The organism is Paenibacillus haidiansis, from assembly GCF_036553665.1.
In the GTDB taxonomy this organism is placed as follows: domain Bacteria; phylum Bacillota; class Bacilli; order Paenibacillales; family Paenibacillaceae; genus Fontibacillus; species Fontibacillus haidiansis.
This window is the reverse complement of record NZ_JAZHPZ010000003.1, coordinates 115,344-230,686: the sequence shown is the minus strand read 5'-3', so window position 1 is coordinate 230,686 and position 115,343 is coordinate 115,344. Positions and strand designations below refer to the sequence as shown.

The following is a 115,343-nucleotide window of genomic DNA, read 5'->3' as shown; positions in this document are numbered from 1 at the left end:
CAAGAATTGAGTTCAAAGCTAAAGGTACTGACAGAAAATGAAGGAGTTACACTGTATGTAATTTTGCTGGCCGCATATAATGTGCTGCTGGCGAAATATACAAATAACCCGGATATTATCGTGGGCTCGCCAGTTATTGGCAGGACACATCCTGACACCTATGGCATTGTAGGTATGTTTATTAATACGCTTCCTTTACGGAACTATCCTGAGGAGGCTAAAACATTTCATAGCTTTTTACAAGAAGTAAAGACTAATACATTAAAAAGTTTTGAAAACCAAGATTATCCTATTGATCTTATCATGGAACAAATAAATTCTTCGGATCATAGGAGGAGAGCGCTTTACGACACACTTTTTACTATGCAAAACACCAATTTGAAAGAAATGAAAGTAGGCAAGCTTGATATTTCAATATATCCAATTAAAAGCAAGACTTCGAAAATGGATTTAATATGGGATGTTATTGAAGTGGGGGAGAATATCCGTTTTTCACTGGAATATTGCACTGATATTTTTGTAGAAGAAACAGTAAAAGAATTCATTATTTACTTCAAGAATATATTAAATATGATTTGTGAAAATATTGAAATTAAAATCAAGGACATTGAATTATTAAGCAACCAGGAGAAGGCGGAAATTAATAATAAGATTCAAATTTTACAACCAAATACGACAATCGATTTTGAATTTTAAATGGTGAGATGATGAACACAAAGAAAAAGCGGATGAAAAGTGTTGGCATATGTCTAGTAATTATCATTCTAATAAACATATTGTTACCTATTCAGGGATCAGCGGATAACTCGACGGAAACGTTTATGGAATCCCTGGATCATCAAATACCTAAACTAATGAACAAATATCACGTTCCCGGAATATCAATAGGAATTATACATAATAGCAAAGTCACAAATATTAAAAATTACGGGTATGCGGACAAAAGGGCTAAAGAAACGATTCACAATGATACTTACTATCAGGTCGGATCCATTTCAAAATCGGTAACAGCTTGGGGAATAATGAAATTGGTAGAACAGGGGGAATTAGACCTCGACAAGCCTGTATCACAATACCTTACAAGATGGAAGTTACCCGAAACGGCATTTAAGCGGGAAATAACGATAAGACAGTTATTGTCTCATACATCCGGAATTGCGGAACAGAATTATTCGGGTTACAAAGAATTTGAAGATCTCCCCACATTGGAACAGTCTTTATCGGGGGAGGCACCGCATGTTCAGCCTATTAAAATGGTTGCAGAACCAGGAACGGAATACATCTATTCCGGCGCAGGATTTACTTTACTACAGCTTATCATTGAAGAGGTATCCGGAACTTCCTTTAGTCAATTTATGCAAGGTGAAATTCTTAGTCCGCTTGGGATGAATCACAGTACTTTCCATTGGGATCAACAAGTGCAAAAGAAGATAGCAAAAGGCTACAATTTATTTGCCTGGCCGCATGATGACAGATATTTCACGGAAGAGGCGGCTGCCGGCCTTTATACAACGGTGGAAGATATGGCAAACTTTGTCCTAGCCTCCATATATGGCACAGACGAAAATCAGTTGCTATCGAATGACTCACTTCAGTTGATGTACACTCCAGAGAAGATAGGTGATACACCAACGGGGTATGGATTAGGTCATAATGTGTTCAGTATGTTGAATGGGAATACAGTTATTACTCATAATGGCATGAATATAGGTTGGAACTCACAGTATTTTGTAATACCCGATAGAGGGGAAGGAATTGTTATTTTAACAAATAGTGAAGTAGGCAATCTAATAATTAGTTATATATTCAGCAAATGGTCCGAATGGCAAACCGGAGAAGTGTCTACCTTTTATACAAAAAGGCAAATGATTAATGAGATATATACAATCGCCGCATTTATCCTATCCGTTATTTTATTGATTAGAGTTGTCTTTTTTATTAAAAAAATCAAGACCCGGAAGAGAAAGTTCGGTTTACATGTAAATAATAAACAATATTTAATAATATTATTTAAATTGATAGCTCCAATATTATTCGCTCTAGCGTGGTGGTTTTTGCTCTATTATCCATGGTATGAAGGCGGTTGGACGGCTGCTACCGTTCTGCCCTATGAAGTCATCCGCGTTACATATGCAGTAAGTGCATGGTGTTGTTATTTTGCTCTAAAAGCTTTATTCGTTAAGGAAGCGATATTATTAAAATTTGATTTTAAGGGGGATTGTTTGTGAAATATTACACAGTTGCAGCTGATTTTAAGAAAGAAACCATAGACGGCTATGCTAAATTAAATGCTAATTATAAGGATTCGAAAGTATTGGAGACGTACGGCCAGGCAACCATTGGAGGTATTCTTGAAGGCGGCAGGGTGCTGGACGATATACCGGCTATAAGTTTTAAGGAACTTCAAGATTATATTGAATATTCTAATTCGAAAGGAATCGGATTTAACTATTCTTTGAATGGTTCATGCATGGGTAATAAAGAGTTTACAGAAGATGGCGTTAAAGAGATCAAAGGGTTTTTGTACAAATTATATGATATTGGCGTTAGAGGCTTAACTGTAGCTCTTCCTTCCCTGATTGAAATCATCAAATCTACAGGGTTAGACTTTGAAATCAAGGCTTCTATCATAACGAAGATAGATAATGTGAACAAAGCTTTATTTTATAAATCAATGGGTTGTGAAAGAATCGTCACGGATGAAAGTCTAAATAGAAGTTTTAAAGATCTAAAAAACATAAGACAAGCATATGGCGAGAAGGTAGAAATAATTATTAATTCTTTATGCCATAAGGACTGTGCATACAGAATGTTTCATTATAATCAAACGGCTCATGATTCGGTGGATAAGATGACCCACTCCATAAATACATTTTATAACCACAGATGTATGCTCAAGAGGGCTGAAAATGTAGGTGAGGTATTTAAACTATGTTGGGTGAGACCCGAGGATATTAAGCTGTATGAAGAAATTGGAATAACATACTACAAAGTACAAGGACGGCATACTGTATCCGGCGGTGACCCGATAAGAGCTTTGGAATGTTATTTTAAGCAGTCATTTGACGGGAATCTGATCGATCTGTTAGAACTGTTCAATTCACCTTATAATTTTAAGTTTAATCTCGATAATAAAAAACTGGATGGTTTTATAAAGCCATTTAAGGAAGTAGACAATTTCTGTAAGCGGAATTGTTATAGTTGCGGTTATTGTGAGCGGTTTGCTCAGAAAAATTTAGATTATGATGAAGCTGTACAAATAAATAAATTAGCAACGGAATTTTACGAAAATTGCGATGAATTCAAAAATCTAATAAATGTCGAATACGTTAAAGACGAGAATGATGAGGATAAATTGGTATCCGTTGAAGGTAATAAATTCGACTTTAATTAATATCTCGATGGAACTGGGGGAATAAATATGCCGGGACGTTTACTTTTAGGCGGAGCTGAATATGAAAAAGCCAAATCTTATTGGTTCAATGAATTAAAAGGTAATATTGATTTGTTGGAATTACCCGTTGAATCTACAGAAGAACCGGAGAATAAAACGGAAAATATCATTGTAGGTATAGATGATCGATTAACAGACAAGCTGCTTAAATTGAGTAAAAATCAAGATCTCTCATTATTTACTGTTTTGGTGGCTGCGTTTAAAGCCTTGTTATATAAATATACTTTTCAAGAAAAAATACTTATAGGATTGCCGGTTTATTGTGAGGATAGCGAAATTTACGAATACAATCACTGTCTGGCATTGGTCAATACGTTAAATAGTGAAATGACATTCAAACAATTACTTTTAAATATAAGTAAAAATATTGAAGAATGTTATAATAACCAGTTCTTTCCCATGGATAAGATATTTAAAATTCTTAACATGGAAAACCAAGACTATTATTTGCACCGGGCTATTATTTGTATGGATACTATTCACGATATAGCAAGAATCCAGGGTGCGGCCTCGCCAGCAAATGATATGATGATCGTTATCAACAAAGAAGGAAAACTAAATATACAGTTATCCTATAATGCGAAGTTATTTAAGAAAACTACAATGGATTATTTTCTCCGGTATTATGTGCGTTTAATCAATGCGGTTACATCCGATATTAATATAAAACTGTGTGACGTTAATTTAGCAACAGAAGAAGAAACCGGCCAAACTGCAGAAAGATGCAATTATGTTGCTTCTCCGTATGCACAAAGAACAATTATTGAACAATTTGAAGAGATAGTCCAAATGGAACCGAAGCATAAGGCTATACAAATTGGAGAATTATGCTATACATACGAAGAGATTAATGAACGTGCGAATCTATTAGCCATTAAATTAATAAATCATGGAGTGGGTAAAGGAGCAATCGTAGGTGTAGTAACTGAACGTTCATGGGAAATAATCGTCGGGATGTTAGCCGTTTTGAAGGCAAGCGGAACTTATTTGCCAATTAGCCCGCAATTCCCTTTCAACAGGATCAAAGATTTGATTAATGACAGTGGTGCTAAGGTTATTCTTACTAAAGGTGCATTAATAAATCAACTTGATGTAGATGGAATCGTTATCGACATATCTGACGAGAAGTTGTACGAAGGCACACCTCAATCCATTAATTATCAAGGGGAGCCCGAAGACATTGCCTATATTATTTATACATCAGGGTCTACGGGAAAACCCAAAGGGGTAAAAGTAAGCCATAGAGGTGTGTTAAATTTAAAGGTGCTGTTTGAAAATGATTTCAATATTAATAAATTCGATAAAATAGGACAATTTGCAAGTATATCTTTTGATGCTTCGGTCTGGGAAATATATATGGCACTACTGACAGGCGCAACACTTCATATCTTTACAGATAAGGAGATATACGATTACAGAGAGTTTGAAAATTATATAAATAAACATCAAGTTACAGTTCTTACATTACCGCCAAACTATATTGAGAATCTCAATCCGGACAGAATAAATACTTTAAGATTACTAATTGCGGCTGGATCTAAGAGTACCTATCAGTTAGTTCAAAAATGGACTGACAAGTTTAGATATGTGAATGCTTATGGACCCAGTGAAGTAACAGTATGTGCAACAACATGGGAATTCGATATGAAATACTGTGAAAGCAGAATAATTCCAATTGGTAAGCCAATTCCAAATACGAGAGTCTACATTTTGGATAATAATAAGAAACCGTTACCGCCAATGATTAAAGGTGAAATCTATATTTCCGGTGCAGGCTTGGCTAAAGGCTATTTACATAATGAAACATTAACTAGGGATAGATTTTTGCCGGATCTTTATGCTGATCAGGATTATATGTACCGAACCGGTGATGTAGGAAGATGGTTACCGGATGGGAATATAGAATTTATTGGAAGAAATGATAATCAAGTTAAAATGAGAGGTTATAGAATAGAACTGGAAGAAATTGAAAATCAATTGATCAATTATTATAACATTAAAGAGGCCATCGTATTAATTAAAGAAGTAAATGAATCCAATATGCTATGCGCATTAGTAACAACTCCTAATGATACATTTCAAGAAGACGAGGTAAAGAGATATTTGGCAAATAACTTACCCGAATATATGATTCCTCAGATCATCATAAGAGTTGAAGAATTACCCCAAAACAGCAGCGGCAAAATTGATCGAAAAAGTTCAATGGAAGTTCTAAATAACTATAGCTTTGATAATATTTTTGATGATTTTGAAAATGATACGGAAGAAAAAATAACAAATATTTGTAAAGAAATTCTGGAGATTAATAAGATGGGGCCCAATAGTGATTTTTTCAAATTAGGCGGCCAATCACTGAAGGCTATTATGCTGGTGACAAGAATAAAAAAAGAATTTCGTATTGATTTGCCAATAACGCAAATATTCACATTAAAGACACCGCGAAGTATTGCTAACTATATGAACGAGCTGCAAGAGATTAACTATGCGGATATCGAAAAAGTATCCGAAAAAGGACATTATGAAATTTCATCTGCGCAGAGAAGAATATATATTGTTAATCAATTAGAGAAAGACAATATCGCTTACAATATGCCAGGTATTATACGAATAAAAGGTAAACTAATCAAAGAAAAACTCGAATTGGCTTTTACTCATCTAATTCAAAGGCATGAAGCATTTAGAACTTATTTTGCGACCGTGGAAGAAGAACCTTATCAATTTATAGCCGATGAAGTGAAATTTACTATGGAGTATGTTGATGGTTCTAATGCTAACCTGGATCAAGAAGAAATTGAACATCTGCAGGAGGAATTTATAAGACCGTTTGATTTAAGTAACCCTTTATTATTAAGAGTTAAATTAATTCGGATTTCAGCTGTGGAACACATTATGTTTATTGATTTGCATCATATCATATCAGATGGTCTTTCAATCGAGATTATGATAAAGGAATTAGCTCAGTTCTATAATGGCGACACATTGCCGGAGCTAAAAATCCAATATAAAGATTTTTCAGAATGGCAGAATAAATTATTAAATTCTAATTATTTTAACAAGCAGGAAGAATATTGGCTTAATTATTTAAAAGGATATAAATTCCTTGTCGAAATACCAAGTGACTATTCCCGCGCGAACAACCGATCGTTTGCCGGAGAAACGGTCAAATTTGAATTAGACTTTGAGCTGACTGAAAAGATCCATCATTTAATGGAAGAAACACAATCAACATTATTTATGGTCATGCTGAGTGCCTACTGCATTTTATTGCACAAATATACTGGACATGAGGATATTGTTATAGGGAGTAGCATATCGGGGCGAAGTCATGCCGACTTGGAGGGCATTATCGGTATGTTTGTTAATATGCTGCCACTTAGAAATTTTCCAGAGCCCGAAAAATGCTTTATAGACTTTTTATATGAAGTTAAAAAACACGCCCTTGAATCTTTTGAAAATCAGGATTATCAATATGAACATTTAGTAAGAAAAATCAGTACGAATAAAGAATCCACTCAGGATTTCCTTATTAATAATGTATTTGCTGTTCAAAAAAGTACCACAGATTTGTTTAACCTATCCGATTTGGTCTTTGAAACAGTAAATTATGAGAGCAAGATTGCAAAGTTTGATACATCAATGATTGTTTTTGATGACAACCAAGAAATTTCGTTTGGTATCGAATATAGGACAAGTCTGTTTAAAAAGGAAACCATTGTTCAAATGGGTGAAGATTATATCAATATTGTTAAAGAGATAGTTTATAATCCGAATATTCAACTAAAAAATATATTTGAGGCCAATATTAAAAGAGACAACAAAAGCTTAAAAGATATGTTTAAATTGACTTTTTAGATTTATGTCTATGTAGATTACTTGTTGCAGGAGGAGTAATTTATGAGTAAATTGGATAATCTCACGAAAAGCAGAATTTATAACGATAAAAAATTCGAACCAGACAAATTATATTGGATCGAAAAATTAAAAGGAACTACTTTTGCTAATTTCGAAACAGACTTTATTTCCGATAATAATAAGTCATTTATCAATAACCTGGTTAGTATAAATGTACCCGATGATTTATCCAACAATCTATTATCAATCGGAAATCACTCCGAGTACGGCGTGTTTGTCATTTTAGTCAGCGGAATTACTTATTTGCTTGGTATACACAGTGGAAACACAGAGGTATTAATAGGAATTCCTGCTCTAAGTTTAGGGGAAACACAAGTTTTTAATGATATATTATATTTGAAAGCTTATATTAATAAAAATATAACTTTTCAGGAATATGTACATTATATTCAAGAAGAGATAATTGACTCTTACGAGCATCAGAATTTTCCGGTAGAGATGGTATGGCAAGAACTGAACGCACATAAAACAGATATTCCCGCAATAAGTACTGCAGTTCAATTAAGTAACTTACATGGAATAGTCAATGATGAGAATAACGATTTAGATTTAGTTTTTAATTTTGATTTAAACCAAACGTCAATAAAAATGAATATAAACTACAATGCAAATTTATATTGTCATGAGAATATTTATAGTATTGCTAAACAAGTTATTAACTTCTTCAAGGTGGCCCTGGATAATTTAACATTGCCGCTGTCGGAAATAGATATTGTACCTGAGTTAGAAAAAGTTCGTATAATAAACTTCACCAACTCGAATAACCCTCACAACCCTCCTTCAATACCAATCAATCAGACATTTGAGAAGCAAGCAGAAAAATACCGGGACCATGTTGCTGTCACATGTGACGATGCTTCATTAACATATGGCCAGTTGAATAACCGGGCTAATCAATTAGCCCGGTTATTAAGAGAGAATGGAATATCTAAAGGAAACATTGTTGGCATCATTCTAGATCGTTCTATAAATATGATCATTTCAATATTGGCTGTATTAAAGAGTGGTGCGGCATATCTTCCATTAGATCCGGATTACCCGGAGTCAAGAGTGCGTGACATTATTAATGACGCCGGTGCCGATTTTATATTATCTGAAAGCTACATTATTGAAAAATACTCCAAGAAAATAATGGATTATAGTAAAATGCTGTTAATTAACGAATCATCGGAATTATTAGACTCCTTAAATTCGGAAAACCTCGCAAATATGGTTACAGGAAATGATTTAGCTTATGTAATTTATACTTCGGGTTCCACTGGAAAACCTAAAGGGACATTAATTAGACATTATAGTGTTTATAGGGTTGTAAACGATACTAATTACATTAATATAACTCCGGAAGATACTTTGATGCAATTGTCAAATTATGCTTTCGATGGATCGATCTTCGATATATTTGGAGCATTATTAAATGGCGCAAAGCTTGAGATCGTTAAAAAAGAAACAGTTCTTAACTTGAATCATCTGTCGGAATTTATTTTCAATAAACAAATTTCTGTATTTTTTGTAACGACTGCACTTTTTAACACTATTGTAGATTATGATGTCACATGTCTGCAAAATGTAAGAAAGATACTCTTCGGCGGAGAAAGAGTATCGGTTAAACATGTGCAAAAAGCATTAAATTATCTGGGAACCGGCAGACTTATGCACATGTACGGTCCTACTGAAAGTACGGTTTATGCAACATTTTATCCGGTAAATAATATTTCAAATCAAATGAAAACACTGCCCATAGGTAAACCGGTAATGGGGACTCAGGTTTATATTCTTGATGAGCATATGAATACTTTGCCTATAGGCGCGGTGGGTGAGTTGTATATTTCCGGATATTGTCTGGCACAAGGATATTTAGGCAATCCGTCTTTGACTGAACAGAAATTCATAGATCATCCTTTTATTCACGGGGAGAAAATTTATAAAACAGGCGATATTGCAAGATGGCTCACCGACGGGAATATAGAATATATTGGAAGGAAAGACGATCAAGTTAAGATTAGGGGATTCAGAATTGAATTAGGCGAGATAGAAAATCGGATGCTGGAACATGAGGAAATCAAGGAAGCGGTAGTTTTTGTTGAACAAAATGATAATAATGATAAATATTTATGCGCTTACTATGTTTCAAATAAAGCCCTGCAAGCCGGGGAGATTAGAAAATTTCTATTGAAAAATCTTATGGAGTATATGATTCCATTGTACTTTATAAGAGTAAATAATATGCCGTTAACTGCTAACGGTAAGATCGATAAGAAGAAATTACAAAATTTATCCAAGCATATTTCCAGAGAAAGAGAATATGCAGCTCCAAGAAATGAAATTGAAGAGCAACTGGCAGAGATATGGAAAGCTGTGCTGAAGACAGATAAATCCATTGGTATTAATGATAGTCTGTTTGAATTGGGAGGACACTCTCTAACTGCTTCAATATTATGCGCCAAGATACAAAAGTTGTTTCATGTTGAAATCCCGTTATCAGAAGTATTTAGTAAACCATATATATGTGACATGGCTGACTACATAAGAACAACTGGCAAGGGTTCATATCAAGATATTATAAAAACAGAAGAACGGGACTTCTATCCTTTATCATCAGCACAACGCAGAATGCATGTATTAACCCATTTACAGGAGAGCAGTACGTACTATAATATTCCTTCGGCGATTTTTTTAGAGGGTAAAGTTGATAAGAAAAGAATAGAACAAGTATTTACTAAGTTAATTGAAAGACATGAAGCGTTTCGCACAAGTTTCCATATTCTGGATGGTATTCCGATGCAAAAAATAGAACGGCGTGTAAATTTTTCGCTTGAATACTCTGAAATATGCGAGACGGAGATCCATAAGGTTACCGGTGCCTTTAGTAAACCTTTTGACTTAACAAAAGCCCCTTTATTAAGAGCGGGTTTATTTAAAATACATGAAGAAAAGCACCTTTTAGTAATTGATTTGCATCATATAATTTCGGATGGTACGTCTCTTGGAATACTAATTGAAGAATTTTCTAAAATATATAATCATGAAAAACTTGAAGAGCAAGAATTGCAATATAAGGATTTTGCTGTATGGCAATTGTCGAAGCTTAAGGATGACTATCTGGAGAATCAGGAAAATTACTGGCTGGGCAAATTTCAAGGAGAGATCCCGGTACTGAATCTTCCGACCGATATGACAAGACCATCGTTGCAAAGCACTGACGGAAAAGATGTGTCCTTTTCCATTCCTAAAGAACTCACTGATAAACTTATAGACATATCAAAAGAGACGAATTCCACTTTGTTTATGGTATTATTAACGGCCTTTTATACTCTCTTATACAGATATACAAATCAAGAAGATATCATTGTCGGAACGCCGATCGCCAACAGAAGTCAGAGTCAGCTGCAGAATATAATTGGAATGTTTGTCAACACACTGGCTATGAGAAACAATCCTACCGGCAAAAAATCATTCATGGAACTATTATTAGAGGTTAAGCAGAACGCTTTAGAGGCATATCAAAATCAAGATTACCAATTTGAAGAATTGGTGGACAAATTGAATGTAAAAAGAGACATGAGCAGGAACCCTGTGTTCGATGTCATGTTTTCTATGCAAAATATGCATATTGGCGAAATTAAATTGGAGAACTTAAAAATATATCCGTATGAAAATGACAGTAGAACATCTAAGTTTGACATTATTTTAAATGTATTAGAATCAAACGGCGGATTAGATGTTAATTTGCAGTACTGCACAAAATTATTTTTAGAAGAAACAATAATTAATATGGGTAATCACTTTCACAACATACTCTCGGAAATCGCCGACAATCAACAAATTAAACTTAAAGATATCAAGATGTTATCCGAGCTGGAAGAAGAACAATTGCTTTACGGATTCAATAACTTTAAATTAATTTATCCTAAGGATAAAACAATTCATGGCTTGTTCGAGGAACAGGTTGAAAGAACACCCGATAATGTTGCGCTTATTTATAAGGATTTAAAATTATCCTTTCAAGAGTTAAATGAAAGAGCAAATAAACTGGCATGGTTGCTACGTGAACAAGGTGCAGGGCCGGACACCATAATCGGCATTATGGCAGAACGCTCCTTTGACATGATTATTGGGATCCTAGGAATATTGAAAGCCGGAGGGGCTTATTTACCTATAGATCCAGCGTATCCTGCTCAAAGGGTACAGCATATGTTAGACGACAGCGGGTGCCCGATTTTATTAGCACAAGATATGTTGGCAGCCGGCATACATTATAATGGGATTTTAATTCAATTAGATCAAAACAATATTTATAACGAGAACTATCCGATCGTAAATCCAAATAACGTAAACCGGGCGACGGATTTATCTCATGTAATCTACACCTCCGGCTCAACCGGAAGCCCGAAGGGGGTTATGATTCAACATAGAAGTGCAGTTAATAATCTTTACGCTATGCAAATGCACTATCCCGTAAATGAACAAGATGCTTATTTATTTAAAACCGCATTTACTTTTGATGTATCGGTTATGGAGCTGTTCAGCTTTATTTTTACCGGTAGCAAGTTAGTGCTACTAGAACCGGGCGGCGAAAAAGATCCAAAGGCAATCATGGATAGTATGGATAGATATAATATAACTCATATTAACTTTGTTCCTTCTATGTTTCGTTTATTGCTTAATAAGCTCGACCAAAGAATTATCGCCGTCCTTAACAAATTAAAGTATATTTTTCTGGCCGGTGAAGCAGTGACGAAAGATATAATTCATAGTTTGGGTCCATTAACAAGCGAAGTAAATATAAGCAACATATATGGTCCAACCGAGACGATTTATACCACAAGATTCGATATATTAACTAACCGTTCACCTATCGAAGAATATAATAGTATTCCGATTGGGAAGCCTTTTGATAACTATATATGTACGGTGTTAGACAAAGACTTTAACTTATGCCCCAAGTCAATGGTTGGTGAATTGTATGTATCCGGAGACGGAGTTGCCAGAGGATACCTTAACCGGGCCGAATTAACCGAGAGCAGATTTATAAAGCATCCATATATGGCCGGGGAAAGAATGTATAAAACAGGTGATTTGGTCAAATGGTTACCTGACGGGAATTTAGAGTATATAGGCAGAATAGATCACCAGGTAAAGATAAGAGGTTATAGAGTTGAGTTCGGCGAGATAGAGCATAAACTATTGGAGCTTGATGAAATAAAGGAAGCCGTAGTCTTGGCAAGAGAAGATGAGAATCAGGTAAAGTACTTATGCGCATATTATGTGGCTGCGGAGAAAATACATGTTAATCACATTAGACAAAGTCTATCAGCCAATCTTCCGGATTACATGATACCATCGTACTTTATTTATTTGGATCAAATGCCGCTGAATGCGAATGGAAAAGCGGACAGACAAAAGTTATTAACCTTGGATAATTATGAGTATGCAGGGGTAATTTATGAAGAGGCAGGTAACGCTTTAGAAAAAGATTGTGTAGAAATATGGAAAAAGATATTGAAACTGGACAAGATAGGCATGAACGATAATTTTTTTGATATTGGGGGGCATTCTTTAAGAGCGTATGCATTGGTTCACGAAATAAACAAAGCTTTAAAGATAGATATACCTCTTAAAGCTGTTTTTATTCATCCAACTGTACGGAAACTGACTCAATATATTCAAAACTATAGTGGTAGTAAATCTTATAAGTCTATTGAGGCCGCGGGGGAGCGGAAATATTATCCTGTCTCAGCTGCGCAGAAAAGATTATTTACTTTACAGCAATTTGATGCTGAGAGCAAACGATATAATATGCCTATAGCTCTTAAGATGGAGGGCAACATATATATTGATAAGATTGAGCAGGCCATTATACAACTTGTGAAGAGACATGAGGCTTTAAGAACTACTTTTAATTGGATGAACGATGAAATCGTTCAAATTATTAATGAGGATGTCTCCTTCGCATTAGATTTATTAGAAATAGATGATGAAAATAACATTGAAGATAGGTTGAGCGGCTTTATGAAAAGCTTTGACTTGTCTAAAGCTCCTCTATTTAATGCATTACTTATTAGGCTTAATGAGAGAAATCATATTTTACTCTTCGATGTACATCATATTATTTCCGATGGCATTTCTTTGAGTATCCTTTCAAATGACTTTATAAATTTATACAACGGCAACCCCCTTCCGGATTTACGACTTCAATATAAGGACTTCTCCGAATGGCAGAGAATTAATCGTGCCGGAAATGAATTTAAAAATCAGGAAAGTTATTGGCTAAAAAGATTGGAGGGAGAGATCCCTGTATTAAACTTTCCTACGGATTTTCCAAGACCGAATGAGCTAATGTACGAAGGAGATCGTATCGACTTTACAATTCCCAAAGAAATTGCTAAGGAAATAAAAAATATCAATAAACAAACACAAACAACTCTCTATATGTTTATGCTTGCTTGTTTCAATATTTTATTATCAAAATACTGCAATCAAGAGGATATCCTTGTAGGAACCCCTATAGCCGGCAGAGTACATCCCGATTTAAATGGAATATTGGGGGTTTTTGTTAATACGTTAGTTATGCGGAATCAGGCCGGCTCCGGCAAAACTTTTTTGGAATTCTTAGAGGAAGTTAAAAAGAACGCTATTGACGCATATGAGAATCAGGATTATCAATTTGAAGAGCTAGTCGATAAATTGCAAGTAGAACGTGATATGAGTAGGAATCCAATCTTTGATACATTGTTCCAAGTTCAGAATATGGAGAAGGATAAGATTTGTGTTGACGGATTGGAAATAAAGACATTTGAGATAAATAATCATACGGCTAAGTTTGATATGACGATGACTGCTTTTGAAAGCGGGGAAGAAATTCTAATAGGGATAGAATATAAGACTGCTTTATTTAGGAAGGAAACTATTGAAAGATTCGGTATGCATTATTTGGAAATTGTGAAGCACATAATTCAAAACCCTAATTCTTTAATAAGACATATTAACATGATGACGCTGTATGAAAAAAATCAAATCCTAAATGAATTCAATAATACGGAGTATAAATATGAAAATAATAAAATGCTGCATGAGATATTCGAAGAACAAGTAGCCCGAATTCCTGATCACAAAGCGGTTAGTTTTCAATTTGAAAACATGACTTATAAAGAGCTTAACGAAAGAGCGAATTATCTTGCGGCTGTCCTGAGAGCAAAAGGTGTCAAAAGAGAATCCGTCATAGGGCTTATGGTCGAGCGCTCATTTGATATGATAATTGCTGTTCTAGCTATATGGAAAGCTGGAGGCGTCTATCTTCCGATAGATCCAAATTATCCGAAAAATAGAATAGATTATATTTTGAACGATAGTAATGTTTATTTTATTTTAACTAACTCTTCTAATGTGGATAAAATTTTGGGTAATGATAAGCCAACGGAGATCATTCTTTTAGATCATGAATTAACCAGAGGATGCCGTATTGACAATTTAGGAATAATTAATCAGCCATGTGATTTGGCATATCTTATTTATACATCCGGTTCTACTGGACAACCCAAGGGTGTAATGATTGAACATCGTTCGGCTGTAAATAGAATGCATTGGATGCAAAAGCAATATGAATTAAACGAAGAAGATGTGATTTTGCAAAAAACTACATTTACATTTGATGTATCTGTTTGGGAACTGACATGGTGGTTTTTTGCCGGTGCGACTGTACATTTTTTAGAGCCGAATTATGAGATGGAGCCTAAGAATATAGCAAATGCAATTTCCCAAAACAAAGTAACGACCGTTCATTTTGTACCATCAATGTTAGATGTATTCTTGGATTATATGAAAGAGTGCGGTCAACATGATAAGCTTATGAGTTTAAAAAAGGTATTTGCCAGCGGCGAGGAATTAAAGTGTACTCAAGTGATCCAATTCAAGAAAAATATGAGCAATACCCGGTCGGAACTTATCAATCTATATGGACCGACAGAAGCGGCTATCGATGTGTCTTATTATAATTGTTCCGAAATCCCCAATACACCATCTATACCTATTGGAAAACCAATTGATAACATTAACTTATTTATAGTAGATAGAAATATTGAATTATTGCCGGTAGGAATACCCGGAGAATTGTGTATAGCTGGTATTGGCTTGGCAAGGGGATATATTAACAATGAAACATTAACAAAGGAAAAATTCATAGATAATCCTTTTGAGAGAGGAACAAAGCTATATAAGACAGGCGATTTGGCCAGATGGCTCCCGGATGGGAATATTGAATTTCTTGGCCGTATCGATAATCAAGTAAAAATAAGAGGTTTTAGAATTGAATTAGGTGAAATTGATAACTGGTTATTAAAATATGAGGGGATAAAGGAAGCTAGAGTGCTATTAAAATATGATTCAATGCGGGACCCCTATTTATGTGCATATTTTACAGCCAACAATCAACTGAGTATTGAAGAAGTCAGGAAATACCTGTTGAAGAATTTGCCTAAATATATGGTGCCAACCTCGTTATTACAAATTGAATTCATGCCTCTTAAATCTAACGGTAAACTTGATGTGAAATTATTGCCTGAACCCGGGGAATATATTCAAAAGCATACAGAATTACAACAAGCAACAAGTCCTTTAGAAAAAGAATTAGTAAGCATCTGGAATGAAGTACTTGGAATCAGCAATTTTGGAATACAACATAATTTCTTTGATTTAGGCGGTCAATCGCTAAAGGCCATTAGACTGATTAACAAAATACTAACTCATTTAAATGTTCAGATAACGTTTGCCGAATTAAGCAGTGCGCCTACGATCAAAGAACTGGCCGAATTGATTCAAAATAAGAAACAAGTTCAATATCTATCAACAATAGAGAAAGCCGGTGAGCAGCCTTGGTATCCAATATCAAGTTCTCAAAAGAGAATCCTCTATTTATATGAAAGGAATCAAAAAGATACAAGCTATAACATGCCTATTGTTCTTGAAATAATAAAGAATCTGGATGATAAACGATTGGAAGAGTCCTTTCAACAACTTATTGAACGCCATGAAGTATTTAGAACAAGCTTTCATTTTATACATGGGAGTCCAGTACAGATAGTTCATCCAAACAGTAAATTCAAATTGGAATATGCAGAAACTGATGCGGGAGAGTTACAGGCACGGATTAATGAATATAATATTCCATTTGACCTGCAAAGCGGGGAATTGTTGAGAGTTGTTTATTTCAAGGTAAATGGAAGCAAAGATGTTCTATTTATTAATATTCATCACATCATATCGGATGCTGTTTCTATTGAATTATTTGTTCAAGAGTTAATAGCAATTTATAAAGGTATAAGCCGGCCGGAATTAACTATTCAATATAAAGATTATTGTGTATGGCAAGACAAACAATTCAATAGTTTAAAGCAACTTGAATTCAAAGATTTTTGGTTAAAGCAATTAAAGGATTTTGTATTTACCCAATTACCTAAACGAAGTCAATTTAATGATAATGAAGGGATCAGCGGCAATATATTTTTTGAGTTTGATGATGTAAGAAATAAGCAAATTGATGAATTGTGTAAAAAGGTTGGTGTGACAAAATTTGCTTATTTTACAGCAATATTGAATATCATTTTAATGCATGAAGTGAATGAACAAGATATTACGATTGGGGCACCGGTATTCGGAAGAAATCACGAACAATTGCAAAATCTGATCGGTCTATTCTTAAATGTGGTGGTTATTAGACAAAAAATAAATACTGAATTGGAATTTGCCCAATTTTTAAGAGAAGTGAGCACGAATTTGATGGATGTATTGGACCATCAAGATTATCAATATGACGAGTTAGTGTCTGATCTTAAGGAAGATTATGGTCTTAAACATGATGATTTGTTCTCGGTAATGTTAAATTATATGCCATACAATCATGATGCTAACCCGAAAGAACTAGGTGATTTCATTCAAGAAAGTGAAGCCTATAGCAGTAAAATTTCGCCAAAGTATGATATGACGATTTACATTAGAGAACAAGAAGAAACGGTAAGCGTAAATATTGTTTATAAACAAAATGACTTTGACTCTGAACTGATGCAAAGAATTGCAAATCATTTATTGCTGATAACGGATTGTGTCACTAAAAATAATAATATACCGGTTGGGAAGATTGATTATCTCGTTGAAGATCTAGAGGCCGATGATCTTGATAATTATTTTGATGAAGATGTTTTTATTCAATAATAAATCGTTTAGTTTGAAACGAGGTGTATTTTAAATGAAGTACCTGGGCGATAAGGTAAGGGAATATGCTGAATTGCATCCAAACAAGCCGGCCATAGAGTGTGGTGCTACAGAAGTTTCTTACTCACAACTGGAGAAAGCATCCGACATTATAGCGAATATATTATTGAATTCGGAGAGTGAAAAGAAATACGTCTTTGTTATGTTGGATAAAAGCGCAGCATTAGTTAAATCGTTATTGGGAATTATAAAAGCGGGTTATATCTTTGTACCGATTGATATTAATTACCCGCTAAATAAAGTACTTAAAATGATGGAGGTATTATCACCCGATTGGATTGTTACAAATGAAGACTGTCTGAATTTGGTGAATGAAATTGAACGGAATTATCGTCCCAGATTTAATGTTTTTCTGGTAGAAGATAAGGATAGCCATGCTGAAGCATCATATGATAATCATCGTTACCGAATAGTTAGATTAAGTAATCATAATGACGTAACGCCAGAGCCGAATGAAAGATACTACAATAATAAATATTGTTATATTTATTTTACATCCGGTACAACTGGAGAGCCTAAAGCGGTGTTGGGAAGACATAATAGTTTACTTCAATATATTGAATGGCAAATAGGGGAGTTCGATATTAATGATACTTGTAGGGTGAGCCAGCTTACTCGTCCCGTTTTTGATCCATTCTTAAGAGATATTTTTGTGCCATTATGTTCAGGTGGAACAGTGTGTATTCCCGACAATGAAATTATCCTGAATCCAAGGAAATTGCTCGGGTGGATCAAGGCTAGCAAGATATCTTTAATACATATGGTACCGTCATTGTTCAAGATGTTATCGGCTCAACTGGAGGAAGGCATGGTGCTTGATCATTTAAAATATGTTTTTCTCGCTGGGGAACTCCTTAGAGGCAAGGATGTAGAACAATGGTCAAGAATCTTAGAAAATAAGGTTCAGCTCATTAATTTATACGGACCAACAGAAACCACTCTCGCCAAATTTTACTATAGAATTCATGAAGAGGATTGTAAAAAAGGGGTTATACCTGTCGGTCTGCCGATAACGTATGCTAAAGCATATATCTTAAATAAGGATATGAAAAAGTGTCCAACAGGTACTATAGGGGAAGTGTATATAAGAACCCCTTTCTGTTCGGCTGGATATATAAATGATGTAGCTTTGACTAAAGAAAAATTCATTAGAAATCCTTATTCAGACAACCCCCATGACTATATTTATAAGACCGGCGATTTTGGTAAGTTATTGTTTGACGGTAATTTGATGTTGCTGGGCAGAATGGATTATCAGATTAAAATCAGAGGTATGCGTATTGAGACCGGTGAGATCGAAAATGTAATTATGGGGTATGATGCCATTCAAGATGTTGCTATCCTGGCCAAAGAAGACATTAATGGAGAGAAGGAACTTTACTCGTATTTCGTTTCAAATCAAAAGGTTGATGTTACGGAATTGAAGAAGTTTCTTTCCAAAAAGATACCGCAACATATGGTTCCCGCCTATTATATCCAAGTGGATAAGCTTCCATTGACGGCAAATGGAAAAGTGAATAGAAACATGTTAGCGGAAGTAAAAGGGACGGATAATTATTCTGATAAATTGTTAGAACAACCAACAGGTCAAGATGAAGAAGTGCTTTTGAATATATGGAAAAAAATACTTAAAAGAGATGAGGTGGGGACAAATAGCGACTTTTTTGAATTGGGAGGACACTCATTAAAAGTAGCGGATTTAGTAGGGCAAATCTATCAGAGTCTAAATGTGGAACTAAGAATTGCTGATGTATTTAAAAACCCTACTGTAAAAGAGTTGGCTGATTATATAAAGAATATAAGGGAGAATCCTTACAGTTCTATTCCTAAAATTGAAAAAAGAGAATATTATGAGACATCTTACGCTCAAAAAAGAATGTTTATACTGGATAAGTTGGGAATGGGACAAACGCATTATAATACTACGAAGGCCTTTAGAATACAAGGAAATTTAGATAAATCCAAAGTGGAACTGGCAATAAATCAAATTGCCGACAGACATGAGATTCTAAGAAGTACATTTGAATTAATCGATGGAGAAGTCGTTCAAAAGGTTACAGATCAATTTAATATAACGATTAATTTTAGCGAATGTAAAGAAATGAATCTGAAAGGAATCGTTGAAAAATTTGTTAGACCTTTTGATATTGAGAAATTACCTTTATTACGTGTTGAACTAGTATCATTTCGGAATGATGAGCATCTTTTGCTGCTGGATGTTCATCATATCATAACAGATGGTGTTTCCTTTCGAATATTGCTAAAGGAATTTTTTGCTTTATACAATAACCGGGAATTAGAAGAGCTACCTATACAATACAGGGACTTTTGCCACTGGGAAAATAACATGTTTAATACAATAGCTATGAGAAAACAAGAAGAATACTGGACGGAACAATTCAGAACATTACCGGAGCTGCTGAATATGCCGCTCGATAAACAACGCCCTGAAATACGAGCATATGTTGGAAGCTCTATTAAAGTGGAAATCCCTAAAGAAAGTTTGAAAAAGATACATGAATTATGCAGTAAATACGGCATGACGCTTAATATGGTTCTGTACTGTATATTTATACTAAATCTGCATTATTATACGGGGCAAACGGACATTACTTGCGGGGTTATTGCAGCAAATAGAAATCATCCCGATCTTAAGGAGCTTATAGGCATATTTATTAATTTCCTTCCAATTCGGAATATTATTAATAAAGAAATGACGATAAGCGAATTTTTAAAGGCTGGGAAGGATACACAATTGGATGCATATAACAACAGCCAATACCCTTTCGATATGATTGTGAATAAAGTTGCAAGGAATAAAGCTCAGAATAGAAATGATTTATTTGACACTATGTTTGTTTTTCATAATCAAATTGATCAAGATGCCCGTTTTGAGACAGCCGGTTTAAAGTTTGAAAGCGTAGAGATTGAGAAGAAAACTACAAAACTCGATTTTCAGATTGATCTAGCCCTAGACGGGGATGAGAATCTAATCTGTACCCTGGAGTATGACACACAATTATTTGAAGAACATACCATGACGAATTTCCTGTTGGATTATAAAAAGATGGTTGAAAATTTGCCGGATAATGAATTCAATACAATACAATCATTAAAATTATCAAGCCGTCATCAGAATAAAGCTGATACGGGTGAAATTAAAGATTTAAGAAAAAAACTTATCAACGATTTTAATGATGATTTAAGAAATGAGTAATTTATATAGGCACGCGAGAGGATGAGTTAGATGTGCGGCATAGGCGGTATATTTGATTTAAAAAGAGAACGTAGAATCAATACCGAAATCATTAAAGAAATGACGTCAGAAATAAGACATCGTGGCCCGGATGCAACTGATTTCTATAACGATGGCAATATTGCTTTTGGGTTTGCAAGGTTAGGAATCATTGATTTGGCAGGAGGGATGCAGCCTTTATCTAATGAAGACGGGTCGGTTTTAATGGTTTGTAACGGTGAAATATTTAATTACATAGAATTAAGAAATGATTTGATTTTGCAAGGCCATCATTTTAAGACGAATACGGATGTAGAGGTTATATTGCATTTATATGAAGAAAAAGGATATGAATTTATTAACGAATTAAACGGTCAATTTGCATTCGCAATTTTTGACTTTAAGAGGATGCTTTTAATTTGTTCAAGAGACCATTTTGGAATTGCCCCACTATTCTATACAATTTCGGATGATTATTTTATTTTTGGATCGGAGATTAAAGCCATACTTCGGCACCCTTCAGTGGAAGCTGAGGTTGACTTGGTCGGATTGGATCAAGTTTTGACCTTTCCGGGTTTAATAAGTCCAAGAACTATGTTCCGGAATATAAGAAGTTTAGAAAACGGGCATTTATTATTAGTCGAAGGGATAGAGAAGATTAAAGATATCGAGTATTGGGATCTCGATTACCCGGAGATAGGGGAAATTAGTTACGATAAAAGTGAAGATTATTACAAGGAACAACTGAGCGGGCTTCTCGAAGAGTCTGTTAAATTAAGACTAAGATCGGATGTTCCGATTGGCTTATATTTAAGCGGCGGATTAGATTCATCTTTAATCGCGGCGATAACGCATAAACTGACTCCGGATATCCGACGGGAGACATTTTCCATCACATTTGACGAAAAAGAAATTTGTGAATCAAAATACCAGAATATGATGAGTAATTTTATAGGGTCCAACCATAACAATAAATTCTTTGTCTATTCCGATATTAGCACTAGATTGCCCGAAGTGATCTATCAGTGTGAAATGCCACTGAAGGAGAGCTATAATACTGCATCCCATGCATTATCCAAGCTTGTATCCGATAAAGGGATTAAAGCGGTTTTATCCGGTGAAGGCGCCGATGAATTTTTTGCGGGATATGTGGGTCATAAATTTGACCGAATCCGCAGCCAGCTTAATAACCATGCTCAAGCCGGCATGGAAGAGCAATTAACCCAAGATAAGCTCTGGGGAGATAAATATTTCTTCTACGAGAAGAATTATTGGGACTTCAGCGCTGTTAAAAGAAGACTCTATTCTAAACAGTTAAATGAGCATTATTCTGCTATCGATTGCATTAACCATTATGTTATTGATAGAGAGAAAATTATTAACAGGCATACTATTCACAAAAGATCTTATATTGATTATAAGTTGAGGCTGGTAGATCACTTAATATCGGATCACGGAGATCGGATGACATATGCAAATTCCATAGAAGGCCGTTATCCGTTTCTGGATAAGAATATTGCGGAATTTTCAACATTAGTACCGCCAAATCTAAAATTAAATGATTTCACCGAGAAGTATATATTAAAAGAGGTTGCGAAACAATTTTTACCCATTGAAATTGTGGAGAGAGAGAAATTTGGGTTTGTCGCACCGGGCAGCACCTATTTACTAAAACGAAATATAGAATATATAAATGATATGCTTTCCTATGACAGTATAAAAAAAGGGGGATATTTTAACCCTGATACGATTGAAAATTTAAAGAAAGAGTATTCTAGTGATGGATTTAAATTGAATATGCCTTTTGATAGTGATTTACTCATTGTTGTTTTGACTTTCAATATATTTAAAGAGAAGTTTAAAATAAATAATTTTGCGTAAACACTAAGGAAGGGTGATACTATGCAAGATAGCACAATGCAAGAGAAAATTCGGCAAGTCATGTGTAAATACCCAAGTAATGTTGCTGTTGAATGCGGACATCACAAATGGACTTATTCCGAAATCGACAAACAATCCTTAAAGATTGCTAATTCCTTGATTAATAAAGGCGTTGAGGAAGAAACTTTTATAGGTGTCATCATAGAGAACAAGATAGATTTTATAATAACAATAATCGGAATACTTCGGGCACGTTGTGTTTTTGTACCCATCGATTTTAACTACCCGGATGAACGCATTAAGTCAATGATCAATAAATGCAATTTACAATGGATCATTTCAGACCAAGAAAAATACGATCATCAATTTATAGGGGTTAATAATTTGGTTTATGAAATCATTAAGGATAATGAAATCAGTGTCTCGGGAAAAATGGAAGATATGGAATATTCGCCGCTGGACAAAATCTATGTCTATTTTACTTCAGGAACAACAGGCGAACCAAAAGCCATCGTAGGAAAAAATGAAAGCCTGTTACAGTTTATTGATTGGGAATCTGAAACATTCGGAATAAATGAAAAAAGTAGAATTAGTCAATTTACAAACATTGGCTTCGACGCTTTTTTGCGTGATGTTTTCCTTCCATTTTTGAATGGCGCAACATTATGTATTCCTCAAGATAAGGATATTTTCACGGATGACGGTAAATTAAAGGATTGGATTGAACATGAACGGATTGAATTAATACACTGTGTACCAAGCGTTTTTCAACTTATTCAAAATAAATGTGACGACTACAAATTTGATTCCTTGAACTATATACTTTTATCGGGCGAGAGACCAAGGACAGATCTTATTAAACCATGGTTTAGTAAATATAATAATCGAATTAAAGTAGTCAATTTATATGGCGCTACAGAAACAACAATGATACGAACTATGCATATTGTGACAGAAAGCGACTTGGAAAAAGAACGCATACCAATAGGTAAACCCATTAAAGGGTCACGTGTAATAATTCTGGATGAAAATCTGCAACCTTGCGATGAAGGGGTAGTGGGAGAGATATATATCCGCACACCTTATAGTACATACGGATATTATAACGATCCAATACAAAACAATGAGAAATTCATACCTAATCCATTCAACAATAAACCGGATGATCTCATTTATAAAACAGGCGATTTAGGAAAAATTTTACCGGATGGTACGATTGATTTGATCGGCAGAATAGACCGACAAGTGAAGATACGAGGAATTCGCGTTGAACTGGAAGAAATAGAGCAGGTATTGAGAAACCATGCATCGGTAAAAGAAATTGTTGTCATTAAGAAGGAAATTCAAAAGCAAGAAATTCTAGTAGCCTTTATAGTGCATCCGGGTGAAGATTCAGACTTCGCTATAGTACAAAAGGAACTAGAGAATTATGCCAGCCGGCAATTGCCTCTATATATGATGCCACATCAATATGTCAAGCTGGAGAGCATTCCAAGGAAACCAAACGGCAAAATAGATTACGCCTTACTGGATAATGAATATGAAAAAATCTCCGAACCAGTCATTCCTCCAACTACGGAAATTGAAATAAAATTGAGAGCAATATGGGAAAATATCCTGGACGTAAAGATAATTAGCGTTAGACAATCTTTTTTTAAACTTGGCGGCAGTTCGTTAAATATACTCAAACTTGCATCAGAGGTACACAAAGAGTTTGATGTACGATTATCCGTTGGAGAGCTTTTTTACAATAACACTATTGAAATGCAAGCAGAACTTCTGAATAAGCTTATTCAGAAATATGATAGGAATGAAGAGCAAGAGGCTTCTAATTCCGATATGGACTATATCAATATCAATAATCATAGTGAGAAGACAATATTCCTATTTCCGCCAATATATGCTTATGGATTTCCTTATCTTGAAATGGTAAATGAATTGAAGTCATATAATTACGTTATTTTCAACTTTGTACCAGGAGAAGATAATATAAGTAAATATTCAAAATACATTATGCAATTTCAAGAAGACGGTACCTATATATTTCTTGGATATTCAGCCGGCGGAAACCTTGCGTATGAAGTAGCCAGAGATATGATCAAAAGGGGAAAAGATGTATCTCATATTATTATGATAGACTCACAGTTTCGGGATATTCCTGAAGAGGCATCCGATAATGAAATTGAGTCGAAAATAAATGATATTCTTGATTTACTTCATGAAGCTCGACCACTAATTAATTATTCCGATGAATTGGTTAGAGGTGATTTGAAAGCTAGGATACGTGATTCGTATACTTTCCATAGAAAATTAATAACGCATGACTGCTTAAGTACAAATATTCACTATGTAATAGCGGAAGATGGCTATAAGGAAGAACAGGTAATGAGGTGGAAAAGTGCTGTAATGGGCAGTTTCAAAATTTATCAAGGGTTTGAGATGCATAACAAGATGTTAAATAACAAAAAGAATTATGAGATCATTAAAAATATCCTGGAAGAAATTTTTGTAAGTAAATGAGGAAACATATATGAAAAAACTTGGGATCATAGGCGGGTTGGGCCCTATGGCATCCGTATATTTCTTAGAATTAATCATAAAGATGACGGATGTTAAGAGGGATCAAGATCATATAAGAGTTTATTTATACAGTATTCCGGATACACCTGATCGTACGGATTATATTTGCGGTAAAAGCGATAAAAACCCGTTGCCTTTTTTGGTGGAGGCAGGTATTAGCTTAGAACGGCAAGGAGCCGATTACATTGCTATACCCTGTGTAACTGCACAGTATTTCTATGAAGAACTAACAAAGGTATTATCAATTCCAGTCATTCCGATCATACCAAGCGTGGTGGGAGAAATAAAAAAAATGAACATCCGGACAGTTGGGGTATTGGCAACGAACGGGACCATTGAGAGTCAGTTACTTCAAAAGGAATTTAATAAAATGGGGATCAAAGTTGTTGTTCCATCTCAAAATGGCCAGGAAGTAATTATGAATATTATCTACAATCAGATTAAAGCAGGGAGCCAAGGGGATTTGGTGCAATTTTTAAGAGTTGGCGATGAATTAAAAAAGATGGGGGCAGAAAAGATAATTATTGCATGTACGGAACTTTCATTACTAAAAAGGGAAAACTTCATAAATAACGAATATGTTGATATCCTGGAAATATTGGCTAAAAATGCGGTGAAATATAGTGGTGTAGCGCTAAAAAATGAATATATAAATGTAATATAATCCGGAAAATAGAACATTTCATCGTCTTACTGCATCTTATAGAAGGCTCCCGCCCATATTCATCACTATGGGCAAGAGCCTTCTTCATTTTACTCCACGATCATATCCTGGTTGCTGCCGCCTGGCGGAACGATCGGATACACATTTTCCTCTTCGGTGACGTCGAATTCCATGATGACCGGGCCTTCAGTATTCAGGGCCAGGTCGATCGTTTTCCGCGCCTCTTCGAGATTATCGACATAATAGCCTTGCGCGCCGAACGATTTGGCCAGCGACGCGAAATCCGGAGAGCTGATGCGGACCGACGAATAGCGGCGGCCATGGAACAATTGCTGCCACTGGCGCACCATGCCGAGATAGCCGTTCTTGAGAATGGCGACCTTGACGTTGAGGTTGAGATCGACCGCGGTCATGATCTCCTGCATATTCATCTGGAAGCTGCCGTCGCCGCTGACGCACACGACCTGCCGGTCCGGGAACGCCACGGCCGCGCCGATCGCGGCGGGGAAGCCGTAGCCCATCGTGCCGAGACCGCCGGAGGTCAGGAACGAGCGGGGCGCGGCGAACTCGTAATGATGGGCGGTCCAAATCTGGTGCTGGCCCACATCGGTCGAGACGATGGCGTTGCCTGCGCTTAACTCGCTGAAGCACTGTATGACTTGCTGCGGGGTCATTTTTCCTTGGGATTTGTCGCTGAAGGCCGGAGCCTTCTTGGACCAGGCCGAGATTTGGACATGCCATGGTTCCAAATCCGGCGCCGCCGCTTTCGGCAGACGGTCGAGCAATCCGCGCACCGCCTCTTCAACCGCACCGGTTATGCCGAGATCGACGGTGATATTCTTGTTCAGTTCGGCTTCGTCAATGTCGACCTGAATTTTGTAAGAATCGGGAGAGAAGGCTTTCCGCTTTCCGGTTACGCGGTCGCTGAATCGCATGCCGAGACAAATCAGCAGGTCCGCCTGCTGGACGGCGCGGTTGGCCGCCACCGTACCGTGCATGCCGAGCATGCCCAAATAGTTGGGGTGACGGGTCGCAAACGCTCCGATCCCCATCAGGGTAGAAGCTACAGGGAGGTTGTACCGGGAGACCAGCTCCCCGATAAGCCCGGGAGCTTCCCCGTCGATGCAGCCGCCGCCGAGCAGCAGAACCGGGCGCTTGGCGGCTGATAACCGCTCGGCCATCATATCCAGATCGGCAGGATCGATCGATGGATAAGGGCGGTATCCCGCAAGGGTAACGTTACCCGGAGGGATTTCCCCAATCGGCGGGGTCATTTGCTGATTCATGATGTTCTTGGGCAAATCGATCAGCACGGGGCCGGGACGTCCCGATGCGGCTATGTAAAAGGCCTCGTTGATGATACGAGGCAGATCGGACAAATTCATCACCAAAAAATTATGTTTGGTAATCGGCATCGTCATGCCGAAAATATCGACCTCCTGGAAGCTGTCGAGCCCGATGAGGTCCGTGGCGACCTGACCGGTCAACACGACCATCGGGACGGAATCCATGTAAGCCGTCGCGATGCCGGTCACGGCATTGGTCGCCCCCGGCCCGCTGGTGACCAGCGCGACGCCGGGCTTCCCCGTCGCCCGGGCGTACCCGTCGGCGGCATGAACGGCCGCCTGCTCGTGTCTGACGAGCACATGCTTGATCTCTTCGCAATCGAACAGGGCGTCGTATACGGGGAGGACGGCTCCCCCGGGATAACCGAAGATCGTGTCCACCCGCTGGTTTATCAAAGACCGAATCAACAATTGAGCTCCATTCATAAGCTAACCACTCCTATATATCTTTATCTGTAATCCCACAATCAATAGACTATCAAAACGGTGGCGACGACGAAGACGGAATAGAGTATTTCCAGCATCCCGCAGCGTTTGACGGTGATATGTGTCCGCGGCGACCAGAAAGCCCGGATCAGCAGGATCAGCAAAGGAACCCACATCCATTTTGGAAACAGCAGCGCGGCGACCCCGAGGATGACCGTATGGTATGCAACGGAAACCCAGTAGAAGCGAACGTTGTTTTTTTCGCGAATGATTGTTTTTACATAGAACACCGTCCCGGTAAAATACAGGACATTCAAGGCAAACAGCTCCGCCGCCAGCCACCAGTCCAGGCCGTTCCCGACGTAATAAGCGACAAAGGTCATCAGCGAAAATTGGATGACGGCGGCCAAATCATTCAGAAAGGCGCGCTCCCGGTTCCGCCGGGCAAAATAGCAATTGACGATAAACAAAGGGAGGAATAGGGGGATCCATCGCCAGATGAGCGGTTCGATCCATATCAGCCCCGCCGCTACGGGAATCAATAACCCCCCGTAAAGCAGCATCGGGTTTTTATAATTTTTCGTTTTCTTGGTCCGGATCCATTGCAGAAAAGGGTAGGAAAATAGATAGACAAGCATCCATCCGGCAAATAAGAGAGCATGACTCCAGGTTGGGTTGGACGCGAACATTCCCGAAAGGAAAGGAACAGCCAGCATCGCCCAAGCACCGTGTTGTTTAGGGATGTAGCTTTTTTTCAATGGAGAAACCTCACTCTCTATTTGTCATGATTTGTAACCTTTCTGATAGTGTAACTTTATCCGTAACAATAGCTTGTGATGGCCGTCACTTAGGGGGTTTTCCCGGCGATTTATAGTGTTTTCCCTATGTCCCGTCATGTATAATTATGGTAAGCGGTCGAAAACTCGGAACAAAAAGGATAGGAGACGGATGTGCAGATGATCGAATGTCCCTGGTGTCATCATCAAGTCGAAATCAGGAACGGGCGATGCCCAAAATGTCGTGAACACCTCTACGAAATTACCGACCAGGATTTTGAAGCGGAATATGAAGAAGGAGCGGGACGAGATGATTACGAAATATACGTTGAAGACGAGTCGCCCGTTCTGTCAGTCGAAGAAGTCATCGAAAACAGATTCAAGTGCGCCAAGTGCGGGGGAACCGAATGCAAAGTGAACGAGGTCGCGATGACCGGGGCCGGGTTAAGCAAGCTGCTGGATATCCAGCATCATCACTATCTGTTCGTATCATGCGGCTCATGCGGCTATGTCGAAATTTATGATCCCGATGTTCTTCGTGGCATGAAAGCGGGGCAATTCGGGACAATGATCGATGTCCTTTTCGGAGGATAGGGATCTAGAGTATGGGTACGGAATATTATTTGTCCGCATGCCTAGAGGATATCGGATACAGCATTCAGGAAAAGAAAGAATATTTTCTTCTCTTTGCAGAGGGAACGGGGAATAACTGATGACGATTTTGGAAACAAGCAGACTGTTGATCAGAAAGTATACAGCTGGCGATAAAGATGTCGAGGATTTGCATTCCATACTTGGCGATGCGACGACCATGTCATTTTGGCCGGCGCCGTTCACGGAGGAGCAGACGAAAAGTTGGCTGCAAAGGAATCTTGAATCCTATGAAAATCACGGCTTTGGGCGGTGGGGGATGGTGCTGAAAGAAACGGGCGGCTTGATCGGAGATATCGGGTTTATGAGGGCCGAACTGGATTCGCGGATTGAGAACGATCTCGGATATATCATTTTCGCCCCTTTTTGGGGCCGCGATCTTGCGACAGAGGCTGCTTCCGCCTGCCTTTCGTACGGATTCCATACGCTCGGCATGACGAGGGTTTGCGCCAATATGCCGGTGGATCACCATGCGTCAAGACGGGTAGCGGAGAAGATCGGCATGGTTTGCGAAAAACAATACATGAATACAAGAAACCGGAATAAATGGACTTACCTTTACAGCAAGAGCAGGCCCGTAGGTTAGAAATAGTGCATTATTTCATGAACGATGTAATAGCCAAACAAGACAAGCTGGGGCTCTTGGTCACCGAGTGGATTAAAGCCACATCTTTAGCGCGGAAATGAAATTCTCAAAATATTGACGGGTTCGTAGTTTTTTCATTTATAGTTCTGGTGTTATAATAGTAAACGTAAATTTTATATAGAAAGCAGGTACACCATGGGTCGTAAATGGAACAATATTAAAGAAAAGAAAGCTTCAAAAGATGCAAATACTAGCCGAGTCTATGCCAAGTTCGGCGTGGAAATTTATGTAGCGGCCAAAAAAGGCGAACCGGACCCGGAGTCGAACCGTGCTTTGAAAGTCGTACTTGAACGCGCTAAAACATACAATGTGCCGAAGGCAATTATTGATCGTGCCTTGGACAAGGCCAAAGGCAGCGCGGAAGAAACCTACGAAGAATTGCGTTACGAAGGCTTCGGCCCGAACGGCTCCATGATCATCGTCGATGCCTTGACGAATAACGTCAACCGGACCGCATCGGCCGTACGTTCGGCTTTCAACAAGAACGGCGGGAACATGGGCGTCAGCGGTTCCGTGGCGTACATGTTCGATGAGACGGCGGTCATCGGCGTAGCGAACAAAACGATCGACGAAGTGTTCGAATTGTTGATGGAGGCCGATTTGGAAGTCCGCGATATCATCGAGGAAGAGGACAATGTGATCGTATACGCCGAGCCCGATCAATTCCACGAGGTGCAGGAAGCGTTCAAACAAGCCGGCATTACGGATTTTACCGTGGCCGAGCTAACGATGCTGGCGCAGAATTATGTCGAGCTCCCCGAAGACGCCGTGCCGCAATTCGAGAAGCTGATCGATGCGCTGGAAGATTTGGAAGACGTGCAGCAAGTTTATCATAACGTTGAGTTTGGCGAAGAATAAAATATACGCGGCAAGCATGGCGGTGCAGAAGATTATTTTCTGCACCGTTTTTCTTTATGCTAGGAAGCCTGGATTGGAGAAAATCCAATGATTGAAAGAGAGAACCGGACATTGTAAGACTTGATGAGCCCGGCCGGTTGGAAATTGTCCAATCAAGAAAAATGCAAGAGCTCCTTTCGTAGAAACAGTTGGATTATATCCAATGTAGCAACCGCTTACAGCGGGAGGGCAGTTAAGCGAGTCCATTAATTCGTTGAAAGGGGAAGGACCATGAACAAGCTGACATGCGACGCATTTCAGGAGATCAGCGACTGGATGCACCGGAATGCCAGATCGATTGAACTGGCGTTATGGCGTTACCGTTTTGAAGGCGGGAACAAGGACGAGGTACTGGCGGCCCTATCCTATTATCAGAATAAAGACGGAGGCTTCGGTCACGCGCTTGAGCCGGATTGTTGGAATCCGAATTCATCGCCTTATACGACGCTATATGCGATTCGTCTCCTGCGCGGTATCGGGTTTACCCACCTCCAGCATCGGGTGTTTCAAGGGATTCTTAAATACTTGACCAGCGGTGAACATATTACGGATTATGGTTGGCCGTTTACCATCCCGTCGAATGATCATTACCCTCATGCTCCTTGGTGGACATATAACGCCGATTCGAACTCGTACGAAAGCATCGGCGTGACGGCGGAATTGTGCGGGTTTGTTCTGCGGTATGCCGCCAGGAACGAGGAGATTTACCGGAAGGCGCTGGATTATACCGATGCCTTAATCAAGATCCTAAAGCAGCCTACAAACCTGGGGGATATGGGTGTCCAAGGATACTGCGCGCTGCTTGCCGATCTTGAACATGCGGAGCCGGCCTGCCGCTTCGATTGCGATTTTCTCCAAAAAAGATTGAAGAAACTGGTTGCCAGGTCCATCGAGCGCGATATCGCCAAATGGCCGCACTATAACGCGAAGCCTTCCGAATACATAAAATCGCCGGACAGTATTTTTTATCCGGGGAACGAAGAGATCGTATCCGCCGAGCTCGACTATATCTTGGATTCCCGGCATCCCGGCGGCGTCTGGGACATTGCCTGGAGCTGGTTCGAACATAACGAGAAATACCCCAAAGAGTTTGCGGTTAGCGAAAATTGGTGGAAAGCGATAAAGGCGATCGAACAGGTTCAATTTCTGAAAAATTTTGACAGGATGGAATGATGAAGCAATCAGTCTAATGGTATTGGTCAAAAGCTGCAAAGGGCTGCCTCTTAGTATAAAAGTTTAGTGAGACAGCCCCTCGGTAAAATCCGGTCTTTTGCAAATCCGGTGCCTGTCCTAATCTTTATCAACCAGATCGAAGGGTTGTCAGTTTCCGAGATGTTTGTTATAGTATTAAAAAACTTCACGGCATTTAAAGCGACTCGATTTAAACTTCCTTCTAGAATGTCATCCCACGTTTGAAAATTGCTTGCTCCGGATCCTTTCATTACTCACTATTCCCACGATTCACCTATCAAGTCGCTATCCCAATCGTATATCCGGACAAAGAAAGACGGTGCTGCGCACAGGTCTTATTTTGTTGTTTGCGTATGCTCGTAAATTATGATCCGCTAAGGAGGAGATTGTATGATCCAATTTATCGGTGTCAACAAAGTTTACGATGACGGACATCGGGTATTGAATGATTTGAATTTGGAGATCAAGGAAGGAGAAATTACGGTTCTCATCGGTCCAAGCGGCTGCGGTAAGACGACCACAATGAAACTGATCAACCGGCTGATCAACCCAAGTTCCGGTCAAATTCTGATCGACGGCAACAACATTTCAAAGCTTGATCCGGTCGAATTGCGGCGGGAGATCGGCTACGTAATCCAGAATATCGGTCTGTTCCCCCATATGACGATTGCCAAGAACGTTGGCGTTGTCCCTCGCTTATTGAAGTGGAACAAAGAGAAGATCACGGCCAAGGTCGACGAGCTGATGACGATGGTCGGGCTCGATCCCCGCTTGTTCGCTAACCGGTATCCTTCCGAGCTGAGCGGCGGTCAACAGCAGCGCATCGGCGTTATTCGGGCGCTCGCGGCCGAACCGTCCATCATCTTGATGGATGAACCGTTTAGCGCGTTGGATCCGATCAGCCGCGAACAATTGCAAGATGAACTGATTTCCTTACAGCAAGAGCTGAAGAAGACAATCGTCTTCGTAACTCACGACATGGACGAAGCGATTAAGCTGGCGGATACGATCATTCTTATGAACGAAGGCCGGATCGTACAGTCGGGTTCGCCGGAGCGGATTCTGCGTCACCCGTCGAATGACTTCGTGAAGAACTTTATCGGCAAGAAGCGCATGCAGGTCGAGAATCTGCCGGTGGCGGGCGATGTAATGGTCGATTCGCCGGCGGTTGCGCTGCCCACGCGGGGCCTTGCCGAAGCCATGAAGATGATGGAGAAGCGACGTGTCGATTCGTTGCTCATCGTCGACAAGGATAATAAACTGGTCGGTACGGTGTCGATTTATCAAGTTCTGGACCATTACGGAGACGAGGGTAAGACGGTAGCCGACGCTATGAGACCGATCCAACATGTCGTACATCCGGAGACACCATTGTCTGTCGCACTGAATTTGATGAGCCAGCATCAATTGTCCAATCTACCGGTTATCCGGGACAATTCCGGATTCGTCGGCCTGATCACGAGAGGGTCTGTGGTTAGCCATCTTGCAGATGCCTATTCGGTCCAAGAGATGGAGGATCAAGCTCATGTGGGCTGACTATATTTCTTTCTGGCGAGACCGCTACCCTGATTTGCTTAACGCAACGTGGGAGCACTTGAGCATCTCGCTCGTCGCGGTCGCGCTTGGCGTCTTGGTAGCGGTACCAACCGGCATCTACCTGTCCGGCAGCCGGACGAAATGGGTTCAGAACTCTATCTTTACAATTGCGAATCTGTTTCAGACAATTCCGAGCTTGGCACTGTTGGCCCTTTTGATTCCTCTGTTCGGAATCGGTGTCAAACCTGCGATTTTCGCTCTGTTCCTGTATTCTCTCCTGCCAATTCTGCGCAATACGTATGCGGGCTTCCAATCCGTTGATCCGTCGATTCTCGAATCGGCCCGGGGCATGGGGTACGGCCGCACGCAGTTACTTCTGCAAATTCAACTCCCCTTGGCGTTCCCGTACATCATTTCCGGTATCCGGCTGACGACGGTTTATGTTATCAGTTGGACAGCGCTTGCTTCGTTGATCGGGGCTGGCGGTCTTGGTCAACTGATCGTTTCGGGGATCGGTGTAAACAAAACAGAACTCATCGTTTCTGCCGCTTTGTGCGCGATTATGTTGGCACTGCTGGCCGACCGGGCGCTTGGCGCGGTGGAGAAGCATTTCTCACAGCGGGCGAGATCGTCGAAGTCGGAAGCTTCTATCATTTAATCACGATCATTACTAAGGAGGTATCATGAGAAAACATAGTTTTGTCGTCATTGCACTAGTCTTGATATTGTCGGTTGTCGTTACAGCTTGCGGAGGGAGCGGTGGCGGAGCCGCCTCCGGTACGATCAAGATCGGCACGCAAACCTATTCTGAACCGAAAATCCTCGCCGAAATGTACAAGGCGCTGATCCAAGATCAAACCGACATCAAGGTCGAAATCGTCCCTGATCTTGCTGCCAGCCCGATCGTTATCAATTCGATGAAGAGCAACGACATCCAGATGTCGACGCTCTATTCCGGTGAGATTTTCAACGACCATTTCGAAATCGAGGATACGAAGGAGCGCTCCGAAGTGTTGAAGCAGGCGCAAGAAGGCTTCGATAAAAATTTCGGCTTCAAGTGGTTTGATCCGCTGGGCTTCGAAAACACGTATGCATTTACCGTCCGGAAGGAGGTAGCGGACCAGTACAATCTGAAGACCGTCTCCGATCTGAATGATCTGGCCCAAGATATGAAGGTCGGTGTCGACACCACCTGGCTGGAGCGGGAAAGCGATGGATATACTGCGTTTACGAAACATTACGGCTTCTCGTTCGCCAAGACATTCCCGATGGAGATCTCTCTTGTTTACAAGGCGGTTGCCGACAAGGACGTGGACGTTGTGCTGGCCTACACAACCGACCCTGGCATCAAGGAATACAATCTGCAGACACTGGAGGATGACAAACAGTTTTTCCCGCCGTATGATGCTTCGCCGGTCATCCGGAAGGATACGTTGGAGCAATATCCGGAAATAAGCGGTATTATCTCCCCATTAATAGGTCATATCGACGCCGAGACGATGACTTCACTGAACTACGAAGTTGATGTCAACAAGCGAACGCCCCAAGACGTCGCTGTCGAGTACTTGAAAGAACAAGGATTGTTGAAATAAGAAAAGGAGGCGAGGAGCGATGGGCAATACGAATTTGTTGACTTACTTGCAGGACAACTGGCCTCATCTGCTCAGCTTAACCTGGGGCCATATCGTGATGGTGCTATGCGGCTTAGGTCTGGCTCTGATCATCGGCATTCCGCTGGGCGTCGTCTGCACAAAGAACGAGCGGCTGGCATCGGTTATTCTGGCGGTAGCCAACGTCATTCAAGTGCTGCCTAGCCTTGCAATGCTCGCTTTACTTATGATTGTACTCGGGCTGGGCTTCAAAACAATCGTCATCGGCTTGTTCCTTTACTCGCTGCTGCCAGTTATCCGGCACACGTACGTCGGATTGAAGCAGGTCGACAAAAGTGTTGTCGACGCCGGCCGCGGCGTCGGAATGAGCCAGCTTCAACTATTGCTGAAAATCCAGATGCCGCTGTCGTTGCCGTTTCTGATGGCCGGGCTCCGCGTGGCCGCGGTTATAGCCATCGGCGTGGCGACGCTGGCGCCGCTGATCGGCGGCGACGGGCTTGGCCGCGAGATCTACGCCGGGCTCAATACACGTAATAACGTGCAAATTTATGCGGGCGCGATTCCCGCGGCGGTGCTTGCCATTCTGGCGGATATCTTCCTAGGGCGGCTGCAAAACAAGTTTCGTACGTAAGTCGGCAGTGATCCATTTACGTCTATTTATACCGCGGATATGAATTGTTACAAAAGAAGAAGCAGACCGACAATCGGTCCGCTTCTTCTTTTTTAAGCTTATTTTGGATTCGCGGCGTTCCGTTAAGGGTAATCTTAGTTGGCAGGATATTTTAGAATAATTCTAAACAACAACATGGGGAGGAAGAGGCATGAACAACAAGCATGATCCATCCCAAGCAGGCCGGACGACGGCCAAGGACAAGCAGTTGGATGCTTACCGGGTTCATAGTGAGGGAAAGAAGCTGACGACCAACCAAGGGCTGACCGTGTCGGAGGATGAACACTCATTAAAGGCCGGGGATCGCGGTCCGACATTGATGGAGGATTTTCATTTCAGAGAGAAAATGACTCATTTCGACCATGAACGGATTCCCGAACGGATCGTGCATGCGCGAGGATTCGGCGCTCACGGTTATTTTAGGGTCTACGAGTCGATGGAATCATATACGATGGCCAAATTTTTACGGGATCCCAACCTCGTGACGCCGGTGTTCGTACGGTTTTCCACCGTGGCCGGCTCGCGCGGATCATCCGATACGGTGCGGGATGTGCGCGGTTTCGCCACGAAGTTTTATACGGAGGAAGGCAATTACGACCTGGTGGGCAATAATATGCCGGTCTTTTTCATCCAGGATGCGATCAAATTCCCCGACTTCATCCATGCCGTCAAGCCGGAGCCGCATAACGAAATTCCGCAGGCTCAATCGGCGCACGATACGTTCTGGGATTTCGTCGCGAACAATACGGAATCCGCGCATATGGTGATGTGGGCGATGTCCGACCGCGCGCTGCCGCGGAGCTTCCGGATGATGGAAGGGTTCGGGGTGCACACCTTCCGGTTCGTGAACGCGGAGGGCAAAGCCCATTTCGTGAAATTCCACTGGAAACCGACGCTGGGGATGCATTCCCTGGTTTGGGACGAGACGCAGAAAATAGCGGGCAAAGACCCGGATTTCAACCGCCGCGATCTGTGGGAGGCGATTGAAAGCGGAAATTACCCGGAATATGAGCTGGGTGTACAGATGATTCCCGAAGAGGACGAGTTCAAGTTCGAATTCGATATCCTCGACCCGACCAAGATATGGCCGGAAGAGCTGATTCCGGTCCGATTGATCGGCAAAATGACGCTGAACAAAAACACCGACAATTTCTTCGCGGAAACCGAGCAGATCGCGTTTCATCCCGGACATGTCGTACCGGGTATCGATTTCACCAACGACCCTTTACTTCAGGGCCGCTTATTTTCTTACACGGATACGCAATTGTCCAGATTGGGCGGACCGAACTTCCACGAGATCCCGATCAACCGCCCGATCGCGCCCGTACACAATAACCAGCGCGACGGCATGCACCGCATGACGATCAATCCGGGTCCGGTGAGCTACCATAACAACGGCATCGCCGGAAATTCGCCGCATCCGGTGCCTCGGCAAGGCGGATATGAGCATTACACGGAGAAGGTCGAAGGCCGGAAGGTCCGCCGGCGAAGCGAAAGTTTCATGGACCATTACAGCCAGGCGGCACTGTTTTGGAACAGCATGTCCGAGGTGGAGAAGCAGCATATTGTCTCCGCGTTCCAGTTTGAATTAAGCAAGGTCAAACGCAAAGAAATCCGCCAGCGGGTCGTCGAAGTGTTCGCCAATGTGTCCGGCGAATTGGCCGCTCGCATCTCCGAGGGAATCGGCACGATCCCGCCGCAAATCTCCGGCACCGCTTCGACCGGATCATCGCCGGCGCTCAGCATGATGAACACGGTCAAATCGCCGAAGACCCGCAAAGTCGCCGTATTGGCGGGAAACCGTTTCAGGGAGCAAACGCTGTTCGGCGTGCTGACCGAGCTTCAGGCGGCGGGCGTCATCGCCGAAGTCGTGAGCACCCGGCTTGGGGAAATTACCGGCGATCAGGGCGGGCGTCTTGAAGTCATGCATACCTTGCTAAGCGCCGATTCGGTGCTGTTTGACGCGGTGCTGATCGCCGGCGGGAAAGAAGGCCTGGAGGAGCTCGTGTCCGAACCGAAGCTGCTGGAGTTTGTCAACGAGGCTTTCCGCCATTACAAAACGATCGGCGCCATGGACGAGGGGACCGCAATCCTTCCGCAAAAAGAAGGCCCCGGCGTAATCACCACATTGACGGAAGAAGCCGGTAAAATCGGCCCCGGCAATTTCGGCAGCCGATTCATAGAAGCGATCGCGCAGCACCGTCATTGGACGCGGAAGAAATAAGCCGCCGACAATTAAAAGCAGAATCGTTAAACAAAAACAAACATCGGAACATCGCCTGAACGGGCGATGTTTTTTTGGATGACCGATCCCGGCGGCGCGGAATTCATGGTCACGTCTATTTTGGTTGTCACGCTCGAAATTCTGGATTATGCTTGATATTAACATCAATAGAATGGAGTTAGAATCGGTATGTATCGCAATATGGAAGAATGTATTCTTGATTTGGAAAAACACGGGCATCTCGTCCGGATTCGCGAAGAGGTCGATCCTTACCTGGAGATGGCGGCGATTCATCTGCGGGTTTACGAGGCCGGCGGGCCGGCCTTGTTGTTCGAACGCGTCAAAGGCTCCAAATTCCGCGCCGTATCCAATCTGTTCGGCACGATGGAGCGCAGCAAGTTCATCTTCCGCAAGACTTGGAACAACACGCAGAATATTATCGCCCTGCGCAACAATCCGCTCTCCGCGCTCAAGAATCCGCTGAAGAGCGTCGGGATCGGCTTGGCGGCGCTGAAAGCTCTGCCGATGAAGACGGCCGGTAGCCGGCCGGTGACGGCGCAGGAAATACATATCTCCGACCTGCCGCTTATCCAGCATTGGCCGATGGACGGCGGGGCGTTTGTCACCTTGCCGCAGGTGTACACCGAAGACCCGGAGAAGCCGGGAATCATGCATTCGAATCTCGGCATGTACCGGATTCAACTGAACGGAAATTCGTATGACCAGGATCATGAGGTCGGCGTCCATTACCAGATTCACCGCGGCATTGGCATTCATCAGACCAAGGCGAACAAGCTGGGGGAACCTCTGAAGGTCAGCGTCTTTGTCGGCGGCCCGCCCGCGCACACCTTATCCGCCGTGATGCCGCTGCCGGAAGGCCTGAGCGAACTCCTGGTCGCCGGCATGCTGAGCGGCCGACGGTTCCGCTACAGCTATCTCGACGGCTTCTGCGTCAGCAATGAGGCGGATTTCGTCATCACCGGAGAAATCCACCCCGGAGAAACGAAGCCGGAAGGACCATTCGGCGACCATTTGGGCTATTATAGTCTAGCGCATCAATTCCCGGTGATGCGGGTGCACAAGGTATACGCCAGAAAGAACGCGATCTGGCCGTTTACGGTCGTCGGCCGCCCGCCGCAAGAGGATACCGCCTTCGGCGAACTGATCCACGAGCTGACCGGTGACGCCGTCCGCCAGGAAGTTCCCGGCGTGAAGGAGGTTCACGCGGTCGACGCGGCCGGCGTGCATCCGCTGCTGTTCGCGATCGGCAGCGAGCGCTACACGCCGTACCAGCAGGCCAAGCGGCCGGAGGAGCTGCTGACGATCGCCAACCGGATTCTCGGAACGGGCCAGCTGAGCCTGGCGAAGTATCTGTTCATCACGGCCGAGGACCAAATTCCGCTCGATACGCATCGGGAAGTCGACTTCCTGACTTACATTCTCGAGCGGATCGATTTGCACCGGGATATTCATTTCCAGACGAATACGACGATCGATACACTCGACTATTCCGGGACCGGCCTCAACAGCGGAAGCAAAGTCGTCCTCGCCGCTTACGGGGACAAGAAGCGGGAACTGTGCCGGCATGTACCGGAGCAGCTGCAGGGTATCCGCGGGTTCGACAATCCCCGGCTGGTTATGCCCGGGATCGTCGCCGTCCAAGGGCCCAAATTCGAGAGCTATGCCCAGACGGAGCGGGAGATGGAGGATTACGCCAAAGCTATTCAAGAGAGAGGGCCGCTTGATTCCTGCCCCATGATCATATTGTGCGACGACAGTACATTTTTGAGCGCGACGCTGCGCAATTTCCTGTGGGTGACTTTTACCCGCAGCAATCCGTCCCATGACATGCATGGGGTTAATAGTTACTATAAGGACAAGCATTGGGGCTGCGACAATGTCATCATCGACGCCCGTTCCAAACCGCATCAAGCGCCGCCGCTCGTTCCGGACCCGGCCGTAGAGAAGAAGATCGACCGCTTGTTTGCCCAAGGGGGCAGCTTGAGCGGATTGAAGCTGTAAATAATCACACGATACAAAAATTCGCCTTCACTTCATTTTGTAGATAATAAAATTATTATGGTAAACTATTTTCAAACTGCTAAGTTTTTATGGTTAATGAAAACGAGCCCGGGAGTGATTCATATGCAGTTAAAATACACATTTGATCAGGAGCGAATTCTTATCAATGAGACATTAAACGATTCCGACGTTGAATTTGAAATTAAATTCATCGGCCAAGATTCTCTGGTTCCCGGACTGAGGGAGGTACAGAAGGAATTTGCAGAAAACGATGTGTATACGGATGCATTGTTTTACCTGTACCAGGATCAGCGCCATAAGGTCATCGTTCGTAAGGAGTATTATCTTGATTTTATTATGGCTTTGATGAAGAATCAGCTTTTGACACGAGTTGAATGGGTTTAAAGCAGTTGGATAAATAATCAGATTTATACGGAAGTACCCTATACGGCACCGGAGGCGCCCGAATCGCGGCGTGATCCGGTGTTTTTTCTTGATTGGGACAGCCCGGGACTCCGCTGAAGATTGCATTTTGATCCGGGAACTCACATAATATACAATGGTACATAGAATGTGATTTTGTTTTCAAGCAAATCATTCGGAGGAATTTTAATGGCAACCCTAGATCTGGCATGCATATATAAAGACCGGCCTTTATCCCAATATTCAACCTATGAAATCGGAGGCCATGCGCGTTTTTTGGCGCTGCCCCGCAGTGACGAAGATATCGTACAGGTGTTGGAAGCGGCCCGCTCGCACGGGTTAAATCCGCTTTTTTTCGGAATGGGCTCCAATCTTTTGTTTCCGGACGAACCGAACCGCGACACCTTGTTTATTTCCACCAGATCGCATATGGACATTGCTCTGACGGGCAACGGGCTTCACGTATCTGCGGGAACGCCGATGTCGCTGCTGGCCATGATCGGCACCGCGATCGGCACCGGGGACTTCGATTTCTGCTTCCTGCTCCCGGGTACGCTGGGCGGCGGCATATATATGAACGCGAAATATTTTAACTATCATATCAGCGATTTTATAGATACGGTTTACTATGTCGATCTTGGCGATATGGCAAAAGGAATAAACTCCATCCGCGTGGACGACTGCGAGTACGGCTATAAACAATCGATATTTCAGCGGAACAACTGGTTTATTGTCGGCGCGGATTTGCACTTCAACCAGCTTCCGGCCGCTCCCGAGCGTCTGGTTCCGTTTCTCGGGGAATTGGATCGGGGCGAATTGGAAACTTCCAGCCTTAAGGCATTCTCCGCCTTCTACGTAAACTGTCTTAATAAAATGAAGGATGAGTACGACCCTTCGACGGTTCCGCTGCGGAGCATCATCTCCGACCGGAACGGGAAAATGCATTTCGATTACCCTTCCTGCGGTTCGGTGTTTAAAAACAATTACTCCATCGGCGAGCCTGTCGGCAAATTGGCGGACCGCCTGAATCTGCGGGGTACCCGTCACGGCAATGCCATGATTTCTCCCGTTCACGGCAATGTGATCCAAAATCGGGGCGGGGCCAAGGCGGAGGACGTCGTTTATCTGGTTTCGCTCGTACAAGACAAGATAGATAAGCATTTCGGATTCGTTCCCGAGCCTGAATTGGTAATTGTTTCTTCCTGATTTATAAGAGATTCCATGGGTCCGGGCCCTGAGCCCGGACTCTATTTTCGTGCAGGAAGTTTACATAATATAAGATACGTATACTAATTTGCCGCAATAACGAATGGAAGGGAACTTCCGTTTAGGGAGAAGAAACTTTTACTGCGTTTACCGCGTCTACTTTTCTGGGTTGGTGAAGAAAAAACCGGAAAAGGGAGCGCTGTTCAAATGAAAAGATTTATCATGCTTGCGGTTCTCGGCGTCTGTTTCGTCTGCGGATCGCTAAGCGTTTTTGCGGAAGAGAAAGAGGAAGCCGGCAAAACGGCCGAAGAAATTCTGGATCAAATGGTGATGATTCCTTACGATTATCAGAGCAAAGCCTTTGTCCACGGGCAATTGATAGAAATGTACGATGATTATACCATCGTGCAAAGAGACGGGCGCATACTCGTTCCGATCCGATTAATGAGCAGGCTGGCCTATTACTCGGGCCAAGATAACAACAACTGGGAAGCCGTCTGGGATGCGCAAACTCCCGATGAGGTGCTGTTAAAGAACGATCTCTTGGGCAAAAAGATCAAATTTACGGTCGGCAGCAAAGAGATGGTTGTCAATAATGAGCCTCTTATGACGGACGCGGCGCCGCAAAAAATAAATGGAGGCATTTATTTGCCGCTGAGAAACGCAGCCATTGCGTTGGATAAAGAGATCATTTGGCATGACGGACTCATTCTGATGGGGAAGGAGAATATAAATACCCAGGACCCGCAGATGGCCGGCCTTTTGAAGCAAATTAAGGCTATATTGACCGATACGCGGAAGCGGATCGAATTCGGAGATGCCTTATTTCCAGTAGCAAGATTCGGAGACACCGCTTATTATTACCAACGATTCTATAAGGATAACGGGGAGACGCAAGCCTTCTACAAACAAAAGAACGGTCAGAAGGCCGTTCGCGTGCCGTTGCAAGGAGACCCGATCCTGGATTCTGCGAGAATCATCAACGGCGAGCTCTATTACGTATCTCTGGAAAATAAAAAGTCCATGCTGTACGCCTACGATTTTGCCGGTAACCAGTCCAGAAAAATCAGTTCGCTCGGGGATTGGAATCCAAGGGACGGCTGGCTGAGCGATCTAAGTGTTATCGATAATGAGGTATATATCATCCTCCATTCCGGTGATTTGACGATGGGCAGCGAAACACTGTATAAGGTGAAGGACGGCTCGCTGGCAAGTGTCGCCGATGCGAAGAGCTTTAATGCTTACGTGAAGACGAAGCAATATTTGTACAGTTCGGACTTCACGCCCATGTTCAGCCTGGCAGACAATCTGAAACGAACCGATCTCGCCACAGGGGAAACGGTCTCGATCGGCAACCCGGAATATGCGTATGGGATTAACCGGTCTATCGGCGAAGGAAGCGTGGGCTATTCCACCAACGATTCGCTATACGTCAAAGACGGTTATCTGTATACGCTCGGCGTTAAAGATAATGATCCCGAAGACCGGACCGCCCTGTACAAAATCAATCCGCAGGACCGGTCGCAGATCAAGCTGGCTTCGCCGGCCGGCGATTTCTGGATGATCGGCGATCAAATATTTTATATCGATCCGGTAACGGGATATTTGCATGGCGTCGGTTTGGACGGAGCGAACGACGAGACTGTCGTAAATCGAAAAGTGGCGAATGTTATATTCTATAATGGCGGGATTTACTATACCGGCGATGTAAAAACGGCCGGTATCTATGATCAGGGAACCCTGTACCGGTATGATATCGCGAATCACCGGGAGACACGGCTCAGCGATCGAGCCGTTACTTCCTTCTATGTAGGGAAGGCCGGTGTATTCTATGTCTCCAAAGGCTATGAAATGGGACTATATAAGGTTGACGAAAGCGGCCGCAATATCCGTCTGGTGAATGACAGCATCGATACGGCGGTATTAAGCGATGACGGGATGATCTACACCTTGGCCTATAAAAAAGGGATATTCATAGTGAAGTAACCTTAAGCTAAATGTGGCTATTTAAAGAAGCTTGAACCACGCCTCCGCCAAAAACGGGGAGCCGTGGTTCTTTTCATTTGCTTGCGGAATATGTCATGATGTGGTTGGAGGGCGATGGAAGATGTTTAACGACTTTAAGCCCCTGGAGGGAGACCGGCCGGTCCGCATTCAGGTGAAGGACTACTTAAAGCGGTTGATTATAAAAGGTGCGCTGCAGGCGGATCAGAAGCTGCCGTCCACGCGCGAGCTCGGCTCGCTGCTTGGCGTCGGCCGCAACACGGTTATCGCCGCCTACGCGGACCTGGAGGAGGAGGGCTTTGTTTACGCACTGCCGGGCAAGGGCAGCTACGTGGCCCTCGTGTCCGTCGGCGCGGATGAGCCGGCCGCCTCCTGGCGGACCGACTGGTCTTCCCGCGTGAACGGGTATGCCCGGCAAGCCGTGGAGCTGGACCGGATGAAGCGGGGCATCCGCGCCGGCAAAGACGCGATCTCGTTTACGAGCATCGCGCCCGACGAGCAATTGTTCGACCTCGACAATTTCAGGCGGGCGTTCCTCGACCGGATGGCTCTCGAGGGCAATGTCCTGCTCAATTACGGTTACGCCAAAGGCTATAAGCCGCTCATCGATTACCTGATGCGCTATATGGAGCATAAGGGCGTCGACTTGCGGGGCAAAGACATGCTGATAACGAGCGGTTTTACCGAAGGCCTCGATATCGTGCTGTCCGCGCTCGGTAAAAGCCGGGGCGGTGCCGTCCTTTGCGAAAACCCGACCCATCACACGGCGATCAAAAATTTTAAACTGAACGGCTTCGAAATTACCGGGATCCCGATGGAGCATGACGGCATCAACCTCGAAGAGCTGGAGCGGGCTTTGTCCGGGCGGAAATACGACTGTGCGTACTTTATTCCGTCGTACCACAACCCGACCGGGATCGTGATGTCTCCCGAGAAAAGAATTGCTCTCATGAAGCTGATGGCCGAGTATGAAGTGCCGGTCATCGAAGACGGATTCAATGAGGAGCTGCGCTACTCCGGTGCCCATGCCATGCCCCTGATCGCGTCTGCGGGCCAAGGGAACGGCGTGATTTACCTCGGCAGCTTCTCGAAGGTGCTCTTTCCCGGCCTGAGAGTGGGATGGGTGCTGGCGGACAAGGAATTGATCGATTATTTGGAAAGCGTAAAGCGGGCCCGAAATATCCATACTTCAACCCTGGATCAATCGGTTCTGTTTCAATATCTGCATAACGGCCATTTGGATAAATATTTGAAAAAAGCCCGCGCCGAATACAAGCGGAAGTATGAGCTGACGAAAGCGTGCTGCGAGAAGTACATTCCGTTTGCCCGCTTGTCGGGCGACGGCGGCCTGCATCTGTTTCTCGAATTCGCGGCGGGCTTCGATACTCATCGGCTGCTGGCGGCCTGTTCGGCCAAAGGCGTCATCTTCACGCCGGGCGATATGTTTTTTATGGACGGCGGCGGGGTCAACACGATGCGGATCGGCTTCTCGCGGGTGAAGGACGAAGACATACGCGAAGGAATCCGGATCATCGGCGAAGTCGCCGAACAACTTGGAGAATAGAGGGGATTGGACGTGAGAATCGGCGTCATTATGGGGGGCATCTCTTCGGAACGCGAAATATCGCTGATGACGGGGCGGGAAATGATGGTTCACCTGGACCGCGGCAAATACGAGGTGATCGGGATCGACATCGAAAGCCCGGGCGATTTGATCGGGAAGGTCAAAGGCATCGATTTCGCCCTGCTCGCGCTGCACGGCAAATACGGGGAGGACGGGACCGTTCAGGCGGCGCTGGAAAGCATGGGCATTCCGTATTCCGGCAGCGGGGTGTTGTCCAGCGGCTTGTGCATGGATAAGAATCTGTCCAAACGGCTGCTGCGGGCCGAAGGCGTCTCCACCCCTGACTGGCTGTATTGGAACGGCATGAAGGATTACGATGCCGAAGCCGTCAAGGAGCGGCTGGGCTTCCCGGTGTTCGTGAAGCCGAATGAGGGAGGCTCCAGCGTGGGCACGCTTCCGGTCGCAAGCGAGGAGGGGTTAAAGGAAGCGGTAATGGAGGCGCTGCGTTACGATACTTCCGTTGTGATCGAACAATATATCGAGGGGCAGGAAATCACCTGCTCGATCTTGGGCGGAGAGCTGCTGCCGGTACTCGGCATCCGGTCGAATAGGTCTGCATGGTTCGACTACAAGGCCAAATACGAAACCGGCGGCGCGGAGGAAGATGTGATCGCGCTATCCGCCGATACGGAAGCCCGAGTGACCGCCGCCGCTTTGGATAGCTACCGCGTGTTGAAATGCGGCGTGTATGCACGAGTCGATATGATGATGCGCGAGGGAATTCCCTATGTCCTGGAAGTCAACACGCTGCCGGGAATGACCCGGGCCAGCCTGCTGCCGAAAAGCGCTCAGGCGGCGGGGATATCGTTCGGCGGGCTGCTGGACCGCATTATCGAGCTTTCACTGCATGAAAGGGAAGCGAATCGCAGATGGCATCGGCCGTCCGGGCGAAGCCCGGAGCTAGGCCGGGAGCGCGAGGAAGGGAGCGTGGCCGTATATGGGCATTGAATGGATGACATCGGCCGTGCGCGAGATTCCTCCTTCCGGGATTCGCGAATTTTTCGAGTCGAACCCGGGAGGACGGGACGTGATTCAGCTCGGCGTGGGGGAACCGGACTTTGTTACCCCTGAAGCGGTACGGGCCGCTTGTATCCGCGCTTTGCAGGAAGGAAAGACCAAATACACTCCAAATAGCGGGCTGCCCGAGCTGAGGGAAGCGATCGCCGGATATTTGGCGGACAGTTTTCGACTGCCGTACGATCCCGCCGGAGAAATTCTGGTCACGGTCGGCAGCAGCGAAGCGGTCGATTTGGCGCTGCGCACCCTCGTTTCTCCGGGCGACGAGGTGCTGATTCCGGCGCCGAGCTATATCGCTTATTCACCGATCGCCCGGCTGCACGGCGGCCGGATCGTGGAAATTCCTTCGACCGCGGAGCAGGGCTTCAAGCTCACCGCGGAGGAACTGAAGCGGCACCTTACGCCGCGCTCGAAGGTGCTTGTCGTCAATTATCCGAGTAATCCGACCGGCGCGGTCATGACGGAGGAGGATTGGCTGCCGATAGCCGAGCTGGCCATCGCCCACGACCTGGTCGTTATCTCCGACGAGGTATACGCTGAGCTGACGTATGAAGGGCGCCATTACAGCATCGCCCGGGTACCGGGCATGAAGGAGCGGACGATCGTCATCAACGGCTTTTCCAAGGCGTTTGCGATGACGGGCTGGCGGATCGGCTACGCCTGCGGGGATCGGAATTTGATCGCCGGGATGCTGAAAATCCACCAGTACACGATGATGTGCGCCCCGATCCTCGGACAGATCGCGGCCCTGGAATCGCTGCGCGGCGATGGACTAAAAGCCAAGGACGAGATGAAAGCCGAATTCGCCCGCCGACGGAAGCTGTTTGTGAACGGGTTGAACGATCTGGGACTGGACTGCCATATGCCCCAAGGCGCGTTTTACGCTTATCCTTCCATTGCGCACACCGGACTGTCCTCGGACGAATTCGCCCGCCGTTTGCTACAAGAGGAAGGCGTTGCGACAGTTCCCGGTCATGTGTTCGGACCGGGAGGCGAGGGCCGGATTCGCTGCTCCTATGCCGCGTCGGCGGAAATGCTGTCCGAGGCCCTGCGGCGGATGGGCCGGTTTGTGGAGAAGATCGCGGGCGGCCGCGCTTATGCCGCTACGTCTTAAGGCTTGCAATTGAATGAAGCGGTAAGTATACTGTAATTTGTATGAACCTAAATTAATCATAATGAGGTGGAAGGAGTATGTTCTTTTTAACGTCTGTTCTTGTTCGGAAAATGGCTTAAACGGGAGAAGTATGCCCTTTTATGGAGTTAAGCCAACCGAAGAACAGTGTTAAAGAGCGCGATTCCTTTCATGTATCAGGCTGAAATGGCCAAGGGTAGGGTGAACGTGTTCGCTCTGCCCTTTTTAACATTTCAAATTGAATAATTATCTTTTAATGCTGTTCTCTCGGCTTTGGCTCATTAGAGAAGCAAAGGAGAGAATAACATGAGTATTCTAACGGTTGAACAACTTACGCATACATTTGGAGATAAACCGGTATTCCGGGAGATCGGATTTCGTTTGCTGCGGGGCGAGCATGCCGGTTTGGTCGGCGGCAACGGCGCAGGCAAATCGACGCTGCTCCGAATGCTGGCGGGCGATCTCATTCCCGACGCCGGACAGATCGGTTGGTTGCCCGGTGCCAAATTCGGTTACTTGCGGCAGGATTTCGATTTGGTTCCCGGGACCACGGTTCTGGAGACACTGCAAGGGGCATTCGCCCATCTATACGAGCTTGAGCGAAGAATCGCGGAGCTGGCCGGGGAAATGGCCGCGATTTCGTCCCGGTCCCCGGAGCTTTCGCCGGGAACCGATTCGGGCCCGGACAGAATTACGGTCCTATTGGCCAAGTACGGGGAATTGCAAGACGAGCTGGAGCATTCCGGCTTTTACCGGCTGGATGCGAAAATCGCCGAGGTTGCTTCCGGTTTAGGTTTAACGGAAATCGGCCTGGATCGTAAGGTGGAGCAGCTGAGCGGCGGGCAGCGTACGAAATTGCTGCTGGGCGTATTGCTCCTGGAGGAGCCGCAGGTGCTGCTGCTCGACGAGCCGACCAACCATTTGGACGATGCCCATATCGAGTGGCTTACGGAATATTTGAAGCGGTATGAGCAGGCATTTATCGTGGTATCGCATGACGAGCGGTTTTTGAATGAAATTACAGGTGCGATTTATCACCTGGAGCATCAGCGGCTTAAACGTTATGCGGGCAATTACGGTGCGTTTCTCAGCCAATATGAGCAGGGCAGCCGGCAGGTGGAGGAGGCTTATGAACGGCAGCAAAAGGAGATTGTCAAACTGGAGCGGTTCATTGAGAAGAACCGGATCCGGAAAGCGAAGCAAGCCAAAAGCCGCGAAAAAATGCTGGAGCGAATCCAGGTGATCGAGCGGCCGTCCGCCGGCCCGCAGCCCCGGTTCGAGTTCAAGCCGCAAACCGAACCGGTACCGCGGGTGCTGGAGGCAGCCGGGCTGCAAATCGGCTATGACGCACCGATGTTTGCGCCCCGCGATCTGCGAATCGGCCGGGGAGATAAGATCGCCGTCATCGGCAGCAACGGAATCGGCAAATCGACCTTGCTCAAAACGCTGCTCGGGCATTTGCGCCCGTTCAGCGGAAAGGTGCGGATCGGGGAGCGGGTGCAGTCCGGATACTACGCCCAAGAGCAACCCGCCGACGCGCAAACTCCGCTGGAGTTTCTGTGCGCGTTACGGACGGATCTGACCCAGCGGGAGATCCGCAAGACGCTGGCCATGGCCGGGCTGTCGGATCAGCATATCCGGCAGCCGCTCAACCGGCTCAGCGGCGGAGAGCGGGCGAAAGCGCGCCTCAGCGAGCTGATGCTGAGCCCGGCCAATTTTCTCGTCCTGGATGAACCGACCAACCATCTGGACGTCCGGGCGAAAGAAGCGCTGAAGGAAGCCCTTTCGCATTACGCGGGGACAATCTTGCTGGTATCGCACGAGCCGTCTTTTTATCGGGATTGGGTGACGGGGGTTTGGGAAGTGGAGCGATGGTAAGGACGACGAAGTTTCAAAATTAACAGTAATAAAAAAGGGTTGTCCCAAAAGGCGTTAAGCCTTGGGGACAACCCTTTTTTAGGTGATTATTGTCCGGAAGAGCCATCATGTGTGAACGTTACGGCCAGGAGAGCCCTTATTTTCGGGAATTCGCCGACTTTGGAGGTTTGGCGGACACTGGGACCGTTATTGGAGAGGTATCGCCAGAGTCGGGAGCATTTTATGCAAAATAGGGGCCGTGGTGTCCGTAAGCAACGAAAAATGATCATCTTCGGCTAAATAACGGCTCTTATGTCCACTAGCAGGATTAATCCTGCTTATTCTTTGAGCCTGGCTTGGAAGCTGGCGAAGCATCCAAACCGCAATAGCCGTCGGCGCTGCAATTGGCCCCGGCATCCATTCCCGGAATCTCCAACAACGTAAGTTTTTTGCCATGCTCAGCGTTATTGTTACGACTTTCGTTTTTGTTGCTATCCTTATTATCGTTTGCTTGCTTCATAATTCACACTCTCCTTTGTATCGTGCGCAGCGGCGGCAGGAATGGCGGTGCAGCCGAGTTTTTGCGATATTTCATTAGCGGCCCGCTGTAGTTCGGGCACAAGAGCGGCGACTCGTTCCTCCCCGAACTGGATCTCCAATCCGGCAACGCTCAAAGCCCCGAGGATTTGGCCGGTATGATCAAAGATCGGAGCGCTGAGCTCGGCGGTATAGTTCTCAAGCTCGGAAACGCTGAAGCTGTACCCGGTGGCCTTGGATTTGTTCAACATTTCGGCGAGCCGCCCTTTGTCGGTAATCGTCCCGGAAGCGAAAGGCTTAAGCTCCGCCTCATTCATATAGGCTTCCCTTTCTTCCTCGGGCAGGAAAGCCAGAATAATCCGGGAGGATGCACCGGCGTATAACGGCGCCTTTTTCCCGATTTTCGTAAACAGCCGCACCGGATGATCCGTATCCAGCTTTTCGATATATATGCTTTCGTTACCGTCTCTCAGGACAAGGTGGACGGCTTCGGCGATTTCATCGCGCAGCTTCTCCATGACGGGCAGGGCGATATGCCGGATATCCAGCCGTTCCGCCACCAAATTTCCGAATTGCAGAAAGACAAGGCCCAGCTCATATTTCCCGTCCTTGTCCTTGGTGAGGAAGCCCATTTCCTCCAGCGAGCCGATCATGCGGTGGACCGAGGTTTTCGGGATGCCCGACAACCGGGCCATTTCGTTAATGTTCAGCTTATGGTGGGATAAGAAAGGTTGAAGAAGATCCATGGATCTGACGACGGTTTTATTTTTATTTTGCACAACTAATCCTCCTGCACGGTTTCAACGGAATTCCTGGTTCATTCATGGTTAAGTATACAACGATTGAGAGAAAGAATGAATCTTCGGCGGGAGGGGCAAAAATTTATCTTGATTTTTAATTAAACCCGACTATAATGATCGTATATATGGGTTATCGTTTTTCGGATAATGAATTCCGAATTGCGGAACTACAATAACAACTAGCATGGGAAATTGGGAGGGAGCTGAGCAACATGAGTTCAAATGCGGGTGTGCTTCATATCAGAAACAGAAAGGACGTCATCGATTTTGTCAATTCCAATCCGGTAAGCAGGCCGGGGTACAAAATTATTCTGCTGGCCCTGGCCGGAGTATTTGTGGACGCTTATGATTTTACCAGCATTGGCATCGGCACAGCACAGCTGCAGGAGCAGTTCGCGCTGTCCCCGGTGGAACTCGGAAGCCTGACGGCGATCATGGCCGTCGGTTCTTTGCTCGGCGCCGTTTTCGGCGGGTATTACACCGACAAATTCGGCCGTAACAAAATGTTTCTGATCGACCTGTTTCTGATGGTATTTGCGGCATTCGGCGCGGCGTTGTCCCCGAACTTCGGCTGGCTCGTCTTTTTCCGCCTGCTCATGGGGATCGGCGTCGGCCTGGATATTCCCGTAGCGCTCAGCTTCATCGCGGAATACAGCAATTTGAAAAAGAAAGGCTCCAACGTGACGTTATGGTGCCCGCTCTGGTTCACGGCCGCCTCGGCGACCGGTCTCATCGCACTGCCGTTCTACCTGTTGGACCAGCATGATTATATTTGGAGATGGTCGGTCGGGCTCGGCGGGGTTTTTGCCCTGATCGTCTTGATCCTGCGGTATTTTTATATGGATGAAAGCCCGCTGTGGGCGGCGCAAAATCTGTCGCTCGAAGAAAGCGCGAAAGTGCTGCGCAAAACGTATCACATCGATGTGATCGTTGAGCCGGAAGCGAAGCAGGGCTCGGCTGCGTCCGGGAAGAACAAGCTTTCGTATAAAGCGATTTTCCAGGGTAAGTACAAAATGCGGACGCTGCTCGCTTCCATCGTGACATTTACGCAGAGCATGGAGTATTTCGCGGTCGGCTTCTACATTCCGACGATTTCCAGCATTCTGTTTGGACAAGGGGTTATCTATGCGATCGTCGGAACGATTGTATTCAATTTGTTCGGCGCGCTCGGCGGCTTCCTCGGCTCGTCGCTGAACACCCGGCTCGGTGCAAGAAAGCTGTCCTTGATCGGATATATTTTTGCCGGAACCGGGCTGATACTCATGGGTGTGGCGGGGAATATCTTTGTGGGCGTTTCCGCCGTCCTGCTCGCCGCGTTCATTTTCGGACATGCCTTCGGGCCGGGCTCCCAGGGCATGACCATGGCGACGCTGTCGTATCCGACGGAGCTCCGCGGGCTCGGCGCTGGTTTTGGTCAGGGGATCACCCGGGCCGGAAGCATCCTCGGATTCTTCCTCTTTCCGGTCGTTCTAGCCGCCGTCGGGCTTTACAACACCTTGCTGCTGCTGGCGGTCGTTCCGGTGCTGGGGCTGATTGCGACGCTACTGATCAAATGGGATCCGATCGGGCAGGATGTGGAGAATGAAACGGTATAATGTTGTTTCGTAAATCGGGACATATAAACCGAAAATCGGTATAATATGAAGTTAAGAACACAAAAAGGTATTTAAAAAGGAGCTTCATAATTATGTCCGAATTACAGACTTCCTTGGGCTATCGCATCGTCCCGCTCGGCGATTCCGCGCTGAACGTATGCTTTGGAGACCGGGTTGATCCGGTCATATATCATCGGGTAAAACAGTTGGCCGACCACCTGGATCGCCATCCGCTTCCCGGCATGATCGAATATGTGCCGGCCTATGCTACGGTCACGATATACTACGATCCACTCGCGCTGATCACCGGAGAGAACGGCGGGGGAGAGACGAAAGGGGATACCGCGTTCGAGGCGAGCGGGAAGCCCCCTTTCGATACCGCCTCCTCGCTGCTGCACAGCATCATGGCGAAGCTGGGCGATGCGATAAGCGCAGCCCCCAGAACCGTGGAGATTCCCGTGTGCTACGGCGGGGACTTAGGCCCCGACCTTGAGACGGTGGCGGCCTATCACGGGCTAACCGAGGATGAGGTAATCGATATCCATACTTCGGCCGATTATTTGGTTTACATGCTCGGCTTTGCCCCGGGCTTCGGCTATTTGGGCGGCCTGTCAGGGCGGATCGCCACCCCCCGGCGGGAAACGCCGCGCCTGTCGATTCCCGCCGGGAGCGTCGGCATCGCGGGGGATCAGACGGGCATCTATCCGCTCGACACGCCGGGAGGCTGGCAGCTCATCGGCAGAACCCCGGTCCGGCTGTTTATGCCGGAGCGGATGCCGCCGACGCTGCTGGAGGCCGGCGATCATGTCCGGTTTTGCCGGATCACGCGCGAGGAATACGATGCGTGGGGGGGAGACGGATTATGAGCTTAATCGTCAACAAGCCGGGATTGCTTACGACCGTTCAGGATTTGGGCAGATTCGGTTTGCAAAAATACGGGGTCATCGCCGGCGGGGCGATGGACCCTTTCGCCTTGCGGATCGCCAATCTGCTGGTCGGGAATGACGACAACGCCGCCGGATTGGAAATTACGCTGCTGGGGCCGGAGCTCGTCTTCGCGGAGACGGCGCTTATATCCGTTTGCGGCGGCGATTTGTCCCCCAAGCTGGACGGTAGACCGCTTCCGCTTTGGAGAACGGTGCTCGCTCCCAAAGGAAGCGTCCTCACGTTCGGCCGAATGGTGCGCGGCTGCCGCGCATACCTCGCCGTCAGCGGCGGCATCGCGGTGCCGGCGCGGATGAACAGCCGCTCCACCTATCTGCGGGCCGCGATCGGCGGGCATGAGGGCCGCGCGCTGCGCAAGGGGGACCGGCTGCCGTTCGGCGCTAAAACGCTGCGCGGTCTGAACCTGCTCGGCAGGCTGGCGCGCGAAGCGGTGACGGAGGCCGGGGCGGTCAGCCCATGGGCCGTCGCCCCGTCGCTGCTGCCGGCTTATGCGCCGAATCCCGAGCTTCGCGTCCTGGCGGGGACGGAAATGGAATTATTCGATGAACAAAGCCTTGAGCGGTTCTTTAGCGAACCGTACGAAGTGCTGCCCCAATCCGACCGGATGGGCTACCGTCTTACCGGTTCCGAGCTTCATTTGCGCGAGCGGAAGGAGATGATTTCTTCGGCCGTTACGTTCGGCACGGTCCAGGTGCCTGCCGACGGGCGGCCGATCGTGTTGATGGCGGACCGCCAAACGACCGGCGGGTATCCGAAAATCGCCCAGGTCGCCACGGCGGATTTGCCGCTCTTGGCCCAAACGAATTTGGGGGCCAAGGTTTCCTTCCGGCTCATCTCGCTGGAAGCGGCCCAGGCCGATTACCTGGCCCGGGAAAAGGCCGTCCGTACGTTGCGTAACGGCTTGGACAGCATTAAATAATGCAGGAAAGGCAGGATGAACGAAATATGAAGGTAATCGATTTAAACTGCGATATGGGCGAAAGCTTCGGCGCCTATACGATGGGCAGGGATAGCGAAGTTTTGCGATATGTGACCTCCGCCAACATCGCTTGCGGCTTTCATGCCGGCGATCCGGCCACGATGCGAAAGACGGTGCGGCTGGCGCTGGAGCACGGCGTCGCCATCGGGGCGCATCCGGGGCTTCAGGATTTGACCGGGTTCGGCCGCAGGGAGATGGATATATCTCCGCAGGAAGCGTACGATATCGTCGTTTACCAGATCGGGGCTTTATGGGGAGTGGTACGCGCCGAAGGCGCCAAGCTCCAGCATGTCAAAGCGCATGGCGCCCTATATAATATGGCGGCGAAGCAAGCCGGACTGGCGGAGGCCATCGCTGAAGCGGTATACCGCGTTGATCCCGAGCTGATCTTGTTCGGGCTGGCCGGGAGCGAGCTGATCTCTGCAGGAAAGAAAGTCGGGCTGCGCACAGCAAGCGAAGTGTTCTCCGATCGGACGTACCAATCCGACGGCTCGCTGACCTCGCGACGACAGCCGGACGCGCTGATCACGGACGACCGGACGTCGGTATCCCAGGTCATCCGGATGATATCGGAAGGTAAGGTGCTGTCGCAGCAAGGGATCGACGTTCCGATTCAGGCGGATACGGTTTGCATTCACGGCGACGGCATCCATGCGGTGGAATTTGCCGCGAAAATCCGCAGCTCCTTGACGGAAGCCGGCATTACGGTTCAAGCGGCGGGCGCGACTTTCAGCTAGCAGGGACAAACGGTTCGGCGATGGAAGCGATTCGGAAGACAGATTCCGGCATCAGGCGATGAGAGGGGAGACTTACGGAGATGGAAAAAGGAATGGAACCGCTAAATCTGCAATGCGACGTGCTCGTCGTCGGCTCCGGTGCGGCTGGAATGATGGCTGCCAGAGCGGCGGCGGATCAAGGGGCCAGCGTTATCCTGGCTGACAAAAGCTTGATCGGCCGGGGCGGCGCGACCATTTTGGCGCAAATGACGGTCGCGGTGGCGCTGGGCGAAGCGGAAGAGGATTACCCGGACATTCATTTTGCCGACACGATGAAAGGCAGCCGGGGGCTAGCCGACCCGGCGATCGTCCGGGCGATCGTGGACCGGGGTCCGGAGGTGATTCTCGAAGCCGAGAGCTACGGCGTCAAATGGGCGAGAACGCCCGACGGCAAGCGGTCGCAGGCGTTTGCGCCGGGGCATTCCAAGGCCCGGTGCGTGTACGTGGATATTTTGAATACCGGTGGCGCGACCTCGGCGGGCTTGAAGAAAGCGATCTGGAAAGATCAGCGGATCAGGCGGCTTAAAAATATGATGATCACCCGAATCGCGCTTCATGAAGGCCGCGCGGTGGGCGCGGTCGGCTTCGAAATGGAAAGCTTTCGTCCGGTGAGCATCGCTTCGAACGCGATCATCCTGGCGACCGGCGGGTTGACCGAGGTATATGCGCGCAACAGCGCATCGGCCAATATGACGGGGGACGGATATATGCTCGCCGCCGAAGCGGGGGCCGAGCTGCGCGATATGGAAATGGTGCAATTTTTCCCGATCGCCCATCTGTTTCCGCCGCTCGTCGGCATCGACCCGATCATGTGGGATCCGTTCCGGTACAAGCTGGGCGGTCGTCTGCTGAACGGGCTGGAAGAGGAATTTATGGATAAATACAACGGCGAGGTCGCCGGAAAATATACCGCCGCGCGCGACCAGACGACGCTGGCGATCTTCCGCGAAGTGGAGGCGGGCCGCGGCACACCGCACGGCGGGGCTTATCTCGATTTCCGCATGGTTCCGGAGGATAAGCTGAAGGAAGCGTTCGGCCCCGTTATCGACATTTTGCGGAATCAGGGCGTCGATTTGACGAAGGATATGGTGGAGGTCGCGCCGATGGCGCATTTCATGCTCGGCGGCGTCCGCGTCGATGACCGCATGAGAACGCGCGTGCCGGGACTGTTCGCCGCCGGCGAGCTCATCTACGGCATGCATGGAGCCAACCGTCTGTCGGGCAACGCGATTACCGAAGCGCTCGTCACGGGGCGGATCGCCGGCGAGACGGCGGCGGCCAAGGAAGACGGGGGCGCAGCGGACGCAAGTGCCGCCATTCAAGCGGCGCTCGAGGCGGAGCTATCGCGCTTGCATTCATTCTGGCACCCGACGCCGGTCGAGCGGGATACCGCCTCGCTGCAGGCGTTCAAACGCAAGCTGCAGCGCATCATGTGGCAGGGCGCGGGTCCGCTGCGGACCGAAGCAGGGCTGAGCGGGGCGTACAAGGAGATTTCGGCCCTGCGGGCCGAGCTGGATGCCGTTTCGCTGGCCAAGCCGGGCCGTTTTTCGCTGAGTCTGATCGAGAAGCTGGAATGCGACAATATGCTGAAAGTCGGCGAATCGATTATTCTGGGGGCACTGGAGCGCAAAGAAACGCGCGGCGCCCATGTAAGGCTGGATTATGAGGAAACATTGGATATCCCGGCAAGCTACAGTTATTCACTGGACAAGCAGGGGAATTGGAGCGTGCAGGAAATCGCACTGCCGCCGCAAAACTGACCGGATGAAGGAGGGTTCGACATGCCTAACGTTACATTAAACGTAATTCGCGGGAATCCCGAAACAGGGGCCTCGCCGGAAAAATTCGAAGTTCCGTATGAGGACGGGATGAGCTTGCTCGACGCGATCTTTTGGATCAGAGAGCACCGGGATCCTTCCCTTTCGGTGAGATATTCCTGCCGTTCGGCGAATGCCTGCAAGGAGTGCTCGGCGATTGTCGACGGCAAGGCCGGATATTTGTGCAGCATCCGCGCCGTTCCGGATAGCAAAGTGAATATCGCGCCGCTTGCCGCACGGCCGTGGATCAAGGATTTGGCTACAGATCTGGAATAGATCGGATGCGGAAACAGGGCTCTTGTCCGTAAGATGAAAAATCTTGCCGGACGAGAGCTTTTTTATTTGCGCCCGGACAATGATCGGTTAAGATAGCAGCAGAAGCTTCCATTTCTTTCAGGAGAAAGGGGATAACCCATGAGATTTGAGTTTTCGTCAATCGGCCTGATCATTTCTATTTTGATTCTTATGCCGAGCCTGCTCTTCTTTACGCTGTTCCCGCCAAAGAACGCTCCGGCCGCGGCCCCGGCGATCAATCCCATATTTACTTTGCTGGAAAGGGTGGGCCAGGGTGCCGTCTTTATGGTTTTGATATTTTTGACCAAACCCGATTTTAGCGGCAGGGACGCCGATGTGTGGGCGATGCTGACGGCCGTTTGTTTTGTACTGTACTACATAATGTGGATTCGCTATTTGGCAAGGGGCCGTGATCGCGGCTATCTGACGAAAGCTTTTCTGTTCATCCCGATTCCGCTCGCCGTATTCCCCGTATGCGCTTTATTGTTTGCGTCGTTGTGGGGGGAATCGCTATGGCTTTGCATCGCTACTGTCATTTTTGCCGTCGGCCATTTGGCGGTAAGCTGGGCAAGCGCCGTCAGCGACGGAAATACGTAACGAGAAATTGTTTAAACTGTTCCGCAGCTTGGGATACATAACGCTTATCTACCCACGAAACGAAATACCTGCGGCGGCAGGAGGGACTTTTGATCGGCAGCAGCGTAAATTGCGGATCTTTGGCCCGTCTCTTGTCGACCGGCATAAAAGCGACGCCCAAGCCCGCGATAACGAGGCTTTTCAGCGATTCCGGATCCTCCACCTCGTACATGACATTTCTTTGGATTCCCGCTAACCTGCAAAACCCCTCATTATCGCTGCGAAAAGGATGTCCTTGCTTGTATTCGATGAAAGTCTCGCCGGCCGCTTCGGTCAAGGCAATGCCGCTTTCCCTTTCCAGGCGGTGACCGCTGGGCACGGCCAGGAACACTTCCGCTTCCCATGCGACCTGTTCGCAAATCCCGGGTCGGTTCATGGCGGACGCTCCAAAGCATAGATCGACATCTCCGGCTTCCAGAAGCCGGTTCATTTCTTCCCCTTGCGCCGGAGGAACTTGCAAAATCCGGATGTCCACTTCCGGATACATGGCGCGAAAGGCGCCGACAACCTCGGCCAGCCGATGCAGGGAATTCGTCGCGATTGCGATACTGCCGCGCGCAAGACCCGCCAAATCGGCGACTTCCCGCCGTCCTTCATCGAGAGCCGTAAGCGCGGCATCGACCTTTTTCAAAAAGGCTTTGCCGAACGTATTGAGGCGAATTTGCCGGTTGTGGCGGTCAAATAACCGTACGCCCAAGTCCGCTTCCAACCGGGAAATCGTCTTGCTGAGCGCGGGTTGGGCAATTTGCAGCTCTTCCGCCGCTTTGGTCATATGCTCCAGTCGGGCGACCGTCCTGAAGTAATGAAGTTGGAGCAATTCCATCGTCGGTGTTCATCCTTTCATATACCTAAGGTTATGATTATATGTCATAACATATATTTTTTATTATTTAAGACTGATTGTATAATAAACCACACCGAATAGAAAGAGAGGGAGAGAGATGGAACAACAGCAAACTCAGTCGGCCGCGGGGGAAAAATTAATTCGTATCCTGGCGGTAACGATGGTGATCTCCGTGATGAACGCAACGATGTTCAATATCGTCCTGCCCGAAATCAAGGAAGATTTCCGGCTGTCTTTGGGACAGGTCAGTTGGGTATTTACGATCTATACGCTGATCTATGCCATCGGATCAGTCATTTACGGAAAGCTGGCAGATACGTACAAATTAAAAAATTTGCTGACCTTCGGCATGGTCCTGCTGCTGTTGGGATCGCTCGCCGGGCTGACCGCTCCCGCCTTCGGCATGGTCCTGCTCGGCAGAGGTCTGCAGGCCGCGGGCGCGGCGGTGATACCGGCGCTTGGCATGATCATCCCGGTCCGCTATTTTCCGCCGGAGCGTCGGGGACGCGCTTTGGGCATATCCGCTACGGGCCTGGCGCTGGGGAATGCGATCGGGCCGGTGGTTTCCGGGCTGATCGGGGGAATGCTCGATTGGCGCTGGTTGTTTTGTACACCCGTCCTGATCCTGTTCACTTTGCCTTTTTACCGGAGATATTTGCAGGATGAGCGTACGGCGAAAGCGAAAATCGATTGGATCGGGGCCGTCCTGCTTGCGGGAACGGTAACCTCCTTGCTCTTGGCCGTCACTCAGGGCGGATGGACGCCGGCTGTCGCCAGCCTGATTTTCTTGATCTTATTTATCGTGCGGATTCAAACCGCTGCAGAACCGTTTATCCAAGCCCGATTATTCGCCAATAAAAGCTATTCGCTTGGTCTTATCGTTTCTGTGTGCGTGATGGGGGTAGGGTATGCACTGCCTTTCTTGTCGCCACAGTTCCTGTCGGGGATTAATCATCTATCCCCCTTGTTCGCCGGGATTACGATGGTGCCGGGGACGATCGCCGCGGCCATCTTGGGCAGAAGCGCGGGGAAGTTGGCCGATGCGAAAGGAAATCCGTTTCTTTTTTATATGGCTTCGACATTGCTGCTGATTTGCTTCCTATGCATGTCAACCTTTGTAGGAAGCTCCCCGGTTGTCATTGCGATTGTTCTGGTCTTCGGTACGGTGGGGCAGACATTTATGCAAATCGCCATGTCGAACTCCATATCCAGAACCTTGCCGAAAGAGCAGGCGGGGGTAGGCATGGGCATGCTGACGATGCTGAATTTTCTGGCGGGAGCCGTTTCAACGGCCATTTACAGCCGGGTGGTCGATCAAGGCTCGTCTGTTCATTGGAACCCTTTCAACGATTATCCTTCTTCGAACACATTCAGCAATATTTATATCGTGCTTTTCTTTGCTTATGTACTTATTTTATGGGTTTACCATTTTCAGTTCGGTAAGCGGGCAAGGGAGTAAACGTAAAAACATTTGACAGCTTAACGCAGCCACGGGGTAATGCACATAAATTTATCTACAAGCATAGGCCATCCTTCGAGGATGGCCTATGCTAATTGCCGGGCATTTGAATGCCGTACCAGTCATCTATATCGCATTGGCTATATTCATTATCACCCACAGCAACCACCGTGCCGTCCAATTTAAGGCCGATGGTATGGGCGCAACCCGCAGCAACCGCCACAATATCGCTCCATCCGCTTACATTGCATTGGCCATACTTATTCCAACCCACAGCCGCCACCGTGCCGTCCGATTTGAGGCCGATGGTATGACTACTACCCGCTGCAATCGCCACAATGCCGTACCAGCCGCTTACATCGCATTGGCCATGCTTATTCCGACCCGCAGCAATCACCGTGCCGTTCGATTGAAGCCCGACGGTATGAAGATAACCTGCCGCTGCCGCCACGATGCCTCGCCAGCCGCTTATATCGCATTGGCCATACCGGTTATTACCTGCAGCCATCACCGTGCGGTCCAATTTAAGCCCGATGGTGTGCCAGTCACCCGCCGCGACCGCAACAATATCACGCCATCCGCTAATATCGCACTGCCCATGCATATTCCAACCCGCTGCCGCCACCGTCCCGTCCGATTTAAGCCCGATGGTATGAGCATTACCGGTATTCGTCGCCATATGAACATTACCCGCCGCTACCGCCACCATATCGCGCCAGCCGCTTACATCACATTGGCCACATTTATTATCACCCACGGCAACCACCGTGCCGTCCGATCTAAGGCCAACGGTATGACGACGGCCCGCCGCTATGGGATCTTTAGGCCACTGTTTCACCTATAACGCCGTTTCTTTCGGTGTAATATAATCCATGCCTTGCCTCCTTTATTCCAATAGCTCCGAACACTGCAACCTGCGATCATTATTTCACTGCATTCGCGGGCTCGAACATCATTGAAAGCGTCAACGGACATTCTTCTTAAACTCGGTTACACGCCGAGGACAAATGTCCTTCCCAAATGTCTGCAGATATCTTTAAATTAGAATGAACAGAATGAAAAATGGGGAGAGACAAAATGAGAGGATTGTTGTTCGCGTTTTTGGGCGGGGCCTTTATCACTTTGCAAGGGGTCGCGAATTCCCGCATCAGTCAGGGGATCGGAACCTGGCAAGCGGCGACGCTGACCCAGTTGACCGGGTTTGTTACGGCGCTGTTGATCGTCATGGTGATGCGGCAGGGCAAATGGCGGCAATTCAAGGAAGTGAAGCCATTGTATCTGACCGGAGGCGCCTTGGCGGCGGTCATTATTTTCGGCAATGTAACGGCGATCCATTTGACCGGAGTTACGCTTACCAGCTCCGTGCTGCTGGTCGCCCAGCTTCTGATGACTTTTCTGATCGACATTAACGGATGGTTCGGTGTCGCGAAACAAAAGATGCGGCTTCCCCAGTTCATCGGTATTATGATGATGGTGGCGAGCGTGATTATTTTAAGATACTAAGATTGAGCAGGCTGGAGGCTGACCTGAATGATGAAAGAGACCCGCGATACGGAGCAGATCCATGCTTATCTCCGGACGTTTCGAATCGATTCCGCCATACCCGAAGATTTGAAACCGCATTTGTCGTTATGCCGTTTCGGGCAGGGCGAATTCATTTGCACCCAAGGCGAACCCGCGGGCGTATTGTATATTCTGGTCAAAGGCAAGATTAAAATTTACACGACCTCGGCGGAAGGAAAGACGCTGATTCTATCTTTTAAATCGCCCGTTGAAATTATCGGGGACATCGAGTATGTGCAGGGCGGAGATATTATCAACACGGTGGAGGCCGTTACCTCCGTGGACATGATCGGTATTTCCTACCGCTGGCTGAGAAAATTCGCCAATGATGATCCGAAGTTCCTGCAATTCCTGCTCGATATTGTGACCCGGAAGTTTTTGATCAAATCCAATGATTTAAGCTTCAATTTAATGTATCCTGTCGAAGTAAGGCTGGCCAGCTATTTGCTGTCGGTTTGCTTCGACGGGACGGATGCCCTCCTTCAGGGAAGGTTAAGTACCTCCGATTTAAAGGATGCTGCGAATTTGATCGGCGTCAGCTACAGGCATCTGAACCGCGTTCTCTATCAATTTTGCGCGGAAGGCCTGACCGAGCGGACCAAAGACGGAATTATTGTCATAAACCGCGACGGCTTAACCGCATTGACAAGCCATAACATTTACGAATAACAAACGGGAGAGATAGATATGCTAATCGGACTCTTATGGGCTTTGCTCGCAGGATCGCTGGTCGGTCTGCAAAATATTTTCAATAACAAGGTGGATGAACGAGCGCGGACCTGGACTACCACCACCTTAGTATTGGGGCTGGGCTTTCTGGCTTCATTCCTGATCGGTCTTATTGTCGAGGGAGGGAATCTGTTCAACTGGCAAAATATGCAGCCCTGGTTCTGGTTCAGCGGGGTGATCGGCGTAGGGGTTGTCTTCTGTACGGTCAACGGGATTAAGCTGCTTGGACCGACGTATGCCATCTCCATCGCGATGGCGGCCCAGCTTATATTCGCGCTGTTGTGGGATTCTTTGGGCTGGTTCGGGCTGGAGCGGGTCCCTTTTTCCATCAAGCAGCTGGTTGGCGTACTCATCGTCATCGGCGGAATCTTCGTGTTCAAATTCGGCGGGCTGCGGCAAACGCGAAAGGCGGCAGCGGAGGGCGAATGATCCGTCAAATGTCATCTTTGCAATTCTCCGAATGGTACGTATACTAGGGATTAAAAACTGGCGCATGGAGTGATATTTTTGGAGATTAGGGTTGACAATCTAACAGGAGATAAAATCATCGGATTAATAGCGGAACATCTTAGAGGCATGGCGGCGGATTCACCGCCGGAAAGCATCCATGCCCTAGATCTCGAAGGATTGAAGCGCCCGGAGGTTACGTTCTGGAGCGTATGGGAAGGAGACGAGCTGCTCGGCTGCGGAGCGCTGAAGGAGCTGGATCCCTTGCATGGCGAGATAAAATCGATGCGGACCTCAGCCTCACACCTAAGAAAAGGCGTGGCCAAGCGGGTAATGGAACATATTATTCAAGAAGCCGAGGGGCGGGGGTACAAGCGCTTAAGCCTGGAGACGGGGTCACCGGACTCTTTTGCGCCGGCGCGGAAATTGTACGAGCACTTCGGATTTCAATATTGCGAGCCGTTTGCGGATTATATCGAAGACCCGTATAGCGTGTTTATGACCAAGGAATTGTAGATAGCGGCTTGCCGGCTCCCTGATCCACAGAACCGTGACAAAATAATGCTATTTTATGTCTGAAAAATCAAGGGTTATGATTTCCTCTTCTTATATAATTTTATAGTAAAACCGGGATGGGCTTAACTATAAAAACAGGGAGGGACATAAATATGGCTAACCCCTATTTACCCAATTGGGAATATATACCTGATGGAGAGCCCAGAGTTTTCGGGGACAGGGTATATATTTACGGTTCACATGATTTAGCGGGATCCGATCGGTTTTGCGATTATAAACTGAAGGTATGGTCGGCGGATATCCATCGTCTCGATGATTGGAAATGCCATGGGGACGCGTTTCATACACGCATGGACAGAGACCATGAATCCGATACGGCTTGGTCGGATCGGGAGTTGTATGCTCCGGATGTGGTTGAAAAGGAAGGTAAATACTACCTTTATGCTTATATCGTTGGATCAAAGGGATGTGTTGCGGTAAGCGATAGACCGGAAGGTCCTTTTGAGCTTGTATCCCGATACCAGGTTCAAGATCACGAAGATCCCATTCTTGCGGACGGGCAGTTCGTCGATCCGGGTGTACTGGTGGATGATGACGGCAGGGTTTATATCTATTGCGGATATTTAGGTTCGTATATGGCCGAGATAAATGCGGCAAATATGTATGAAATATTACCCGGTACATTTAAGAAAGATATTCTGCCGACGGATGAGCCGTTTGCATTTTTTGAAGCATGTTCCCCCCGCAAGGTTGGGGATACCTATTATTTAATTTATTCCCCGAAAATCGGCAGCAGGCTTGACTATGCCACGAGCCATTCGCCCACAGGGCCGTTTGAGTATCGGGGCACGATTATCGATAATGGCCTGGATTATCCCGGCGGCAATAATCATGGATCGATCTGTGAAATCGACGGGCAATGGTATATTTTTTATCACAGAATGACGAATAATACGGTAATGTCAAGACGCGGTTGCGTTGAACGAATCGAAATTCTTCCGGACGGAAGCATTCCGCAAGTAGAAATGACCTCGTTGGGCTTTGAAGTATCGCTTTCACCCTATCGTCCTACCCCGGCAGATGCAGCTTGCATGCTTAAAGGAGGATGTTTCATAACGGAGAGAAACGTTTTGGACAGAGCGGTAGTCAACATCATGAACGGAAGTATTATCGGCTATAAATATTTTGATTTCGGAAAAGATTTTTCCAGCAGCACAATGGAATTCACGGCTAAAATCAGAGGTTGCGGCAATAAAGGGACGATGAGAATTCTCATTGATGACGACGCGGCCGGTGAAGAAATCGGAAGATGCGAAATTGGAGCGGATGATGGGACTGTAAATACAGTGGTGAAATGCGTTACAGGCGTTCATACCGTATATTTGGTATTTGAAGACGGATACAGCGGTTATTTCGGAGAATTCTTCAAAGGCAGACCGATATGCGAACTGGAAAGCTTTGTATTCCATAAATAATGTTATATTTTCCTAGTCTATTTCGCTTTGGAAAAAAGGCGATTGCACCGGTAGAATACCGTGTGGCAATCGCCGCAACTTTTTTTACTGAATCCGGTTTGTCCTACTTGATACGTACGATTACATCTACATTCACTTCTAGATCTCTCGGCCAGAATTTAAAAGAATATACGGCATCGTCATCCATGGCGTTTAATACGTTTTTGGAAATATAGACGTTATCCCGATCCGACCAGAAATCGTTGCCGTGGCTTAACCCGCCGTGAAGGCCGTTAAACGCATCGTTAGGCATCCAATTTGTCCATTCGTCTTTAACCGGCATGGGTAACGGTTTTCCGGTCTGGTAATCTACAGTGTTCAGTTCCAATGCGGTGACGGTCGCAAGCGTTGTGCCGTTGAAATTGGTCGGGATCTTTAAGTCTTCGTTGGCGGCTCCTCTGGCAATGGTCACTTCGGTTGTTGCCAATACAGGAGCTTTGAAGGTAATCAAGCTGAGCAATTGGTCCGCGCCGGCCGAAAACTCAAATCGCAGCGTGGCTCCGACACCCAAATGTTGAGATAATGGAGCAATATATTCTTTGTTCAGCGTCAATGTCGACTCATCCAAGGTGTAATCGCTGCCCTCGGTTAATTTGGTGTCGCCATGATAAATACCGAGCAGCCTGTTGCCGTTTAATTCCAGTTGCAGGATCTGGTCGGAGATATCCGCCCCTTCCAGGAAATACAACTCTGATTGATCCACAAAAGAATTGGCGATTCCTTTGCTCGCATTCAGAATAATGTCTTTTTTGATAGGATCTAACCACGATCCGCTCGGACGATCGAATTCGTCGCCCCACAACATCGTAGCCATTCCGTACTTATGGGCCGCGCGAACAAAGCTATCCTGATATATCCACTTGGAGTGCTTTTCTACTGGCGTCAACGTGCCGTATTCGCCAATGATAACCGGAAGACCGACTTCCTTTGAGAAATCGTTTAATTTTCCGAACAGGTTGTCGAAATAATTCCGGTCGTTCCAATTAGTAATTCCGTACCAGTTGGATACAAACCCCCAAGGATCGTAATTGTGCACGGTCAAGATCAGATTTTTGTCCGAAGTGTCGGGATTTTGAAACCAATCGATCGTCTTCTCTATATTCGTATTTAAACCGGGTAAAATCACCAGACGCTTTTTATTATGACCGCCTGATTCGCGGATCACTTTTAACACATTGCGATTCATGATGTTATACTGTTCCGCATCTTCGGCGGTGCTGCCCTGCGGCTCATTCAACGTTTCAAACATTAACCTTTCGCTTCTGTTTTTGAAGCGATCCGCAATTTGTTCCCATAGAATCATTAACTTTTGTTGCTTGGCGTCAAGATCGGTCTTATCGGATAAATTGGCCCATTCCCAGGAATCGTGGTGAACGTTGAGAACGACATAAAAGCCTCTCTCAAGCGCCATGTCGACAACCTCGGATACTCGATCCATCCAGGCCGGATCAATGAGATAATCGGGAGCGGGTCCCATATGATGCGTCCAGGTAACCGGGATTCGGACGCTCTTAAATCCCGCGGCTTTGATATCGTCAAAATTCTTCGGAGTCGCGGACGGGCCCCAGGACCCTTCCGTTGGAATGGCATCGAGCGTGTTTGTCAAATTCCAGCCAGCTCCCATTTGCGAGATTGCCGTATAGGGGTCAACGTAACGGAACTGATGGATATCCTTTCCGTTTGCGGATACCCCTGAAACCAGCAATGAGGCGATAATGCCCATGAACATCGCGAGCAGGAGTGCTCTTCGGGAAAATTTTTTCACAATAGCCACTCTCCTTTACGGAATATTCGAAACCGCTTGCAAAACAATCGATTTTTACGAAACCGAATCACTCCTTCATAAAAGATATACATATAGTACCTTTGATTGTAATTTATAGTAAGTTTTGACACCTTGATTTTTAAGTCAAACAATAGCATTATTTAGACATTTTGCGTAACCCACTGCCCAAAAACTGGAACGCCATCCCCAATGCTGGTCGAAGAGCATGGCAATCGGCAGCCAGACCGCAGTCGCTACCATTAGCCCGCCAAGAACGATAGATGCAGCCCGGGCCGCTTTGCTCCGGCCCGGTCAGCTCACGATTTATCGTCCCGGGATAAAGCACCAGGAGGCCGCAGTAACTGCTTAGAAAAAGGGCGTTAATTTCTCCGACATTGCAATCGGCGTTAATTTCTCCGTTCGTTTGCCATATACGGATCTGCCAAATATATCTAGACAGCTTAGTGTCCTTGCCGAGTCGCTCCAAAACTAGAATCTTAAAAAAAGTTAAAATATGAAGTTACTAGCACAAGCTCTTTTTCATATTACGAATAGGATGTAGTAAAATATGAAAAGGAGTGAGAATAAATTGGCAAAAACGCTCTTGGATTACAATGCGCAAGTCGTTACCCCGATTACCAATGGCGTCAATATCCCGGTTCCCATTTCACCTGCAGGCATAGAGATCGCCTCCACATCCGTTTTTATCGATCCGGCGGATCCGGCAAGCTTCCCGAATAAAGTAGAATTGAAAGCGACTATTGGTTTTGACATTGATCTGGATTCCCCTAATATTCTTGTTCGCATTTGGCGCGCCGGCACTGAAATCTTCTATGCGCTGGCTGAATTTGACAATCTGGTATCCGATATCGACGACGCGGTGATTTCCCTTCACTTCGTTGATGCTAACGCGCCGGCCGGAACGCAAATTTACCAATTGATCGTTGAAAATCAAGACGACAATTCCGCCGCCTTCGTTGTCGGTCCGATTGTATTCAGCGCCATGGCCATCGGCGGGTAGATCCAGCTTCGCGGAATGTCAAAAGGCTTCCTCCAGGAGGGAGCCTTATTTTCATTTTAAAAATGAACATTTTTTAAACAGACTATTCACGGGAACGAACGTTTGGTATTCTGGTGGTAAATATAGGAATGGAGGTGTCCGTGGTGAGCGTGAAAGAACAAGTGCTTGAAGCGATGAGAAAGGCCGGCAAGCCCGTAAGCGCAGGTGAGGTGGAAGAATTGTCGGGTTTGGACCGGAAGGAAGTCGACAAGGCCTTCAAGGAGTTGAAGAAAGAGGAAGCGATTACATCCCCGATCCGCTGCAAATGGGAGCCCGTAAAATAAGCAATTATTACATAAAGAATTGAAGCTTATCCCAAGCTTCAATTCTTTTATTTCGGCTTCTTTCATTGCCGCAGCTTAGATGTTTTACTATAAACGGATGGAACATTTTCACGAATAAATCCGTTTAGAAATAGTATGTTCGTGTGTCCATATGTTCGCCTACACCATGAAAGGATGATGAACTTGAAACTATGGCGGAGAATTATGCTTATTATCGGTTTTTTTACAGTGGTCTATCTTGTTCCTTCAACACCGCAGACGACCTGGGCGCGGGAAATATTTTCGGATCTGGGTAACTCGAAGTGGGCGGAGGATGGAATTTATGATTTGACTCAACGGGGAACGATTGCGGGATACGGCAACGGAATATTCAAACCGTCAAGCTCCATTACGCGCGCGCAAGCCGTTACTTATTTAATTCGCGAGATTTATCCCGACAGAAATTTCAAGGTCTCCGAGGTCAAATTCCGCGACTTGCCCAAAACGCATATGTTCTATAGCGAAATGGCCAAAGCCGTAGAATTGGGCTTGGTCGCGGGCTTTGATGACGGAACGGTCCGGCCCGACGCACCGATAAGCCGCGGGGAGACGGCCACGATTTTAGCACGGCTTTATGTGCTTGAACCCGGCGGCAAAACATCGGAACTGTCGGACATTCGTACGCACTGGGCGAAGGAACCCATTCTTCTGCTGGCTTCCAACGGGTTGATCGGCGGATACCCGGACGGAAGCTTTGGTCCCGATCGTTCCGTGAGCCGGGCCGAGTTTGCCGTTTTTTTATCCAGAGTGATCTCTTTCGAACGGGAGCAGGCGATTGAGGCCAAGGATTGGAACAAGCTGCTCGGTTATATGACCCTGGAAGAAAAAGTCGGGCAAATGCTCATGCCGGATATCCGCATGTGGAACGGTAAACCTTCTTATTCGGTGAACGGGGGGGTTGAAGAACTGCTCTATGAGCAGCAGCCCGGCGGATTAATCCTGTTTGACAAAAATATTACCGATGCCAAGCAGCTAATTACATTTAACCATCAATTACAGCAAGCGGCCGGCGATATTCCGCTGTTCTTGGGCATCGATCAGGAAGGCGGCGTGGTCAACCGGATTCCCGGGGGTACGAACTTGCCGGGCAATATGGCGCTTGGTGCGACGGGACAACCTGCTCTTTCGAAGCAAGCGGGCATCGTGACGGGCACCGAGCTTAAGGCGCTCGGCGTCAATCTGGATTTTGCTCCGGTGCTTGACGTCAATGTAAATCCGGACAATCCGATTATCGGAATACGTTCCTTCGGAGCCGATCCCGACCTGGTTGCGGATTTTGGGGTTCAGTTCATGAAAGGGCTGGAACAATCGGGCGTTATTTCCGCCGTGAAGCATTTTCCCGGCCATGGCGATACGACCGTGGATTCGCATCTTGGTTTGCCCGTCGTGACGCATGACAAGCAGCGCTTGGAAGCCATCGAGCTTAAACCGTTCCGGGCGGCCGTTCAAAACGGAGCCGGGATGGTGATGTCCTCGCATATTGCTTTTCCGGCACTGGACGATACGAAGATGAAGTCGAAGAAAGACGGTTCGAGCGTTTTATTGCCCGCTACTTTATCGTCTAAAATCATGACCGGACTCCTTCGGGAGGAGTTAGGGTTTGACGGAGTGATCGTGACCGATGCGTTTACGATGAACGGCATCGCCGAGCATTTCGGCGAGGAAGAAGCGGTACGGCTCGCGGTTAAAGCAGGGGTTGACATCATCCTCATGCCGCAAGACATCCCCGGGGCGCACCAAGCCATCGTCCAGGCGGTGAAGAATGGGGAAATAGACAAGGCGCGGATCGATGCTTCGGTGACGCGAATCCTTGAGTTGAAACAGGAGTACGGTTTGTTCGAGACGCAGGAAGGTTTGCAAGCCAAGCTTCAGCGTGCGGATAAGATTATTGGCTCCAAGGAACACCGTGAAGTAGAACAAGGGATTGCCGAACAAGCGATAACCGAGTTGGTCAACAATAGGGATAGCTTGCCCTTGCGCCTGTCCGACGGAGATACGGTTGCCGTTCTTGCGCCAACCGTCGAACTGTCAAATTCCATCGAAGACAGCCTGTCTTCCGCTAATTTTGGAAAAAGGTTTTCCGTCGAATCGCTAATCATTGGCGATAAGAATGCTTCGGAGACGTATGCCGCCATAAATCGGGCCGATCACGTAATCCTGGTCTCCTATCAATTCCGCAGTTCGATCTCGGACTATGATTGGGCGGCTTATCAAGACCTGATCGACAAGCTGAACACCGGCAATAAATCATATGTACTGCTCTCCGCGGGCAACCCATATGAGATGATGTTCTTGCAAGACGTCAAGTCGGGTATTGCATCTTACGGCGCTGAAGCTCCAAACCTTCAGGCGGCCGTCAAAGTGATTTTTGGGGTCAATAAGGCAAAAGGGAAGCTTCCGGAGGATTGGGGATGAATACATCCCCCAATTCTTTTCTGAATTGACTAAGGAAGAATATTTTGAAAGAGAAATGAATAAATAATATCCCTTTTCTGGCCGACATTTCGGGAAAGGCTCATGATATTATAGATAAGCGCGGAAAGTCGATTACGAAAGGGGATACCAGAAATGATCTATCAAACGAATGCCATTTCGCAGGCCAAACCTCGGCGCTTAAAACGGAGGAAGGTACTGTCGTGGACGCTTGCTGTAGTCGTAGTCCTTGTGCTGGGGCTCGCGGTTCTCTACAAGACCCTTACATACGAACCGCTCGACGCGGCGGTTTCGGCGCTTTCCAGCGACGAGAACGTAACCGTCAACAAGACGGGGGACGGATATGTCTTGGAACCGGCCGGGATGGAGGCATTGCAGCCGAATATTATTTTTTATCCGGGCGGGTTGGTTGAGCCGGAAAGCTATGCTTTGTTCGGCAGAAAGCTCGCCGAAGCGGGACATCGCGTTTATATCGCGGCGATGCCGTTAAATCTGGCCATGCTCGGACAGAACAAGGCCGATTCGTTTATCGCGGAGCATCCGGAAGACAGCTATGTGATCGGCGGACATTCGCTCGGCGGCGTCTTTGCTTCCCGCTACGCGGCCAAGCATCCGGACTCGGTTGCCGGCGTTTACTTCCTGGCCTCATACGCGGATGACGGAGGAAGCTTAAACGGTCTTAATATGTCGGCGCTGCAAATCACCGGTTCGAATGACGGCGTGCTCGACCGCGAGGCGTGGGAGCGGGCGAAGTCCAATTTGCCGGATGCTACGACTTATGTAACGATCGAAGGCGGAAACCACGGCCAATTCGGCGTATACGGCATGCAGAAGGGGGATAATGCGGCCTCCATATCCGCGGAGGAGCAGCTTCTGGCGGTTGCCGGCGCAATGGAGGAATGGATGGGGAGTCTCGGGGACCCGAATGATCCGGGTACGGCGGAGGATGAAGCGAATGCTGAGTCAGCGTCAAATGAATGAATACAAAGTGAGGCAGCAATGATTCCCAAGGGGCTTTTTCCGGAGCTGGCCGGAGAGGTGTTCGGGGAAAAGCTGGGTCATTTTAGATATTTTTAAAAAGGCGAGAAAAAGCGAGGAAGGCTTGAAAAGAATTAGAGCGGATGGCCTGGAAGCGCTTTATCTATACCTTTTTATTTAAAACAATCGAATATTACGGAAGTCATGCCTTTACATATCCGGCTTTCAAGCGTATATTCATTTGCAGAACTTCGGAAATTATATAAGTGTCTTTATCGCTGAGTTTCCGCGGGAACGCGGGAAACGGGGGAACCAACCGTGAGGAGAGCTTCGGATCTCTTCACATGGGGTGAATCTCGAGCGTGATCGAGTAGGGCTACTCTTACAGCCCGAATCCGGCAGCTAACCTCGTAAGCGTAATAAGAGAGGCGACTGCAACCATGCGTATTTAACGAGGTTAATTAATTATAACCTTGACTAGAGAAGCATTGCGAAAAGTTCCTCTTTTCGGATGCTTTTTTTTTGTTGCGAAAAAAAACAAGAGGTGGCTTAAGTTACTATGCCTCAAATTGAACTGAACGGAACGTCATTATACTACGAGGTGCACGGCACCGGCACGCCGATCGTTTTTTTGCATGACTGCCGGTCCTCGCATCATATGTTTGAACCGCAAATCGAATATTTCGGCAAAAGATCGAAGGTTATCGTCCTGGATCTCCGGGGGAACGGGCAATCCGGCAAAATGAATATCGACATCCCCCATATATTGGAGGCGCAGTGCGAGGACTTGCAAAAATTGCTGAATATGCTGCAGGTGCCTCAAGCGGTCCTGGTCGGCTACTCCAGCGGCGGCGTCCTTGCCCAGAAGTTCGCCGCGCTTTATCCGGAACGGGTGAAGGCTCTGGTGCTGGTGGATTGCTTGTTCGAAAGCATTCTGTATGCGAAGGGCAAGTCGCTGTGGGAACTCATAGAACCGCTGGCTTGGGTAACATGGTATTTGCCTGCGGAATTTTTCCTGCGTTCGCTCAGGGTTACTTATAACCGGTGGCTGCCGGCTTATTCGATTTTGAGAAATGAAATTCTGCATAAGCGTCCGACGGAAGCGATCAAGCAGCGGCTGGCGCTGCGGCAGGCCAATATGTTCAAGGACCTGGCAAAGCTGAAGGTTCCCATGCTATGCGTGGCCGGGAGCCAGAACGAATGGGGGCTGAAGCAAATGAACCAGGCTTCGGCCATGCTGCCTTTGGCGCAGTTCGCCATTCTGAAAGACGCCTTCTACCCGAGCCATTTATGCCAGCCGCACAGCTTCAACCGGCTGCTGCTGAATTATTTGATCGATCATCAATTGGTATAACGGGATCGGACTAGAACATACTCCAGTTCAATTCCCGGGACATGATCTCCAGCAAATGAACGCCCGCTTGGCTGTTCCCTTTATTGTTCAGCGCCGGACCGTAGACGCCTATGCCGTAACGCCCCGGAACCAGCGACAGTATGCCGCCGGAGACGCCGCTCTTGGCCGGTAAACCGACCTGAATAGCGAATTCGCCGGAGGCGTTGTACATCCCGCAGGTCGTCATGAAGGTCTTGGCGATTTGGACGTATCTGCGGGGAATCAGGCTCTTCCCCGTCAACGGGTCCGTTCCGTTGCAAGCCAAAACCAGACCCATGCGCGCCAAATCCGCGCAATCGACGGCGATGGAGCAATGCCGGAAATAGACATCCAGTACTTCCTCGACGTCCCCGTCGAGCACTTTGTTTTGCTTTAGTAAATAAGCGATCGACCGGTTCAGGTTGCCGGTGTCGGCCTCCGAACGGTAAACGTCGAGGTCGACCCGCAAGTGATCATTATTGGCCAACGCCCTCATAAATTGCAGAATCCGCTCCGTTTTTTCCTCCGGATCGCTGCCGCGAATTAATGCCGACACCGTAATCGCCCCCGCGTTAATGAGCGGGTTAAACGGAATGCCGGGCCGCACGAGCTCAAGCTTCAACACGGAATTGAAATTGTCTCCCGTCGGCTCCATGCCGACCTTCTCGAACACCCGATCCTCTCCGATATCCATCAGCGCCAAGATCAGTGTGAACAACTTGGAAATACTCTGCACCGTAAAGCGCCGGCCGCAACTGCCTTCGGTTATAAGATCCCCGTCTGCATTGATGAGTGTAATGCCCAAGGCATCATGCGGCGCCCCCGCCAGCTCGGGGATGTAGGAAGCGACCTTGCCCCCCTCGGCAAACGGTACGCTTGCCGCCACCCATTCGGGCAGTTTTCGCCTGATTTGTTGGATTTCCACGGCTGTCATATCGATTCGCCTCCCAAATGAGTTATTTACATTATCGGTACAGGTGATAGCTTCTGATACCGGAAATAAGTATTTTAAATAAACAACTTCAGCGCCACATCATAGCTTTCGTTATAGCCTTAGATTATAGCTGGGTATAGTTTTTTGGATTTACCTTATTGCCACTGGCGTGTGATATCTTTCATGTAACAATTAATAGGGGATGGGAGTGTTTACAAGATGGCGAAAAGCAGTGTTTTGGGATATCCGCGCATCGGGGCGGAACGGGAATGGAAGAAAGCGCTCGAAGCATTTTGGGCCGGCCGGCTCGAAGAATCGGAGCTTCACGCGAAGCTGCGGGAAATTCGGTTGAATCATTTGCGCAAGCAGCAGGAAAAGGGGATCGATCTCATTCCGGTCAATGAGTTCAGCTATTATGATCACATGCTGGACACAGCCGTCATGTTCGGGATTATTCCGCAGCGGTTCGCATATGAAGGCGGCATTGTACCTCTGTCAATATATTATGATATAGCCCGGGGAACGAAAGATGCCACGGCCAGTGAAATGACGAAGTGGTTTAATACCAATTATCACTATATTGTGCCTGAATTGTACGGTATTACGCCGACAATCACCGAGAATAAACCGCTGCTGGCCTACCGGGAAGCGAAAGAGCAGCTCGGAATCGAAGGAAAACCGGTGATTGTGGGTCCGCTGACCTTCCTGAAATTATCGAAAGGGTATGAGCTTGCGGAAACCGATGCTTGGCTGGACCGATTGCTGCCGCTCTATGTACGGATCCTGCAGGAGCTTGAGAACGAAGGGGCCCGGTGGGTCCAAATAGACGAACCGATTCTTGTAACCAGCATAGACATAAACGATCTACGGCGTCTTAAAAAGATATATGAGACCTTTGCGGTATCGGTGCCAAATTTAAGTATCATGCTGCAAACCTACTTTGAAGCGGTGGAACATTACGAAGAGATCGTCCGGCTTCCCGTAAAAGGAATAGGACTGGACTTTGTTCACGGATTGACCGGAAATTTGGCGTCCCTACGAACTGCAGGGTTCCCGGCGGATAAGGTTCTCGGCGCCGGCCTGATCGACGGCCGCGGGATCTGGCGAGCGTCCCCTCGGGATAAGCTAACTTTGCTTGAAGAACTGGAAAAGTACGTCTTGCCCGACAACCTGATCGTGCAAAGCTCCTGCAGCCTGCTGCATGTTCCGGTGACGGTGAAGCATGAAACCAGGCTCCCGGAGCGGCTGAAGGAGGCGCTGGCCTTTGCCGATGAGAAGCTGGACGAACTCGTGCTTCTGACCAAAGCGGTCTCATCACCCGGGCAGGCCGAAGCTATCGCAGAGGATATTGAACAATGCGAACATGCGCTCCTGGCGCTTAAGCTGTCGGACGAGCGTAACCGGAGCGATGTCCAGCGTGCCGTTGCCGCCATAGACACGCAGCATCCGCGGCGTACATCGGCGTTTGCCGAGCGGCACAAACTCCAATCGGAACAATGGCAATTGCCGCTGTTTCCGACCACGACCATCGGCAGCTTTCCGCAGACCGCGGAGGTGCGTAAGGCCCGGCAGCTTTGGCGAAAGGGCGAATGGAGCCAGGAGCGGTATGCCGCCTATGTCCGCGAGCAAATCGATACGTGGATCAAGATTCAGGAAGAGATCGGACTGGATGTGCTCGTGCACGGAGAATTTGAACGTACGGATATGGTGGAGTTTTTCGGCGAGAAGCTGGCTGGTTTCGCATTTACACAGCATGGATGGGTGCAGTCGTACGGTTCCCGCTGCGTGAAGCCGCCGATTATTTACGGCGATGTGGCTTTTGTGGAAGCGATGACGGTCGAGGAGACCCGGTATGCCCAGTCCAAGACCAAACGCCCCGTCAAAGGTATGCTGACCGGTCCGATTACGATCATGAACTGGTCATTTGTCCGTGAAGACATCCCGCGGGAACAAATCGCCTACCAGCTTGCCTATGCCTTGAGGCAAGAAGTGGAGGCGTTGGAACGGGTGGGCATCGGCATGATCCAGGTGGATGAACCGGCGGTCCGGGAAGGTTTGCCGCTTAAGGAAGAGGCGCAGGCGGAATATCTCGAATGGGCCGTCAAAGCCTTCCGCTTAACGACATGCACGGTTCGGGATACGACGCAAATTCACACCCATATGTGTTATTGCGAATTCCAGGACATGATCGGTTCGATTCGGGATATGGATGCGGATGTGATTTCTATCGAAACCTCCCGCAGCCACGGCGAACTGATCCAAAGCTTTGAGGAGACCACCTATGAGCTTGGGATCGGACTGGGCGTATACGATATTCACAGTCCGCGCGTCCCGCAGGTGGAAGAAATGACGGCGATGATCGAACGCGCCCTGCGCGTGCTGGATCCCCGGCTGTTCTGGATCAATCCGGACTGCGGACTGAAGACCCGCGGCACCGAGGAGACGATAGCCTCCTTGCGCAATATGGTGGAAGCGGCGATAATCTCGAGAGAGAAGTTTTCGATCAAAGCGGAATAAACGAACAACTTACTAAATAGGGCAGGCACTCCGTGCCTGCCCGTTTTTACATAATCCGCTTGTTAATTTTATCCTTTCAAACAGAGTGCAAACTGCCGATAATATTCTTGGAAAGGTTTTGTTTCTATTAATGATCTAAGGAGAGACGGGATGAAGAGAAGACTGGTTTTTATGATCGCAATTGCATGGCTATTAAGCATGACGGGAGTTGATACGCAGACGGCCTTTGGTTCCGGCGGCGGGCAGGCGTTCAGGATGGCAACGACGGATTTGCCCGAATCGCTGAACCCTCGTGAAGCCGATACCAGCATGGGTAAAACGATTGCGAAGGGGCTATTCGAGGGCCTTGTCCGCTTGGATGATGACGGCAAGGCGGTGCCGGCCATCGCCAAAGAATGGAAAATATCGGATGACGGAAAAGTTTATACATTTACGCTGCGCGACGATGCCAAATGGAGTAATAACCAGCCGGTCACGGCCACGGATTTTGAGTATGCCTGGAAAAAAGCGCTAGCCCCTGATACATATGCACCCTATTATTACTTGATGTTTCCTATTGCCAATGCGGAATTGTTCAGTAACGGATACATAACCGATGCTTCACAAGTAGGTGTCAGAGCTTTGAATAATACTACGCTGCAAGTGACACTGACGAAGAAGTTGGTTTATTTTCCTCAACTTCTGGCCGAACCGATCTTTTTCCCCGTAAATGCGGCTAATGCAAGTACGAACGAATCCTGGGCTTATCAGGCAAGCACCATGGTGACGAACGGTCCGTTCAAGATCGGGAATTGGAACACCCATGAACTTATACTGGCAAAAAATGATAAATACTATAATGCCAAAACCGTTCACTGGGATCAGGCGAAATTCATTGAATTAATTGATGCGGCAGCCGCTTTTGCTAAGCAAGAAATTGACCTGTTCGGCAGCGATTATTTTTTGAATGACTCATTGAGCGACAGTGATATTCAATTTTCCAACCCCAGCTTATCGTACTACTATCAATTCAATACAACGGAAGCGCCTTTTGACAATCTTAAAATTCGCAAAGCCTTGGCGATGGCGGTTAAACGCGAGCAAATCGATTACGGCACGCCGGCTTTCGGGTTCGTCCCTCCCGGCCTTCATGGCGTGAAAAGCGATTTTCGTTCGGAAGTATCGGATAAGACATATTTCATGGAAGATATAAATGAGGCTAGGCGGCTGCTGAAGGAGGGTTTGGCGGAGGAAGGACTTGCTAAGCTCCCGAAATTCAAAATTATAGTTAATGATTCTTTGGATAATAGTCACACGGATATTGCAAACGTCGTTATAAATAACTGGAAGCAAAATCTGGGGATCGAAGTCGAGGTTGAAGTTCAAGAATGGCCGGAACTCATAGATAACCGTTACCAAATGAACTATCAGGTTGCCAGAGCCGGATGGGCCGCCGATTATAATGATCCCGCGGCATTTCTGGAATATTTCACTTCCTGGAGTACGGATAACGATTCCGGCTGGAGTAATGAGAACTATGACAGCTATGTTAAACTGGCCAGTCAAACCTCCGACCCGGCACTCCGGAACAAGCTCTACGCAAACGCAGAGAAGCTGTTGATCGAGCAAATGGTAATTATTCCGCTGTACTATTATTCGGACTACGTAGTTATCAATCCTAACCTGAAGGATGTATTTATGGACTTCGACGGTTCCGTGGAATTTGTTCACGGTCATTTCCAGTGAACCCGGCTTTCCATGACAGACAGCCTTGTACCCGGCGATCAACCGGTGTACAAGGCTGCTTTTCATTTAGGGCTTCTGGATCAAAATGGAGACCTCCTCTTGATAGGAGTCGCGCGGATAGCAGGTAATCGCCAGCGGGTTATACGAATAAATCTCCGACATTACCTCATTCCAATCGAAAAAGTTAATCATATAACCGTCCCGCAGTTCTTTTTGATTGAAAGAATTTGCCCCGAGCCCGGAGAAGAAATTGACCAGCACAAACCGCTGGCTGACGCGATACAGCTCGGAAAAACCCGCTTTCCAATCATCCAGATGGTTTAAAACGTCCTTGCAGTAAACGAACTGAAAGGCGTTGTCCGCAAAGGGAAGGCGATGAATGTCCCCTTGCAGGAAGCGGCCTTCCGGATAGTTGCGGCGGCAATAGTCAATCATTTGCGGCGTGATGTCTAAGCCGGTGTAGTCGATATTCGGGTTCGTATTCATGGCTCCCGCGTAATCGACGCCGGGACCGCAGCCCACTTCCAGCATATTTTGCACGTTCAGCATCGATAGCAGCGCGCGATACAGCTGTCTGACGGCTTTGTCGTAACCTTCTTCCGGAGATTGCAAAAAGTCGCCGGGATGCACCCGGCTCCAAAAAGAAGTAATGTCTTTGATGGTAATCCCTCCTTAGCCCAGTATCCGAGCGGCGTAACTGCCAATTCAGGCGACTGGTACTGGTGGTCTTATACAAAGTATATGAAATTGTAATAGAATAGTACGGGCTTATTCATTCGGACGGGCACACATTATAAGATTTATAGACTAAGATTTATAGAGTAATAACTATAATAGAGCATTAACAACTGTAAGCCGATTTTAATTCCACTTACAATTTATGGTAAGATTAGAACGAAGATATTTAGGAAGGGTGTCTATACCATGAAACCAAAAAATATGGCCATCGCATTCGGTGCAATTGCAGTAGTCGCAGTAGGAACCTACTTCATTGCAGGTGGTGGTGAAGAAACCAAACCGCAAAGCGAAAATGCGCAAAATATCAAACAATTGGTGCAGGATTATAGCGCGGGCAGCGTAGCCGCCCAATCCGCTTCCATTACGTCGGAGCAGCTGATCGTAAAGGACGGGAACTCGAAAACGCTAACCTATGATTTGCCGCAGGACGAGTTTTTCCTGTCGATCGCTCCTTACATCGAGAATACGCATCCATGCGAAATTCACAGTCTCACCGGCTGTCAGGGCGAAATGGCGGATAAACAATTCCAATTGACCGTTGTCGACCAAGAAGGCAATACGGTGCTGGACAAATCAGTGCAATCCCAATCGAACGGTTTCGTCGACCTGTGGCTGCCGCGGAATCAAACATATGAAGTCACGATCGAGCATGACGGGAAATCGGCAAAATCCGAATTATCGACGTTTGAAGGCGACAATACCTGCATTACGACCATGCAATTGGGATAAATGATTGGTGCGCGTTTCCAAGCACGTTCCCGGACTAAAAGATGTATAAACCCGATGCTCCAGTGAAATATTACGGAAGTCAATTGGATTTAGAAAATTTTCACAGTGCCGGGAGGAAATAAGATGGGAAGATTAACTGATAAAATTGCGGTCATTACGGGCGGTGCGGGAGGAATCGGCAAAGTTACCGCGGAAACCTTCCTAAGAGAAGGGGCGAAAGTGGTATTGGTCGATTTATCCCAAGAGGCCCTGGATAAAACGAAAGCCGATCTGGATGCGCACGGCGAAGTAATCGTCGTTCAAGCGGACGTTTCCAAAGAAACGGACGTGCAAAACTATGTCAATCAAGCTGTGGAACGCTTCGGAAAAATTGATATCTTTTTCAACAACGCGGGGATCGAAGGTAAAGTAGCACCTCTGGTAGACCAAAAACCTGAAGATTTCGATAAAGTGATCAGCGTGAATGTACGCGGCATTTTTTTGGGGCTGAAATATGTTCTCGGCGTAATGACCAAGCAAGGCTCCGGAAGCGTCATCAACACTTCATCCGTGGCGGGTTTGAGCGGCAGCCCGAATGTTGCGCCTTATATCACTTCCAAACATGCGGTTGTCGGGCTTACGAAAGCGGCGGCCGTCGAGTCGGCGGGCTCGAATGTAAGGGTCAACTCCATTCACCCGTCGCCGGTAAATACCCGGATGATGCGTTCTTTGGAAGCGGGCCTGCATACGACTGAGGAAGCGTTGGCCAAAAGTATTCCGCTCCAACGCTATGCCGAAGCTAAGGATATCGCTAATTTGGTGTTGTTCCTGGCAAGCGATGAGAGTTCATTTATTACCGGAGTCCAATATCGGGTGGACGGCGGGATGGGTGCGTTATAAACCGAAGTTTGCTTTTCGTTATACTGCTGACCGCTGTCTCTTTCGGAGGCGGCGGTTCTTTGGGTTGCGGGATGGATCAAACCGTTATTTTAATATACACTGGGACATGAAGCTATAAAGTTATTATGAAAATGCGGGTGACTTCATGTTCAAAATCATGCTGATCGAAGACGATGCGACATTATTTCATGAGATTAAGGATCGGCTGCAGCAGTGGACTTATGAAGTAGTCGGCGTGACCGACTTCGGCAAAGTCCTGCAGGAATTTTTGGAGGCGGGGCCGGACCTTGTGCTTGTCGATATCGGGCTGCCGAAGTTTGACGGCTTTCATTGGTGCCGGTTAATCCGCTCCCATTCCAATGTGCCGATCATCTTCCTGTCTTCGCGCGATCATCCGACCGACATGGTGATGTCGATGCAGCTTGGAGCCGACGATTTCATTCAAAAGCCGTTCCATTTCGAGGTGCTCATCGCCAAAATCCAGGCCACCCTGCGGCGGGTATACAATTACAATACGGAGCGTTCCCCGCTAAGGACGTGGCGCGGCGCGGTCGTGGAATATGTGAAGAATACGATTACGGCGGAGAACCGCTCCGCCGAGCTGACCAAAAATGAAATGTTTATTTTGCAAATGCTGATCGAGCGCAAAAATACGATCGTTAGCAGGGAAGAATTGATCCGCAGCCTGTGGGACAACGAGCAGTTTGTCAGCGACAACACCTTGACCGTCAATGTGAACCGGCTTCGCAAGAAGCTGGAGCCGCTTGGGCTGGACGGGTTTATCGAAACCAAGGTGGGGCAGGGCTATATGGCGACCGATGAGGCGGCTGCGTTATGATCGGCAAATACATCCGGGAGCGGCTGAGCTGGATTTTGCTGCTTGTGTTTCTGCAGGGGCTGCTTTTGTTTATCGCCGCCATCGATAACAGTATCCCGTTCAAGCCGGTGCTGTACATCGTCTTTCTGTCGACCCTCTGCATCGTTCTGTTCCTAATTGTGAGGTACCCGAGAGAAACCCGGTTTTACAAGAGTCTGGCCGCCTGGGACGGCTCTTTGGATCTCTCCCAGATCAGCCACCCCAATGGCCCGCTTGAGACCCTGACGATGGACATGCTATCGCTGCAAACGGAGCTATACAAACGGGAAGCCTCGTTGCACCTGGTCGCTCTGGAACAGGAGAAGGACGATCTGTTGTCCTGGATCCATGAAGTGAAAACCCCGCTTACGGCGATGAAGCTCATGATCGAACGGCTGGAGGACCGGGAGCTGAAGTCGCGGCTGATGTATGAATGGCTTCGCATTCATCTGCTTCTGGACCAGCAGCTGCACAGCAAGCGCATGCCGTTTATTCAGAACGATCTGTTTATCGAAAAGGTAGCGCTTGAGCCGGTCGTAACCGCGGAGATCAAAGCGCTTCAGTCCTGGTGTATCCAGAGGGGGATCGGCTTTGATCTTTCCTTGGCGGAGGGTGAGGTGCTGACGGATGCGAAATGGCTCGGCTTCATTCTAAGGCAGCTTCTGACCAACGCGGTCAAATACAGCCATGATTCCGATATCGTCATTACGAGTGAAATGAACGGCGGGCATGTGACACTTCGCCTCCAGGATTCCGGGCGAGGAATCGATCCCAGGGATCTGCCCCGGATCTTCGAGAAAGGCTTCACTTCCACGCGGGAGCATCAAGACAGCGCGGCTACCGGTATGGGGCTTTACTTGACCAAAAAAGCGGCCGACTCCTTGTTGATTTCAATCGTTGTCGATTCGATTCCGGGTCAAGGGACTGCGTTCACGCTGACATTTCCCAAAAATAATGAATTTGCGGGCATTTCGGGCATGTGACAACATTGTCACATGCTTTTGCGCTTTGTTCGCCGATTCGCAGGAAAAGCGGGCCTCCGATCATATAAGATGAATGCATGAACTTCAAGGAGTGAGAAAACTTATGCCAATATTGGAGGCAAGCAAAATCCATAAAAGCTACGGCAATAAATTCAACCGGCAGGAAGTGCTGAAGGGTATCGATTTGAATGTGGACAAAGGGGAGTTCGTCAGTATCATGGGAGCGTCCGGTTCCGGGAAAACGACCCTGCTGAACGTTCTTTCCTCCATCGACAAAGTGAGTCTGGGCAGCATCAAAATTGAGGGCAAGGAATTCACGGGCCTGAAGGAGAAGGAGCTCGCCGAATTCCGCAAGCACCACCTCGGCTTTATTTTTCAGGAATATAACCTGTTGGATACGCTGACCGTGAAAGAAAATGTGCTGCTGCCCCTGTCGATCCGCCATGTGTCCAAAAAAGAAGCCGACCGGAAATTCCAGCTTGTGGCGACGGAACTCGGCATTTACGAAATCAAGGACAAATATCCGAATGAAATATCGGGCGGGCAAAAGCAGCGGACTTCCGCTGCGCGGGCGTTTATTCATGAGCCCAGCATTATTTTTGCCGATGAGCCGACCGGCGCGCTGGACTCCAAATCCGCATCGGATTTGTTGAACAAGCTCAGCGAACTAAACCGCAAACTGTCCGCCACGATCGTAATGGTAACGCACGATCCCATGGCGGCAAGCTACTGCGGGCGGGTCGTCTTTATCAAGGACGGGCAGATTTATACGCAGCTTAACAAGGGCGAGGAGTCGAGACAGGCGTTCTTCAATGATATCATCAAGACACAAGGCGTGCTGGGCGGTGTTCAGGGATGAGGCTGAATCAACTGATCTACCGGAATTTGAAAAAGAATATCAAAAACTATTATCTGTATGTATTTGCGCTTATTTTCAGCGTGGCTCTCTATTTTGCTTTTGTAACGCTGCAGTATGATCCTGCCATGGACGAGCTAAAAGGTTCCATAAAAGGGGGCGCCGCCCTGAAGGCCGCCTCGGTCCTGCTGCTGGCGATCGTCGCCGTCTTTCTCGTATACGCCAACAATATTTTCGTGAAGCGGCGCGGCAAAGAGATCGGCCTGTATCAATTAATCGGATTGACGAAGGGGAAGATCTTCCGGATTCTCGGCAGCGAGAACCTTATCCTGTATTTCGGGTCGATGCTGGTCGGCATCGTTGTCGGCTTTTCTTCCTCGCGCCTGCTGCTGATGATATTGTTCAAGGTGCTGGACGTGGAGGCCGAGGCTTCCCTGAACTTTTCCGTACAGGCGCTTAAACAAACTTTGATCGTGTTTGCGCTGATCTATGTGCTGATCATGCTGATGAATTTCACATTCATCAAAAGGCAGAGCATTCTGTCCCTGTTCCGCGCTATTTCCGCGACCGAGAACAAAATCCGCAAAATGCCGCTATCCGAAATGATCTACGGACTGCTCGGCATCGCGTTGATTCTGTTCGGTTACGCGCTGTCAACCAAATTGTTCGGCGGCGATTTCATGGGAATGAACGAGCTGTTTATGGCGATGATCGCGATTTTGGGATCGGTCATCCTGGGGACTTATTTATTCTACAAAGGCTCCGTCAGCTTCATCTTCAATATCGTCCGCAAGAGTAAAGGCGGGTATTTGTCGGTGAGCGAGGTGCTGTCGCTGTCCTCGATCATGTTCCGGATGAAATCGAATGCGCTGCTCCTGACTATCATCACTACGGTTTCCGCGCTGGCGATCGGTTTGCTGTCCTTGAGCTATATTTCCTATTATTCCGTGGAAAAAACGGCGGAGCAGAGCTCGCCAAACCATTTTACCGTACTTGCGGAAGATGATGTCGCCATGTTCACCGAAGCGCTGAAGAAGGATAAAATCGAATATGAAGTAATCCGGATACCCGTAGTCAAGGCGGATGCCCGCGTGTCCGATATTACCGGGCTGAGCCCGGAGGGGGAAGCCGGCGATATGCTGACCTTTGCCGTCATCGGCGAAAATTCCGTGCCGGGCGTCGAGCTTGCGTCGGATGAGACCCTGTTTACCGGCTCCAGTAATGCGATGGAGCAGTTTATTGGCATGAAATCATCGGGCGAGGTGGAATTTCAAAGCAAATCCGAAAACCTTAAGCTTCACTTGACCGGACTGAATAAAGAATCCGTCATTTCCATCTATTTCGGGTTAGGTTTGCCGACGGCGATTGTAGATCAGGCGGTGTTTGACCGGCTGAAACAGAATATGGATCCGGAATTGCAGCGCACTTACACTGAATATATCGGGATCGATATCATGGATCCTTCGAAATTGGAGCAAGCCAACGGGCTGTTTGGCGCCATGGGCTTGAACGAAAAGCCGGGAAACATTTCCCAACCGGATGAAATTTCCGGGCAGAAAGGAAGTATGGGACTGATCATGTTTATTGTCGGCTTCCTTGGTCTGGCCTTTCTGGTCGCTTCGGGCTGTATTCTGTACTTCAAGCAGATGGGCGAAGGGGAAGAGGAGAAGCCTAACTACACTATCTTGCGGAAGCTCGGATTCACGCAAGGCAACCTGCTGCGCGGCATCCGGTTCAAGCAGCTGTTTAATTTCGGCATCCCTTTGATCGTCGGTCTCGTTCACAGCTATTTCGCCGTGAAATCCGGCTGGTTCCTGTTCGGAACCGAGTTATGGACCCCCATGATTCTGGTCATGCTGCTCTATACGGTTTTGTACTCCATATTCGGCCTGTTGTCCGTTTTATATTACAAAAGGGTTATTAAAGAATCGTTATAGGACTACCTGGTTCATATTCCTTGAAATGTGAAAACGATTATGATACGATACAGATACTTTTAATGACAAAGGAGCTGAAGAGGAACATGGATTTTTCTTGCTAAGAAATAAAACAGCAAATGCGATTACAGATCGCAAGTTTTATTTTGGTTGCAAGAAAGTACCTGTTTCTTTTTCACTCAAACGAAATATCCTGATCTGGTCCCATTTGGGATTGGATTGGCTGTATTCAATTTGAGCCGAAGGAAGGTAACTTTCTTGCGGCTCAAATTTTTTTGCGGGAGGATAATTTCATGTCATTAATTAATGTATCGAATTTGACGTTTGCCTATGAAGGCAGCTACGATAACATATTCGAGAACGTAAGCTTTCAAATCGATACCGATTGGAAGTTGGGATTTACGGGAAGAAACGGACGGGGGAAGACCACATTCATGAACCTGCTGCTAGGCAAATACGAATACGGCGGAACCATTTCCGCCGATGTCGGATTTGAGTATTTTCCCTTTCCGGTCGAGAACAAAGAAGATATGACGCTGAATGTCATCGAGGATGTTTATCCGGATTATGTACATTGGGAATTGATGCGCGAGCTGTCCTGGCTCCAGGTTTCGGAGGATGTGCTGTACCGGCCCTTCGCCTCGCTGTCGAACGGGGAACAGACAAAGGTATTGCTCGCCGCGTTGTTTCTGAAGGAGAACAGCTTCCTGCTCATCGACGAACCGACCAACCATCTTGATATGGAAGGCAGACAGCTGGTCAGCGATTATCTCAATACGAAGAAGGGCTTTATTCTAGTGTCGCATGACCGGGCATTTCTCGATAACTGCGTGGATCATATTCTGTCCATCAACAAGACGAATATCGACATTCAGAAGGGAAATTTCTCCGACTGGTGGGAAAACAAACAACGGCAGGATAATTACGAGCTTGCCGAAAACGAGAAGCTGAGGAAGGATATCAAACGGCTGTCGGATGCCGCCAAGCGGACGAGCAACTGGTCGGATGCGGTCGAAAAAACGAAAAACGGGACGACGAACTCGGGTTCAAAATTGGATAAAGGATATGTCGGCCATAAGGCAGCCAAAATGATGAAGCGTTCGAAATCGATCGAGCAGCGGCAGCATTCGGCGATCGACGAGAAATCGAAGCTACTGAAAAACATCGAAAGTTTTGAAAACTTAAAAATTTCCCAGCTTGCTTATCACAAAAGCCGGCTTGCCGAGCTGGAAAACATCACGATTTCTTACGGCGACAAAACGGTCTGCCGGGACATCAGCTTTACGATTGACCAGGGGGAACGGATTGCGCTTTCCGGCAAGAACGGCTCGGGAAAATCGAGCATCATCAAGCTCATCTGCGGAGAGCCTATCGAGTATACCGGCCAATACCGTCCGGGAAGCCAGTTGAAAATCTCTTATGTTTCCCAGGGCACCTCGCATTTGCAGGGAAATTTAACGGATTTCGCCCGGGAACACGATCTTGACGAGAGCCTGTTTAAAGCGATTTTAAGAAAGCTCGATTTCGCCAGAGTGCAATTCGAGAAGGATATTTCCGCCTACAGCGAAGGCCAGAAGAAAAAGGTGCTGATCGCCAGAAGCCTCTGCGACCGAGCCCACTTGCATATTTGGGACGAACCGCTCAATTTCATCGACGTGATCTCCCGGATGCAAATTGAAGAGCTGCTGCTGGAATATGCGCCGACCCTTCTTTTCGTGGAGCATGACCGGGAATTTTGCGAAAATATCTCCACGAAGGTCGTTGAATTATAAGTGTTGCCAAATCGCTCGGCTTCTGTTAATATGATGTCTAACATAAATTGGCAATGATGAGGATTAAATTGTAAAGGCGCTTATGATCAGAGAGTGGAGGGAATGCTGAGACCTTCGCCGTAATCCTTTGCAAGATGTCGCCTCTGAGCTTTTGACCGAAAACCGCGGGCCTTTTAATGGCTTGAAGATGAGTAGGCTCAAACGGACCGGCACACGTTATCGTGCCGCTGGTAAGAACCTGCAGGTTCTTACCGCATGAGGCCGAAAATCGCGAGATTTCCGGCGAACTAGGGTGGTACCGCGAAATGAACCCCTTTCGTCCCTTGGTCATGACAGCTGCCAGCTGTCGGCCGGGATGGAAGGGGTTGTTTATTTTATAGAACAAGCGATGATGAGGACTAAATTGCAAAGGCGCTTATGTTCAGAGAGCGGAGGAGCTGCTGAAACCTTCGCCATATTCCTTTGCGAGAGTGTCGCCTCGGAGCTTTTGACCGAAAATCGCCAGGCCCTAAAGCGGCTTGGGACCAGTAGGCTCAAACGGAATGGCACACGTTACCGTGCTGCAGGTAAGGTGGAAGGATCGAAGGACCTCCTTACCTCATGAGGCCGAAAATCGCGAGATTTCCGGCAAATCGGGGTGGTACCGCGAAATATTCCCTTTCGTCCCTTTGGTGCGGCAGATATGTTCTGCCGGCCGGGGATGGAAGGGTTATTTTTATAAGGAGGGAACCAAAATGGAAAAAAAGACGAAAGTAAAAAATATGCAGGGTAAGCAAGCGCTGGAATTCATTTCGGGATCGGAAATTCTCTTGCGTTCTTTACTCCTGGAGGGCACGGAATGTGTGTTCGGCTACCCCGGGGGAAATGTCCTTTATATCTATGACGCCATGGCTAAAGATCCGGATTTCAAACATATTCTGGCCCGGCATGAGCAAGGCGCCGTGCATGCCGCCGACGGGTATGCCCGCTCGACGGGAAAGGTCGGGGTGGTGATCGCCACATCGGGACCGGGGGCAACCAATCTGGTCACCGGTATAGCCACCGCCTACATGGATTCCGTCCCGCTTGTAGTCATTACGGGCAATGTTTCGACCTCGCTGCTCGGTTCGGACGCGTTCCAGGAGGCGGACATCCGCAGCATGACCATGCCGATTACGAAGCACAACTACCTGCTGCGCGACGTGCATGATCTGCCCCGCGTTATTCATGAAGCGTTTCATATTGCCAATACCGGGCGAAAAGGCCCGGTCCTGATCGATATCCCGAAGGATGTCTCGAATCAGAAGATGTTCTATCAACCGCCCGGTGATATTCATGTTCGCGGATATCAAGCCGTCCCGGCGCTTAATCATGACCCGGTCGATCGATTGCTTCAGGCGATTGCCGACTCGGAGCGGCCGGTCATCATTGCCGGAGGCGGCGTAGTGTATGCCGACGCTTCCAAGGAGCTGCTGGAATTCGTTGCGAAAACGAATATCCCGGTAGCAGCCACATTGCTTGGTTTGGGCGGTTTTCCAAGCTCGCATGAGTTAAGCTTGGGCATGCCCGGCCATCACGGGACGTATGCGGCAAATATGGCGATTCAACAAGCGGATTTGCTCATATCGATCGGTTCGCGGTTCGACGACCGGGTCACGATGAAAGTGGACGGATTCGCTCCCGCGGCCAAGCTGATCGCGCATATCGATATCGATCCGGCCGAAATCGGTAAAATCGTGAACACGGACATCGCCTGTGTCGGCGATATTAAAGCCGTGCTGCAATATGCGAATACCAAGGCGATGCCCGCCCGGTCAAGCGCCTGGGTTCTTGAAGCCCAAGCGAACAAGCGCAAGCATCCGCTGCGGTACAAAGATTCCGGGACGGAGCTCAAACCGCAATTCGTCATCGAAATGATTCACGAGACAACGAATGGTGAAGCAATCATAACGACGGATGTAGGACAGCATCAAATGTGGGCGGCCCAGTTCTACAAATTTAATCATCCCCGTTCCCTGATCACATCCGGAGGCTTCGGAACAATGGGATTCGGACTTCCCTCCGCGATCGGCGCCCAAATCGGAAACCCGGATCGCCTGGTCGTATCCGTCAATGGGGACGGAGGCATGCAGATGTGCGCCCAGGAGATGGCGATGATGGCGATCCACAACATTCCGGTTAAAATCGTCGTCCTGAACAACGAAGTGCTGGGCATGGTTAAGCAGCAGCAGGAAATCAGTTATCAACGGCGCTACAGCCATATTGATCTGCAGGGCAGCCCCGACTTTGTCAAACTGGCGGAAGCGTACGGAGTCAAGGGGCTAAGAGCTCGTACGAAAGCGGAAGCGGAGCGGGTATGGAAAGAAGCCATGGAGACTCCCGGACCCGTGCTTGTCGAATTTGTCATCCCGAAGGAGGAGAATGTGTATCCGATGGTGCTCGGCGGCAACACCCTGGATCAGATGATCATGGGGGATTTTGAATAAATATATTAATTTTTGCTTGATGAATATTTTAGATATTCCTGCCCCCATTCAAACAGCGAGTCCAAGCTTGGTTGCAGTTTTCTGCCCAGATCGCTTAATGAATACTCCACCTTGGGCGGAATTTGGGCAAACTCGGTCCGGACGATCAAGCCGGATTTCTCCAATGCTTTCAATTGTTTGGCCAAGGTGGCGTGCGTTAAATTGTCCAGTTTGCGTTGCAATTCATTAAACCGGAGCGTCTCTTCGCTCAAAAAATGCAATATCAACAAAGACCATTTTCCGGCGAGAACCTTTTGAACCGTAAAATAGGGGCAATCCTTGATCATATCACTCGAAATAGCCATGCCGTAAAACCTCCAACAGTATACTTTAGGATACCTACGATATTAAAATATCGTACTTGTTAAAAATCTCGCATAATTTATATTATACTGTAAAACAATATAAAAATAAGTTTGGAATTTGGAGGCATGAATCATGAAACTATTGGTAACCGGAGCCACCGGACAACTCGGCGCATTGGTCGTTGAAGCCTTGTTAAAGAAAGTGCCCGCTGCAGATATCGCCGTAAGCGTGCGCGATCCGAAGAAAGCCGAACATCTGCACGGCCTGGGAGTCGATGTGCGTTACGGGGATTTTCACGACTACGCTTCTTTGGTAAAGGCGTTCGCCGGTATCGACCGGCTGCTGATCATATCCTCAGGCGATTTGCATAACCGGGTCGAACAGCACAGAGCGGCCGTAAGAGCCGCGCAGGAGGCCAAGGTGGGATTCATCGCGTATACCAGCGCGCCCAATGCCGCGAACAGCGTTTTCCCCATCGCCGAAGATCACCGCGAGACGGAGCAAATCATTCAGAAGACGGGCATTCCTTATTCCTTCCTGCGCAATAATTGGTATTTGGAAAATGAAATGGGCACCTTCCAGGCCGTATTGAACGGTGCTCCGTGGACGATTGCCTCCGGCGAGGGCAAGGTGGGCTGGGCATGGCGCCGCGACTATGCCGAAGCGGCGGCGACGGTTCTTGCGGGGGACGGTCATGACAATACGATTTATGAATTGTCGGGCAAGCCGATTACGCAAGCCGAGCTGGCCTCGATTTTTGCGGAAGCGATGAACCGTGAGGTTCAGGTCGTACACGTAAGCGACGAAGAATATGGCAAAATGCTGAGCGAATCCGGCGTGCCCGAAGCCGTGGTTCCCGGTTTGGTCGCCATGCAGCGCGGGATTCGCGAAGGCGGACTGGATGTCGAGAGCGAGGATTTCGGGAAGCTGTTGGGCCGGCCGGTCACGCCGCTTCGCGAGGCGATTCGACAACTGCTGGCATAATCCGAATCTGCATTGTTTTGTCTAAAGGGGGTTAATCTATCCGTACAAGGAGGGAATGAGGATGCCGTATGATCGCAAACCCGATACAACGGATGGAGACCCGGATACCATCTACGAGGACACAAGCCCGCATCCGCGCACAGGCTTCCTGCCGGAACAGCTTGATATTACAGCGATGCCCGCTAATGAAGCGGATGAAAACGGAAGCCATAAACGGGAGTCCGAAACCAGATAAACAACAAAGACAGGAATCCGGCAGCGTAATGCCGATCCTGTCTTTGTTTTTATCCGGCGAATATATGATTTCCGATTTGCACCTTTTGCGGACGAGTCCAAATCCAGGCGCTGGTCGCCGTATCCGGGTTGAAATAATAGAGCGAACCGTAGGTCGGATCCCATCCGCGGACGGCATCCAGTGCGGCCTGATAAGACGTACTGTCCGGCGTCAGCCAATATTGCCCGTCATCCACCGCCGTAAATGCTCGCGGCTGAAAGACGATATCATGAATATTATCGGGAAACTGGTCGGACTTAAGCCGGTTCATCACAACGGCGCCGACGGCAACCTGGCCTTCGTAAGGTTCTCCTCTTGCTTCACTATATATGACCCTTGCCAGAATATCCATTTCACTCTGATTCAGAGAATATTTTTTTAGGGCTTGCCAGGTTTGAGGACCGCTTACTCCGTCAACCTGAAGGCCGTAAGTTTGCTGAAAGCTTTCGACCGAGCCCTGCGTCTGCGTCCCGAAATAACCGGTGAGCTGCCGATCAAAGAAACCGAGCGCTTTCAGTCTGTATTGCAGATCCCATACATCGCCGCCCGTGCTGCCTGCTTTCACTGTACCGGGAGCTGCCGCCTGCGAGTTTCCGCCGAACAATCCTATTCCGATAGCGGCAATCATACACACTACAAATATCCGGAATAATTTCATTCGCGGGTCACCTCCTTTCCTGACTGATTGTATCGGCTGGAAAGGAGTGAGGGCAACCCTCAACATTTGGTATATTGAAACTTTATATGGTCATAATGTCGTTTTTTTCTTATTTCTCAATGGGTTCAGAATCAGCTCGGAAATCAGGATCAACAGAAAACCGAGGCTTATGGCATGGTCCGCAAAATTGGAAATCCCCCTGCCGAAATCCAGGAAATCCGTGACCCGGCCGAACAGCAAGCGATCGATTGCATTCCCGATGGCTCCTCCGGCAAAGCATGCCGCTCCGGCCTTGAGGATAAACCCGTCAAGCATCCCCTTCTTTAGGAGGTAAAGAATACTAATGACGACAAGAACAGCCGGAATAATAAAATATCTTCCATATCCTTGAAAGCTGCTCCCCATGGCGCCGGTGTTTTGATAATGCGTCAGTTGAAATCCATCCCAGACGGGCAGTGACTGCCCCAAAGCCAAATTAAATCGAACCCACAATTTGGTGATCTGGTCGAGAAAAACAATAATAAACAATAGTAAATAAAACAGCATGTTCACCTCGCCCCGGAAAATCATCTTAAGTTTAAGATATTATAAACTGATTGTATACGTTAAAGAGCGGTACAGCAAATTTCCGTTTTAAGTTATAATCTATTCATATAAATTCCGTTTCGAAAAGAGGATGAATCATGCTGGTTGCAGAACGATACGAGATAATCGTTCAGCTTGTGAATGAGCGGGGAAGCGTGCGGGTTACGGAGCTTAGCGAGCTTTGCTCGGTTACCGATGAGACGATTCGCCGTGACTTGGGACGGCTGGAGCAGGAAGGCCGGTTGAAGAGATCCCACGGAGGGGCGGTAAGCGTAAAGGAAGCCCAAATGGAGGTTCCCTATTTCGAAAGGGAGGTCATCCGTTCGGAGGAAAAGAAACGCATCGCGGAAGCGGCGGTGAAGCTGATTTCCGCCCATGACCGGATTTTGCTGGACGCCAGCACGTCCGCCTGGTATATGGCGAAGATTATGCCGGATCTGCCGATGACGGTCCTGACCAATTCGGTTAAGGTGGCAACGGAGCTGAGCACCAAAGAAAAAATCGAGGTCATCTCCGTCGGCGGTCGTCTATCCCCGCGTTCGCTCTCATTCGTCGGGCCGCTCGCGGAGAAATCGCTGGAGTCGTTTCATGTCGACAAGCTATTCTTCTCTTGCAAAGGCGTTCATTTGGAGCGCGGCATCAGCGAGTCCGGTGAGCTTCAGGCCCGGTTAAAGCAGCAAATGATGGGGATTGCCGATCAAATTATCCTGCTGGCGGACGCCAGCAAATTCGGGGTTCAGGCATTCACCCAGGTTGCGGATTTGTCGCAAATCGATGCGGTTATCAGCGATACGGGCCTGGAAGCGGGCATGATCGGTGCCTTGGAGGATGCTGGAATTACTGTGACATTGGTATAAAGATTGCAACTAGTTTCGGAATAAATACATATAAATGAAACAAACGGCGGTTTTCCTTTTGCGGAAACCGCCGTTTGTGCAATTGAATTTGTTTAGTTTTGATTTAGTCCTTAAAAACTTCTGAAAATTTACTTAAACAAAAACAAAACAATATAAACAAACATAATTTCATTGACAAAACCAGCAGTAAGCAATTAGGATGAAGGAAAATAATACTATTTCTTTACTATAAGGGGAAAGAAATGATGGCGAATCATATTGCGGTCGATATCGGCGCTTCCAGCGGAAGACTGATTCATGGAACGCTGGATGGCGGGCGGCTTAAGCTCAGGGAGCTGCATCGCTTCTCCAACGGGTTCCGCAAGATGGATGGACACGATTACTGGGACATCGATCATTTATTCCGGGAGATTCTAACGGGGCTCGCCAAGGCGAAACGGGAGGGCATCCGTGAATGTACGCTCGGTATCGACACCTGGGCGGTCGATTATGTCTTGCTGGATCAGACGGGTGAACGGATTCATGAGGTGTACGCGTATCGCGATACCAGGACAAACGGGGCCGCGGATAACTTTCATCTGCGAATGCCCCGGGCCGAGGTGTACGGCAGGACAGGGATTCAGGAACTGTCGTTTAACACGCTCTACCAGCTATTTGTTCACGATTCCGGGCAATTAAAGCAAACGGAAAGCATCCTGCTGGTGCCGGATTATTTGTACTTCCGCTTGACGGGGAAGAAGATCAACGAATTTACCAACGCCTCCACGACGCAAATGCTGAATCTGGAACGGAATGATTTTGATGACGACCTTCTGAAGCTGCTGGGACTTTCCAGAACCCAATTTGTGCAGTTGGCCGAACCTGGGGACAGGTTCGGGCCGTTGCTTCCGGAGCTTATGGAAGCTTATGATTTGCCGGAATGTGAACTAATCGTAGTGCCGAGCCATGATACGGCATCCGCCGTTGTCGGCGTACCCGCAAGCGGTGAAAACTCCTGGGCTTACTTAAGCAGCGGGACATGGTCTTTGCTCGGGGCCGAATTGGCGAAGCCGATGAACACTTTACAGGCGATGGAGTGCAATTACACGAATGAACGCGGGGCTTTCAGGACTTATCGTTTTTTGAAAAATATTATGGGGTTGTGGATGATCCAGGAAATCCGCAGAGTATCGGGGGAAGCTTGCGGATTTGCCGAACTTGTGCAGGCGGCTTCGAAAGCGCTGCCATTTCGCAGTCTGATAGCGTGCAATGCTGCAAGATTTTTGAATCCGGACAATATGGTGGAAGAGATACAAAGCTTCTGCCGCGAAACGGGCCAGCCAGTTCCTATAAGTCTCGGTGAAGTGGCCAGATGCATTTTTGACAGCTTGGCGCTGACTTACATGGATTGCATGCAAGAGCTTGAGAAAATCACAGGAAATGAGATCGAAGTGCTGCATATCGTCGGCGGGGGAGCGAACAATGCGCTGCTGAGCCAATTGACCGCGGATTTGACGGGAAAAACCGTGAAAGCCGGCCCTACCGAATCTACGGCGGTCGGCAACCTGATGGTGCAAATGATCGCTTGCGGACTTATTGAGGACATGACAGCGGCCAGAAAGCTTGCTGCGGAATCTTTTGATATTCATTCATATGCACCGGGTGCGGTCGAAAATAAGCAGGAGCTCATTTCCAGATGGAAGAGTCTAAACTCACAACTTCAATAAAGAGGGGTTACCGTATGGATACGAAAATTTTGAACAGCTACAATATCGCAAAAGAAATGTACGCCGGTCACGGGATCGACGTGGACGAGGCGCTGAAGAAGCTCGCGGAAATCAAAATTTCACTGCACTGCTGGCAGGGAGACGATGTACGCGGTTTTCTGTTCAAAGATAAGGAGCTTAGCGGCGGCATTGCGGTAACGGGATGCTATCCCGGCCGGGCGGGGACACCGGATGAGCTTCGTCAGGATTTGGAAAAGGCGCTCTCCTTGATCCCCGGCAAGCATAAAGTGAATTTGCACGCCATCTATGCGGACACCGATGAAAGCATTGACCTCGACGAATTGGAGCCTAAGCATTTCCAAGGCTGGGTCGATTGGGCGAAGGAGCAGGGGCTTGGCCTTGATTTTAACCCGACTTGTTTCTCTCATCCTAAAGCGGAGGAAGGATTCACCTTAAGCCACCCCGATCCTGATATCCGCGATTTTTGGATCCGTCACTGCAAAGCTTCACGAAACATTGCGGAGCATTTCGGCAAAGAACTCGGGCAGCCGTGCGTCACGAATTTTTGGGTTCCGGACGGATATAAGGATATTCCGGTGGACCGCTTATCCCCGCGCAAACGGCTGAAAGAGTCGCTGGACGAGGTCTTCCGGGAGGAAATCGATACCCGATATAATATCGACGCTGTGGAAAGCAAATTGTTCGGCATCGGCTCCGAAAGCTATGTCGTCGGATCGCATGAATTTTATATGGGATATGCGATGTCCAGAGGGAAGGCGCTTTGTCTTGACGCCGGACATTTTCATCCGACGGAAATGATCTCCAACAAGATTTCTTCGATACTTATGTATGTGGATCAACTACTGCTGCATGTGAGTCGTCCTGTCCGCTGGGACAGCGACCATGTCGTCATTATGGATGATGAATTGCTGGAGATTGCCCGCGAGCTGGTAAGAGGCGATCTTTTGTCCAGAACGCATATCGGCCTGGATTTCTTCGACGGCAGCATCAACCATATCGCCGCTTGGGTTATCGGCACACGCAATACGATCAAAGCGCTGCTCCGGGCCATGCTCGAGCCGGTGGCGAAGCTGAAGGAGCTGGAACTGGACGGAGATTTTACTTCCCGTCTGGCGCTGACGGAGGAATTGAAATCATATCCTTTCGGCGCGGTATGGGATTATTACTGTGCCTCGCAAGGAACTCCGGTGCGCGAAGAATGGCTGGCCGAAGTGAAGAGGTACGAGCAGGAAATACTATACGCAAGATAAGAGGATTTGCAATAACGCGAGACTATGGCATGAAATAAGGGGAGAAGAAGCCATGAATACATCGGTAATCGGATCGCAAAATTATAAGGCTCCTGTTGAAGCACCGTTCATTCAGGAAATGGCCGAAATCACGCATCATATGTGGTCGTTGGGCTGGGATGAGCTTAACGGGGGAAACATCAGTTATTTACTGGATGAAGACGAGGTAGTTAAGTACATTAACAATAAAAACCCGCTCAGAACGATCCCGCTTACTTTTCCGGTGACGGAGCTGGCCGGTAAATATTTTATCGTGACGGGTTCGGGAAAATACTTCCGCAATGTGATCAAAGACCCTGAGGCTAATCTAGGCGTGCTACGCGTAAGCGATAATGGCGAAAGCGTCGAAATTCTTTGGGGACTGCGCGACGGTGCGGTTCCAACCAGTGAACTGGCGTCCCATTTTATGAGCCATATGGAACGTCTGAAGGCGGATCCGTCGCATCGTATCGTACTGCATACCCATGCCACCAATGTGATCGCCATGACCTTTACTCATGATCTGGATGAATTGAAGTTCACCAAGACTTTGTGGCAAATGTGCACGGAATGCCTGGTTGTCTTCCCGGACGGCATAGGGGTTATTCCATGGATGGTCCCGGGAAGCAATGAGATCGGCCGGGCGACTGCCGGGAAAATGAAGGATTATCGTGTAGTAGTCTGGCCGCATCATGGTATTTTTGTAACCGGGGCAACGATGGATGCGACCTTCGGTTTGGTAGAAACGATTGAAAAAGCAGCGATCGTTTACAATCTGATCGGCGGCCGCGAAATGAAACAGAAGATTACGGATCAAGAACTGACGGAGCTGGCCAAAGCGTTCAAGGTAACTCCGAGAGAAAAAATTCTTATATTGTAATTCGCTTCTATATTAAAGAATAAAAGCGAAATTTAAAATGGTAGTTCAGGGCTGAGTATGCTCAGTCCTGTTTTTTATCGCTTAATTAACAATGACACTTTTTTGCGTACAGCTTGGAATTTTTGTATCTTGGGGTAGTAGAAAGTAATTTCTGTATCGACCCTTTTGATATGGAGGCATGATTTAATGAAGCCTTTCAGCCCGGAGAAACTGTCCGACATTTGCGTAATTATGAGCGATTGTTATAATATTCCGGTTTATTACTTTGACGCGGCGGGCAAGATCGTCCCTTCCTCCGCTCAACCGGGCAGAAGCGCTTCGGCCGGAACGGCAACGCGATTTGGCAGGGCTTTCGCCGGCGGGAGGATTCGTCGATGGTCCATTGATTCACGTAACCTCTTTACTGGAAAATTATATAGAAGTCCGTTTGGAGGAAGATAGCGAGTATGCGGGTAGCTTCATTGCCGGGCCATCGCTCTACGGTTCCGTTCCGGAGAAGATTATAAATGGGATAGGCGAAGATATGAAACGGACGGATAAGGCTGCTTTACAGCGGTATTATGACAATTTGACGATTATTCCGCAGAAGCGGCTGCTGCATGCCGCGGCGCTGCTATATTATTTGGTTTACGGCAAACGGCTTGACATTACGCAGATTAGGCTGGCCAACGGTTCCGTGGAAACGCCTTTCCGTATCAGCGATCAGATTGATATTGAGGTATCGGACCGATTGAACAACGATTCGCTTCATCATGACCGGGTTTATGAAATGCGGTTAATGGAGCTTATCAAAGAGGGCCGCGATGTTGAGGTGGCCAGAGAGTTGTCGATCGGCTTCGCGACAGAAGGGGTAGGGACGCTCTCGAAGCGCAGCCATCTGCGTCATTTGAAGAATCTGGCGATTGCCGGTATATCCATTGCGACAAGGGCTGCGATGGATGGCGGAGTCCATCCCGAAATCGCCTATACGATGAGTGATCTTTATATACAGCAGATCGAGGAGATGCACAAACCCAAAGAGGTTGACAAAGCGATGAAGCAGGCGCTAATCGAATTTGCTTCCCGGGTAAAGGAAGGAATCGAGGATCATGTATCCGGTTCGGGTGCCGTGTCAACTTGTAAACGATATATTTTTAATCATCTTTATGGGGAACTATCGCTGGAAACATTGTCCGGACTCGTTCATATGAATTCAAGCTACCTGTCGCGTTTATTCAAGAAGGAAACGGGCATGTCCCTGACGGACTACATTCAATCCAAGCGGGTGGACGAAGCGAAAAAGCTGCTGGCCCTAACTTCGCTCAGCTTGTCCGACATTTATTCGAGACTTCATTTTAATGACCAAAGCTATTTTATTAAAGTGTTCAAGAAGTGGGCCGGTATGACGCCCAGACAATATCGAAATGATATCAAAAAGTAAAATATATACCACAATGATCAAGATTACACAATAATTTCGGGTATTTAACTGTCATAATACTAATGTAAGCGTTTAATACTTATATTTTTGACGGGCGGAGGTAGAACAAATGAACCAACAGCGTGACATCAATGCAATCATAGAGCAAATGACATTAGAGGAAAAGGCGGGGATGTGCTCCGGATTGGACTTCTGGCATCTGAAAGGCGTGGAGCGCTTGGGCATCCCTTCCATTATGGTCACCGACGGTCCGCATGGCCTGCGGAAGCAGAACGAATCGGCCGACCATTTGGGGTTGTCGAACAGTGTTCCGGCTACATGTTTCCCGTCGGCAGCGGGCTTGGCGAGCTCCTGGAACACTGAGCTGATATACCGTGTGGGCGAGGCGCTGGGTGAAGAATGCCAGGCGGAAAATGTTGCGGTTCTGCTGGGGCCGGGAGCCAATATCAAACGCTCTCCGCTGTGCGGCAGAAACTTCGAATATTTTTCCGAAGACCCTTACTTGTCCTCCGAGCTGGCCGCCAGTCATATCCAGGGCGTACAAAGCCAGGGTGTAGGGACATCCTTAAAGCATTTTGCCGTGAACAATCAAGAACACCGGCGGATGTCAACGAATGCGATCGTGGATGAACGCACGCTGCGGGAGATATACTTGGCAAGCTTCGAAGGAGCGGTAAGGAAGGCGCAGCCTTGGACGGTCATGTGTTCTTATAATCGGGTAAACGGAGCTTATGCCTCCGAAAATGCGAAATTGCTGACCGACATATTGAAGGACGAATGGGGACACGAGGGCTTTGTCGTCTCGGATTGGGGCGCCGTCAATGAGCGGGATAATGCGCTTGCCGCCGGGCTGGAGCTTGAAATGCCCGCAAGCAACGGCATCGGCGAACGTAAAGTTATTGAAGCGGTCCGAAACGGGAAGCTGTCCGAGGCGGCACTCGACCGGGCGGTGGCCAGATTGCTGCGGATTATTTTCATGGCGGTGGATCATAACAAAGAAAACGCAACCTATGACGCGAAGGCCCATCATGCGCTTGCGAGGGAGGTGGCTGCCGAGAGCATGGTGCTGTTGAAAAACGAGGACAGCGTACTGCCGCTCCGCAAGGAGAGCAAGATTGCCGTCATCGGCGCATTTGCCCAAACTCCTCGCTATCAAGGTGGCGGCAGCTCGCATATCGTGCCGACGCAGCTCGACAGCCCGTACGAGGAACTAACCAAGCTGGCGGCCAAGCAGGAGCTAATGACTTATGCGCAAGGCTACCACCTAGATAATGACGCCGTCGATGAGGCATTACTTGCGGAAGCGAAACGCATGGCGGCTGAAGCCGATACGGTGGTCATTTTTGCCGGCTTGCCGGACCGGTACGAATCGGAGGGCTATGACCGCACGCATTTACGGTTGCCGGAGAACCAGGATATGCTGATCGCAAGCGTAACCGAAGTAAGCAGTAACGTTGTCGTGGTACTGCTGAACGGGTCTCCGGTCGTCATGCCTTGGATCGGCGGCGTCAAAGCCGTGCTCGAGAGCTATCTCGGCGGTCAGGCGGCGGGCGGAGCGATTGCGGACCTGCTGTACGGAATCAAAAATCCGTCCGGCAAGCTGGCGGAGACGTTCCCGCTGAAGCTGAGCGACAACCCGTCTTACTTGAATTTCCCCGGCGAAGGGGACCGAGTGGAATATAAAGAAGGCCTGTTCGTCGGTTATCGCTATTACGAGAAGAAGGAAATGGCGACATTGTTCCCGTTTGGGCACGGATTAAGCTATACTTCGTTCGCGTATAGCGATTTGAAGCTGAACCGCAGTGAAATAAAAGACACGGAGACGGTTCAAGTCAGCGTAACCGTAACGAACACAGGCGGGCGGGAAGGGCAGGAAATTGTTCAATTGTACGTGCGCGACGTGGCAAGCACGGTAATCCGCCCGGACAAAGAGCTGAAAGGCTTTGCCAAGGTAAGCCTGAAGCCGGGCCAATCCGAAACGGTTACGATTACGCTAGGCAAAAGAGCCTTCGCTTATTATAACGTTGAATTGAAGGATTGGCATGTCGAGACCGGGGAGTTTGAAATCATCGTGGGTCCGTCTTCGCAAGAACCGTCACTTGTCGGCAAGTTGACGGTCCATTCTACGGTTAAGCTGAAGAAGACGTATACGCTCAACACGACGATCGGGGATATTCTGCAAGACCCGGAATCGGCGGCTCTCTTTAATGAACTGCTTGCCAAATTTCAGCAATCAAGCGGTATGTTCAGCTTGGACGAAAACGACGATCATGCGGATATGATGGCGGCCATGCTGCAATATATGCCGCTGCGCGGGCTGCTTGCATTCGGCGGAGCCGGAGTATCCGAAGATGCGTTCAAACAGTTGATTTCGGATCTCAATAAATAAGATTAATTGAAAAAACCGCCTAATGGCGGTTTTTTGCGTACTGCTAATAAATCTGAGCGGCTTTCAGGTTTACATAAAATCATAAAAGTACCGGATTACATGAAAAAACACCGGCGAGGTATATGTTAACGTATCGACCAGGCTTAAATAGCTTTGTTTTGGAGCTTGAGACTTGTCGTCATCGCCGATCAGCAGATCCCGCTTCAGCACGGAAACCGTCAGGCTGCCGAAAAATCCGCTCAAGCTGATAAGCATGCCGGATAAGAGTCCGAATGCCGGATCCAGCGGAGTCAGGAACGGATAGATCAGATAGGATGCCGCCGTTGTGACGGGAAAAGCAACGGCTAGGCCCTCCCAGGTGAGGTAAGGATTGGCCGTCGGAACTACTTTATGTTTGCCGAAGGAAGTGGAGGCCAGATATTGCACGATATCGTTTAGAGTCGTCAATACGACCAAAAATAACACCAGTCCAGCTCCATACTGCGGCGTAGCAAATTGAAAATAAGCGAGGTGGCTAAGACCGAACACCATCAGCATAAGCCCCCATTGGGCGCGGCTGACACTGCGCACGAAGCCGACCGTTCCTTTGTTGATCAGCCGCGGGAGCGGGAGGAGCAAGAATACATAAACCGGGATAAAGACGATAAACATACCGTACCATTCAATATATATCCAATAGAATTGCACGGGAATCGTTAAGTAGGCCCACAGAAACAGCCGGCGATCGGGCTTTCTGGAACGGATCATGGCGAAGTATTCTTTCAAGGCGAAGAAAGAAAGGACCATGATAGCGAGCAAGGAGACAACCCGGTTAAACAGGGTGGCCAGACAAAGAATCAAAAACATCCCCCACCAGGTTCTTAGCCGGAGCCCGAATGCGGAATAGTCTTTTTCCGGTCGCTTACGGCGAATCCCATAGTAGATCAAATGTATGGCCATTAAGGCGATCAAAATTGCGATTAGTGTGAAATGCAAGCTATCCATGTGTCAGTTCCCCCTTGCCGCCGGATAGATTTCATAAAAGGCATCCTATGTTATTATGAAGGAATAGTCCATTCTTGATAAGGGGAAATTTTGCAATGGCAGCCGAAAGATCGGTCTATATTTTACTTACGAATACGGGGACGCTTTTTACGAGGATGATTCAGGGTTATACCAGAGCCCCTTATAATCACGCCTCGATTTCATTTAACCGGGAGCTTTCGGAGTTGTACAGCTTTGGAAGAAAAAATCCGAACAATCCCTTGAACGGGGGGTTCGTGAGAGAGGATATCCAAACGGGCACATTCAGCAAGTATCCGAATACGACGTGTGTCTTATACGAGCTTCATATTTCCGACCGCGAGGCCGAAAAAATGAAGCGGGTGCTGCAAGTGTTTATCCGTAAAGACAACAAGTACATTTACAACATTCTCGGCGTGATCGGCATAGCGCTCAAAGAGCCGATAGAATTCAGCAATTCTTATTTCTGCTCGCAATTCGTCGCGGAAATTTTGGAACGATCGGGCATCAAGCTGTGGAACAAACTGCCCGCATTGGTTACGCCGGATGATTTCCGTCAGAGCGAGCGTCTTCATTTGATTTACGAGGGGAAGCTAAATGAGTACGATCCTGAGAAGATATAGCGAACAAATCCTCCGCGTTGGAACCAAATCGGCAGCGGAACCATATATTTTGATAGCATTATTTTTGGATCAGATATACGGCTTAAATAATTCGCATATTGGAGGATGAGTATGGATGGAAGTACCCATAACAGGCTTCATGTTTCATTCGGACGGTTCAGGGCCGAACAGTAACGAGCATCAGCACACGCTTCACATCACTTCATGGGACGGAAAACCGGTAAACTACCATGTGCATCCCATTTCCGGCGATACCTCGTATGATGTCGGGCATTATCATCATTATGCGGGGGTAACGGAACCGGCGCCAAGCGGCGTTCCCCACGTACATCATTATCGTTTGGAAACTTCGTTCAATGATCAACATCTTCATTACATTCGCGGGACAACCGGTCCGGCGATTCCCTTGCCGGAGGGCGGACATTACCATTATTTCGAGGGAGTGACGACCGTCAACGGCAGGATTCATCATTCGCACAGATATAGAGGAAGAACCGGCAACGAGCGGGCTTAAAGCTGCCTGGCCGCTTACCTCTGAAACCTCTTCTTAACGCTGAATGTCATTCCCGCTTTCTTAAAATATGCGTTTTCCTAATAATATACGTCCATAACAAACCGATCGTCCTTCATAAGATATATTATCCTAGCGAGAAAGGGGCAGTGATTTATGAGCGAAGTAGTAGGCGGCGGCGGCTGGTACACAAGCGTCGGTGTTATCCTCGTTCTCTTTATCCTGCTTGTAATTGTAAGCCGTACTTGGGGGCTGTAAGTAGGCGGATCGTAAAATCACAAAACCACCGGACTTGGCGTTCTCCGCGTGTCCGGTGGTTTTGGCTTGTTTGGAATATTTATAATTTATGCAGGAATTTCCTTGAATTTATCTAATTCTTCTATAAATGGGGAGGTGCCCGATGGAAAAAAGACATGAAGTATTATTTACGCAGTTAAGTTCGTACCGGGGCGAGCTGTTGGATATCGTCTCGAGCGTATCCGCGGCGGAAGCGGACAACATACCGAAAGGATTCAACAACAACATCCGCTGGAATCTCGGCCATGTCTATGTGGATCAATACTTATGGCTCAAGGCGCTGACGAAAGAGGAAATTCCATTTCCGGCAAAGTTGAATGAATGGTTCGGATACGGCACCGATCCTTCCCGGTTTACGGATGAGACGCCGGCGTTGCCGGAGCTTGTGACCTTGCTGCGGGAGCAGCCCGAGATCATTCGGGAGAAGTACCGGGACCGGATGGATGAGGAATTTGCTCCAACCGATATGGGGATGTTCACCGTCGAGCAGGTTCTCGTCAGAACCATTTTTCATGAAGGACTACATATCGGGGCGATTCTGGCTATAAAGAGGCAATTAAGCACGCAATAAAAAAATGAAAACGGAGGCTACCGGTATGACGGGCCTCCATTATTCATTTCTATGCTTCTTCAGACGTTAGTGGCCAGGTGCTAGTTAAATTGATTAGTGCGCTTTTTCGGTAAGCTGCTTTTTCTTGATAAATAAAGAACCGATAAATCCGACCGCGGAAATACCTGTAATGAAGTAAAAAGCATATTTGACTCCGGCAGCCAATATTTCCGGTTGGGCGGCGTTCGGGAAATTCACGAGATAACCGGTTTGACCGCTGGTGAACAGCGTAATCGCGATCGCCGTACCCGCCGCGCCGGCTACCTGGTTCAAGGTGTTCATCGCCGCCGAGCCGTCGGCGTACAATTCCCGCGGCAATTGATTGAGCGCGTTGGTTTGGGCCGGCATGGTTGTCATCGTTAAGCCGAAGAACAAAATCATGAACGCCACGACAATTTGCCATACGGGCGTGGTGGCCGAAATCGTGGTCAGGAAGATCATATTGCCGATTAATACAAAGATAAAGCCCATTATGGCGAAATAACGCGCTCCGAATTTGTCAAACAGTTTACCGACAAGCGGAGACATCACTACGTTGACGGCGTTGCCGGGAAGCAGCAAGACGCCCGCTATAGCGGCACTGAACAGTAAAGCGCCCTTCAAATACATCGGCAATAGAATCGATGTCGACAAGATGATCAGAATGCTCAGAAACATAATTAATGTTCCTAATGTAAACATAGAAAACTTGAACACGCGCAAATTGATCATCGGTTGAGCCATTTTCATCTGGCGAATACAGAATAGAATCAGGGCAATAATTCCGACAATTAAAGGCAGCCAAACTTTCACCGAAGAAAAGGGTTCTTCCGCCATCGTGGCCAATGCAAAAATAAACCCGCCAAACCCGACGGTCGATAGAAGGATGGATAAAACATCGATTTTGGGCTTTGTAATTTCCGAGACATTGGTGATTTTAGGCAACCCGATGACTAGCAGGAGTAAGTATAATAAGGCGCTAATCCAGAAGATGTAGGACCAGCCCAATGTGCTGATAATAACCCCCGAAAGAGTCGGGCCGATCGCCGGAGCGGTTGTGATGACCAGACCTACAATTCCCATCACAACGCCGCGCTTTTGTACGGGGAAAATAATCAATACGACATTCAACATGACCGGCAATAACAGACCGGTACCGACAGCTTGCACTAACCGGCCGATCAATAGAACCGCGAAATTTATATCCAATGCCGCCAGGGCAGCTCCCGCCAGCGAAATGACGAGTGCCCCCAGGACTAATTGTCTTGTAGAAAACCACTTCATCAAAAGCGCGGAAATCGGCACCAGAATGGCGAGTACCAATAAATATCCCGTTGTAAGCCATTGCGCCGTAGGCGCCGGGATCGAGAAATCTTCCATGACATTGGTCAATGCCATATTTAAAGCCGTTTCTCCGAATAATCCGATAAAAGCCCCCAACATCAAGATGAAGGCCATTGATTTCGGATTTTTAGCTTCCAATTGCGTTCCCATGAAAATCTCCTTTTTAATGAATTAGACTAATTTTCGGCAGTATTTGAGAAATCATTTTTAGCGGTTCGCTTGTTTTATTGGTTAAACAAAGCATGGTCCCGCCCTCGATCGAAGCCGTCATCATGAGAGCCATCGCATTGGCGTCTTCTTGTGACATTCCGTCCGCTGCGAGTTTGTCCGCATAAATCGCTTGAATCCTCGTGTATAACAAGGAGCAGGCGTTACGGACCGGTTCGCTGACCGAACCCATTTCACTGACGATACTGATAAACGTATGACCGGTGATCGAGCCTTTTTGATCAAAATCGGCAATCATCTTTTCGATCATCGCTTGTGTGGCTGCTTGCGTATTCGGATGGCGATTGAAGATATCCTCGATATCCGTAGTAATCGCTCTGTTCATGGCATCCAGGCAAGCGATGAGCAATTCTTCCTTTCCGTTCGGGAAATGATGATAGAGCGCGCCCTTTGTAACCTTGCATGCTTTCAGGATTTCGTTCAATCCTACACCCATGTACCCTTTTTTCTGGAAAAGAGCTGTCGCGATGTCGATGATCAGTGATTTTGTGTCCATTTCCTTTCGTGCACCTCCTCCATACCGACCAGTCTGTTTTTCAATATACCAAAAAAATTTTCTAAATTTCAAGACTTTTTTGAAAACGAATTTTCAATCTTTCAAATAAACAATAATTGACAATCGTCAAAAAGTCGTATACATTTGTATACAAATATTAAACGTATACGTTTGTATACATTCTAAGGGGGGAGCGGCATGCGCGAAGGTTGGCATGAGCATAAAGGGCATCACGCCTATAAGGAGCGAATGGAAGGCCGGGGCCGGCAGCATGAAGATCACGGCAAGAAACATTTTCAAAGCGCGCAGACCTTTCGCCGGGGAAGAGCGATCGCTTTTCTCGAAAGGCTGAATATCAAGCGTACGACCTTGCTCGCACAGCTGAATCAGCCGGAGTACGAGGCCATTAAACCGGTGATCAGCGGCGAATTGAAGGCGACCGATGCGATCATCCGGGAGTTTATTCATGTGTTTGAGCTTCATGAGGTATTGCCCGAAAACGATTCTAAACCTGGGGGAGACGATTCGGATCATGACAATAATTAATGCCATTAAATCACGCAGAAACATTAAATTATTCAAGCCCGATCCTATCGACGAGAATGTCTTGTTGTCTTGGCTGGAAGCCGCAAGCTATGCGCCGAATCATCGTGTAAACGAACCGTGGGAGGTGCTGTTTGTCGGGCCGGATACCCGCGCGAAATTAAATCATAAGACGAATTTCGGCCAAGCGCCTGCGGTCATGGCTGTATTGTCCAAACCGGGGAACACGCCGTTCGAACGCGACGAGAATATGATGGCGGTGTCCTGCTTCGTGCAAAATTTCTTGCTGGCGGCACATGAAGCGGGGGCCGGTACATTCTGGTCCTCCATGGGTTCATCCGAAGCAAACCGCAATATTCTGGGCGTACCCCAAGATTACGAGGTCATCGGCGTGTTCGGGATCGGCTATCCCGCGGAAATCCCGCCTGTCAAACCGAGAACCCCGATAACGGCCAAGATTACATATTTGTCCTAAACGCAGAAGGTGAACGTAAATGTGGAAACTTAGAAGCTATTTGAAGCCATACTGGCTATGGTGCCTGCTGGCGCCGCTCTTGATGGTGGTCGAGGTATTTATGGATTTGCTGCAGCCTACGCTGATGGCAAGCATCGTCGACGAAGGGCTGATGAGGAACGATTTGGGGCATATCGTTTCCACGGGATTGACCATGCTGGGCGTGGCGGTGATCGGTCTGATCGGCGGAGCGGGCTGCACCGTTTTTTCCAGCTTTGCCTCCCAGAATTTCGGCAACGATTTGCGGATCAAGCTGTTCGAGCATATCCAGACGTTCTCGAACCGGAATCTGGACCTTCTGAAGACGGGATCGTTGATCACGCGTTTAACGAACGACGTGGTGCAGTTGCAAACCTTTATGCAGATGATTTTGCGGTCGTTTGTCCGATCGCCGCTGCTGCTGATCGGCAGCCTGGTGATGGCGATCCGGATCAGTCCGGCGCTGTCGCTGATATTGCTTGTTTCGGTGCCGCTGCTGTTCGGGCTTTTGTACGTACTGATTAAGCTTTCATTCCCTTTATTTGCGAAGATGCAGGCAAGACTGGACGGAGTCAGTACCGTCATGCAGGAAAATCTCACGGGTATCCGCGTCGTTAAAGCGTTTGTCCGCGCCAATCATGAACAGAAGCGGTTTGATGCGGCCAACGAGGACTACACGCATATAGGCATCAAGGCGATACGTTTAATGTCATTAAATATGCCGATCATGATGCTTATCCTAAATGCCAGCATCGTCGCCGTGCTTTGGTTCGGCGGGCTCCAGAACTGGAACGGCGAGCTACCTGTCGGCGATCTGATCGCGTTTATCAACTATGTCACCCAGCTGTTAATGTCGATGATGATGCTGAGCAATACGCTAACCTTCGTCTCACGGGCGAAGGTGTCGGCAGACCGGGTGAATGAAGTGTTTGCGACCGCCAGCGAGATTGCGGACGCGCCCTCCGCCTCCGCGACAAGCGGCGCCATTCACGCCGGCCGGATCGATTTTGACCGCGTGTCGTTCGCCTATGATGCGGCCGACGAGAATCTCGTCCTGGAGGACATCAGCTTTACGGCCCGGCCGGGGGAAACGGTCGCGATCCTCGGGGCCACCGGCGCGGGCAAATCGACGCTGGTCAGCCTGATTCCGCGGCTGTACGAGGTCTCGTCCGGCTCCATTTCGATCGACGGTACGGATATCCGGGAGCTCAAGCTGGATGAACTGCGCAGCCGCATCGGCTTCGTCATGCAGCGGACCATCCTGTTCAGCGGCACGATCCGCGACAATATCCGCTACGGCCGTCCGGACGCCGCGGACGAGGAAGTAGAACAGGCCGCCATTGCCGCCGAGGCGCACGGCTTCATCTCGAAGCTCCCGCAGGGATACGACACCGTGCTGGGCCAGCGGGGCATTAACCTATCCGGCGGGCAGAAGCAGCGGCTCTCGATCGCCCGGGCACTGCTGATCCGGCCGCAAATCCTGATTATGGACGACAGCACCAGCGCGCTGGATGCGGTGACCGAATCGCGGATTCGCGGGCGGCTGAAAGAGCAAATGCGGGATAGCACCAATATCCTGATCGCCCAGCGGGTATCGTCCATTATGGACGCCGACCGGATATTGATTCTGGAGAACGGCCGGATCGCGGCGGAAGGAACCCATGCGGAGCTGATGCGCAGCAGTGAAATTTACCGGGATATCCGGAATTCGCAGCTGAAGGGAGAGGAGGAACCGTATGTCCAATCACAATAATCGGTCCCCGGTGCCGGTGCCCGGAGGTCCGGGGCAAGGCGGCTTCGGCGGCATGCGGGGCCCGGGGATCGGGCCCGGACGCGGCCCCGGCGCGGTGCCGAAAGTGCGCGCCAAGAACCGCTCGGCCACGATCAAACGCATCTGGTCCTATTTGAACCGCCAGCGAAAGGGACTGATCCTGGTATACGTGTTCACCGCGCTGAATGCGGTCGTTTCGCTGATCGGGCCCTACTTGCTGGGGAAAGCGATCGACACGGCCATCCTTCCCGGCGATTATGGACTGCTTGTCCGGTTCTGCCTGCTCCTGCTCGGCATCTACGCGCTCGGCAGCGCGGTCGCCTGGGTGCAGGCGTACGTGATGACAGCCGTTTCGCAGCGTACCGTGTTCGAGCTGCGGCGCGACCTGTTCGCCAAGTATCAGGAGCTTCCGCTGCAATTCTTCGACACTCATGCCAACGGCGAACTGATGAGCCGGGCGACCAATGACATCGACAATGTGTCAAACACGCTGAACCAGAGCGTGACCCAGCTGCTGAACAGCTTGATTACGCTGAGCGGCTCGCTGGTGCTCATGCTCACGCTGAATATTCCACTGACGATCGTCGCGCTGGTGACGATCCCGCTCGTCCTGCTCGCCAGCCGGAAAATAACGGGCTTGAGCCGGACGTATTTCAAAAACCAGCAGCGCCATCTGGGCGAGCTGAACGGGTTCATCGAGGAAGCGATCACCGGTCAAAAGGTGATCAAGCAGTACGGCCGGGAAGAGACGGAAACGAAGCGGTTCCGCAACATCAGCGGCGAACTGAACAAATACAGCATTCGCGCGCAGATCGTTTCGGGATTCGTCGGCCCGGTCATGAATATGATCAACAACCTTGATTTCGCGCTGATCGCCGGCGTCGGCGGCTGGATGGCATTCCACGGCATGGCTTCGGTCGGCGTCATCGTCAGCTTCCTGAACTATGGCAAGCAGTTCGGCCGGCCGATCTCGGAACTGGCCAATCAGTACAATTTGATTCAGTCGGCGATCGCCGGGGCGGAGCGGGTGTTCGAGGTGATGGATATGCCTTCCGAATATGGCGGCGAAGCGGGCGGAGAACTGCCGAGGCTGCGCGGGGAAGTCGCATTTCGCAAGGTGTCATTCGGCTATAAGCCGGATGAGCCGATCTTGAAAGAGGTGTCTTTCGAAGCGATGCCGGGCGAGAAGATCGCGCTTGTCGGCCCGACGGGCGCCGGGAAAACGACGATCGTCAACCTGCTGACCCGATTTTATGAAATCAACGGGGGCTCGGTGTTTATCGACGGGCGGGAAATCCGGGAGCTGAACAAAAACGCGCTGCGCAGCCAGCTCGGGATGGTGCTTCAGGACGCCCACGTCTTCTCGGGGACGATCCGGGACAATATCCGGTTCGGCCGTCTGGACGCCACCGACCGCGAGGTGGTGGAGGCGGCGAAGCTCGCCAACGCCGACGGGTTTATCGCCAGGCTGCCGCACGGCTATGACACGATGCTGGGCGCGGAGGGCGGCAGCCTCAGCCACGGACAGCGCCAGCTATTGACGATCGCGCGGGCGATTCTCGCCGATCCGGCCGTTCTGATCCTCGACGAAGCGACCAGCAGCGTCGATACGCGGACGGAGATGCATATCCAGCAGGCCATGAAGACGCTGATGAAGGGACGCACCAGCTTCGTCATCGCCCACAGGCTCAGTACGATCCGCGATGCGGACCGGATTCTGGTCATTCAAAGCGGCCGGATCGTCGAGCAGGGGAATCATGAAGAGCTGATGGGCTTGAACGGCGTCTATCACGAGCTGTATAACAGCCAGTTTAAACGGTCGCTTCAGGCGGACGTATCGTAAACGGACGATTCATTCAGGAATTTGCTACACGACAGGAAAAAGGACGGTACCGGCTGCGGCCGGTTTACTCGTCCTTTTTTGTCGTCCGAACCAAACCTTTTGAATCATTTAAGGTTGATTAAAGGTTCTCATACTAAGCTACAAACATGGAAGGAGGTGACGCATGAATGAAGCGAGCATCAATAATTGCAGGTGTCGCGATCGGCTTTATGTCCGTTTTGTTTTTGCTGACGGTTTGTAAAGGGGCGGAGGTGCTCCTGAGCGAAGGCGCCAATCATCGCCAGGCTTGGCATCAGGCCGCCGGACACGGCCATCCGGGTTACCCGGTTTTCATGAAAGCTGAAGAGCATACGGTGACGGAGACGAATCCGGCGTGGATCGGACTGCTTCAAATCGGCCTGCTGATTTGCGGCGCAGCTCTATTCATCAAGGCGACGGGATTGCTGAAATGGGCAGGGGCCGCATTTGCGGCTTTATGTACAATGAGCTTGCTCACGCCTTTATGGGGCCTGGTTGTTCTGACCGTCGTTTTCTTGCTTTACTTAAGATTTAAAAATAACCGTAAATATACATGGCCACAGGCTTCCGGCGCTCTATCTTCATCGTTTGAGACGAGCGGAAGCCGGGGACGCTTCCTGGACGAATGGGAACGCGAGACAACAAAGGAGGACTAATCTATGGGGATTTTTGCGAGAATGAAAGATATTGCCGCCGCCGACGCGCATCGGCTGCTTGATCAGGTGGAGGATCCGGTCAGTATGGCCAAGCATTATATCAGACAGCTGGAAGAGCAGATTGACCATACCCGTTCGGCGCTAAAGGCTCAGATTGCCGCGAAACAACAATATGATGCGCTGGTCGCGAGAACCGGCCAGGTGATCGACAAACGCGCCCGTCAGGCCGAGCTTGCGGTCGAGCGCAACCGGGACGATATCGCTTCGCTGGCCATTCAGGAGAAATTGCACCACGCGAAGCTGCAGCAGACTTATATGGAGCAGCGCGAAGCGGTACAGGAACAGGCGGAAGCGCTCGGTAAGGAGATGGAGCGGCTGCGGGATCTGCATAAGGAATTAAGCGATAAGCTGGGCTTTCTACTGGCGCACAGCAATGCGGCGGCCGCTTTGCGGGCAGCGAAAGCTTATGCGCCCTCCGGAGATGCAGGCAGGATCTCGCGCGGGTTTGACCGGATGGAGGAGAAGATCATGCGTCTGGAGACGGGAGCGCTGGCTTACCGAAGCCCAGACCCCGTATCGGACCGGCTGACCGGCTGGTCGGAGCAGGAGGAAGTGCAGGCGGAGCTCGCCAAGCTCAAGGCGGACAAGCAAACTTTATAATACTTAGTTGAACAGTCACCTCTTACGGGGTGGCTTTTTATTTTCCAGCAAAAAACGGGGCAGAAAAACAGTGTAAAGCAAGGGCACTTGACATATATATGGTATAATAAAGATATAGTTTTCCGTTGAACATAATAATTCACTTTTCCTTACCCCAAGCAATAGATAAATCTTTATCGCGTTGCTTTGGGGTTTTTCCGGCTTTTTAGTCCGATCCTTTGAAGGAGGCTCTACAATGTATAAAATTGGGGATTTTATTATTTACGGCCAGAGCGGGGTTTGTGAAATTCAGTCGATCGATTATCCGCAGGTCCAAATCACCGAGGGGGAAAAGAAGCTGTACTATAAGCTGTCCCCTGTCTACAGCACGGAAGTCATTTACACGCCCGTCGATTCCCGAGTTTTTATGCGGCCTGTGGTGACCCCTGAGGAAGCGAAGGAAATGATCGCGCAAATTGCCGGCAAAGCCAATGCGCCGGGCGGCGAACCGAAATTTACGCCGGACGAATATGACGCTTACTTGAAAACCCACGATTGCAGGGACCTCATCAAGCTGATGAAGACCATCCATTATAAAAAACACGGCTGTGTCCAAAACGGCAAAAAAATCACGCCGACGGACCAAAAATATTTGAAGCGGGCCGAAGAACTCCTGTTCAGCGAATTGGCGGTCGTCATGGGGACCGATATCGAAGCCGCGAAAGAAATCGTCGATGATGCATTATCAACCTGGTTGGTAGAGATTACAGCTTAAACAAGCGAATCATGATTATCACATTTTACGCCGCATTTTGCGGCTTTTTTTATTATGTGGCATGAAAGATTATTCATACACATACGATTATTCATCCTGTAAGTGGATAACAGTAATAAACGGCACGGTTGCCTAGAAAACCGAATATGCTGTAACGGGCGGATGCGGAGAAACGCTTTTGCCGGACACGATCCAAGAAAGTAATTGACTGATTTATAGATCGGGCTTAATATTTTTACTAAGGGAAACTTTGTTTCCTATAGACATCTTTTCGGCAAAAAGGAGTTGTTCCCTTGTTAGAGTTTTTTCAAAATTTTAATCCGATCACCCAAGCTTTTTTTGCTACTTTGTTTACATGGGGCATGACGGCGCTCGGCGCGGCGCTCGTGTTTACCACGAAAAGCTTGAACCAGCGGCTGCTGGACAGCATGCTCGGGTTCGCCGGTGGCGTGATGATCGCGGCCAGTTACTGGTCCCTATTGGCGCCCGCCATTGAGATGTCGGAGCACCATCCTCTTGGAAGCTGGTTTCCTCCGGCAGTCGGTTTTTTGCTCGGCGGCGTTTTTTTGTGGGGAATCGACAAGATTCTGCCCCACCTTCATCCGAATACTTCCATCGGCAAAGCGGAGGGGTATTACCCGAATAAAAGAAAAAGAAGCACATTGTTGGTGCTTGCGATAACGCTGCATAACATTCCGGAGGGCCTGGCGGTGGGGATCGCTTTCGGCGCGCTGGCCAACGGAGGGACGGAGGCGTCTTTGGCCGCGGCTTTGACGCTGGCGCTCGGCATCGGCATACAGAACTTCCCGGAAGGGGTCGCCGTTTCCATGCCTTTAAGAGGCGAGGGGATGTCCCGCAAGAAAAGCTTTTTCTACGGGCAATTTTCCGGGATGGTCGAACCGATCGCCGCGGTGATCGGCGCGTTGGCCGTCGCGTTTGTGGAACCGTTGCTGCCGTTCGCCTTAAGCTTTGCGGCGGGCGCGATGATATTCGTCGTAGCCGAGGAAGTTATTCCAAGCTCTCAGGAAAAAGGCAACAAGGACCTTGCGTCCATGAGTTTAATGATCGGTTTTGTAGTGATGATGATTCTTGATGTGGCTTTGGGATAAGCCGTAAGCGGCGCCATTGCCGATATAGGCGGCCGGCCCGGAAACGACCGGCTGCTTTTTTGCCTTTATAAGGGCATGAAATTGGGTAGAGGGACATGTCTATATCATGCTAGTTGTGCGGCTTGAAAGTTAAGGTTCCCCTATGCTTTGTAAAATAAAATGGAGATGAATCGGAACAATCGACTTAGACAGGAGTGCGGCTAATGCAGTATACCAATCCGGTTATTCCGGGATTTCATCCCGACCCCAGCATTTGCCGGGTAGGCGACGATTATTATTTGGTCACCAGCTCGTTCGAATATTTCCCGGGAGTGCCTGTATTTCATAGCAAGGATCTTGTCCATTGGCGTCAGATCGGCCATTGTCTCACCACGGAGACGCAGCTCCCGCTGACCAAGGCATGGAGTTCGGGGGGGATCTTCGCCCCAACGATTCGTTATCATAACGGCTGGTTTTATATGGTGACCACCAACGTGAGCGGTTCCGGCAATTTCTATGTCAAAACCAGGAATCCGGAAGGCCCGTGGTCCGATCCGATTCCGGTCGCGCAAAGCGGCATAGATCCGTCGCTATTGTTTGACGATGACGGCCGCGTTTACTTTCATTCCGCCTGCGCCGGCGATCAGGGCGACGGCATTTATCAATGCGAAATCGACATCGAAACCGGCCGGATGCTGACGGAGAGCCGTCTGATCTGGAAAGGTACGGGCGGAGCCCATCCCGAAGCGCCTCATGTATATAAAATTCATGGGCAGTATTATTTGATGATCGCCGAGGGCGGGACCGAGTACGGGCATATGGAGACGATTGCAAGAAGCGACGATCCGTACGGGCCTTATGAATCTTGCCCCCATAACCCCATACTTTCCAACCGCAGCATGAAGAGCACCATCCACGCCGCGGGTCATGCCGATCTGATTCAGGCTCAGGACGGCAGCTGGTGGGCGGTTTGCCTGGGTATAAGACCCGTTTCCTATCCGATGGGCCACCATCTGGGCCGGGAAGTGTTCCTGGCGAAGGTGACCTGGACGGCCGACGGCTGGCCGGTTATCGGCAACAATACGCATATCGAGCCGGTCATGGACGCGCCCCGGCTTCCTGAAGTCCGCTTTCCGGCAAAGCAGGTTCGGGACGATTTCGGCGAAACCCGATTGGGGCTGGAATGGAGCTTTTTGCGGAATCCCCGGGAGGGGAGTTGGTCGCTCACGGAACGGCCGGGTTCTCTTGTTCTGCATGGCGATAGAATCTCATTGGACGATACGGGCTCCCCGGCCTTTGTAGGCCGTCGCCTTTGCCATTTTTCCTGCAATATGGAGGCGGCGTTGGATTTCGAACCGTTGAACGACGGGGAGGAGGCCGGATTGACCGTTTACAAGAGCGAAAAGCATCATTATGATTTGGCCGTACGGCGGGTAAACGGGCGCAAGCTGCTCGTATTCCGGCGAACCGTCGGGTCGCTGAGGGTGGAGGAGACGCGCGATTGTCCTGCCGGACCTTTGGTGCTGCAAATTAAGGCGCTTCCCGAGAAATTCACGGCCTTTGTCCGGGCGCGGGAAACCGGCTCGATCGAATTGGGTTGGGGGGAGACTCACCTGCTCTCCACAGAAGTGGCGGGCGGTTTTACGGGAGTATTTATCGCGATGTATGCAACCAGTGAAACGGGGGATTCCTCGCCCGCGTCCTTCGACTGGTTTGATTATGACCCGGCGGATGAATCGTAAAACGGATAAGGCAGCGGCTATTTTTAAGCCTGCTGCCTTTTTTGTCGTTACCGCTTATTTCGGTACGATTTGGGCGACATTCCGTACGTCTTTCTAAACTGTCGGGCAAAGTAATTGCTGTCGTTAAACCCGCTTGCATAAGAGATTTCGGTTACGGAGAGACGAGTCTGCTTTAACAGCGCGCAGGCCCTTTCCAGCCGGAGCCGCTGCAGATAGGTCATCGGCGTCGTTTGATAATAGGCTTTAAAGATGCGGTTTAAATGCCTGATGGATATATT

General features: G+C 48.1%; 91 protein-coding genes and 1 riboswitch (2 of these 92 cut by a window edge). Of the genes, 75 read left to right on the top strand and 16 right to left on the bottom strand.

Annotated features, from left to right (window positions below; translation table 11 throughout):
• From V3851_RS08110 to V3851_RS08070, 9 genes are all read left to right on the top strand, one after another.
• Nucleotides 1-696: the 3' portion of an amino acid adenylation domain-containing protein gene (locus V3851_RS08110; protein ID WP_331846021.1), read on the top strand. The gene continues 3,213 nt to the left of window position 1, outside the view; only the last 696 of its 3,909 coding nucleotides appear in the window; its start codon lies beyond the left edge, outside the window; the stop codon is at nucleotides 694-696.
• A gap of 125 nt (nucleotides 697-821) precedes the next feature.
• A complete protein-coding gene (locus tag V3851_RS08105; protein ID WP_331846020.1) occupies nucleotides 822-2,228 on the top strand; it encodes a serine hydrolase domain-containing protein in 1,407 nt (468 codons plus the stop codon).
• Complete coding sequence (locus V3851_RS08100) at nucleotides 2,225-3,394, top strand: U32 family peptidase (RefSeq protein ID WP_331846019.1); 1,170 nt, start codon at nucleotides 2,225-2,227, stop codon at nucleotides 3,392-3,394. The genes V3851_RS08105 and V3851_RS08100 overlap by 4 nt, the downstream gene beginning before the upstream one ends.
• 27 nt (nucleotides 3,395-3,421) lie before the next feature.
• Nucleotides 3,422-7,306, top strand: a complete 3,885-nt coding sequence (locus V3851_RS08095) for an amino acid adenylation domain-containing protein (RefSeq protein WP_331846018.1) — start codon at nucleotides 3,422-3,424, stop codon at nucleotides 7,304-7,306.
• A 42-nt stretch (nucleotides 7,307-7,348) separates the two neighbouring features.
• Nucleotides 7,349-17,569 carry an amino acid adenylation domain-containing protein gene (locus tag V3851_RS08090; RefSeq protein ID WP_331846017.1) on the top strand — a complete coding sequence of 3,407 codons (10,221 nt, stop codon included), beginning with the start codon at nucleotides 7,349-7,351 and terminating at the stop codon, nucleotides 17,567-17,569.
• Between the two features lie 34 nt (nucleotides 17,570-17,603).
• The gene (locus tag V3851_RS08085) at nucleotides 17,604-20,846 is read left to right on the top strand and encodes an amino acid adenylation domain-containing protein (RefSeq protein ID WP_331846016.1); all 3,243 of its coding nucleotides are present in this window, start codon (nucleotides 17,604-17,606) and stop codon (nucleotides 20,844-20,846) included.
• A gap of 30 nt (nucleotides 20,847-20,876) precedes the next feature.
• Entirely contained in the window at nucleotides 20,877-22,745 is a 1,869-nt protein-coding gene (asnB, locus tag V3851_RS08080; protein ID WP_331846015.1) for an asparagine synthase (glutamine-hydrolyzing), read from the top strand.
• 21 nt (nucleotides 22,746-22,766) lie between these two features.
• The gene (locus V3851_RS08075; protein WP_331846014.1) at nucleotides 22,767-25,265 is read left to right on the top strand and encodes a non-ribosomal peptide synthetase family protein; all 2,499 of its coding nucleotides are present in this window, start codon (nucleotides 22,767-22,769) and stop codon (nucleotides 25,263-25,265) included.
• Between the two features lie 10 nt (nucleotides 25,266-25,275).
• The gene (locus tag V3851_RS08070; RefSeq protein ID WP_331846013.1) at nucleotides 25,276-25,989 is read left to right on the top strand and encodes an aspartate/glutamate racemase family protein; all 714 of its coding nucleotides are present in this window, start codon (nucleotides 25,276-25,278) and stop codon (nucleotides 25,987-25,989) included.
• A gap of 89 nt (nucleotides 25,990-26,078) precedes the next feature.
• On the opposite strand, the gene ilvB (V3851_RS08065) is transcribed toward V3851_RS08070, so the two are convergent.
• Together ilvB (V3851_RS08065) and V3851_RS08060 are read right to left on the bottom strand one after the other, a co-directional pair.
• Complete coding sequence (gene ilvB / locus V3851_RS08065) at nucleotides 26,079-27,761, bottom strand: biosynthetic-type acetolactate synthase large subunit (protein ID WP_331846012.1); 1,683 nt, start codon at nucleotides 27,759-27,761, stop codon at nucleotides 26,079-26,081.
• A gap of 41 nt (nucleotides 27,762-27,802) precedes the next feature.
• Nucleotides 27,803-28,519 carry a YwiC-like family protein gene (locus V3851_RS08060; RefSeq protein WP_331846011.1) on the bottom strand — a complete coding sequence of 239 codons (717 nt, stop codon included), beginning with the start codon at nucleotides 28,517-28,519 and terminating at the stop codon, nucleotides 27,803-27,805.
• A 198-nt stretch (nucleotides 28,520-28,717) separates the two neighbouring features.
• Between V3851_RS08060 and V3851_RS08055 the strand changes: the two genes are divergently transcribed.
• The 17 genes from V3851_RS08055 to V3851_RS07975 all read left to right on the top strand — a co-directional run bounded on the left by V3851_RS08055 (nucleotide 28,718) and on the right by V3851_RS07975 (nucleotide 49,268).
• On the top strand, nucleotides 28,718-29,131 hold the full coding sequence (locus V3851_RS08055) for a zinc ribbon domain-containing protein (RefSeq protein WP_331846010.1): 414 nt from the start codon (nucleotides 28,718-28,720) through the stop codon (nucleotides 29,129-29,131).
• Nucleotides 29,132-29,249: 118 nt separating this feature from the next.
• On the top strand, nucleotides 29,250-29,774 hold the full coding sequence (locus tag V3851_RS08050) for a GNAT family N-acetyltransferase (protein ID WP_331846009.1): 525 nt from the start codon (nucleotides 29,250-29,252) through the stop codon (nucleotides 29,772-29,774).
• A 195-nt stretch (nucleotides 29,775-29,969) separates the two neighbouring features.
• Nucleotides 29,970-30,692 (top strand): YebC/PmpR family DNA-binding transcriptional regulator, encoded by a 723-nt coding sequence (locus V3851_RS08045; protein WP_331846008.1) that lies wholly within the window; start codon nucleotides 29,970-29,972, stop codon nucleotides 30,690-30,692.
• 270 nt (nucleotides 30,693-30,962) lie between these two features.
• Complete coding sequence (locus V3851_RS08040; RefSeq protein ID WP_331846007.1) at nucleotides 30,963-31,904, top strand: hypothetical protein; 942 nt, start codon at nucleotides 30,963-30,965, stop codon at nucleotides 31,902-31,904.
• Between the two features lie 408 nt (nucleotides 31,905-32,312).
• The gene (locus V3851_RS08035) at nucleotides 32,313-33,458 is read left to right on the top strand and encodes an ABC transporter ATP-binding protein (protein ID WP_331846006.1); all 1,146 of its coding nucleotides are present in this window, start codon (nucleotides 32,313-32,315) and stop codon (nucleotides 33,456-33,458) included.
• The gene (locus V3851_RS08030) at nucleotides 33,448-34,116 is read left to right on the top strand and encodes an ABC transporter permease (protein WP_331846005.1); all 669 of its coding nucleotides are present in this window, start codon (nucleotides 33,448-33,450) and stop codon (nucleotides 34,114-34,116) included. Before V3851_RS08035 ends, V3851_RS08030 begins: the two co-directional genes overlap by 11 nt.
• Before the next feature lie 25 nt (nucleotides 34,117-34,141).
• Nucleotides 34,142-35,050 (top strand): glycine betaine ABC transporter substrate-binding protein, encoded by a 909-nt coding sequence (locus V3851_RS08025; RefSeq protein ID WP_331846004.1) that lies wholly within the window; start codon nucleotides 34,142-34,144, stop codon nucleotides 35,048-35,050.
• Nucleotides 35,051-35,069: 19 nt separating this feature from the next.
• Nucleotides 35,070-35,699, top strand: coding sequence for an ABC transporter permease (locus V3851_RS08020; protein WP_331846003.1), 630 nt, complete (start codon nucleotides 35,070-35,072; stop codon nucleotides 35,697-35,699).
• A gap of 190 nt (nucleotides 35,700-35,889) precedes the next feature.
• On the top strand, nucleotides 35,890-37,962 hold the full coding sequence (locus V3851_RS08015) for a catalase (protein WP_331846002.1): 2,073 nt from the start codon (nucleotides 35,890-35,892) through the stop codon (nucleotides 37,960-37,962).
• A 189-nt stretch (nucleotides 37,963-38,151) separates the two neighbouring features.
• Entirely contained in the window at nucleotides 38,152-39,984 is a 1,833-nt protein-coding gene (locus V3851_RS08010) for a UbiD family decarboxylase (protein ID WP_331846001.1), read from the top strand.
• 123 nt (nucleotides 39,985-40,107) lie between these two features.
• On the top strand, nucleotides 40,108-40,389 hold the full coding sequence (locus V3851_RS08005; protein ID WP_331846000.1) for a hypothetical protein: 282 nt from the start codon (nucleotides 40,108-40,110) through the stop codon (nucleotides 40,387-40,389).
• 207 nt (nucleotides 40,390-40,596) lie between these two features.
• Nucleotides 40,597-41,613, top strand: coding sequence for a UDP-N-acetylmuramate dehydrogenase (locus V3851_RS08000; RefSeq protein WP_331845999.1), 1,017 nt, complete (start codon nucleotides 40,597-40,599; stop codon nucleotides 41,611-41,613).
• 207 nt (nucleotides 41,614-41,820) lie between these two features.
• Nucleotides 41,821-43,599 (top strand): DUF5050 domain-containing protein, encoded by a 1,779-nt coding sequence (locus V3851_RS07995; RefSeq protein ID WP_331845998.1) that lies wholly within the window; start codon nucleotides 41,821-41,823, stop codon nucleotides 43,597-43,599.
• 121 nt (nucleotides 43,600-43,720) lie between these two features.
• A complete protein-coding gene (locus V3851_RS07990) occupies nucleotides 43,721-45,181 on the top strand; it encodes an aminotransferase-like domain-containing protein (RefSeq protein WP_331845997.1) in 1,461 nt (486 codons plus the stop codon).
• Between the two features lie 12 nt (nucleotides 45,182-45,193).
• Nucleotides 45,194-46,189 carry a D-alanine--D-alanine ligase gene (locus tag V3851_RS07985; RefSeq protein ID WP_331846311.1) on the top strand — a complete coding sequence of 332 codons (996 nt, stop codon included), beginning with the start codon at nucleotides 45,194-45,196 and terminating at the stop codon, nucleotides 46,187-46,189.
• A complete protein-coding gene (locus V3851_RS07980) occupies nucleotides 46,179-47,372 on the top strand; it encodes a pyridoxal phosphate-dependent aminotransferase (protein WP_331845996.1) in 1,194 nt (397 codons plus the stop codon). Before V3851_RS07985 ends, V3851_RS07980 begins: the two co-directional genes overlap by 11 nt.
• Nucleotides 47,373-47,696: 324 nt before the next feature.
• Entirely contained in the window at nucleotides 47,697-49,268 is a 1,572-nt protein-coding gene (locus tag V3851_RS07975; protein WP_331845995.1) for an ABC-F family ATP-binding cassette domain-containing protein, read from the top strand.
• A gap of 307 nt (nucleotides 49,269-49,575) precedes the next feature.
• Here V3851_RS07975 and V3851_RS07970 read toward each other — a convergent pair whose 3' ends face one another.
• The gene (locus tag V3851_RS07970) at nucleotides 49,576-49,767 is read right to left on the bottom strand and encodes a hypothetical protein (RefSeq protein ID WP_331845994.1); all 192 of its coding nucleotides are present in this window, start codon (nucleotides 49,765-49,767) and stop codon (nucleotides 49,576-49,578) included.
• On the bottom strand, nucleotides 49,748-50,563 hold the full coding sequence (locus V3851_RS07965) for an IclR family transcriptional regulator (RefSeq protein ID WP_331845993.1): 816 nt from the start codon (nucleotides 50,561-50,563) through the stop codon (nucleotides 49,748-49,750). The genes V3851_RS07970 and V3851_RS07965 overlap by 20 nt, the downstream gene beginning before the upstream one ends.
• 233 nt (nucleotides 50,564-50,796) lie before the next feature.
• On the opposite strand from V3851_RS07965, the gene V3851_RS07960 reads away from it, so the two are divergent.
• From V3851_RS07960 to V3851_RS07930, 7 genes are all read left to right on the top strand, one after another.
• Nucleotides 50,797-52,179 carry an MFS transporter gene (locus tag V3851_RS07960; RefSeq protein WP_331845992.1) on the top strand — a complete coding sequence of 461 codons (1,383 nt, stop codon included), beginning with the start codon at nucleotides 50,797-50,799 and terminating at the stop codon, nucleotides 52,177-52,179.
• Nucleotides 52,180-52,271: 92 nt separating this feature from the next.
• Entirely contained in the window at nucleotides 52,272-53,045 is a 774-nt protein-coding gene (gene pxpB, locus V3851_RS07955) for a 5-oxoprolinase subunit PxpB (RefSeq protein ID WP_331845991.1), read from the top strand.
• Nucleotides 53,042-54,043 carry a 5-oxoprolinase subunit C family protein gene (locus V3851_RS07950; RefSeq protein WP_331845990.1) on the top strand — a complete coding sequence of 334 codons (1,002 nt, stop codon included), beginning with the start codon at nucleotides 53,042-53,044 and terminating at the stop codon, nucleotides 54,041-54,043. The genes pxpB and V3851_RS07950 overlap by 4 nt, the downstream gene beginning before the upstream one ends.
• A gap of 26 nt (nucleotides 54,044-54,069) precedes the next feature.
• Nucleotides 54,070-54,840 carry a LamB/YcsF family protein gene (locus V3851_RS07945; RefSeq protein WP_331845989.1) on the top strand — a complete coding sequence of 257 codons (771 nt, stop codon included), beginning with the start codon at nucleotides 54,070-54,072 and terminating at the stop codon, nucleotides 54,838-54,840.
• A gap of 80 nt (nucleotides 54,841-54,920) precedes the next feature.
• On the top strand, nucleotides 54,921-56,639 hold the full coding sequence (locus V3851_RS07940; RefSeq protein ID WP_331845988.1) for an FAD-binding protein: 1,719 nt from the start codon (nucleotides 54,921-54,923) through the stop codon (nucleotides 56,637-56,639).
• A gap of 21 nt (nucleotides 56,640-56,660) precedes the next feature.
• Nucleotides 56,661-56,972, top strand: coding sequence for a 2Fe-2S iron-sulfur cluster-binding protein (locus V3851_RS07935; RefSeq protein ID WP_331845987.1), 312 nt, complete (start codon nucleotides 56,661-56,663; stop codon nucleotides 56,970-56,972).
• Nucleotides 56,973-57,110: 138 nt separating this feature from the next.
• A complete protein-coding gene (locus V3851_RS07930) occupies nucleotides 57,111-57,587 on the top strand; it encodes a hypothetical protein (RefSeq protein WP_331845986.1) in 477 nt (158 codons plus the stop codon).
• Here the strand turns inward: V3851_RS07930 and V3851_RS07925 are convergent.
• On the bottom strand, nucleotides 57,568-58,449 hold the full coding sequence (locus V3851_RS07925; RefSeq protein WP_331845985.1) for a LysR family transcriptional regulator: 882 nt from the start codon (nucleotides 58,447-58,449) through the stop codon (nucleotides 57,568-57,570). The genes V3851_RS07930 and V3851_RS07925 overlap by 20 nt on opposite strands.
• A gap of 118 nt (nucleotides 58,450-58,567) precedes the next feature.
• On the opposite strand from V3851_RS07925, the gene V3851_RS07920 reads away from it, so the two are divergent.
• A complete protein-coding gene (locus V3851_RS07920; protein WP_331845984.1) occupies nucleotides 58,568-59,929 on the top strand; it encodes an MFS transporter in 1,362 nt (453 codons plus the stop codon).
• A gap of 91 nt (nucleotides 59,930-60,020) precedes the next feature.
• Here the strand turns inward: V3851_RS07920 and V3851_RS07915 are convergent, their stop codons facing one another.
• Nucleotides 60,021-60,767: an RCC1 domain-containing protein gene (locus V3851_RS07915; protein WP_331845983.1), complete on the bottom strand. Its 747-nt coding sequence runs from the start codon at nucleotides 60,765-60,767 to the stop codon at nucleotides 60,021-60,023.
• A gap of 239 nt (nucleotides 60,768-61,006) precedes the next feature.
• On the opposite strand from V3851_RS07915, the gene V3851_RS07910 reads away from it, so the two are divergent.
• From V3851_RS07910 to V3851_RS07890, 5 genes are all read left to right on the top strand, one after another.
• Complete coding sequence (locus tag V3851_RS07910) at nucleotides 61,007-61,432, top strand: DMT family transporter (RefSeq protein ID WP_331845982.1); 426 nt, start codon at nucleotides 61,007-61,009, stop codon at nucleotides 61,430-61,432.
• 30 nt (nucleotides 61,433-61,462) lie between these two features.
• On the top strand, nucleotides 61,463-62,161 hold the full coding sequence (locus tag V3851_RS07905) for a Crp/Fnr family transcriptional regulator (protein WP_331846310.1): 699 nt from the start codon (nucleotides 61,463-61,465) through the stop codon (nucleotides 62,159-62,161).
• Between the two features lie 18 nt (nucleotides 62,162-62,179).
• The gene (locus tag V3851_RS07900) at nucleotides 62,180-62,650 is read left to right on the top strand and encodes a DMT family transporter (RefSeq protein WP_331845981.1); all 471 of its coding nucleotides are present in this window, start codon (nucleotides 62,180-62,182) and stop codon (nucleotides 62,648-62,650) included.
• A gap of 78 nt (nucleotides 62,651-62,728) precedes the next feature.
• Nucleotides 62,729-63,184, top strand: a complete 456-nt coding sequence (locus tag V3851_RS07895) for a GNAT family N-acetyltransferase (protein ID WP_331845980.1) — start codon at nucleotides 62,729-62,731, stop codon at nucleotides 63,182-63,184.
• Nucleotides 63,185-63,300: 116 nt separating this feature from the next.
• Nucleotides 63,301-64,659 carry a family 43 glycosylhydrolase gene (locus tag V3851_RS07890; protein WP_331845979.1) on the top strand — a complete coding sequence of 453 codons (1,359 nt, stop codon included), beginning with the start codon at nucleotides 63,301-63,303 and terminating at the stop codon, nucleotides 64,657-64,659.
• A gap of 103 nt (nucleotides 64,660-64,762) precedes the next feature.
• On the opposite strand, the gene V3851_RS07885 is transcribed toward V3851_RS07890, so the two are convergent.
• Entirely contained in the window at nucleotides 64,763-66,463 is a 1,701-nt protein-coding gene (locus V3851_RS07885) for a cellulase family glycosylhydrolase (protein WP_331845978.1), read from the bottom strand.
• A gap of 589 nt (nucleotides 66,464-67,052) precedes the next feature.
• On the opposite strand from V3851_RS07885, the gene V3851_RS07875 reads away from it, so the two are divergent.
• From V3851_RS07875 to V3851_RS07855, 5 genes are all read left to right on the top strand, one after another.
• A complete protein-coding gene (locus tag V3851_RS07875; RefSeq protein ID WP_331845977.1) occupies nucleotides 67,053-67,484 on the top strand; it encodes a hypothetical protein in 432 nt (143 codons plus the stop codon).
• A gap of 143 nt (nucleotides 67,485-67,627) precedes the next feature.
• Nucleotides 67,628-67,807 (top strand): transcriptional regulator, encoded by a 180-nt coding sequence (locus tag V3851_RS07870; RefSeq protein ID WP_331845976.1) that lies wholly within the window; start codon nucleotides 67,628-67,630, stop codon nucleotides 67,805-67,807.
• A 204-nt stretch (nucleotides 67,808-68,011) separates the two neighbouring features.
• On the top strand, nucleotides 68,012-70,261 hold the full coding sequence (locus tag V3851_RS07865) for a glycoside hydrolase family 3 N-terminal domain-containing protein (RefSeq protein WP_331845975.1): 2,250 nt from the start codon (nucleotides 68,012-68,014) through the stop codon (nucleotides 70,259-70,261).
• 153 nt (nucleotides 70,262-70,414) lie between these two features.
• Nucleotides 70,415-71,260, top strand: a complete 846-nt coding sequence (locus tag V3851_RS07860) for an alpha/beta fold hydrolase (protein ID WP_331845974.1) — start codon at nucleotides 70,415-70,417, stop codon at nucleotides 71,258-71,260.
• Between the two features lie 263 nt (nucleotides 71,261-71,523).
• A riboswitch (cyclic di-AMP (ydaO/yuaA leader) is annotated at nucleotides 71,524-71,690 on the top strand.
• Nucleotides 71,691-71,816: 126 nt separating this feature from the next.
• Nucleotides 71,817-72,611 (top strand): alpha/beta fold hydrolase, encoded by a 795-nt coding sequence (locus V3851_RS07855; RefSeq protein ID WP_331845973.1) that lies wholly within the window; start codon nucleotides 71,817-71,819, stop codon nucleotides 72,609-72,611.
• A gap of 10 nt (nucleotides 72,612-72,621) precedes the next feature.
• Here V3851_RS07855 and glsA read toward each other — a convergent pair whose 3' ends face one another.
• A complete protein-coding gene (gene glsA, locus V3851_RS07850) occupies nucleotides 72,622-73,563 on the bottom strand; it encodes a glutaminase A (RefSeq protein WP_331845972.1) in 942 nt (313 codons plus the stop codon).
• 219 nt (nucleotides 73,564-73,782) lie between these two features.
• On the opposite strand from glsA, the gene metE reads away from it, so the two are divergent.
• Both metE and V3851_RS07840 read left to right on the top strand, forming a co-directional pair.
• The gene (metE, locus tag V3851_RS07845; RefSeq protein ID WP_331845971.1) at nucleotides 73,783-76,080 is read left to right on the top strand and encodes a 5-methyltetrahydropteroyltriglutamate--homocysteine S-methyltransferase; all 2,298 of its coding nucleotides are present in this window, start codon (nucleotides 73,783-73,785) and stop codon (nucleotides 76,078-76,080) included.
• A gap of 150 nt (nucleotides 76,081-76,230) precedes the next feature.
• The gene (locus V3851_RS07840; protein ID WP_331845970.1) at nucleotides 76,231-77,805 is read left to right on the top strand and encodes a peptide ABC transporter substrate-binding protein; all 1,575 of its coding nucleotides are present in this window, start codon (nucleotides 76,231-76,233) and stop codon (nucleotides 77,803-77,805) included.
• A 66-nt stretch (nucleotides 77,806-77,871) separates the two neighbouring features.
• Here V3851_RS07840 and V3851_RS07835 read toward each other — a convergent pair whose 3' ends face one another.
• Nucleotides 77,872-78,435, bottom strand: a complete 564-nt coding sequence (locus V3851_RS07835; protein WP_331845969.1) for a class I SAM-dependent methyltransferase — start codon at nucleotides 78,433-78,435, stop codon at nucleotides 77,872-77,874.
• 294 nt (nucleotides 78,436-78,729) lie between these two features.
• Here V3851_RS07835 and V3851_RS07830 point away from each other — a divergent pair, with 294 nt between their 5' ends.
• The 8 genes from V3851_RS07830 (at nucleotide 78,730) to ilvB (V3851_RS07795) (ending at nucleotide 89,020) form a co-directional block, all read left to right on the top strand.
• The gene (locus V3851_RS07830; protein ID WP_331845968.1) at nucleotides 78,730-79,272 is read left to right on the top strand and encodes a CueP family metal-binding protein; all 543 of its coding nucleotides are present in this window, start codon (nucleotides 78,730-78,732) and stop codon (nucleotides 79,270-79,272) included.
• A gap of 123 nt (nucleotides 79,273-79,395) precedes the next feature.
• Nucleotides 79,396-80,151: an SDR family NAD(P)-dependent oxidoreductase gene (locus V3851_RS07825; RefSeq protein WP_331845967.1), complete on the top strand. Its 756-nt coding sequence runs from the start codon at nucleotides 79,396-79,398 to the stop codon at nucleotides 80,149-80,151.
• A gap of 145 nt (nucleotides 80,152-80,296) precedes the next feature.
• Complete coding sequence (locus V3851_RS07820) at nucleotides 80,297-80,989, top strand: response regulator transcription factor (RefSeq protein ID WP_331845966.1); 693 nt, start codon at nucleotides 80,297-80,299, stop codon at nucleotides 80,987-80,989.
• Nucleotides 80,986-81,990, top strand: a complete 1,005-nt coding sequence (locus V3851_RS07815) for a sensor histidine kinase (RefSeq protein ID WP_331845965.1) — start codon at nucleotides 80,986-80,988, stop codon at nucleotides 81,988-81,990. The genes V3851_RS07820 and V3851_RS07815 overlap by 4 nt, the downstream gene beginning before the upstream one ends.
• 103 nt (nucleotides 81,991-82,093) lie before the next feature.
• Nucleotides 82,094-82,849, top strand: coding sequence for an ABC transporter ATP-binding protein (locus V3851_RS07810; RefSeq protein ID WP_331845964.1), 756 nt, complete (start codon nucleotides 82,094-82,096; stop codon nucleotides 82,847-82,849).
• The gene (locus V3851_RS07805; RefSeq protein WP_331845963.1) at nucleotides 82,846-84,783 is read left to right on the top strand and encodes an ABC transporter permease; all 1,938 of its coding nucleotides are present in this window, start codon (nucleotides 82,846-82,848) and stop codon (nucleotides 84,781-84,783) included. Before V3851_RS07810 ends, V3851_RS07805 begins: the two co-directional genes overlap by 4 nt.
• Nucleotides 84,784-85,076: 293 nt before the next feature.
• A complete protein-coding gene (locus V3851_RS07800) occupies nucleotides 85,077-86,555 on the top strand; it encodes an Lsa family ABC-F type ribosomal protection protein (protein ID WP_331845962.1) in 1,479 nt (492 codons plus the stop codon).
• Nucleotides 86,556-87,289: 734 nt separating this feature from the next.
• Nucleotides 87,290-89,020 (top strand): biosynthetic-type acetolactate synthase large subunit, encoded by a 1,731-nt coding sequence (gene ilvB / locus V3851_RS07795; RefSeq protein WP_331845961.1) that lies wholly within the window; start codon nucleotides 87,290-87,292, stop codon nucleotides 89,018-89,020.
• Between the two features lie 5 nt (nucleotides 89,021-89,025).
• Here ilvB (V3851_RS07795) and V3851_RS07790 read toward each other — a convergent pair whose 3' ends face one another.
• On the bottom strand, nucleotides 89,026-89,364 hold the full coding sequence (locus V3851_RS07790; protein WP_331845960.1) for a winged helix-turn-helix transcriptional regulator: 339 nt from the start codon (nucleotides 89,362-89,364) through the stop codon (nucleotides 89,026-89,028).
• A 133-nt stretch (nucleotides 89,365-89,497) separates the two neighbouring features.
• On the opposite strand from V3851_RS07790, the gene V3851_RS07785 reads away from it, so the two are divergent.
• Both V3851_RS07785 and V3851_RS07780 read left to right on the top strand, forming a co-directional pair.
• On the top strand, nucleotides 89,498-90,349 hold the full coding sequence (locus V3851_RS07785) for an SDR family oxidoreductase (protein ID WP_331845959.1): 852 nt from the start codon (nucleotides 89,498-89,500) through the stop codon (nucleotides 90,347-90,349).
• Nucleotides 90,350-90,410: 61 nt separating this feature from the next.
• On the top strand, nucleotides 90,411-90,584 hold the full coding sequence (locus V3851_RS07780; protein WP_331845958.1) for a hypothetical protein: 174 nt from the start codon (nucleotides 90,411-90,413) through the stop codon (nucleotides 90,582-90,584).
• A 49-nt stretch (nucleotides 90,585-90,633) separates the two neighbouring features.
• Here V3851_RS07780 and sleB read toward each other — a convergent pair whose 3' ends face one another.
• Entirely contained in the window at nucleotides 90,634-91,251 is a 618-nt protein-coding gene (gene sleB / locus V3851_RS07775) for a spore cortex-lytic enzyme (protein WP_414859285.1), read from the bottom strand.
• A 120-nt stretch (nucleotides 91,252-91,371) separates the two neighbouring features.
• A complete protein-coding gene (lspA, locus tag V3851_RS07770) occupies nucleotides 91,372-91,827 on the bottom strand; it encodes a signal peptidase II (protein WP_331845956.1) in 456 nt (151 codons plus the stop codon).
• A gap of 137 nt (nucleotides 91,828-91,964) precedes the next feature.
• Between lspA and V3851_RS07765 the strand changes: the two genes are divergently transcribed.
• The 6 genes from V3851_RS07765 to V3851_RS07740 all read left to right on the top strand — a co-directional run bounded on the left by V3851_RS07765 (nucleotide 91,965) and on the right by V3851_RS07740 (nucleotide 100,407).
• Nucleotides 91,965-92,723: a DeoR/GlpR family DNA-binding transcription regulator gene (locus V3851_RS07765; RefSeq protein ID WP_331845955.1), complete on the top strand. Its 759-nt coding sequence runs from the start codon at nucleotides 91,965-91,967 to the stop codon at nucleotides 92,721-92,723.
• A gap of 245 nt (nucleotides 92,724-92,968) precedes the next feature.
• Nucleotides 92,969-94,429 (top strand): rhamnulokinase, encoded by a 1,461-nt coding sequence (rhaB, locus tag V3851_RS07760; protein WP_331845954.1) that lies wholly within the window; start codon nucleotides 92,969-92,971, stop codon nucleotides 94,427-94,429.
• Nucleotides 94,430-94,443: 14 nt separating this feature from the next.
• A complete protein-coding gene (gene rhaA, locus V3851_RS07755) occupies nucleotides 94,444-95,700 on the top strand; it encodes an L-rhamnose isomerase (protein ID WP_331845953.1) in 1,257 nt (418 codons plus the stop codon).
• A 52-nt stretch (nucleotides 95,701-95,752) separates the two neighbouring features.
• Nucleotides 95,753-96,598: a rhamnulose-1-phosphate aldolase gene (gene rhaD / locus V3851_RS07750; protein WP_331845952.1), complete on the top strand. Its 846-nt coding sequence runs from the start codon at nucleotides 95,753-95,755 to the stop codon at nucleotides 96,596-96,598.
• Nucleotides 96,599-96,863: 265 nt separating this feature from the next.
• Nucleotides 96,864-98,018, top strand: a complete 1,155-nt coding sequence (locus V3851_RS07745) for a helix-turn-helix domain-containing protein (protein ID WP_331845951.1) — start codon at nucleotides 96,864-96,866, stop codon at nucleotides 98,016-98,018.
• 109 nt (nucleotides 98,019-98,127) lie between these two features.
• Entirely contained in the window at nucleotides 98,128-100,407 is a 2,280-nt protein-coding gene (locus V3851_RS07740) for a beta-glucosidase (RefSeq protein ID WP_331845950.1), read from the top strand.
• Between the two features lie 69 nt (nucleotides 100,408-100,476).
• On the opposite strand, the gene V3851_RS07735 is transcribed toward V3851_RS07740, so the two are convergent.
• Entirely contained in the window at nucleotides 100,477-101,391 is a 915-nt protein-coding gene (locus tag V3851_RS07735) for a phosphatidate cytidylyltransferase (RefSeq protein WP_331845949.1), read from the bottom strand.
• Between the two features lie 95 nt (nucleotides 101,392-101,486).
• Between V3851_RS07735 and V3851_RS07730 the strand changes: the two genes are divergently transcribed.
• From V3851_RS07730 to V3851_RS07715, 4 genes are all read left to right on the top strand, one after another.
• Nucleotides 101,487-102,032 (top strand): hypothetical protein, encoded by a 546-nt coding sequence (locus V3851_RS07730; protein ID WP_331845948.1) that lies wholly within the window; start codon nucleotides 101,487-101,489, stop codon nucleotides 102,030-102,032.
• 115 nt (nucleotides 102,033-102,147) lie between these two features.
• Nucleotides 102,148-102,546 carry a YmaF family protein gene (locus V3851_RS07725; protein ID WP_331845947.1) on the top strand — a complete coding sequence of 133 codons (399 nt, stop codon included), beginning with the start codon at nucleotides 102,148-102,150 and terminating at the stop codon, nucleotides 102,544-102,546.
• 153 nt (nucleotides 102,547-102,699) lie between these two features.
• Complete coding sequence (locus V3851_RS07720; RefSeq protein WP_331845946.1) at nucleotides 102,700-102,801, top strand: sporulation protein YjcZ; 102 nt, start codon at nucleotides 102,700-102,702, stop codon at nucleotides 102,799-102,801.
• 142 nt (nucleotides 102,802-102,943) lie between these two features.
• Nucleotides 102,944-103,411 (top strand): DinB family protein, encoded by a 468-nt coding sequence (locus V3851_RS07715; RefSeq protein WP_331845945.1) that lies wholly within the window; start codon nucleotides 102,944-102,946, stop codon nucleotides 103,409-103,411.
• A gap of 93 nt (nucleotides 103,412-103,504) precedes the next feature.
• Here V3851_RS07715 and V3851_RS07710 read toward each other — a convergent pair whose 3' ends face one another.
• The gene (locus V3851_RS07710) at nucleotides 103,505-104,923 is read right to left on the bottom strand and encodes a DHA2 family efflux MFS transporter permease subunit (RefSeq protein WP_331845944.1); all 1,419 of its coding nucleotides are present in this window, start codon (nucleotides 104,921-104,923) and stop codon (nucleotides 103,505-103,507) included.
• A gap of 13 nt (nucleotides 104,924-104,936) precedes the next feature.
• On the bottom strand, nucleotides 104,937-105,497 hold the full coding sequence (locus V3851_RS07705; protein WP_331845943.1) for a TetR/AcrR family transcriptional regulator: 561 nt from the start codon (nucleotides 105,495-105,497) through the stop codon (nucleotides 104,937-104,939).
• Between the two features lie 198 nt (nucleotides 105,498-105,695).
• Here V3851_RS07705 and V3851_RS07700 point away from each other — a divergent pair, with 198 nt between their 5' ends.
• From V3851_RS07700 to V3851_RS07660, 9 genes are all read left to right on the top strand, one after another.
• On the top strand, nucleotides 105,696-106,043 hold the full coding sequence (locus V3851_RS07700; protein WP_331845942.1) for a hypothetical protein: 348 nt from the start codon (nucleotides 105,696-105,698) through the stop codon (nucleotides 106,041-106,043).
• A complete protein-coding gene (locus V3851_RS07695) occupies nucleotides 106,030-106,515 on the top strand; it encodes a nitroreductase family protein (protein ID WP_331845941.1) in 486 nt (161 codons plus the stop codon). The genes V3851_RS07700 and V3851_RS07695 overlap by 14 nt, the downstream gene beginning before the upstream one ends.
• Nucleotides 106,516-106,534: 19 nt before the next feature.
• Nucleotides 106,535-108,286, top strand: a complete 1,752-nt coding sequence (locus tag V3851_RS07690; RefSeq protein ID WP_331845940.1) for an ABC transporter ATP-binding protein — start codon at nucleotides 106,535-106,537, stop codon at nucleotides 108,284-108,286.
• Nucleotides 108,270-110,147, top strand: a complete 1,878-nt coding sequence (locus V3851_RS07685; RefSeq protein ID WP_331845939.1) for an ABC transporter ATP-binding protein — start codon at nucleotides 108,270-108,272, stop codon at nucleotides 110,145-110,147. The genes V3851_RS07690 and V3851_RS07685 overlap by 17 nt, the downstream gene beginning before the upstream one ends.
• Nucleotides 110,148-110,314: 167 nt before the next feature.
• Nucleotides 110,315-110,821 carry a hypothetical protein gene (locus V3851_RS07680; protein WP_331845938.1) on the top strand — a complete coding sequence of 169 codons (507 nt, stop codon included), beginning with the start codon at nucleotides 110,315-110,317 and terminating at the stop codon, nucleotides 110,819-110,821.
• Nucleotides 110,822-110,824: 3 nt separating this feature from the next.
• Entirely contained in the window at nucleotides 110,825-111,481 is a 657-nt protein-coding gene (locus V3851_RS07675) for a PspA/IM30 family protein (RefSeq protein WP_331845937.1), read from the top strand.
• 235 nt (nucleotides 111,482-111,716) lie between these two features.
• Nucleotides 111,717-112,235 (top strand): CarD family transcriptional regulator, encoded by a 519-nt coding sequence (locus tag V3851_RS07670; protein ID WP_331845936.1) that lies wholly within the window; start codon nucleotides 111,717-111,719, stop codon nucleotides 112,233-112,235.
• A gap of 293 nt (nucleotides 112,236-112,528) precedes the next feature.
• A complete protein-coding gene (locus tag V3851_RS07665; RefSeq protein WP_331845935.1) occupies nucleotides 112,529-113,344 on the top strand; it encodes a ZIP family metal transporter in 816 nt (271 codons plus the stop codon).
• A gap of 203 nt (nucleotides 113,345-113,547) precedes the next feature.
• Complete coding sequence (locus V3851_RS07660) at nucleotides 113,548-115,065, top strand: glycoside hydrolase family 43 protein (RefSeq protein ID WP_331845934.1); 1,518 nt, start codon at nucleotides 113,548-113,550, stop codon at nucleotides 115,063-115,065.
• Between the two features lie 47 nt (nucleotides 115,066-115,112).
• Here V3851_RS07660 and V3851_RS07655 read toward each other — a convergent pair whose 3' ends face one another.
• Nucleotides 115,113-115,343 carry the 3' end of a helix-turn-helix domain-containing protein gene (locus V3851_RS07655; protein ID WP_331845933.1) on the bottom strand. The gene runs 630 nt beyond the window's last position, so 231 of the gene's 861 nt are visible here — the last part of the coding sequence; the start codon falls outside the window, past its right edge; the stop codon is at nucleotides 115,113-115,115.

Coding starts and splice junctions, on each gene's coding strand:
- V3851_RS07970 (WP_331845994.1), bottom strand. CDS start 49,767: ATGAAGCAAGCAAACGATAATAAGGATAGCAACAAAAACGAAAGTCGT.
- V3851_RS07800 (WP_331845962.1), top strand. CDS start 85,077: ATGTCATTAATTAATGTATCGAATTTGACGTTTGCCTATGAAGGCAGC.
- V3851_RS08035 (WP_331846006.1), top strand. CDS start 32,313: ATGATCCAATTTATCGGTGTCAACAAAGTTTACGATGACGGACATCGG.
- V3851_RS08085 (WP_331846016.1), top strand. CDS start 17,604: ATGAAGTACCTGGGCGATAAGGTAAGGGAATATGCTGAATTGCATCCA.
- ilvB (WP_331846012.1), bottom strand. CDS start 27,761: ATGAATGGAGCTCAATTGTTGATTCGGTCTTTGATAAACCAGCGGGTG.
- glsA (WP_331845972.1), bottom strand. CDS start 73,563: ATGACAGCCGTGGAAATCCAACAAATCAGGCGAAAACTGCCCGAATGG.
- V3851_RS07685 (WP_331845939.1), top strand. CDS start 108,270: ATGTCCAATCACAATAATCGGTCCCCGGTGCCGGTGCCCGGAGGTCCG.
- V3851_RS07930 (WP_331845986.1), top strand. CDS start 57,111: ATGAGATTTGAGTTTTCGTCAATCGGCCTGATCATTTCTATTTTGATT.
- V3851_RS08000 (WP_331845999.1), top strand. CDS start 40,597: ATGGCAACCCTAGATCTGGCATGCATATATAAAGACCGGCCTTTATCC.
- V3851_RS08005 (WP_331846000.1), top strand. CDS start 40,108: ATGCAGTTAAAATACACATTTGATCAGGAGCGAATTCTTATCAATGAG.
- V3851_RS07905 (WP_331846310.1), top strand. CDS start 61,463: ATGAAAGAGACCCGCGATACGGAGCAGATCCATGCTTATCTCCGGACG.
- V3851_RS07690 (WP_331845940.1), top strand. CDS start 106,535: ATGTGGAAACTTAGAAGCTATTTGAAGCCATACTGGCTATGGTGCCTG.
- V3851_RS07695 (WP_331845941.1), top strand. CDS start 106,030: ATGACAATAATTAATGCCATTAAATCACGCAGAAACATTAAATTATTC.
- asnB (WP_331846015.1), top strand. CDS start 20,877: ATGTGCGGCATAGGCGGTATATTTGATTTAAAAAGAGAACGTAGAATC.
- V3851_RS07785 (WP_331845959.1), top strand. CDS start 89,498: ATGAAACTATTGGTAACCGGAGCCACCGGACAACTCGGCGCATTGGTC.
- V3851_RS08050 (WP_331846009.1), top strand. CDS start 29,250: ATGACGATTTTGGAAACAAGCAGACTGTTGATCAGAAAGTATACAGCT.
- V3851_RS07790 (WP_331845960.1), bottom strand. CDS start 89,364: ATGGCTATTTCGAGTGATATGATCAAGGATTGCCCCTATTTTACGGTT.
- V3851_RS07865 (WP_331845975.1), top strand. CDS start 68,012: ATGCTTATTATCGGTTTTTTTACAGTGGTCTATCTTGTTCCTTCAACA.
- rhaD (WP_331845952.1), top strand. CDS start 95,753: ATGAATACATCGGTAATCGGATCGCAAAATTATAAGGCTCCTGTTGAA.
- ilvB (WP_331845961.1), top strand. CDS start 87,290: ATGGAAAAAAAGACGAAAGTAAAAAATATGCAGGGTAAGCAAGCGCTG.
- V3851_RS07980 (WP_331845996.1), top strand. CDS start 46,179: ATGGGCATTGAATGGATGACATCGGCCGTGCGCGAGATTCCTCCTTCC.
- V3851_RS07925 (WP_331845985.1), bottom strand. CDS start 58,449: ATGGAATTGCTCCAACTTCATTACTTCAGGACGGTCGCCCGACTGGAG.
- V3851_RS08095 (WP_331846018.1), top strand. CDS start 3,422: ATGCCGGGACGTTTACTTTTAGGCGGAGCTGAATATGAAAAAGCCAAA.
- V3851_RS07860 (WP_331845974.1), top strand. CDS start 70,415: ATGATCTATCAAACGAATGCCATTTCGCAGGCCAAACCTCGGCGCTTA.
- V3851_RS07825 (WP_331845967.1), top strand. CDS start 79,396: ATGGGAAGATTAACTGATAAAATTGCGGTCATTACGGGCGGTGCGGGA.
- V3851_RS08070 (WP_331846013.1), top strand. CDS start 25,276: ATGAAAAAACTTGGGATCATAGGCGGGTTGGGCCCTATGGCATCCGTA.
- rhaA (WP_331845953.1), top strand. CDS start 94,444: ATGGATACGAAAATTTTGAACAGCTACAATATCGCAAAAGAAATGTAC.
- lspA (WP_331845956.1), bottom strand. CDS start 91,827: ATGCTGTTTTATTTACTATTGTTTATTATTGTTTTTCTCGACCAGATC.
- V3851_RS07780 (WP_331845958.1), top strand. CDS start 90,411: ATGCCGTATGATCGCAAACCCGATACAACGGATGGAGACCCGGATACC.
- V3851_RS07900 (WP_331845981.1), top strand. CDS start 62,180: ATGCTAATCGGACTCTTATGGGCTTTGCTCGCAGGATCGCTGGTCGGT.
- V3851_RS07710 (WP_331845944.1), bottom strand. CDS start 104,923: ATGGGAACGCAATTGGAAGCTAAAAATCCGAAATCAATGGCCTTCATC.
- V3851_RS08090 (WP_331846017.1), top strand. CDS start 7,349: ATGAGTAAATTGGATAATCTCACGAAAAGCAGAATTTATAACGATAAA.
- V3851_RS07680 (WP_331845938.1), top strand. CDS start 110,315: ATGAAGCGAGCATCAATAATTGCAGGTGTCGCGATCGGCTTTATGTCC.
- V3851_RS08015 (WP_331846002.1), top strand. CDS start 35,890: ATGAACAACAAGCATGATCCATCCCAAGCAGGCCGGACGACGGCCAAG.
- V3851_RS07920 (WP_331845984.1), top strand. CDS start 58,568: ATGGAACAACAGCAAACTCAGTCGGCCGCGGGGGAAAAATTAATTCGT.
- V3851_RS07945 (WP_331845989.1), top strand. CDS start 54,070: ATGAAGGTAATCGATTTAAACTGCGATATGGGCGAAAGCTTCGGCGCC.
- V3851_RS07820 (WP_331845966.1), top strand. CDS start 80,297: ATGTTCAAAATCATGCTGATCGAAGACGATGCGACATTATTTCATGAG.
- V3851_RS07990 (WP_331845997.1), top strand. CDS start 43,721: ATGTTTAACGACTTTAAGCCCCTGGAGGGAGACCGGCCGGTCCGCATT.
- V3851_RS07765 (WP_331845955.1), top strand. CDS start 91,965: ATGCTGGTTGCAGAACGATACGAGATAATCGTTCAGCTTGTGAATGAG.
- V3851_RS07815 (WP_331845965.1), top strand. CDS start 80,986: ATGATCGGCAAATACATCCGGGAGCGGCTGAGCTGGATTTTGCTGCTT.
- V3851_RS07950 (WP_331845990.1), top strand. CDS start 53,042: ATGAGCTTAATCGTCAACAAGCCGGGATTGCTTACGACCGTTCAGGAT.
- V3851_RS07740 (WP_331845950.1), top strand. CDS start 98,128: ATGAACCAACAGCGTGACATCAATGCAATCATAGAGCAAATGACATTA.
- V3851_RS08040 (WP_331846007.1), top strand. CDS start 30,963: ATGAACAAGCTGACATGCGACGCATTTCAGGAGATCAGCGACTGGATG.
- pxpB (WP_331845991.1), top strand. CDS start 52,272: ATGTCCGAATTACAGACTTCCTTGGGCTATCGCATCGTCCCGCTCGGC.
- V3851_RS08025 (WP_331846004.1), top strand. CDS start 34,142: ATGAGAAAACATAGTTTTGTCGTCATTGCACTAGTCTTGATATTGTCG.
- V3851_RS07720 (WP_331845946.1), top strand. CDS start 102,700: ATGAGCGAAGTAGTAGGCGGCGGCGGCTGGTACACAAGCGTCGGTGTT.
- V3851_RS07730 (WP_331845948.1), top strand. CDS start 101,487: ATGGCAGCCGAAAGATCGGTCTATATTTTACTTACGAATACGGGGACG.
- V3851_RS07715 (WP_331845945.1), top strand. CDS start 102,944: ATGGAAAAAAGACATGAAGTATTATTTACGCAGTTAAGTTCGTACCGG.
- V3851_RS07960 (WP_331845992.1), top strand. CDS start 50,797: ATGAGTTCAAATGCGGGTGTGCTTCATATCAGAAACAGAAAGGACGTC.
- V3851_RS07840 (WP_331845970.1), top strand. CDS start 76,231: ATGAAGAGAAGACTGGTTTTTATGATCGCAATTGCATGGCTATTAAGC.
- V3851_RS07935 (WP_331845987.1), top strand. CDS start 56,661: ATGCCTAACGTTACATTAAACGTAATTCGCGGGAATCCCGAAACAGGG.
- V3851_RS07940 (WP_331845988.1), top strand. CDS start 54,921: ATGGAAAAAGGAATGGAACCGCTAAATCTGCAATGCGACGTGCTCGTC.
- V3851_RS07975 (WP_331845995.1), top strand. CDS start 47,697: ATGAGTATTCTAACGGTTGAACAACTTACGCATACATTTGGAGATAAA.
- V3851_RS08030 (WP_331846005.1), top strand. CDS start 33,448: ATGTGGGCTGACTATATTTCTTTCTGGCGAGACCGCTACCCTGATTTG.
- V3851_RS07700 (WP_331845942.1), top strand. CDS start 105,696: ATGCGCGAAGGTTGGCATGAGCATAAAGGGCATCACGCCTATAAGGAG.
- V3851_RS07910 (WP_331845982.1), top strand. CDS start 61,007: ATGAGAGGATTGTTGTTCGCGTTTTTGGGCGGGGCCTTTATCACTTTG.
- V3851_RS07735 (WP_331845949.1), bottom strand. CDS start 101,391: ATGGATAGCTTGCATTTCACACTAATCGCAATTTTGATCGCCTTAATG.
- V3851_RS07890 (WP_331845979.1), top strand. CDS start 63,301: ATGGGCTTAACTATAAAAACAGGGAGGGACATAAATATGGCTAACCCC.
- rhaB (WP_331845954.1), top strand. CDS start 92,969: ATGGCGAATCATATTGCGGTCGATATCGGCGCTTCCAGCGGAAGACTG.
- V3851_RS07670 (WP_331845936.1), top strand. CDS start 111,717: ATGTATAAAATTGGGGATTTTATTATTTACGGCCAGAGCGGGGTTTGT.
- V3851_RS07805 (WP_331845963.1), top strand. CDS start 82,846: ATGAGGCTGAATCAACTGATCTACCGGAATTTGAAAAAGAATATCAAA.
- V3851_RS07660 (WP_331845934.1), top strand. CDS start 113,548: ATGCAGTATACCAATCCGGTTATTCCGGGATTTCATCCCGACCCCAGC.
- V3851_RS07830 (WP_331845968.1), top strand. CDS start 78,730: ATGAAACCAAAAAATATGGCCATCGCATTCGGTGCAATTGCAGTAGTC.
- V3851_RS08055 (WP_331846010.1), top strand. CDS start 28,718: ATGATCGAATGTCCCTGGTGTCATCATCAAGTCGAAATCAGGAACGGG.
- V3851_RS07705 (WP_331845943.1), bottom strand. CDS start 105,497: ATGGACACAAAATCACTGATCATCGACATCGCGACAGCTCTTTTCCAG.
- V3851_RS08105 (WP_331846020.1), top strand. CDS start 822: ATGGAATCCCTGGATCATCAAATACCTAAACTAATGAACAAATATCAC.
- V3851_RS08075 (WP_331846014.1), top strand. CDS start 22,767: ATGCAAGATAGCACAATGCAAGAGAAAATTCGGCAAGTCATGTGTAAA.
- V3851_RS08020 (WP_331846003.1), top strand. CDS start 35,070: ATGGGCAATACGAATTTGTTGACTTACTTGCAGGACAACTGGCCTCAT.
- V3851_RS08045 (WP_331846008.1), top strand. CDS start 29,970: ATGGGTCGTAAATGGAACAATATTAAAGAAAAGAAAGCTTCAAAAGAT.
- V3851_RS07995 (WP_331845998.1), top strand. CDS start 41,821: ATGAAAAGATTTATCATGCTTGCGGTTCTCGGCGTCTGTTTCGTCTGC.
- V3851_RS07675 (WP_331845937.1), top strand. CDS start 110,825: ATGGGGATTTTTGCGAGAATGAAAGATATTGCCGCCGCCGACGCGCAT.
- metE (WP_331845971.1), top strand. CDS start 73,783: ATGGCGAAAAGCAGTGTTTTGGGATATCCGCGCATCGGGGCGGAACGG.
- V3851_RS07855 (WP_331845973.1), top strand. CDS start 71,817: ATGCCTCAAATTGAACTGAACGGAACGTCATTATACTACGAGGTGCAC.
- V3851_RS08010 (WP_331846001.1), top strand. CDS start 38,152: ATGTATCGCAATATGGAAGAATGTATTCTTGATTTGGAAAAACACGGG.
- V3851_RS07725 (WP_331845947.1), top strand. CDS start 102,148: ATGGAAGTACCCATAACAGGCTTCATGTTTCATTCGGACGGTTCAGGG.
- sleB (WP_414859285.1), bottom strand. CDS start 91,251: ATGATTGCCGCTATCGGAATAGGATTGTTCGGCGGAAACTCGCAGGCG.
- V3851_RS07810 (WP_331845964.1), top strand. CDS start 82,094: ATGCCAATATTGGAGGCAAGCAAAATCCATAAAAGCTACGGCAATAAA.